A 115343-nucleotide genomic window follows, 5' to 3' on the forward strand; every position below is an offset into this window, starting at 1 on the left:
AGGAGCGAGAATGCCGATTACCAGTACAACAAGAAGCTGCTTCGGGAAATCGACCGCCGCGTACGCTACCTGCGCAAGCGCCTTGAAGATGTAAAGGTGGTGGATTACTCGCCAGAGCAGGAAGGGCGGGTATTCTTCGGGGCCTGGGTCGAAGTGGAGGACGTCGAGGGCGACACCAAGGCATTCCGTATCGTCGGCTACGATGAAATCTATGATCGCAAGGATTACATCTCCATCGACTCGCCGATGGCCAGGGCACTGCTGAAGAAGTCCGAGGGCGACGAGGTGGTCGTCGCGACGCCGGCTGGCGAAGCTGTCTGGTACATCACCAAGATTACCTATTCCACCCCCTGACGTGGGTCCGCTATGGCCAGCAGCGGACCTTGCCGTGGGCATCCGGGGTTTCAACTTTCTCTGAGGACGGCCAGCGGGCTGGCGTTCAATGCCCGTCGCGTGCCCAACACGCCCGCGCCACCCACCAGCAGCGCGCCGGCCAGCGGTAGCACCAGCAGCCAGGGGTGCGGGCTCCATTGCAAGTCGAAGGCATAGCGATACAGCACCAGCGTGATCAGCTCGCACCCCAACGCCGCGAGCGTGCCACTGACAGCGCCCAGCAAGCCGAACTCGATGCGCCGGGCCTTGACCAGCAGCGGTCGCGGCGCACCCAGTGCACGGAGCAATGCACCCTGGCGGATGCGCTCGTCCAGGGTCGCCTGCAGCCCGGCGAACAGCACTGCCAGGCCCGCCGCCAGCACGAACGACAGGACGTATTCGACTGCCAGGGTGACTTGGGCAAGGATACTGCGTAGCTGCTCAAGCAAGGCATCGACCTGGAGAATGGTCACCGCCGGAAATGCCCGTGACAGTGCCACTACTTCAAGGTCGTGGCCAGGCCCCAGGTAGAAGCTGGTCAGGTAGGTGGTCGGTAGCCCTTGCAACGTGCCAGGCTGAAAGATCATGTAGAAGTTCGGCTGGAAGCTGTCCCAGTGCACGCTGCGCAGGCTAGTGACCCGGGCCTGGCGCTGCTGGCCGCCGATGTCGAAGGTCAACAGGTCGCCCATGAGCAGCTTGAGGCTGCTGGCCAGTTCGGCTTCGACGGAAACACCAGGAATCTGGTCGACGGGCGGCGGAACCTGCCACCAGTTGCCGGCGGTCAGCGTATTGCCCTCGGGCAGTTCGGCGGCCCAGGTCAGGCTAAGGTCGCGTTGTACCGCGCGCTCGCCCGCCGAGTCCTTGCTGACGACCTGCTGCACGGGTTGGTCGTTGATCCGGATCAGCCGCCCTGGCGTGACCGGGTAGAGCGGCGCTGTGCTGGCGTTGACCTGACGCAGACGTTCGGCGAACGGTTCGCGATCGTCCGGCAGGATATTCAGGGCGAAATGGTTGGGCGCGTCCTTGGGCAATTGCGCTTGCCAGGTGTCGAGCAGTTCGGCGCGCAACAGTGCGACCAAAGCCATGGCCAGCAGAATCAGGCCGAACGCCAGGGCCTGGCCGGCGGCGGCCATGGGGTGGCGCAGCAGTTGGCCCAGCCCCAGGCGCCAGGTCAGGGGGGCACCGGCCAGCAGCCGCCTGAGGCTGCGCAAGCCCAGCAAGAGCAAACCGCCGAGCACCAGTGCGGCAAGCAGGCCACCGCCCAGCAGGGCGAACGTCAGCAGCAGGTCGAGGCTCAGGCGCCACATGATCAGACCCAGTGCGAGCAAGGCCGCCCCGTAGACCAGCCAGCTGCTCGGTGGCACGGGCAGCAGGTCACGACGCAACACCCGCAAAGGTGGCACTTGGCCGAGAGCGGCGATCGGGGGCAGGGCGAAGCCGGCCAGGGCCACCAAGCCGGTGCCGATTCCCGCTAGCGCTGGCGTCAATCCACCGGGTGGTACAACGCTCGGTAACAGACCTTCGAGCAGGCGGAACAGGCCTAGCTGCGCCAGCCAGCCGAGCAGGGCGCCAGCCAGGGCTGCGGCAAGGCCGAGCAGGGCCAGTTGCACGCAATACAGTCCCAGGGCCTGCCGGCGGGAAAGCCCCAGGCAGCGCAGCAGCGCGCTGGCGTCCAGGCGTCGTGCCGCGTAACGGCTGGCCGACAAGGCCACCGCCACGCCAGCCAGCAGCACCGCCACCAGGCTGGCCATGTTCAGGTAACGTTCGGCCTTGCCCAGGGCGCCGCCGATCTGCTGGTTGCCGTCGCGGGTATCGCGCAGTCGCTGGTTAGCCGCCAGCCCGCCTTCGAGGGTCTGGCGATACTGCGCCAGGGCCGGGCCTTCGCCGCGCCACAGGTCGCGGTAGGTCACCCGGCTGCCGGGTTGGATGACCCCGGTGGCGGGCAGGTCCGCGAGGTTCATCATCACCCGGGGTGTCAGGCTGTAGAAGTTGTTGGCGCGGTCCGGCTCGTAGGTGAGTACGCGGCTCATGCGCAAGGGTTTCATACCCACGTCGATACTGTCCCCAATCGACAGCCCAAGTGCCGCCAGCAGACGCGGCTCGACCCAGGCTTCACCGGGGGCAGGGCCGCCACCAGGCGCTTCTTGCGCATAAGGCGCAGCGGCACTGCGCACCTGCCCTCGAAGCGGATAGGCGCTATCGGTGGCCTTGATGCTGGACAACTGAATGCCGGCGTCACCGCCCACCACACTGGTGAACTCGACCACCTGCGCATGGCTCAGTCCCAGAGATCGCCCGGCGTCTATCTGGTCCTGGCGGGCGGGCGAGCTACCCTGCAACACCAGGTCTGCGCCCAGGAACTCGCTGGCGCGCAACAGCATGGCGCCGTTGAGGCGGGCACCGAAGTAGCCAATGGCCGTGCTGGCGGCCACGGCGACCAGCAGGGCGAAGAACAGCACGCGCACTTCACTGGCGCGGGCGTCGCGCAGCAGTTGGCGCACGGCCAAGCCGCACAGGCGGGAAAAGGGCATGTGGGTCATCAGACCTCCGCAGCGGCCACCAGGCGGCCAGCGTCCAGGCGGATCTGGCGGCGGCAGCGCTGGGCCAGGCGCTCGTCATGGGTGACCAGCACCAGGGTGGTGCCGCGTTCCTTGTTAAGCTCGAACAGAAGATCGCTGATGCGCTCGCCGGTATGGCTGTCCAGATTGCCGGTCGGCTCATCGGCGAACAGTACCGCCGGATGCGCGGCAAATGCCCGGGCGATGGCTACCCGTTGCTGCTCGCCACCGGACAGTTGGCGAGGCGTGTGGCTCAGGCGCTTGCCCAGGCCGACGCGTTCGAGCAAGGTGCGGGCTTGTTCGCGGGCATCGCGACGACCGTCGAGCTCCAGCGGCAGCATAACGTTTTCCAGGGCGTTGAGGCTGTCGAGCAACTGGAACGACTGGAACACGAAGCCGACATGCTCGGCACGCACCCGTGCGCGCTGGTCCTCGTCCAGTGGCCCCAGGTCCTGGCCTGCGAGGATGACCTTGCCGGCGCTGGGGCGGTCCAGCCCGGCGAGCAGGCCGAGCAGGGTCGACTTGCCCGAGCCCGATGCACCGACGATGGCCAGGCTGTCGCCCTGGGCGAGATCAAGGGAGAGGGCATGGAGGATGGTCAGGTCACCTTCCGCGCTTGGGACCACTTTGCTAAGGTTCTGCGCAACGAGAATGCTGGGGCCCATGGAGAATCCAATGCGAGTGTGGTGGTTGAGTGCCGGTCTGGCGCTGTTTTGCCTGGCCCAGAGCGCGGCAGCGGGAACACTGCTGGTTGTTGGCGATAGTATCAGCGCCGGTTTTGGGCTGGATAGCCGCCAAGGTTGGGTTTCCCTGTTGCAGCAACGCCTGAAACGCGAGGGTTTCAACGATCAGGTGGTCAACGCGTCGATCAGTGGCGATACCAGTGCCGGAGGCCAGGCGCGGCTGCCGGCGCTGCTTGCAGCGCATAAGCCGACCCTGGTGGTACTGGAGTTGGGCGGTAACGACGGGCTGCGTGGTCAGCCTCCGCAGCAATTGCAACAAAATCTTGCCTCGATGATCGACCAGTCCCATGACGCGGGCGCCAAGGTCGTCCTGCTGGGCATGCGGTTACCGCCCAACTACGGGGTGCGCTATACCACGGCCTTCACTCAGGTATACGAGCAATTGGCAGCGCAAAAGAAGGTGTCGCTGGTGCCGTTTTTCCTCGAAGGTGTGGGGGGTGTACCGGAGATGATGCAGGCGGATGGCATCCACCCGGCCCAGGGCGCCCAGACACGCTTGCTGGAAAATGCCTGGCCGGCGATAAAACCCTTGCTGTGACGCTTTTAACGGGGCCGGCTTTCGGCTAATGTTGCGCCCCCCGTTTCGAGAGCCCCCAATGCCGCGTCCTGCCTGGTCCTTGTATGCCTACCAACTGATCGAGCCCGACGAACAGCTCGACCTGTTCGCGTGCCAGGAAATCCGCGTTCATCTGGTGGCCCGTCAGCTCGAGCTGGGGGTGCCCGTGGATCGCACGCTGTGTGGCGGTTTGCTGCCGGCGCAACCACGCTGGTCGGGTGTGCAGCGCTCGATCTATCGCGACAACCGTCTGTGCACGTTGTGCCGGGCAATTCTCGAGGCCCAGCGGCGGGGGATGCGCCCCGTGTGGCCGGAACTCTGAGCACCTTTCATCATCTGAAACGCATGCAGCTCGCCAATGCCTCCCGTTCCCAACAGGGCGGGTGTACAATCGACTGTCTTGACCCATCTTTCGAAGGATTTACCGGATGTTGCCGCGCTTTCCCGCCGTCACCCGTAGCCTGTCCCTGGCCGCCCTGCTGGTAGCTGGGCCCGCCGTCGCGCTGGAGCTGCCCTTGCCGCCACCCGGTGAAGACGTCGTCGGTCAAGTGCAGGTCATCAAGGCCAAGTACGAGGACACCTTTGCCGACATCGGCACGGCCAACGACCTCGGCTACCTTGAAATGATCGCCGCCAACCCGGGTGTCGACCCGTGGCTGCCGGGCGCCGGTACCGAAATCATCCTGCCGACCCGTTATGTGCTGCCGCCAGGCCCGCGTGAAGGGATCGTCATCAACCTTGCCGAATACCGCATGTACTACTTCCCGAAAGGGCAAAACGTCGTGCACACCTTCCCACTGGGTATCGGCCGGGAAGGTTGGGGGTCGCCGATCGCCAACACCAAGATCACCGCCAAGACGCCCAACCCGACCTGGACACCACCTGCTTCGATCCGTGCCGAGCACGCTGCCGATGGCGACATCCTGCCTGCGGTGGTGCCAGCAGGACCCGACAATCCGCTGGGCCCGTTCAAGTTCACCCTGGGCGTGCCGGGTTACCTGATCCACGGTTCGAACAAAAAGTTCGGTATTGGCATGCGTACCAGCCATGGTTGCTTCCGCATGCTCAACAACAACGTGTTGGAGTTGTCGAAGATGGTGCCGGTGGGTACGCCGGTTCGTATCATCAACGAGCCTTACAAGTTCGGTATCAGTGGTGGCAAGGTCTATCTGGAGGCTCACACGCCGTTGGACGATCATGGCAACCCATCGGTGGTCGACAAGCACACCGCGGTCATCAACGCGTTGCTCAAGCGTGAAGACCTGGCCAACAACCTGCGCATGAACTGGGACATGGTGCGTGACGTAGTCGCCGCGGAAGATGGCATGCCGGTTGAAATTGCAGTGCCGGTCAACAACCAGGGTGCGGCACCGATGGTGTCGAGCATCCCGGCTGAACTGCAGTAAAGCCGTTTCGCGATGCCTTTAGGGCCTGCCTTAGTGCAGGCCTTTTCGTTTCTGCCGCAGACAGGCAGGTAAAGACGACAGGCAATAAAAAAGCCGACCCACAAGTGGGTCGGCTTCTCAACAATCCGTGAGGATTATTACTTGCGGCTGGCTTTGTCCAGCATACGCAGAGCGCGCTCGTTGGCTTCGTCAGCGGTCTGCTGAGCCTTCTGAGCGGCTGCCAGTGCGTCGTCAGCCTTACGGTAGGCTTCGTCAGCACGAGCTTGAGCGCGAGCTGCTGCGTCTTCAGTCGCAGTCAGACGAGCTTCGGTTTCTTTGGATACGCTGCTGCAACCGGTAGCCAGAACTGCGGCCAGAGCCAGAGCAGAGAATTTCAGAACGTTGTTCATCGTGTTCCCCTTCAAGGACTTTCTATTAAATAGCCATCTCTCGGAAAAGAGAAACTGGCCGGCGTACATAGTACCCATTACTTGTAGTAAGTAAACTGACTAAGCGCAAGAACTGCAAAAAAAATGTTGGCGAAGGGGTAGCCGACAAGATTTGTAGGGGATTTGTGAAAAAACCGTACAGGTGACGCAAGCGTTTGTAGCGTGGGAACTTTTTTGTTGAACTAACGGTGACTTTAACTGTCGGTTGACGTCTTAAGCCCAAGAGCATCCGGCTGCTGTTCCGGAGTCCAGGGTGGGTGGTTCGCCGTGGAGTTCCGAGCTTTTTAATCGCTCCCACCTTGAGCAATCCTGCCTGCGGCGCCTACTATTTGTGAGTGCCCAGCCGACCGAACGATTGCAATCGCCTCGAGGTCCAAGGGGCAAATGGTGGCGTAGAGGTTCCTCCGCCGGATAAACCATCATCGGTTAAGGTAAGGGCCTGCCATAAAGGCCTGTGAGGAGTAGTGATGAGTGAAGCGCTGACTATCCACCATGACCAGGCCGGTCATCAGTTCGAGACCAATGTGGACGGTCACCGTGCCTATCTGACGTACATGGACCTGGGCAAGCAGACGCTGGACATTTATCGCACCTTCGTGCCGAACGCCCTGCGCGGCCGCGGTATTGCCGCAGCGCTGACCGAGAAGGCCCTGGAGTACGCCGATCAGATGGGTTACACGGTGATCCCATCGTGCTCTTACGTCGAGCGCTACATGGAACGCCAGCAGCGCCATTCGAGCAAAGTCTGATACCGGCGCTGGACGCCAGATACGAAAACGCCGGGCGATGCCCGGCGTTTTCATTGGGCGTGGCTTAACCGCGTTTGCGCTGCGGCAGCACATCCTTGAGTTTGGCGCGCATGCTGCGCAGGGTCTTCTCGGTGGCACTCCAGTCGATGCAGGCATCGGTGATCGAGACGCCGTACTGCAATTCGCTCAGGTCTTTCGGGATCGACTGGCAGCCCCAGTTCAGGTGGCTCTCGACCATCAGGCCGATGATCGACTGGTTGCCTTCGAGGATCTGGTTGGCGACGTTTTCCATCACCAGAGGCTGCAGGGCCGGGTCCTTGTTGGAGTTGGCATGGCTGCAGTCGACCATGATGTTGGCCTTGATCTTGGCCTTGGCCAGGTCCTGTTCGCACAAGGCGACGCTGACCGAATCATAGTTCGGCTTGCCGTTGCCGCCGCGCAGTACCACGTGGCCGTAAGGGTTGCCCTTGGTGGTGACGATGGATACGCCACCTTCCTGGTTGATGCCGAGGAAGCGGTGAGGCTTGGAGACCGACTGCAAGGCGTTGATGGCCACGGTCAGGCCGCCATCGGTGCCATTCTTGAAGCCCACTGCCGAAGAGAGGCCCGAGGCCATTTCGCGGTGGGTCTGGGACTCAGTGGTGCGGGCGCCGATGGCCGACCAGCTGATCAGATCCTGCAGGTACTGCGGGGAAATCGGGTCGAGCGCCTCGGTGGCGGTCGGCAGGCCCATTTCGGCCAGGTCCAGCAGCAACTGACGACCAATGTGCAGGCCATCCTGGATCTTGAACGAGTCATCCAGGTACGGGTCGTTGATCAGGCCTTTCCAGCCGACGGTGGTGCGTGGCTTCTCGAAGTACACGCGCATGACCAGGTACAGCGTGTCGGAAACCTCTTCGGCCAGGACCTTCAGGCGCTCGGCATATTCATGAGCCGCCTTGATGTCATGGATCGAGCAGGGGCCTACCACGACGAACAGGCGGTGGTCCTTGCCGTCGAGGATATTGCGCACCACTTCGCGGCCGGCAGTAACGGTCTGCAGGGCCTTGGCGCTGAGGGGGATTTCCTTCTTGAGCTGATCAGGGGTGATCAAGGTCTCGTTGGAGGCAACGTTTAAGTCATCGATCGGTAAATCAGCCATCGTGTTACTCGTCAGGTCACGGGTGCCGGCCGCCAGCAATCCCCGTGCGGCCCAGCAGCAAGAAAATTCGCAGCGGGGAGCCGAACCTTAGCGCGTTAAGGGGGGCGCGACAATGGGCTGAGTCCCGTCGTTGCGGGGTTTTTCCCCAAAGCCCTGGGCGCCTGATGGTGAATCAGGTGCTTCGCATCGACAAACCGGTGTAAAAATGCTCACCGTCCTTTACCTGGAGTCCCCCTATGCATTCTCGCAAACCGCGTATCGGCATCATCGGCAGTGGCGCCATCGGTGGCTTTTATGGGCTGATGCTGCTGCGCGCCGGCTTCGATGTGCACTTCTTGCTGCGCAGTGAATACGACGTGGTGCGTCAGCAGGGGTTGAGGCTCGACAGTGCGGTACACGGTGAGGTGCGGATGGAGGTTCAGGCCTATGCTGACGTCGCGCACATGCCGCAGTGCGATTGGCTGCTGGTGGGAGCCAAGGCAACCAGCAATCTCGAGCTGGCACCGCTGATCATGCAGGCAGCTGCGCCGGGCGCCCGCGTGGTGTTGCTGCAGAATGGCCTTGGGGTTGAAACGCAGCTGCGCCCGGCTCTGCGCGACGACCTGCACCTGCTGGGTGGCTTGTGTTTCATCTGCGTCAACCGACAGGCACCGGGGCTGATCCGACATCAAGCCCTGGGGGCGGTCCACCTGGGCTATCACAGCGGGCCGGCCACGGACGGCGGCGAGGCGATCGTCGAAGAGGGCGCCGGATTGTTCCGTACAGCGGGAATCGACTCCAAGGCCATGAGCAACCTTGACCAGGCGCGTTGGCAGAAGCTGGTGTGGAACGTGCCCTACAACGGCCTGTCGGTGCTGTTGCGGGCCAGCACTACGCCACTGATGGCCGACGCCGACAGCCGGGCATTGATTCAGGCGCTGATGGCGGAAGTCGTCCTGGGCGCAAAAGCGTGCGGGCATGCCTTGCCTGAAGGTTACGCTGAACAGCTGTTTCGCATGACCGAGCAGATGCCTGATTACTGGCCCAGCATGTATCACGACTTTGCCCAGCACCGCCCGCTGGAGCTGCAAGCCATCTACGCCGAACCGCTGGCCCAGGCGCATGCCGCCGGCTGCCGCCTGCCGAACATGGAAATGCTCTATAAGGCCCTGGCATTCATCGACCGCGACAGTCGCCGCACCTGAGCCTGCCCAGGCGTGCAGCCCCGGTGCGCCGGGCGGCGAAGCGAGGCTGCCCGGCGCTGCTAAGCTGTAGCTTGCTCTGCCTTAGCGGCAGTCGAGGAGGTCGAATGATTCGTTCCATGTTGTATGCCACCGACCTCGGTGTTTACGCGCCATTCGTCATGCAGCATGCCCTGGCCCTGGCGCGAACTTTCAACGCGGAGCTGTACGTGATCCATGCAGTGGAGCCGATGGGGCAGTTCGCCGAGTCGCTTCTGCAAAGCTACCTCGACGAGCAGACCCTGGATGAGCTGCACAGCGAGGGCGTCAATACGGTCATGGCCAACATCGAGCAGCGGGTGCTGGAGAATTTTCGCGAGGAACTGGGGGAGGCGGCGGACCTGGCGGTGATCAAAAACGTCAGGGTGCGCCAAGGTGATCCGGCCCAAGTGATACTCGACCAGGCGCAGCGCCTGGCGGTCGACCTGCTGATTTTCGGTAGCCACAGCCAGGGGGCAGGTGTCGATGTGCCCCTCGGGCGCACGGCGGTTCGCTTGCTGCAGTTGTCGCCGGTGCCGGTGTACATGGTGCCGCTGGCTCAGCATTTGGGGCGTAGGAAATCGTGACCGTGACGGTAGGAATCTTTCCTGAGGCGTGTAACAAAATAGTTCTAGATTTATTTCGAGAACCACTAATATAGTTATATCTCGTCGCTGCCTGCTGCCGGTGACTTACCGCTGATCCGAGGGAAACCTATGAAGCTTCAACAACTGCGCTACATCTGGGAAGTGGCGCACCATGACCTCAACGTCTCTGCGACGGCACAGAGTCTGTATACCTCCCAGCCCGGGATCAGCAAGCAGATCCGCCTGCTCGAGGATGAGCTGGGTGTCGAAGTCTTCGCCCGCAGCGGCAAGCACCTGACCCGCGTTACGCCCGCAGGTGAGCGCATCATCAACACTGCAGGCGAAATCCTGCGCAAGGTTGAGAGCATCAAGCAGATCGCCCAGGAATTCTCCAACGAGAAGAAGGGTACGCTGTCCATCGCTACCACTCACACTCAGGCACGCTATGCGCTGCCGCCTGTGATCAGCAGCTTCATCAAGCAGTATCCGGAAGTTTCCCTGCACATGCACCAGGGCTCGCCCATGCAGATTGCCGAGATGGCCGCCGACGGCACCGTCGACTTCGCCATCGCCACCGAAGCCCTGGAGCTGTTCGGCGACCTGATCATGATGCCGTGCTACAAGTGGAACCGTTGCGTGGTGGTGCCGCAGGGCCACCCGCTGGCCAAGTTACCGAAGCTGACCCTGGAAGCCGTTGCCGAGTATCCGATCGTCACCTACGTATTTGGTTTCACCGGCCGCTCCAAGCTGGACGAAGCGTTCAATCACCGTGGCTTGACGCCGAAGGTGGTGTTCACCGCCGCTGATGCCGACGTGATCAAGACCTATGTACGATTGGGGCTGGGCGTGGGTATCGTGGCCAAGATGGCTGTGGACAGCAAGCTCGACAGTGACCTGGTGGCTCTGGATGCCAGCGAGTTGTTCGAGGCCAGCATCACCAAGATTGGCTTCCGTCGTGGCACCTTCCTGCGTGGCTTCATGTGCGACTTTATCGAAAAGTTCGCCCCACACCTGACCCGCGAGGTAATGGCCAAGGCCATTCAATGCCATAACAAGCAGGAACTCGAAGAGCTGTTCGACGGCGTCGAGCTGCCCGTGCACTGATAGCGACAGGCAATGAAAAACCGGCTCAAGGGCCGGTTTTTCTTTGCCTGTGGTTCAGGCCTTGCTGATCAGGTTGCCAGCGTGCAGCCCGCATTCCTTCTGGGTCGACTCTTCCCACCACCAGCGACCTTCGCGTTCGTGCTGGTTCGGCAGCACTGGACGGGTGCAGGGTTCGCAACCGATGCTGATGAAGCCGCGCTCATGCAGGCTGTTGTAGGGCAGCTCCAGCATGCGGATGTAGCCCCAGACTTCCTCGCTGGTCATCTGTGCCAGCGGGTTGAACTTGTACAAGGTGCGCTCGGGGGTGGAGAACGCCGTGTCGATTTCCACTACCGCCACCTGGCTGCGGGTGCCGGGGCTCTGGTCGCGACGCTGGCCGGTGGCCCAGGCGCTCACTGTGGTCAGCTTGCGTCGCAGCGGTTCGATCTTGCGGATGCCGCAGCACTCGCCATGGCCGTCCTTGTAGAAGCTGAACAGACCTTTTTCCTTGACGAACGGATCCAGTTTGGCGCGGTCTGGGCTGAGAATCTCGATCGGCAGGTTGTACTGTTCACGTACCTGGTCGATGAAGCGATAGGTTTCCGGGTGCAAGCGGCCGGTGTCGAGGCTGAACACCTTGACCTGCTTGTTCAGCTTCCAGGCCATGTCGACCAGGACCACGTCCTCGGCGCCGCTGAAGGAGATCCACAAGTCGTCGCCAAAGTGTTCGAAGGCAAGCTTAAGGATGTCCTGGGGGGACTTGTTGGCATAGGTCGCGGCCAGGGCGGCGACGTCGAAGGGTTGGCTCATCAGGCGGTTTCCATCTTGGCTGTGGCGCTGTGCGCTCGTAGTGATGTGATGGTAACAAAAAACGGCGGGGCAGACGTCCTGCGTGACAGCCGTCCTGGTCACGTCGCTGATGGGCGAAAGCGCACGCACAATTACATCCCTTGCAGGGTCTGCATCAGTACCCGCACCTTGGCGATCGACTCTTCGTACTCCGACTGCCAGTTCGAATCCGCCACGACGGCGCCGCCGCCCCAGCAACAGGCTTGGCCGTCCTTGATCAGCAAGCTGCGAATGGCGATGGAGCTGTCCATTTCGCCGCGCACGTCCACATACAGCAGTGAGCCGCAATACAGGGCGCGGCGGGTGGGTTCGAGTTCGTCGATGATCTGCATGGCGCGGATCTTCGGTGCGCCGGTGATTGAGCCGCCGGGGAAGCTGTCGCCAATCAGGTCCAGGGCATCTTTGTCGTCGGCCAGGCGACCGGTGATGCTGCTGACCAGATGGTGGACGTTGGGGTAGCTCTCCAGGCTGAACAGCTCGGGCACGTTTACCGAGCCGATCTGGCAGGTGCGGCCCAGGTCATTGCGCAGCAGGTCGACGATCATGAGGTTTTCCGAGCGGTCCTTGGGGCTGTGACGCAGCTCTTCGGCGTTGCGCAAATCTTCGGCCGGGTCGGCAGAGCGCGGGCGGGTGCCCTTGATTGGCCGCGTTTCGACCAGTCCTTGGCTGACCCGGATGAAGCGCTCCGGAGAGAAGCTGAGCAATGCGCTGCCGTCGGCCAGTTGCTGGAAACCGGAGAAAGGCGTTGGACAGGCTTTGCGCAAGGCTTGATAGGCGCGCCATGGATCACCCTGGCAGGGTGCACGGAACCGTTGGGTCAGGTTGATCTGATAGCAATCGCCAGCCTGAATGTACTGCTGGACCTGGTCGAAGGCAGCTTTGTATTGCACTGGGGTCAGATCGCCGGCCATTGGGGCGAGCAGCTTGAATTCGGGGTGCTCGATGCCGGCAGGGGCTTGGAACAGGTCCATCAGCCGGTCCCGCTCGCCAGGCGCTAGGCTCGGGTGCAGGACCAGTTGGCTGGTGCCAAGCTGGTGGTCGGTGACCAGTGCCCAGGCGTACAGGCCCAATTGGGCATCGGGTAGGCCCAGGTCGTCGCGGGCCTTGGCGGGCAGGTGCTCCAGGCGACGGCCAAAGTCGTAGCTCAGGTAACCGATCAGGCCGCCGGCGAACGGCAGTTCGACACCCTCGGGCAACTCGGCCCGGCCCAGTCGTGCCAGTCCGGCACGCAGGCGCTGCAGGAAGGCGCGTCCCGTCTCGTCAGGGTGTGCTTGCAGGTGCTGCATGGGCCAGGCACTGATCAGGTCGAAGCGACCGCGTTCGGCACCGGGGCGGGCGCTATCGAGCAGGATGGCACCGGGCGCCTGTCGCAGACGTGCGAAATAGGCTGCGGGGTCGGGCTGATAGGGTAGGGGATGTAGCGTACAGGTCGGCATCAGGATGGACGGCGATGACAAAGCGAGGAGGGCGATTGTAGACCTGAGTGGGGTATGCGCCTAGCGTTGGTGCGGCATTTGTGTGGCGTGTCGCGGCCGCATCGCCGGCAAGCCGGTTCCGACAGGCACCGCGACGATCGCGGAGCGCTGTGGGAGCCTGCTTGCCGGCGATTGGCTGGTGCCGTCAACGCTGATGAACGTGCCCGAACAGCCCTTGGGCAACGCGCACGCGCTGCTCGGCATCTTCGGTTTCGCCATTCTTGGCCAGCGCTTCCAGGTGCGCCTCGATGGCGTGGGTGCGCTGGGTCAGGCCGCAGTCGTTGGCGATCTGGATGTTCAGGCCAGGGCGGGCGTTGAGTTCGAGAATCAACGGCCCCTTGTCCTGGTCCAGCACCATGTCTACGCCGATGTAGCCCAGGCCGCACAGTTCATAGCAACTGGCAGCCAGCTTCATGAAACCGTCCCAGTTCGGCAACTGCACGCCGTCTACCGCGTTGGTGGTATCGGGGTGCTTGCTGATGATCCGGTTCAGCCAGGTGCCGCGCAGGGTCATGCCGGTGGCCAGGTCCACGCCTACACCGATGGCGCCCTGGTGCAGGTTGGCCTTGCCGCCGGACTGGCGGGTCGGCAAGCGCAGCATGGCCATCACCGGGTAGCCCATCAACACGATGATGCGAATGTCCGGCACGCCTTCGTAGCTGATGCTTTTGAAGATCTGGTCCGGGGTCACCCGGTACTCGATCAGCGCGCGGTCGCGGTGGCCACCTAGCGAGTACAGGCCGGTCAGGATGCTGGAAATCTGGTGTTCGATTTCCTCATGGCTGATGATCTTGCCCGAGACCGTGCGGTAGTTGTCCTCGAAACGGTCGGCAATCACCAGGATGCCGTCACCGCCGGCGCCTTGCGCCGGCTTGATGACGAAATCGTTGCGCTCGCCGATGATCTGGTCGAGCTTCTCGATTTCTTTTTCGGTTTCGATGATGCCGTACATTTCCGGCACATGGATGCCGGCGGCCAAGGCACGTTCCTTGGTGATGATCTTGTCGTCGACGATCGGGTACAGGTGGCGCTTGTTGTACTTCAACACGTAGTCCGCGTTGCGCCGGTTGATACCCATGATGCCCCGGGCCTCCAGGGCTTTCCAGGTCTTGATCAGGCCGAACATCAGGCGTCAGCCTTCTTCAGGAAAGCCTTGAAGCGCACGAGCTCGGTCAGGCGGTAGCCGCGGTAGCGACCCATCGCCAGCATGAAGCCCACCAGGATCAGCAGTACCGCCGGGAAGGTGAAGACGAAGTACACCAACTCAGGCACGGTCATCAGCAGGTGCGCGAGCGAGGCCGCGAACAGAGTGCCGATGGCGACTTTCATGGCATGGCCGCCGCCACGCTCTTCCCAGGTGATCGACAGGCGCTCGATGGTCATGGTCAGGATCACCATCGGGAACAGGGCGACCGACAGGCCGCGTTCCAGGCCCAGCTTGTGGCTGAACAGGCTGATGGCGGCAATCAGCACCACCACGAAGGTCAGTACCACCGACAGGCGCGGCAGCATCTGCAGCTTGAGGTGTTCGAGGTACGAGCGCAGCGACAGGCCCAGGGCGGTAATCACCGTGAACAGGATGATACCGAAGCCCAGCTGGGTCTCCCGGAAGGCCAGGGCGATCAGCACTGGGGTGAAGGTGCCCAGGGTCTGGATGCCGATCAGGTTGCGCAGCACCAGGATCACCAGCACGCCGATCGGAATCATCACCATGATCATGAAGGTCTGCTGGGTCTGCAGCGGCAGGCCGTAGAGCGAGTATTCGAGGAAGTCGGCGTCGGTGTTCTCGTCGGTCAGCTTGGCCAGGCGGATGGCGTTCATCTCGCTGTTGTTCATGCTGAAGGTGACGTTGGCTTTCTTGCCGCCATCGACGGTGATCAGGTTGTCATCGCCGGTCCACCACAGCAGACGGTCGCTGGGCAGGCCCTGCTCACCGGTGTCCGGATTGAAGTACAGCCAGTCGGTGCCGTTGAAGCTGCGCAGCCACAACTCAGGAGTTTGCGGGGTATCGGCGACCAGGCGGATGGTGTGGACCTTTTCGATCGGCACGTGGGCGATCGACAGCAGCAGGTCGATGACCTGGGCTTTCTTCATCGCCGAGGTGTCGCCGGCAAGCAGCAACTTGACGTTGTCGTCGTTGAGGTTGTTGACCCGTTTGATGGTCTCGCTGACGAAGGTCTCGACGTCGGCCGAGTGCTGGCGGATCGGCGCCATCAGGGCTTCGGCGGCGATCTTCTCGGGGCCCTCGACGGCCAGGCTGTCACGGAAGGTAGGGCCTTTTACCGTGGTCTTCTCTTTGCTATAGCGCTTGGTCAGCACCAGGCGGTAGTAGAGCGTCTGGTTGCCACTGGCGCGGCGGGCCGACCAGGTGACCTTGCGGTTGCCATCGGCCCGGTTGACGCTCACCCCATAGTTGTTGGAAATGAAGCTTTCATTGAGGCTGACGTAGTCGCGGTTCAGCGGCGGCACGAACATCTGGACCTTGACCGGGTCCTTGGCGCTGGCCACGAACTCGACCTTGGCGTCGATGTTCCAGAGGTCATCGGTTTCGTCCTCGGTCACCGGTATGCCGAGGAAGAAGATCTGATAAGCCGTGACCGCCACGCCCAGCAGCACCAGCACGGTGATCAGGACTTTCAAATGGAGGGTAAGAGAGCGCATCGGGATTACTCTGCTTTAGGAGCTTCGGTGGCACAGGCAGGTTTGCCGGCCGCGTATTTAAGGCTTGGGTCGACCAGTGCGTCGAAGTGCTTGAGCGCCTCGGAGCCGATCAGCAGCGGGAACTGGAAGGCGCTGCGGTCGGTGAGGTTGACTTCGATGGTGCGAAGGGTCTGGCCCATGCAGATTTCGAGTTCGATGACCGGGCGGGCCGTGTAGGCCTTGCCGGAGTCTGCATCATAGTCGCCGGCACGGCGCTTGATCTTGCTGACGCGGGCCAGGGGGCGCTCGATCGGGTGCGAGTGGGCGGCATCGATGGCCAGGTAGAAACGCACCCAGCTTTCGCCATTTCGCTTGAAGCGCTTGATGTCGCGCGCGCTCAAGGATGCGGTCTTGGCGCCGGTGTCGAGCTTGGCGGCCACTTCCAGGTCGAGGTCGCCCAGGCGGGCGTATTCGTTCAGACCATACACGGTCTTGCCTGCCGCCTGGCCAAGGGCCGGCAACAGGGTGAGGCATGACAGCAATAAAACGGGTGTAAGTCTCATAATCCTGGCGCGGTGCTGTGCAGGGTTCGGTGTAAGGCGACTGGCAACTACGGCGCAAGCTTCCTCGTTCATCTGTCAACAACATGAATGGATGACAGACACGCAATCCATACTCCGTTGGAGGCGCGGCATTCTATCACGACGATGTCTTGACGCCAGCGCGTCGCAATCAGACAGCGCTGGGCTTGGGTAAGTTCGTTCTTAGACGATTGTCGACAATATTCATTTTGTCTTTGACTGCTTGCGCCTGATTCGCTAGTTTCTGGCGAAGTGACTAGCAAGGTGTCAACAATATGCTGGACCTTTCCATCGACAGCCCGGCAGTGAGCGACGAAACGGAAACCTTGTCCGAGAACGTCTTCCGCCGTATCCAGGCCGCGATCGTCAAGGGCGAGATCGCCCCTGGCAGCAAGATCTCCGAGCCTGAACTGGCGCGTACCTATGGCATCAGCCGCGGTCCGCTGCGCGAGGCCATCCACCGTCTGGAAGGCCAGCGCCTGCTGGTGCGTGTGCCGCACGTGGGGGCGCGGGTGGTTTCGCTCAGTCATGCCGAACTGATCGAGCTTTACGAAATTCGCGAATCCCTGGAAGGCATGGCCTGTCGCCTGGCCGCCGAGCGCATGAGCCGGGCCGACATCGAAGAGCTGCGTCGGGTGCTCGACACCCACGAGCGTGACGCCGCGTTTCAGGCGGGGCAGGGCTATTACCAGCAGGAGGGCGACTACGACTTCCATTACCGGATCATCCAGGGCAGCGGCAACCAGACCCTGGTGAAGATGCTGTGCGGCGAGCTGTACCAACTGGTGCGCATGTACCGCATCCAGTTTTCCGCTACGCCCAACCGGCCGCGCCAGGCCTTCGCCGAGCACCACCGCATTCTCGACGCCATCGCCGACCGAGACGGCGAACTGGCCGAACTCCTGATGCGCCGTCACATCGGCGCGTCCAAACGCAACATCGAGCGTCACTACCTGGACGCCAACAACAACAGCCCACGAGGTGAGTCATGACTGTGAAGAGCACCCCCGGTCAGCGTTTTCGCGACGCCGTTGCCGCCGAACATCCGCTGCAGGTGGTCGGGACCATCAACGCCAACCATGCCCTGCTGGCCAAGCGTGCCGGTTTCAAGGCCATCTACCTGTCTGGTGGCGGTGTTGCTGCAGGTTCTCTGGGCCTGCCGGACCTGGGCATCACCGGGCTGGATGACGTGTTGACCGATGTGCGGCGTATCACCGACGTCTGCGACCTGCCGCTGCTGGTGGATGTCGACACCGGCTTTGGCGCTTCAGCCTTCAACGTGGCGCGTACCGTGCGCTCGATGATCAAGTTCGGCGCCGCGGCCATTCATATCGAAGACCAAGTGGGCGCCAAGCGTTGCGGGCACCGTCCGAACAAAGAGATTGTCAGCCAGCAGGAGATGGTCGACCGCATCAAGGCTGCGGTGGACGCCCGCACCGATGACAGCTTCGTGATCATGGCGCGTACCGACGCCCTGGCTGTTGAAGGCCTGAACGCTGCGCTGGAGCGCGCCGAAGCCTGCATCGAGGCGGGCGCCGACATGATTTTCCCGGAAGCCATCACCGAGCTGTCGATGTACAAGACCTTCGCCGATCGAGTGAAGGCGCCGATTCTGGCCAACATCACCGAATTCGGCGCCACGCCGCTTTACACCACCGAAGAGCTGGCCTCGGTCGACGTGTCGCTGGTGCTGTACCCGCTGTCGGCGTTCCGTGCCATGAACAAGGCCGCCGAGAACGTTTACACCGCGTTGCGCCGTGACGGGACCCAGAAGAACGTGATCGACACCATGCAAACCCGCATGGAGCTCTACGATGCCATTGGTTACCACGCCTTCGAGCAGAGCCTCGATGCATTGTTCGCCCAGAAGAAAGGTTAAGCCTGTGCCCGCGCCGAACCGGTAGGCGCGACGGGGCAGCAGAGTGACCTGAGAAATTAGCCAGACCGCTTCAATAACAATTTCAAGAAAGGAGAAAAACCATGGCCGAAGCAAAAGTACTCAGTGGCGCAGGCCTGCGTGGCCAGGTAGCCGGCCAGACTGCATTGTCGACAGTTGGCCAGGCCGGTGCCGGGCTGACCTACCGCGGTTACGACGTCCGTGACCTGGCCGCCGGCGCCGAGTTCGAGGAAGTCGCCTACCTGCTGCTGTACGGCGAGCTGCCGAGCAAGGCTGAACTGGCCGACTACAAGCGCAAGCTCAAGGGCCTGCGCGAACTGCCGCAAGCGCTGAAGGAAGTCCTGGAGCGCATCCCGCGTGATGCCCACCCCATGGACGTGATGCGCACCGGTTGCTCGGTGCTCGGCACCCTGGAGCCCGAACTGACCTTCGAGGCCCAGCGCGAGAAGACCGACCGCCTGTTGGCGGTGTTCCCCGCGATCATGTGCTACTGGTACCGCTTCACCCATCACGGTGTGCGTATCGACTGCACCAGCGACGAAGACACCTTGGGCGGTCACTTCCTGCACCTGCTACACGGCAAGAAGCCAAGCGAGCTGCACGTCAAGGTCATGAACGTCTCGCTGATTCTCTACGCCGAGCACGAGTTCAATGCCTCGACGTTCACCGCTCGAGTTTGTGCCTCGACCCTGTCGGACCTGTATTCGTGCATCACCGCGGCCATCGGTTCGTTGCGCGGCCCGCTGCATGGCGGCGCCAACGAGGCGGCGATGGAGCTGATCGAGCGCTTCCAGAGCCCGCAGGAAGCCGTGACCGAGCTGCTCGCCATGCTCGAGCGCAAAGACAAGATCATGGGCTTCGGCCATGCCATCTACAAAGAGTCCGATCCACGCAACGAGGTGATCAAGGGCTGGTCGAAGCAGTTGGCCGACGAGGTGGGCGACACAGTGCTGTACCCGGTTTCCGAGGCCATCGACAAGACCATGTGGGAGCAGAAGCGCCTGTTCCCCAACGCCGACTTCTACCATGCCTCGGCGTATCACTTCATGGGTATCCCGACCAAGCTGTTCACCCCGATTTTCGTCTGCTCGCGCCTGACTGGCTGGGCGGCGCATGTCTTCGAGCAGCGTGCCAACAACCGCATCATCCGTCCGAGCGCCGAGTATGTCGGCGTCGAGCAGCGCCAGTTCGTGCCGATCGACCAGCGCTGATCGTGGAAGACGCCGGGGGCGCACTGCGCCTCTGGAGGTCCACGCCGCACCTGCCCCGAACACCGTGACCGAGCCTGATAACGATATGAACACTGCATTTCGCAAGCACCTGCCAGGCACCGACCTGGACTACTTCGATGCCCGCGCGGCGGTCGAGGCGATCAAGCCCGGCGCCTACGATGGCCTGCCTTACACATCCCGCGTTCTCGCCGAAAACCTGGTGCGCCGCTGCGACCCGGCCACCCTCGACGCTTCGCTGGGGCAGTTGATCGAGCGCAAGCGCGACCTCGACTTTCCCTGGTTCCCGGCCCGTGTCGTGTGCCACGACATCCTCGGCCAGACCGCGTTGGTCGACCTGGCCGGGTTGCGCGATGCCATCGCCGACAAAGGCGGTGATCCGGCACAGGTCAACCCGGTAGTGCCGGTGCAGTTGATCGTCGACCACTCCCTGGCCGTCGAGCGCGGTGGTTTCGACCCGCAGGCGTTCGAGAAGAACCGCGCCATCGAAGACCGCCGCAACGAAGACCGCTTCCACTTCATCAACTGGACCAAGAAGGCGTTCAAGAACGTCGATGTGATCCAGCCGGGCAACGGCATCATGCACCAGATCAACCTGGAGAAGATGTCGCCGGTCATCCACAGCGACCGTGGCGTGGCCTACCCGGACACCTGTGTCGGTACCGACAGCCACACACCTCATGTCGATGCCCTGGGTGTGATCGCCATCGGTGTGGGTGGCCTTGAGGCCGAGAACGTCATGCTTGGCCGCGCCTCCTGGATGCGCCTGCCGGAGATCGTCGGTGTCGAGCTGAGCGGCAAGTTGGCGCCGAACATCACCGCCACCGACCTGGTCCTGGCCTTGACCGAATTCTTGCGCAAGCAGAAGGTGGTGGGTGCTTACCTCGAGTTCTACGGTGAAGGTGCCCGCGCCCTGACCCTGGGCGACCGTGCCACCATCTCCAACATGGCCCCGGAGTACGGCGCTACTGCCGCGATGTTCGCCATCGACCAGCAGACCATCGACTACCTCAAACTGACCGGTCGCGAAGAACAGCAGGTCAAGCTGGTGGAGACCTATGCCAAGGCGACCGGCCTGTGGGCCGACGCACTGGCCAAGGCCGAGTACGAGCGCGTGCTGCGCTTCGATCTGTCGAGTGTCGTGCGCAACATGGCAGGGCCGTCCAACCCGCATGCCCGCGTGGCCACCAGCGACCTGGCGGCCAAGGGTATCGCCGGAGCCTGGGAGGAAGTCCCGGGCCAGATGCCGGACGGCGCGGTGATCATTGCCGCCATCACCAGTTGCACCAACACCAGCAACCCGCGCAACGTGATCGCCGCAGGCCTCTTGGCGCGCAACGCCAACAAACTCGGCCTGATGCGTAAACCCTGGGTCAAGTCGTCGCTTGCCCCGGGCTCCAAAGCTGTTCAGCTGTACCTGGAAGAAGCGGGTCTGGAGAAGGAGCTGGAACAACTGGGCTTTGGTATCGTCGCCTTTGCCTGCACCACCTGCAACGGCATGTCCGGCGCGCTGGACCCTGTGATCCAGCAAGAGATCATCGACCGCGACCTGTACGCCACCGCCGTGCTGTCGGGCAACCGTAACTTTGACGGGCGGATCCACCCCTACGCCAAGCAGGCTTTCCTGGCCTCGCCGCCTTTGGTGGTGGCCTATGCCATCGCCGGCACCATCCGCTTCGACATCGAGAAAGATGTGCTGGGTGTGGTCGACGGCAAGGAGATTCGCCTCAAGGACATCTGGCCGAGCGATGAAGAGATCGACGCGGTGGTGCGTGCGGCGGTCAAGCCGGAGCAGTTCCGCAAGGTCTACATTCCGATGTTCGCCATCGAGGAAGACCGTGGGCCGAAGGTGGCACCGCTGTATGAATGGCGCCCGATGAGTACCTACATTCGTCGTCCACCCTACTGGGAAGGCGCCCTGGCGGGTGAGCGCACCTTGCGTGGCATGCGCCCACTGGCGGTGCTGCCGGACAACATTACCACCGACCATCTTTCGCCCTCCAACGCCATCCTGCTCGACAGCGCGGCGGGCGAGTACCTGGCGAAGATGGGCCTGCCGGAGGAGGACTTCAACTCCTACGCCACCCATCGTGGCGACCACCTCACCGCGCAACGTGCCACCTTTGCCAACCCCAAGCTGTTCAACGAGATGGTGCGCAAGGAAGACGGCAGTGTCAGGCAGGGATCGCTGGCGCGCATCGAGCCGGAAGGCAAGGTCACCCGGATGTGGGAGGCGATCGAGACCTACATGGAGCGTAAACAGCCGCTGATCATCGTTGCCGGGGCCGACTATGGCCAAGGTTCATCTCGCGACTGGGCGGCCAAGGGCGTACGCCTGGCGGGTGTCGAGGCCATTGTCGCCGAAGGTTTCGAGCGCATTCACCGGACCAACCTGGTGGGCATGGGCGTGTTGCCGCTTGAATTCAAGGCAGGCACCGATCGCAAGACCCTGGCGCTGGACGGCAGTGAGACCTATGACGTGCTGGGCGAGCGCAAGCCGCGTGCAACCCTGACGCTGGTGGTGACGCGCAAGAATGGCGAGCGCGTCGAGGTGCCGGTGACTTGCCGCTTGGATACCGCCGAGGAGGTATCGATCTACGAGGCCGGCGGGGTGCTGCAGCGCTTTGCCCAGGACTTCCTCGAAGCGACCGCCTAATCAGGAGCAGCGCGGTCCCTTGTGGGCGCGGGCAAGCCCCGCGCCCACAAGGGCTGTGCGAGACAGGAATTGAACATGGCCCATGTACCGCAAGTGAAGATCCCCGCCACCTACATCCGTGGTGGCACCAGCAAAGGCGTGTTCTTCCGCCTGCAAGATCTGCCCGAGCAAGCCCAGATTCCCGGCCCGGCCCGCGACGCATTGTTGCTGCGGGTCATTGGCAGCCCCGATCCTTACGGCAAGCAGATCGACGGCATGGGGGGCGCGACCTCCAGCACCAGCAAGACCGTCATTCTTTCGCCCAGCATCAAGCCGGAGCACGATGTCGATTACCTGTTCGGCCAGGTGTCGATCGACAAGGCCTTCGTTGACTGGAGCGGCAACTGCGGCAACCTGTCCGCGGCCGTTGGTGCGTTCGCCATCAGCAGCGGCCTGGTCGACCCAGCGCGCATCCCGCGCAACGGCATCGCCACCGTGCGTATCTGGCAGGCGAATATCGGCAAGACCATCATCGCCCATGTACCGATCACCGAAGGTGAAGTGCAGGAAGCCGGTGATTTCGAGTTGGATGGCGTAACCTTCCCGGCGGCCGAGGTGCAGCTGGAGTTCCTCGATCCGGCAGCTGACGAGGATGGCGACGGTGGTGCGATGTTCCCCACTGGCAACCTGGTGGACGACCTGGAGGTGCCGGGTGTCGGTACCTTCAAGGCGACGCTGATCAATGCCGGTATCCCGACCATTTTCGTCAACGCGGCCGATATCGGTTATACCGGCACCGAACTGCAGGATGCCATCAACGGTGACCCGCAGGCCTTGCTGCGCTTCGAGACCATTCGCGCCCATGGCGCAGTGCGCATGGGGTTGATCGACAACGTCGATCAGGCTGCCGGGCGTCAGCACACGCCGAAAGTCGCCTTCGTCGCGCCACCAACCACCTACACTGCGTCCAGTGGCAAGACGGTTGCGGCCGGCGATGTCGACCTGCTGGTGCGTGCGTTGTCGATGGGCAAGCTGCACCATGCGATGATGGGTACTGCAGCCGTGGCAATCGGCACCGCTGCCGCCATTCCGGGCACCTTGGTCAACCTCGCCGCAGGCGGGGGCGAACGCAGTGCCGTGCGCTTCGGTCATCCCTCGGGCACATTGCGCGTCGGGGCCGAGGCGCGACAGGTGGGCGGCGAGTGGACGGTGACCAAGGCAATCATGAGCCGTAGTGCTCGCGTGCTGATGGAAGGCTGGGTGAGGGTGCCTGGCGATAGTTTCTGACGCACCACTGGCGCTTGGCTTTGAATGAGTAGGGCCGCCCTGCGGCCCCGAATTCACAGGAGCTGCAAATGAGCGCCAACGTGGATCTGAACGAGCGCCCCGATTACGACGGCGTGCTGCAAACCCTCGCCGACTATGTGCTGACCTACCGGGTCGATTCACCCGAGGCCCTGGATACCGCGCGCAACTGCCTGATGGACACGCTGGGTTGCGGCTTGCTTGCCTTGCGCTTCCCTGAATGCACCAAGCACCTCGGCCCGCTGGTCGAGGGCACCGTGGTACCCAATGGCGCGCGCGTGCCCGGCACCAGCTATCGCCTTGACCCGGTGAAGGCCGCCTGGGACATCGGCTGTACCATCCGCTGGCTGGACTACAACGACACTTGGCTGGCCGCCGAATGGGCGCATCCCTCTGACAACCTCGGCGGTATTCTGGCAGTCGCCGATCATCTGTCGCAAAAGCGCGTGGCCACGGGCGAGCGACCGTTGTTGATGCGTGATGTGCTCGAAGCCATGGTTATGGCCCATGAGATCCAGGGTGTACTGGCGCTGGAAAACGCCTTCAACCGCGTTGGCCTCGATCACGTGATTCTGGTCAAGGTGGCTTCTACAGCTGTGTGCGCCAGGCTGATGGGGGCCAACCGCGAGCAGATGCTGAGTGCGTTGTCCCATGCTTTCGTCGATGGTCAGGCACTGCGCACCTACCGTCATGCACCCAACGCCGGTTCGCGCAAGTCTTGGGCTGCCGGGGATGCGTCCAGTCGGGGCGTGCGCCTGGCCGATATCGCCTTGCGCGGCGAGATGGGTGTACCAGGGGTGCTCACTGCGCCGCAGTGGGGGTTCTACGACGTGCTGTTCAGCCATACCAACAAGGACCTGGCGCTCAAGCCTGCCGGCCAGCAAGCGTTGCGCGTGCCTCAGGCATTGGGCAGCTACGTGATGGAAAATGTGCTGTTCAAGGTCAGTTTCCCCGCCGAGTTCCACGCCCAGACCGCCTGTGAGGCAGCCGTGATCCTGCATCCCCTCGTGCGTAACCGCCTGCACGAAGTCGACCGAATCGTCATCACTACCCAGGAGTCGGCGATCCGTATCATCTCCAAGAGCGGGCCGCTGGCCAATGCCGCCGACCGCGACCACTGTTTGCAGTACATGGTGGCGGTGCCGCTGATCTTCGGCCATCTGGTGGCCGAGCATTACGAGGATGCTTTCCACGCCAACCACCCGAGCATCGACCGCTTGCGCGAAAAAATGGAGGTAGTGGAAGACCCTCGCTTCAGCCGCGAATACCTGGAAGCGGACAAGCGCTCGATCGCCAACGCCGTGCAGGTGTTCTTCAAGGATGGCACCAGTACCGAACAGGTAGTGGTGGAATACCCGATCGGGCATCGGCGGCGGCGCGGGGAGGGCATTGCGTTGCTGGAGGCCAAGTTCAGGGAGAACCTGGCGACGCGTTTTGCGCGGCAGCGGTGTGGTGAGATTCTTCAGGTGTGCAAGGACCAGCAGCAGCTGGAACAGATGGCGGTGCATCGGTTTGTCGATTTGTTCGTGATCTGAGGTTGCTCGTCGTCCTGCACAACCCTCGAAAACTGTGCGGTCCCTGTAGGAGCGGCTTCAGCCGCGAAGAGGTCGGCACAGGTTGAAACAAGAAAGCCCCGGTATTTCTACCGGGGCTTTTCTTTTACATCTTACAACTCAGCTTATGCCTGGACCACTGGGATCTTGGCGTTGGCTGCCGCTTCGCGGAACTCGGCGATCTGGTCGAAGCTCAGGTAGCGGTAGACGTCGGCAGCCATGCTGTCGATGTCTTTGGCGTACTGCATGTACTCTTCGACGGTCGGCAGCTTGCCGATGATCGAAGCGACAGCAGCCAGCTCGGCCGATGCCAGGTACACGTTGGTGGCGTCGCCCAGACGGTTCGGGAAGTTACGGGTCGAGGTGGAGACCACGGTCGAACCGGTCTGCACACGTGCCTGGTTACCCATGCACAGCGAGCAGCCTGGCATTTCCATACGCGCGCCAGCCTTGCCGTAAATGCCGTAGTAGCCTTCTTCGGTCAGTTGGTGAGCATCCATCTTGGTTGGCGGAGCCAGCCACAGGCGGGTCGGGATGCCGCCCTTGACTTTGTCCAGCAGCTTGCCGGCAGCGCGGAAGTGACCGATGTTGGTCATGCACGAACCGATGAACACTTCGTCGATCTTCTCGCCTTGTACCGAGGACAGCAGGCGGGCATCGTCTGGGTCGTTCGGCGCGCAGAGCACAGGCTCCTTGACTTCGGCCAGGTCGATTTCGATGATTTCGGCGTATTCGGCATCGGCGTCGGCCGACAGCAGCTCAGGCTTGGCCAGCCAGGCTTCCATCGCCTGGGCACGGCGCTCCAGGGTACGGGCGTCGCCGTAGCCTTCGCCGATCATCCAGCGCAGCAGGGTGATGTTGGACTGCAGGTACTCGGCGATGGCCTTCTCTGGCAGCTTGATGGTGCAACCTGCGGCAGAACGCTCGGCCGAGGCGTCGGACAGCTCGAAAGCTTGCTCGACGGTGAGGTCGTTCAGGCCTTCGATCTCGAGGATGCGGCCAGAGAAGATGTTCTTCTTGCCCTTCTTCTCGACGGTCAGCAGACCCTTCTGGATGGCGTAGTAAGGGATGGCGTGAACCAGGTCACGCAGGGTGATGCCCGGTTGCAGTTTGCCCTTGAAGCGCACCAGTACCGACTCAGGCATGTCCAGCGGCATGACGCCGGTAGCAGCAGCGAAGGCTACTAGGCCGGAACCGGCCGGGAACGAGATGCCGATCGGGAAGCGGGTGTGCGAGTCACCACCGGTACCGACGGTGTCCGGCATCAGCATGCGGTTCAGCCAGCTGTGGATGATGCCGTCGCCTGGGCGCAGCGACACGCCGCCACGGGTGCGGATGAAGTCTGGCAGGGTGTGATGGGTGGTGACGTCGATCGGCTTCGGATAGGCCGCGGTGTGGCAGAAGGACTGCATGACCAGGTCGGCGGAGAAGCCCAGGCATGCCAGGTCTTTCAGCTCGTCACGGGTCATCGGGCCAGTGGTGTCCTGGGAGCCGACGGTGGTCATCTTCGGTTCGCAGTAGGCACCTGGGCGTACGCCTTGGCCTTCTGGCAGACCGCAAGCGCGGCCGACCATTTTCTGGGCCAGGGTGAAGCCCTTGCCGGAATCGGCAGGCTGTTCTGGCTTCTTGAACAGGTCCGAAGCACCCAGGCCCAGTTCGGCACGGGCTTTCTCGGTCAGGCCACGGCCGACGATCAGCGGAATACGGCCACCGGCACGAACTTCGTCGAGCAGCACTTCGGTTTTCAGTTCGAAGGTGGTGACCAGCTCGTCGCTACCGTGACGGCGTACTTCACCCTTGAATGGGTAAACGTCGATGACGTCGCCCATGGCCAGGTTGGTGCAGTCGAACTCGATCGGCAGGGCGCCGGCGTCTTCCATGGTGTTGTAGAAGATCGGGGCGATCTTGGTGCCGAAGCAGAAGCCACCTGCGCGCTTGTTCGGCACGTAAGGGATGTCGTCGCCGAAGAACCACAGCACCGAGTTGGTGGCGGACTTACGCGAAGAACCGGTACCGACCACGTCACCGACGTAGGCAACTGGGTAGCCCTTGGCCTTGACCGCTTCGATCTGGGCCAGCGGGCCGACCGAACCAGGCTGCTTCGGCTCGATGCCGTCACGGGCCATTTTCAGCATGGCCAGGGCGTGCAGCGGGATGTCAGGGCGAGACCAGGCGTCTGGAGCAGGGGACAGGTCGTCGGTGTTGGTTTCGCCAGGCACCTTGAACACGGTCAGGGTGTACTTCTCGGCGATGGCCGGGCGGGAGGTGAACCACTCGCCGGCAGCCCAGGATTCCAGGACGGCCTTGGCGTGAACATTGCCGGCCTTGGCCTTTTCGGCCACGTCGTGGAAGGCATCGAACATCAGCAGGGTGTGCTTGAGCTGTTCGGCCGCGACGGCGCCCAGCTCGGCGTCATCCAGCAGCGTGACCAGCGTTTCGATGTTGTAGCCGCCCTGCATGGTGCCCAGCAGCTCGGTGGCGTGCTTGCGGTCGATCAGTGGGGACTTGGCTTCACCCTTGGCGACAGCGGAGAGGAAAGCGGCCTTGACGTAGGCAGCTTCGTCGACTCCTGGCGGAACGCGGTGGGTGATCAGGTCTACGAGGAAGGCTTCTTCGCCGGCCGGCGGGTTTTTCAGCAGCTCGACCAGGCCTGCAGTTTGTTCGGCGTTCAGCGGCTGGGGGACGATACCCAGGGCGGCACGCTCTTCGATGTGTTTGCGGTAGGCTTCAAGCACAGTTATTACCCTCATCAGTGGTCCCTAAAGGGAGTCCGGGACGCTCATCCAGCATTCCCTGCACCCATGCGCGGAGCACGGCTTTTTGAGCCGTCCAGCCAGAGTCGCAGAGAATCCTTACAGAAGCTGCTTTCAAAGTTTTACGCCTGTAGAACGGAAGGCTGATGAGGGCTGGCTCGGGCATGTGGGTACATGGCCCGGGCCAACGCCGTTCTACCGGATGAACTGTGCTCGTGACGCTTTGAAAACAGCTTCCAACGGACATTGTTGCCTTGAAAAGGCGGGATGATTCTACGGCAAAAAAAGCCTGAAGGTAAGGCGGCGAATGTGACTTTAACGAGTGACCCTGGTTAGACAAAGGGCTAACATGGGCCAGTGTTCCATCGCCAAGCCGTTGTTTTTCCATGTCCAATCACGCCATCAAGACCCCTTGCGTCGGCCTGTGCTCCACGGTTTACGGAGACACGGTGTGCCGTGGCTGCAAGCGTTTCCACCATGAGGTGATCCACTGGAACGGCTACGACGACGAGCAGAAGCGCGCGGTCTGGATGCGTCTGGAGCAACTGCTGGCGCAGGTGATGATGGCCAAGCTGGAGGTGTTCGACAAACACCTGCTGCGCCAGCAACTGGTGCAGCGTTCGATTCGCTTCGTCGAACAGCAGTCGGAATATTGCTGGGCGTATCAGCTGATCGCGCGTGGGGCGCGGATGATTCGTGACGTCGAGGCCTACGGGATGGTGTTGCTGCCGGAGTTTCGCGACTGGGAACTGCCGCAGTTGCGCGATGCCATCGACCGGGAGTTCTTTCTGCTTTCCGAGGCGCATTACCAGCGGTACATCGCCCCAGGTTTCCTGCGTGATGCGCTAGAGGGCGGACAGGGCTGAAGCCGTGCAGTGAAGCTGCCTGATACATCGCCAGCAAGCCAGTTCCTACGAGGGGGCGCGTTTGTCCCGCAGGAGCTGGCTTGCCAGCGAAGGGGACGCCAGGTCAGTCCCCGGTATATTCGCAACCGCTGGTGCAGGTTTCGTGGATGCGTACCTTGGACAGCTCTGGCAGCAGCGGCTTGACCTGGTCCCAGATCCACTTTGCGATCACTTCGCTGGTCGGATTTTCCAGGCCTGGAATATCGTTCAGGTAGTTATGATCCAGTTGCTCGTAGATCGGCTTGAAGACCGCCTTGATCTCGGCGAAATCCCGGATCCAGCCGGTGTGCGGGTCGAGTGGGCCGGTCAGGTGCAGGCCGACCTTGAACGAGTGACCATGCAGGCGCCCGCACTTGTGCCCGGCAGGAACGTGGGGCAGGCGGTGGGCCGATTCGAACGTAAACTCTTTGAAGATTTCCACGACTGTCATAACTCTGTGTGAATCGATAATGCGCGCAGTCTACCAGCATGGCCGCTACAAGGCTTGCAGCTGTTCATGCAGCCGCCCGGTGGCAATCAGCTCCAGCAGTTCGTCGCCCAGGCGCTGGCTTTCGGCGATGGCCTTGTACCAGTAGCGCTTGCGGCTCGGCGCATCGCCCATGAAGCGCTTGAAGTCGTTACGGTCCGGCAGCTTGCCGTAGGGCAGCGCTGCCAGGTACTGCGGCGAGGGTGTCATCAGCAGTACGTTTTGCAGGCGCGTGCGGTCGCCCTTGCGCCAGGGCAGGACCTTGTCGAACCAGCCGGGCACCACCTTGTCGGTGAAATGGGGGTAAAGCACCAGGTCGTCGCCGCGGTAGGGCAGGTCCAGATGGTAGTCGAGCAGGCCGCCGTCGCGGTAGGTGCCGGTTCCGGCGCCGGGGATGTCGCGTACACCCTCCATGACCATCGGGATCGAGCCCGAGGCCAGCAGCGCATGGCGCAGGTTGCCCAGGTCGAGCGGCAGGCAGCGTGATGGGAAGTCGGTGAGCGCATCGAGCGGGGGTGTGGCGCGGCCATCATGGAGGATCACCCGCTCGAAGTGTCGACCCAGTCGCGAACGCCCGAGCAGATTGTCAGCGATGACCGACGACAGCCCCATCCCCAATCGACCACGGTGGTCATAAGCGAGCTGGCCGTGGCTTTTGACCACCAGGATATTCAGACGGTAGTGCGGGTTGGCGAGAATCTGGCCATCACGCCCCTGCAGCAGGTCATCGAGCATGCGCTGGCAACTGCGGCTGATCTGGGCCGGGGTGACGCCCTTGGCGAAGTCCTGTTCGGTGTACAGCTCGCCCAGCAGGCGCAGGCCCGCGACCGGGTCGTCCAGGCAGGCACTGGCGAAGCGCCACGAGCCGATCGACGCACCGATCAGCGACCGCTGGCGCGGCGCCGAGGGCAGCCACTGGCCGAACAATGCCAGGTCCAGCCCCTGGATACCCAGAGGTTTCGGGCCACCCGCGGCGCCGGGCAGCACGCCGACATCGGCCGCCTGCAAGCCACGTTCGCGGATCTGCCGCAGGGCACGGGTGCCGGCCTTGAAGGTCAGGGCGGGGTACTTGATGTGGATGGCGCTCATTGAGGTTCTCGCTGGCAACAAGCGGGTCATTATAGAACCATCGCTCGCAGGTCCGGCGCTTTCCCACACCGGCTCTGCATCCGCGGGGCGCAAGGGGAAACATGCGCTATCATGGCGCCAGCTGTTTTCAGGTTGAATTAAGGACCGCTGGGTAATCTTAAACCCGTAGACAACTTGAACATCTCCAAGGAGAGAAACGATGAAAACCTTGACTGCCCTGTTCGCCGCCGCTGCCCTTGCCCTGGGTGCCAATGCCGCCTTCGCCAAGGACGTTCAGCCTGACGAAGTGGTCAAGCTGGTTAGCGAAAAGACCATCAAGTCGCTGGATGAACTCAAGGCAGCTGCCGTTGCCAAGCATCCAGGCGCTACCGTGACCGACTCCGAACTGGAAAACGAGTACGGCCGTTACATCTACAAGGTCGATCTGCGTGATGCGCAGAACGTCGAATGGGATGTCGACCTGGATGCCAAGACCGGTGAAGTGCTGAAGGACGAGCGGGACAACTGATGATCGCGTTACCGCGGCCGGCGCGTTACCTGGCGCTTTCGCTGCTGGCCGTCTGCTCCCTGGCCGTTGCCCGGGATCTGGATCAGGACGAAGCCCTGGAGCTGCGCCAGAAGGGCATCATCCTGCCGCTCGAGCGACTGCTCGAAACCGCCCTGGGGCGTCACCCCGGGGCGCGTTTGCTGGAGGCCGAACTGGAAGAAGAGGACGACCGCTACGAGTACGAGGTCGAGCTTTTGACCACCGAAGGCGTGGTGCGTGAAATCAAGCTCGATGCCACCTCCGGCGCCCTGCTCAAAGACGAGGAAGACGACTGAATGCGCCTGTTGCTTGTCGAGGACAACGTACCGCTGGCCGATGAACTGATCACCAGCCTGCAACGCCAAGGCTATGCCGTGGACTGGCTGGCCGATGGCCGTGACGCGGTGTACCAAGGCCAAAGCGAGCCTTACGACCTGATCATTCTCGACCTTGGCTTGCCAGGGTTGCCGGGCCTTGAAGTACTGGGCCAATGGCGTGCCGCTGGCCTGGTCACGCCTGTGCTGATTCTAACCGCCCGGGGTTCCTGGGCCGAGCGTATCGAGGGCCTGAAGGCTGGGGCCGACGATTACCTGAGCAAGCCGTTCCACCCTGAAGAATTACAGCTGCGCATCCAGGCCCTGTTGCGTCGTGCCCGTGGCCTGGCCAACCAGCCCACGCTCGAAGCGGCCGGCCTGCACCTGGACGAGAGCCAGCAGTGTGTGAAGCGCGATGGGGTGGATATCCCGCTGACCGCAGCGGAATTCCGCTTGTTGCGTTACTTCATGTTGCACCCGCGGCAGATCCTGTCCAAGAGCCACTTGGCCGAGCATCTGTACGACGGTGAAACCGAGCGCGATTCCAATGTGCTGGAAGTACACGTCAATCATCTGCGGCGCAAACTGGGTCGCAGTGTGATCGAGACCCGCCGTGGCCAAGGGTACCTGTACGCCGGGAGCGCCGAGTGAAGTCGATCCAGGCGCGCCTGAGTCTGGGCCTCGTAGCGGTACTGGTGGTGGTGGGCGTGGCGCTCGCTCAGTTGACGCTGTGGCTGTTCGAGGTGGGGCTGCAGCGCTACCTGGAGGCGGGCCTGCGCAAGGAAAGCGAGAACCTGCTGGTGGCGATGGTGCGCGGGCCGTCCGGCTTGCAGCTCGATGAACGACGTATTTCCGCTGCTTACCAACGGCCATTTTCCGGCTACTACTTTCGTATCGACTTCGACCAAGGCACCTGGCGCTCGCGCTCGCTGTGGGACCTGGACATGCCCAAGCCCGCTGCGCCGGGTCTGTCGGACAGCCATGCGCTAGGGCCAGAAGGCCAGCAACTGCTGGCGTTGCGTGCGGATTATCGGCGCCTTGGACAGGACGTCTCCATCAGCGTGGCCCAGGACTATTCCCCGGTGCGCGAGGGCTTTCGGCGAATGCAGCAGATCGGCCTGGGTATTGGGCTGGTGGCGCTGGTGCTGATCCTGGTGTTGCAGCGGGTCACGGTCACCCGGTCGCTGCGACCGCTGGAGCGGGCACGCCAACAGATCGCCCAGCTGCAACAGGGCCAACGTACGCAGCTGGATGCTGAAGTGCCCACCGAGCTGGCGCCGCTGGTCGACCAGATCAACCACTTGCTGAGCCACACCGAGGACAGCCTGCGCCGTTCGCGCAACGCCCTGGGCAATCTGGGGCATGCCTTGAAAACGCCGCTAGCGGTGTTACTCACCTTGGCGTCCAGCGAGCGCTTGAAGGATTTGCCCGAGGTGCAGGCGCAGATGCGCGAACAACTCGAGCAGATCCAGCAGCGTCTGGCCCGGGAGCTAAACCGGGCGCGCCTGGCCGGGGACGCACTGCCGGGTGCGCAGTTCGATTGCGATGCCGAGCTGCCAGGGCTGCTCGGCACGCTGGCCATGATCCATGGCGAGGGTTTGTCGCTCGTGCATGAGGTGCCGCCTGGGCTGCTGTTGCCGTGGGACCGCGAGGACTTGCTGGAGCTGCTGGGCAATTTGCTGGACAACGCCTGCAAATGGGCCGACAGCGAGGTCCGACTGTCGATTGCGCCGACGCCTGAGGGGTATCGGATCTGCATCGACGACGATGGCCCTGGGATTCCCGAAGGGCAGCGCCAGCAGGTGTTGGAGCGGGGTTCGCGGTTGGATGAGCAGGTCGACGGGCATGGCCTGGGGCTGGGGATCGTGCGCGACATCGTCGAAGCCTGGGGCGGGCAACTGGCCTTGCTGGAGAGCCCCCTGGGCGGGTTGCGGGTCCGCCTTGAACTACCACGCAAGACAGCGCTGATAACCGGCTGACGCGCCTGCAGGTATCAGCTTGCCGAGCGTGGGGCCGTATCAGCACTGCAAAAAAATTGCAGTACAGCCGCATTTTTTTGAATTGGTCCAACCCCTGGGCATCCCTGCACAATGAGCTGCAGTTTCCATCTCTCCATGGATGGCTTCCAGGGCCCAGGCCGCTGCGGCTGGGCTTCCTTTTCAACCCAAAAAACATGACCCCCATTACCTGAATGTCTGCCTCGTCTTCTGAAAGCCGTCTGAGCAGGCTGTTGCCTGCCCCCTTGAACATTCCTCCCCAAGAGTGGCTGCGCGCCGCCTTCGGTGCACTGCTTGGCCTGTTCCTCGCCGGTTGGTTGACCAGCCTGGCCTATGGCCCTGGGATTGCCTTGCACTTGCTTGGGCCCTTGGCCGCCTCGGCGGTACTGGTATTCGCCGTGCACTCCGGGCCCTTGGCCCAACCCTGGTCGGTGGTGGGCAGCTATGCCCTGGCGGGTGCCGTGGGTCTGGCCATGCGCCAGGGCTTGGGTAGCGAACTGTGGGTAGCGGCCGTCGCCCTGGGGCTGTCGTTGGTGTTGATGTGCTTGCTGCGTTGCCTGCACCCACCGGGTGGTGGCGTGGCGGTGAGCGCAGTGCTGGCCGACGCGGGATTGACCGCCCTGGGGGATCATCTGCTTGAGCCGGTGCTGCTCGATGCCTTGATCCTGGTGACGGTGGCGGTGATCTACAACCGCATGACCGGTGTGCGCTACCCCAAGGGTGCAGCACCGCGCAATGAACCGCACCACACGCACGACCCGCTGCCCAGCCAGCGTGTCGGCGTCAGCAGCCAAGACCTGGACCAGGCACTGGACGAATTGGGCGAGTTCGTCGACGTCACCCGCGACGAACTGCAACGCATCATTCTCGCCACCGAGCAAAACGCCTTGCAGCGCAGTCTTGGTGGTATCACTGCCGCCTCGGTGATGTCCCGTGACGTGCAGTTCGCCACACCCGACACCACCCTGGAGCAGGCCTGGGCCATGTTGGCCAGTCACCACTTGAAAACCCTGCCCGTACTGGAGCGAGGCAAGCTGGTGGGCATCGTCAGCCTCAGTGACCTGGTCGGCCCGGCCATGCAGCGCGGGCGGTTCGGTTGGCAGGGTCTGTTCGGTCGCAAAACCGTGCGTATGGCTCAGGTCATGAGCCGTCGTGTGGTCAGCGTGAGCGGGCAACACCCTCTTGAGCGCCTGCTGCCACTGCTGTGTGAGCAAGGCCTGCATTGCTTGCCAGTGCTCGAGGGGGAGCGTCTGGTGGGGGTGGTCACCCAGACCGATCTGATCGCCGGCCTCAAGCGCCAGATTCTCAACGGCTCAGATCAGCGGGTCCCAGCGTTGTGACCAATCGCTGGCGCCGGCAGCCACCAGCCGGCGCAGCAGCGCGAAGGACTGCTGCAGGGCTTCGCTGTCACGCTTGCGCGGGTACACCAGGAATGTCGGATAGGTGAACTCCGGTGCCTGAGGCACCCGCTCGAACACCCCGCTGTCCAGGTAGGCCTGGACCACGCGCGTCCGGAAGTAGCCGCTGCCACCCTGGTCGAGAATGAACTGCAGGGCCAGCGGCCCCAGGTTGAAACTCAGGGCTGGGCGCGCGCAGTCAGGCAGGGCGGCATCATGCTGGCGGCGGAAGGCTTCGCCCCAGTCGATGTAGATGTAAGGCTCTGGCCGATCGACGCGACGCACGCGGATCAGCTTCTCTTCCATCAATTGCTCCACTTGCAGCCCTGGGCCGTAGGTCGGCTGGTACACCAGGGCCGCGTCGAGCAGGCCCATTTCAACCTTGCGCAGCAACGACTCGCCGTCGCTGACCTCGCTGTGGATGGCATGGCTGGGTAGCTCACGGTGCAGGGCGCTGACCCAATCGAGCAGCATCGGGTTGCCCAGACTTACCTCGGCACCGATATGCAGCACCTGCTGGCAGCCTTCGGGTAGCGGCAGGTCGCGCCGCGCCGCCTCCCAGGTCTGCACCAGTTGGTTGGCGTAGCTGACGAAGGCTTCACCGTCGCTGGTCAGGCTGGCACCGGTTCGGCTACGCACGAACAGTTGGCAGCCCAGTTGTCGTTCCAGGCGCTGCACCCTCGCGGTTATGGCCGTCTGCGACACGAACAGGCGTTCGGCAGCGGCCACCAGGCTGCCGCACCGCACGATTTCCAGAAATGTTCGGGCCTGATCGATATCCATGGGCTGCTCGGTGACTGAAGGGGCGGCCTATTCTAGAGGCTTTGCACTGTTATGGGGCGCAATTGCGTTGTCTGCAAATTTGCAGGTCGGTTGTGACTTTAGTCCCATGGCGGCCCCGGCGTGCGGGTCCATACTCAATATCCGCCCTTCAATAACAACAAGTACCGGGTTTCCTTCGCCATGACTTACCAGCACAGCTACACCCATTCCATTTCCGACCCTGCTGCTTTTTGGTCCGAACAGGCCGAACGGCTGGCCTGGCACCGCAAGCCTTCCCTAACCCTGCAACAGAACCCTGATGGCACCCACCGCTGGTTCGCCGACGGTCGCCTGAACAGTTGCTACCTGGCCCTGGACCATCAGATCGAGCAGGGCCGGGGCGAGCAACTGGCGCTGATATACGATTCGCCGGTCACCGGCGTGAAGCAAAGCTTCACCTACAACCAGTTGCGCGATGAGGTGGCACGCCTGGCCGGACTGCTGCGTGAGCTGGGCGTGGGCAAGGGTGACGGCGTGATCATCTACATGCCCATGGTGCCGCAGGCGGCCATGGCCATGCTCGCCTGTGCGCGTATCGGCGCGGTGCACTCGGTGGTGTTCGGTGGCTTTGCCGCCAATGAACTGGCCTTGCGTATCGACGATGCCCGGCCAACGTTACTGCTCACGGCCTCGTGCGGATTGGAGTTCGATCGGGTGATCGAGTACAAGCCGCTGGTCGATCGTGCCTTGCAACTGGCCAGGCACCAGCCCAGGCAGGTGTTGGTGCTGCAACGTCCGCAAGCGCGTGCCGAGCTTCAGGCAGGGCGCGATCTTGACTGGAACCAGGCCCTTGTCGACGCCAAGCCGGTGCCCCCGGTGGAGCTGGAAGCCGGCGACCCGCTTTACATCATGTACACCTCCGGAACCACTGGAAAACCCAAGGGCATCGTGCGCGAGAACGGTGGCAATGCGGTCGCCTTGTGCTACGCCATGCGCCATATCTATGGCATGCAGGCTGGCGATGTGTGGTGGGGCATCTCCGACGTGGGTTGGGTGGTGGGCCATTCGCTGATCGTCTACGGCCCGCTGATGAATGGCTGCACCACGGTGTTCTATGAAGGCAAGCCGATTCGCACGCCGGATGCTTCGGCCTACTGGCGCGTGGTCGAGGCGTACAAGGTCAACGCCTTGTTCTGTGCGCCGACGGCGATGCGTGCGATCCGCAAGGAGGACCCGGACGGAGAACTGATCCGTCGTCATGACCTGAGTTCGCTGCGCCACCTGTTCCTGGCGGGTGAGAAGCTCGACTCCAGTACCCACGAGTGGCTGGAACGGGTCAGCGGAAAACCAGTGCACGATCACTGGTGGCAGACCGAAACCGGCTGGCCGGTGACCGCCCCCTGCGTGGGCCTGGAAGGCAGCGCGGCGCGGCCTGGATCCAGCAACCGAGCGGTACCCGGCTACAACGTCCGCGTGCTGGATGACGAAGGGCGCCTGCTTGGGCCGAATCATCAGGGCTCGATCGTCATCGCATTGCCGCTGCCGCCGGGTTGCAGCCAGACGCTATGGGGTGATCACGAACGTTACCTGCAGGCTTACCTACGGACTTATCCGGGGTATTACCACACCGGTGATGGCGGCTATCTGGACGATGACGGCTTCGTCTACATCATGGGGCGCACCGATGATGTGATCAATGTCTCCGGGCATCGCCTGTCCACTGGCGAGATGGAGGACCTGGTGGCACGACATCCCGCAGTGGCCGAATGCGCGGTGATCGGCGTGCATGACGAGATCAAGGGCCAGGTGCCGTTGGCGCTGGTGGTGCTCAAGGACGGGGAGGGCATTGCCGAGTCGCAGCTGCTGGTCGAGCTGGTCGGCAGTGTGCGTGAAGAGATTGGCGCGCTGGCGTGCTTCAACCGGGTACGCCTGGTCAAGCGCTTGCCCAAGACGCGTTCAGGGAAAATCCTGCGGGCGGTGCTGCGCAAGATCGCCGATGGCCAGGACTATGTGCCGCCGTCGACCCTGGATGACCCAGCGGTGCTGGGGGAGATCGAAGCAGTGCTGGCCGACTTGCCACGGGCTGGTTAGATGCTATCGTGCCGCAGAGCCCTGGCTTCGGTGTCACGATGGCTGGGGCTCTGCGCAGCTCTTTCGCGACGCGGGGCCGCGTCCACATGGACCGGGTGCCGTGTCGGCCTTGGGTGACCGGTGCACTAGCAGCAGCTGGCTTGCACGCGGTAGGGTCAGCGAGCGCAACACAAGAAGCTAGTCGCGATCCGGTCCGACTTGATGCAACTGCCCCAGGCGGCTACGCGTGCGCATCAGGTCGGCGAGCGTGCCACCGAGGCTGTCGGCCAGTGGTCGCTGGCCGATGACCGTCAGTTGCTTGTCCTGGTCATACAGCACATCCACCAGGTTGGCGAAGCGTTGCTGCGCGGCCAATGAACACTCCGACAAATCATCCAGCCGGTCGATGATCCATTCATCGTACTGTTGCGTCAGCACCAGGTAGTCGATGACCGCTGTGGCGTGCTCGCACAAGTCCTCGAACGCGAACATCACTTGTCGGCCTGCTGTGGCTAACGCGCGCAGGGGGCGTTTGTTGACCTCCAGCATGATCGGTTGCAGCGCTGGCACGTTCAGCAACCGACGTTGTGCAGCATCGCCAGGCCATACAAAACTGCCGTAGGTGAAACGCTGATGCTCGCGGTTGGCCGGCAGGCTACGAAAATCGGTATCGCCACTGACTTCCAGCACCTGCATTCGGCTGTTGATCAGGCGGATCACCGGCAGGAAACGCTCATGGTACAGCGGGTTGGGCAGCAGGCCCTCCGGCGCATAGTTGGAGGTTACCAGCAGGAAAATTTCGCGCTCGAACAAGGCGCTGAACAAGCGGGTGAGCAGCATGGCGTCGCCGATGTCGTGCACATGGAACTCGTCGAAGCACAGTACCCGGCAATCGCCCAGGAGCTCGTCCAGCGTCGCGCCCAGGGCGTCATCCAGGGCCCTGTGGCGATGCATGCCTTGGTGCAAGCGGGCGAAGAAATCGTGGAAATGCAGGCGCCGCTTGGCCTGCACCGGCACGGCCTGGAAGAAACCGTCGAGCAGCCAGCTTTTGCCACGGCCCACCGAACCATGCAGGTACAGGCTGCGAGGCTGGCCTTGCGCCAGTCGGGCCAGTTGCTCGGACATGCACTGGATGACCCTGCGTTGCCCCTCGCTGAGCTGGTAGCCACGGGCACTGGCCTTGTCTTCGAACCAGGCAAGCAACTCGCTGTCATTGGACATACCGGCGCGCAGGCGCTGGCCGAGCTGACGCAAAGGGGACGGAATCCAGGCGGGCAAGACGAAGCCTCCTTGGGCTATGGCAGGGCAGGGTGCAGTCTGCGGGAAGCCGTCTATTTTGACTAATAAAGAAACTTGGAGGCAATCATCGTTGCAGGCGATGTATCGGATTGAGCTGAGGGGGATCGCTGAGCGCTCAGGGTTGCGGTGCAGCCCCCATCAATTGCAAGCGAGGTGCCCAGATGAGCGATGACTTTCAGTTGTCCCGCTTCGTGGACGCGCAGGAGCAGGTGTTCCCGCGTGTGCTGAGCGAACTTGTGGCTGGACACAAGACCAGCCACTGGATGTGGTTCATCTTTCCGCAGCTCGATGGCCTCGGGCACAGCGCCATGGCCGAGCGCTACGCGATTTCCGGTTTGGCCGAAGCGCGGGCGTACCTGAACCATCCGCTGCTGGGCGCCCGCTTGCTGCAATGCATCGATGCGTTGCTGTCCCACACCGATAAGACAGCTCGCCAGATCCTTGGTCGGCCTGACGATCTGAAGCTTCGTTCCTGCCTCACGCTGTTCGCCCAGGTCGACCCGCATGACAGCGTGATCGACCAGGCGCTTTTGCAGTTTTATGCCGGGGAAGCCGATCCAGCTACCCTCGACTTGCTTGTGCGGTAGCTGGCGTTCGAATACCGAAAAACACTAACTCGCTGTTTTACTGCAATTTTTTTTGCACTAGGGGCTTCCCAGGTACGAATAATGTTGTTAAAGTGCCGCGCATTCCAAGACAACAACCCAGTTGTCACTCACTTGGAATTGTCAAAGTAACATCAAGTTAATGATCGTTACTTCCGATACAGGGGCGTCGCCAAGCGGTAAGGCAGCAGGTTTTGATCCTGCCATGCGTTGGTTCGAATCCAGCCGCCCCTGCCATTTTTCCCGTAGAACATTCAAAGCTCAGTGCGGAGTCGATCGGCGCTGGGTAAAGTCGTTTCTGCGCATCATGCCTATCCTGGCATGCCGAGCAATTCCTTCAATATCCGCGCCAATTCCTCGGCCTGCACCGGTTTCTGGATCACCAGGCTGCCCGGCAACTCCAGGCCTTGCAGTTCGGCATAGCCGGTCAGGAACACCACCGGCAGGCGCGGGAAGCGCTCACGCACGGCCACGGCCAGCTGGGCACCATTGAATTCAGGCATGGCGAAGTCAGTCAGCAGCAGGTCGATGCCTTCGTCCAGTTGTGCCAGTGCCTGCTCGCCGTTGTGCGCTTGGCGCACCTGATAGCCGTACTGGCGCAACACATCGCCGATCATGTCGCGTACCAGATGGTCATCATCCACCAGCAGCACGGTTCGGTCCCGGCCGCTCTCGCTGACCGATGGTGCGATGCTGGCCACGATCGGCCTTGCCTCGACTTCTTGCTTGACCGCCGGCAGGTAGACCGCGACCTGGGTGCCGCGTCCTGGCTCGGTGTCGATGCGCACGCCACCGCCGGATTGCTTGGCGAAACCGAACACCTGAGCCAGACCCAGACCAGAACCCTTGCCGATGTCCTTGGTGGTGAAGAAGGGTTCGAAGACCTTGGCCAGCACCTCTTCACTCATGCCGCAACCGGTGTCGCGGATACTCAGCATCACGTATTCGCCAGGCTCTGGGTCTTCCGGACGTTGGGGACGTGCCTTGATCCGGGTGTTGCGGGTCGAGAGCGTCAACTGGCCGCCGTCGGTCATGGCATCGCGGGCATTGATCGCCAGGTTGAGGATGATCATCTCGGTCTGGGTCGGGTCGGTCAGCGCCTGCCAGAGGTTGGTGTCCAGGTCCAGGCGCACCGCGACATTGCCGCCCAGGGTGCGGCGCAGCAGTTCCTCCAGCCCGGCCAGTGTCTGGTTGAGGTTCAATGGGACAGGTTCCAGACGTTGACGGCGAGAAAATGCCAGCAACTGCGAAGTCAGCTTGGCGCCACGCTCCCCGGCTTCACGGATGTGGGTCAGGCGAGAGCGGGCTTTATCCATGTCGGCCTTGGCCAGGTCGCGCTCGAGGAAGGAGGCGCCGGTGAGAATCACCGTCAGCAGGTTGTTGAAGTCATGGGCGACCCCGGCGGTGAGCTGGCCGACCGCCTCCAGCCGCTGCATCTGCTGCAGTGCGGCCTCGATGCGCTCACGCTCGGTGATCTGTTCGCGCAAGCGGGTGTTGGCTTCTGCCAGACCCAGCGCGGACTCACGTTCGCTGGTGATGTCACGGGCTACCACATACAGCAGGGTGTCTTCAGGCACCACCACCCAGGACAACCAGCGCTGCTGTCCGCCAGCATGCTGGATGCGGCTGACGAAGCGGGCACTGGTGCGACCATGGGCCAGGGCCGCCAGCTCGGTGAGCAGGGTTTCCTGGTCGGCCTCGGGAAGCAGATGCAACAGCGAAACCTGGCTCAGACGCTCGCGGGAAAACCCCAGGCTGGCCTCCCATGCTGGGTTCAGCGCGACGGGGGTGAGGTCCTTGTTGAGCACTGCCAACAGGTCCTGGGACAGCTCCCAGGCGCGGTCGCGCTCGCGAGTGCGGCGTTCCACCCGCTCGCCGAGCATCTCATTGAGTTGCTTGAGCGCCTGGGTGGCCATGCGCTGGGTGTGGATGTCCTGCAGCACACCAGAAAAGCGTACACACCGGCCATCGACCCATTGGCTCTGGCCGCTACTAAGCAACCAGCGGGGCTCCATGCCGTTGCGCAGGGCGATTCGGAATTCGACCCTGTAATGCCCGTCGCTGTCCGTGCAAAGGGCCTGGTTGACGGCGTCCCGGACCATTTGCAGGTCGTCGGGGTAGATGCCGGCGTAGAACACCTCAAGGTTCATCTCGGTGTCGGTGGGCAGACCGAACAGGGTCTTGCAACGGTCATCCCACAGCAGCACGTCTTCCTGGGGTCGATAATCCCAAGTGCCCATGCCTGCCGCGTTGATGGCGATGCGGGCCCGTGCCTCGACATCGGCCAGCGCTTCTTCGGCGCGACGCCGACGCTGGCGCTCCTGCACTTCGGTCAGGGCCCGGCGAACCGCCTTGGGCAGCAGTGGCAGGTTCTTCTTCAGCACGTAGTCGGTGGCACCCAGGCGGATCATTTCCACCGCATGCTCTTCACCGTAGATGCCAGACAAGAAAATGAACGGCACATCCGGCGCCAGGCGCTGGGCGATGGCCAGCACTTCGGTGCCCGATGAGCCGGGTAGCACGCAATCGCAGAGAATCAGGTCGTAGTCGTTTTCGCGCAGGGCATGTTCAGCCTCGGTATGGTTGAAGACCAATTGCGATTGCACCTGTAGTCCACTGCGTTCAAGGCGCACCAAGGTCAGCTCGGCATCCATCGAGCTGTCTTCGACCATCAGCAGTTTCAGCGGAGTCGGCAGCATGGTTGCGCTCGCCTCAATTGTTGCCACGGCGGTTCAGCCTCAGTGATCCGGGAGGTGGCTCGTTGAGCACGGCCCAGAACACGCCAAGGTCGGAGATCGCGGCAACGAACTCCTTGAACTCCACCGGTTTTACCACGTAGGCGTTGACTCCGAGTTCGTAGGCACGCAACAGGTCGGGCTCTTCCCGCGAGGAGGTCAGCATCACCGTGGGAATGCTGCGCAGCTCCGCGGTGGCGCGAACTTCCTTGAGCACTTCCAGGCCGTCGACCTTCGGCAGCTTCAGGTCCAGCAACAAGACGGCCGGGTTGCCATCGTCGCGCCCGGCATAGGCATTACGGCGCAGCAGGTAGTCAAGGGCATCGGCGCCATCGCGCAGGACAATGACTTCGTTGGCCAACTGGCTGCGCTCGAGGGCCAGAAGTGTCAGCTCCAGGTCACGGGGGTTGTCTTCGACCAGCAGGATAGGCTTGAGCATGGTTTCAGGTGCCTCAATAAATCGAGGGGTCACGTGGAAGGGTGAAATGGAATGCAGCGCCGTGGTCGATCTGGCCTTCGGCCCACACCCGGCCATCGTGGCGCTCGATGATGCGTCGCACACTCGCCAGGCCGATGCCGGTACCTTCGAAGTCTTCCATGCGGTGCAGGCGCTGGAACACGCCGAACAGTTTGTTGGCATAGGCCATATCGAATCCTACGCCATTATCGCGAATGCAGATCTCGATTTCTGTCGGGTGTTGCACAGCACTGATCTGGATTCGGGCCGGCGCTCGCCCGCGGGTATACTTGATGGCGTTGGCGATCAGGTTCTGCAAGGCCATGTTGATGAAGGCGGGGTCGGCGTGCACCTTTGGCAAATCGGCGATGTCCCAGACGATTTCCCGGTCTTTGTAGTCCGGCGCGAGATCGCTACGAATGGCGGTGATCAGGGCGTTGAGGTCAACGTCCGACAGGCGCAAGGCAGAGCGGCCCATCTGCGAGAAGTTCAGCAAGTTGTCCACCAGGCTGCCAGCGAACTGCGCTGCCTCGCCGATGTGCTGCAAGAACCGCCTGCCACGTGGGCTGAGGACTTCACCTTCGATTTCCCCAAGCAGTTCGCTGTACCCGGCAATGTGGCGCAGCGGCGCCCTCAGATCGTGGGACACACTATAGGAAAAGGCCTCCAGTTCCTTGTTGGAGCGACGCAGTTCGTTCGCCAGTTGTGCCAGCTCTTCAGCCTTGCGCAGGACGATGCCCAGCACCGCGGTGCGCAGCTCGACGACGCCTTCGATGAGAAGTGGGTCCCACGTTTCGCTGTAGCCACGCACCTCTTCCTGCCAGCGTTCGAAGCTGTGCCGCGGGTCGAGATTGCCCTGCGGGCCGATATGTTTTTCAGGGCGCCCGGCCCATTGCACGGTGCGAACCTGCTCGGTCCGGAACCACAGCAGGTAATGCGAATGGATCTGCGAAATCGCCACGGCCAGCACACCTGCGACGTGACGGGTGAGCTCGGGAAGTTCGTCGATGTCGCGGCCCACGTTGTCGCTATGGAATACCACTTCATCATCCCGGGACAGCCAGTGCACCAGTGCAGTCACCTGCGCGACTGGTGGTGTCTGGCCGATGAGCTCGCAGCGTTCGGCGGAGATGACCGCAGCCCCGGTTGCACCGGCAAAGTCCAGCAGTACCTGCGGCAGTTGGTGCAGGCCCTCGCTGACACTGTCATGGTCGGCCATCGACGAAATCATCTGCACGATATGCTGGCGCAGGTCGAGCAGCATGCGGGTACGGGCATGGGATTCGCGTGACTCGATCTGCAGCGACAGCACGCTGGCCAGCAGTTCGCAGGCGGTGCGGGTGCGCAAATCCACGGGACGCGGCTGCGCATGGTGGCACGAAATCAGGCCCCACAGCTGATCATCGACCACGATCGACAGCGACATCGACGCCAGGGTGCCCATGTTGCGCATGTACTGCAGGTGCACCGGCGAAACGCTACGCAGGGTGGCGAAACTCATGTCCAACGCCTTGCCCGTGCGCGGGTTGGCGGCGGGAACCAGGTTTGCCGGCTGATAATGGGCGTCCTCGATCACCCGAATCCGGTTGACCCGGTACAACTCGCGGGCCTGGCGCGGAATGTCCGAGGCCGGGAAGCATAGGCCCAGGTAACTCGGATAACCGTCATCCGCCACTTCGGCCAGTACCTCGCCATTACCCTCGCCATCGAAGCGGTAGGCCTTGACCCGACCGAAGCCGGTGATGCGCTTGATCTGCTCCACCGACTGTTGCAGCAATGCCTGGAGGCTGCCGGCTTTGTGCAGGCTACCCACGAAACCCCGAACCAGCGGATAGTAGTCACCATGGGCTTCGAGGCCCTGCGGCGTGCGCAAAGGCTCGAACTCGGTAATCAGCACCTGGTCGTGACGATGGACCAACAAGCGCAGGACGTCGCCGTAGGGTGAACCAGGGCGCAGGCGCACATCGCCTATGTGAAACGGGAACACTTCCTGCGCAGGCAGCCGCGCAAGGTGCCCGCGCAGGTCGAAGGATCCGCTCATCAGGTCGGCGAACAGGCTGCCCAGCAGCTCCCTGGCCGGCACGCCCAACCAGCGTTCGGTATTGTCGCTGGCCTGAAGGACGCGCAGATCATGCTCGTCCAGCACCAGCAAAAACCCATGGGGCTGAATGCTGCCTGGGACCTGGATCGGCTCCTGGGCGCACCGCTCGAGGGCTTCGGCAAGCGCTTCGTCTAAAGTCATCGATGAAAACTCCTGTCCTTCTGCGCCCATGCATCGTGCATGCGTCTGATACAGGCTGTTGAATGGTGGTTAACGTAACAGAATGTAGGCCGCTTTACCGGCCCAATAGCTATTTGAGGCATGGGAAGCGTCGCGGGTTCGGTGTATGGGTAAATTTTCTTACTCATTTGGCACCACGTCGCGCGTCAGAGTTAATACAAAAGAGTGGCTCCAGGCCATCACGGGAACTGCATTCCGCTGCTACGCTGAAATCCAGCACATAAATACAAGGATAAAAGAGTGACGGAACGCCTTCTGGCCGCGCTGTTGGGCCTGCTGTTGAGCGGCAATGCCGTGGCGACTGACTTCCTTGTGGAAGTGCGGGTTCAGGTAGAGCGCGGTTGCATGCTGGTCAACCAGCAACGCGACGCCGGCGCGCAGGCCTTGGGACGAATCGATCTGGGGGCCGCCGCACGCCTGGACGGCCCAGGCACACCGTTGAGCGGCGTGCTGATCAGCCGGCGCCCCCCGCGCCTGGAATGCAATCCTGATACGCCGTATCAGGTGCGGGTCGATGGTGGCCAGCATGGCGGAGTCGGCGAGCTACGCTACCTGGCGAGCAACGACGGCAAGTCCCGTCCGATTCCTTATCGTCTATACCGGGATGCCGCTTGGCGCGAGCCGGTAGCGGCGGGTGTGCCGCACTCGGCACGGGTGCCTGACAGCGGCTCGGTGGCGCTTCCGCTCTACGCCCGTATCGACAGCCTGGCCTGGGTCCCGCGAGCGGGGCTTTACGCTGACATGCTCAAAGTCACAGTGACTTGGTAGGAAGCCCCATGACCAGGGACGCGACGCCATGAACCGAACCTCGATCTTGTTGCTTAGCCTTGGTCCACTGCTGTTGCCCAGTGGCATAGCCCATGGCACCACCACCGGGTTCATCCAGGCGCGCCTGGTCATCAGCACGGCCTGTCAGATCAGCAACGGTACCGATCAGCCCGCTACCCTGGCCAATCCGGGGGTGATGGATTTCGGCGCGCGCGGGCCGAGCTGGGACCAGCCGTTACGCGGGCGGGTGGACGAAGTGGGCGGTGAGGGCAGCCTGAGGATCAGCTGCACGCCTGAAGTCAGGGCATTCAACGTGCGAATCAATGGTGGCCTCAACGGTAGCGATGGTGTGCGTCGGCTCAGCAACGGCCGCGAAACCATCCCTTACCAACTGGCCTTGGACCCGGGTGGCAATAGCCACTACGGCATTGGCCAGGCACGCGCGTTCACCATCAGCAGCGCCCAGCAGATCCCGATTCCCATCTACGGCGTGGTGGTAGCGCAATCGCGCGCGCTGCCGGCCGGGCTGTATCGCGACACCCTGAGAGTGACTCTGGACTGGTAATCACGCAAGGAGACTCCGATGCGCACGACAATCACCCGTTGTATCCTCGCCGGCCTCGGATTGGCGCTGGCGTACCAGGCTCAGGCCGCCACGGTGACTGGCACCATCAGTGCGACGCTCACGCTGACTGCCGCGTGCCAGGTCAACGGCACTTCAGGCGACTCGGGGTTGAACTTCGGCTCCCTCAACTTCGGCAGCCAGGAAGCCCTGTTCACCAGCGCCAACGCGCAGGTGCTCGGTGGCGCCTCCGCGATGAGCATCCTCTGTTCGGCAGGCACCGTGCCGGTGATCAAGGTGCGCACGGGCACTCATGATGGCCAGTCCAGTGGTGGGACGCGAGCCTTGTCCGATGGCAATGGCAATTTCGTGCCTTACGACTTCTATACCGATGCCGGGCGCACCACGCTGCTGCCCATCGACGGCACCATAACCTTACCGACCAGCACAGGCGTGGCCCAGTCCGTCAACCTGTACGGTCAGGCACGGGGCAAGGCTGGCCTGCCGGCGGGGGTATATACCGACACCGTGGCGGTCGAGCTGTCGTTCTGAGTCATGCGTCCATGGACGAACATCTGCCTCGCGGGGGCGGGGGCGCTGCTGGCCGCGCCTTTGGATGCGGCGACCAGCAGCACATTCCAGGTTTCCGCACAAATCGTTGCTGGCTGCCTGGTGATCGGCGGCGCGACCAACTATGGCCTGCTGGATTTCGGTACCCAGTCGGCGTTGTCGACCAGCACCCTGAACACGTCCCTGGGCGGCACCACGGTGACGTTCCAGTGCACCCCGGGGGTGACCCTGAGCATGAGCCTGGACGGCGGCCAGAACTCCGCCAGTGGTACACGCAACCTCAAGCGCAGCGGTGGAAGCCAATTATTGGCGTATCAACTCTACAGCGATGCCGCCTACAGCCAGGTGCTGGGGATTGGGGCGAGCCTAAACGTCAGCTACGCCGACCCCACCGCGATCAAGTTACCGGTCTATGGCCGGACGCTGTTGAGCGGCACCTTGCCAGCCGGCATCTACACCGACGTGGTGCAGGTGACGGTGACCTGGTGATGCAGCCGGCAACCATGACAAGCAATCAAGGAGAGCAGTATGGCGTCAGGCGCGAAGTGTGCGCGAGGATTGATCGGGGGGTTGCTGCTGGTCTGTTTGCCGGCTGGGGCGGCCACCTCGGTGCTGATCTGGCCGATCGACCCGGTGCTGGAAGCGGGCCAGAAAGCCGGTGCGCTGTGGTTGGAAAACCGCGGGACGGCGCCGGCAAGCCTGCAGGTTCGAGTATTCGCCTGGCGCCAAGGCGATTACCAGGAGCAGTTCCAGGCCCAGCGCGACATCATCGGCAGCCCGCCCGTGGCCACCATCGCGCCGGGGCAGAAGCAACTCGTACGACTGACCCGCACCGGCAGTTCACCTGCCGGCCAGGAGCAGGCATACCGCATCATCATCGATGAAATCCCTTCGCCGCTGCCCACCGACAATGCCAGCCAAGGCACCACCGCGGCCATTCGCCTGCAGATGCGCTATTCGGTGCCGTTGTTCGTCTACGGCGAGGGTTTGTGGGGCAAGCCAGATCCCGAGGGCAAGCGCAGCGTCGACAGTGTCGGCAAGCCGCAACTGAGTTGGCGTGCGGTCACGATACAGGGCAAGCCCTATGTGGAGTTGCGCAACACTGGCCCTGTCCACGCACGCCTGACGGATGTGGTGGTACAGCAGGGCAGTCAGGCCAAGCCGCTGGCCGAAGGCTTGCTGGGCTATGTGTTGCCGGGTGCCAGCATGCGTTGGCCGGCACCACTGGCGCCGAACGCTGGCAGTGTGCTCAAAGGGCGGATCAATGGCCAGGAAGTGGCCGAGGCTATCCGTCAGGGCCAATGAATCTTCAGCTGATTGCTAGGCAGTGGCCAAGGGGGCCCCGGCAATGGTTGGAAACCGTGCGTGAAATGGCTGTCACTGATGGCGCGTCCATGGTGCCTGGGGGCTGCTGTGTTAAGCCCCAACCTCGGCGTGGCCGACGACCTGCCGCCGCCTCCCACGGAGATGGCTGCCGTCGCCGACGCCACGTTGTACCTCGATGTATGGGTGAACCAAGTGCCCAGGGTTGAACTGGTACCGGTCCAGCAGCGCAACGGACGTCTCTATCTGGAAAGCGACGTGCTTCGCAGTGCGGGTATCGACTTGCCGGGCAACCCCCAAGGGGAAGTGGAGCTGGATGCCGTGCAGAGCCTTCACGTCGATTACGACAGTCAGAACCAGCGCCTTATGCTGCAAGTGCCCCCCGCATGGCTGCCAGACCAGCAGGTCGGCGATCGCAACCTGTATCCACCCAGCGACGCCCGCAGCAGCTTCGGCGCATTGTTCAACTACGACCTCTACCTTAATGATATCGATGAGGGTGGTACCTACCTCGCTGCCTGGAATGAACTGCGCTTGTTCGATAGTTGGGGCTCGTTTGCCACCACCGGCCAGTGGCGTCAGTCGTTCCAGCGCATGCCAGGCGATGACAGCCGTCAGGGTTTCCTGCGCTATGACACCCTATGGCGCTACACCGACGAACAGCGCCTGCTGACCTACGATGCCGGTGACCTGGTCACCGGTGCTTTGCCCTGGACCGGATCGGTGCGCGTCGGCGGTGTGCAGGTGTCGCGCGACTTCGGCGCCCGGCCGGACCTGGTCACCTACCCACTGCCGGCATTTGCCGGTGAAGCAGCAGTGCCGACGTCGCTGGACCTCTTCATCAACGGCTACAAGAGCAGCACCACCGAGCTGCAACCGGGCCCCTACACCTTGACTAACGTGCCTTTCATCAACGGTGCGGGTGAGGCCGTGGTAGTCACCACCGACGCACTCGGCCGTCAGGTTTCCACCACCTTGCCGTTCTATGTCACCAGCACCTTGTTGCAGAAAGGCCTGTCGGATTTTTCGGTGGCGGCTGGCAGCTTGCGCCGTGACTATGGCGTGCGCGACTTCAGCTATGGCCCAGGCGTCGCCTCAGCCAGCCTGCGCCATGGCGTTTCCGACAGCTTCACCCTGGAAAGCCATGTCGAGACCGCCGAATCGCTGTTGCTCGGTGGCTTGGGCGGGAACATGCGGCTGGGTAACTTCGGCGTGCTCAATGCGGCCCTGGCCCAAAGCCAGTTCGAGGGGGAAAAAGGCCATCAGGTCGCGTTCGGCTATCAATTCAACAGCCAGCGGCTGGGCTTCAATTATCAGCGCTTGCAGCGTCACGGCGGCTATGCTGATCTGTCACGGGTCGATACCCCGGACATGCAGTTGAGTCAGCGCAGCGAGCAGGTCACCGCGAGTCTGAACCTGAATCGGTACGGTAGCCTCGGTGCCGGCTATTTCGATGTGCGCGCCGGCGATGGCACACGGACCCGCCTGCTCAACCTGAGTTGGAGCAAGCCGCTTTGGGGCAACAGCAGCCTGTATCTGTCGGCGAATCGCGAGATAGGCGACAGCCAGTGGGCAGTGCAGGCCCAGCTGGTGATCCCGTTCGACCTGCACGGAACCCTGGCCCTGAGTACCGAGCGCAGTCAGCAGGGCGAAGACCTGCAACGCGTGAACTATAGCCGCGCCGTGCCATTGGGCGGTGGAGTTGGCTACAACCTGGGGTACGCCACGGGCGGTGACCGCGACGCCTACCGCCAAGCCGATGTGACCTGGCGCCTGCAGTCGGTGCAGTTGCAGGTCGGGGCCTACGGCAGCAGTGGCGCGATGACCCGCTGGGCAGATGCCACCGGTTCCCTGGTGTGGATGGACGCCGGCCTGTTCGCCGCCAACCGCATCGACGATGCCTTCGTAGTGGTCAGCACCGGCGGTTATGCCGATATCCCCGTGCGCTACGAAAACCAGGAGGTGGGCCGTACCGACCGGAACGGCCACCTGCTGGTGCCCTATGGCAGCGGCTACTACCGCGGCAAGTACGAGATCGACCCCATGAACCTGCCGCCGGACATCCTGGCGGCAGAGGTGGAGCAGCGAGTAGCGGTGCGGCGAGGCAGCGGCTATTTGCTGGAATTTCAGCTCAAGCGGGTGATGGCGGCGAGCATCGAACTGGTCGATGTTGGCCAGCAGGCACTCAAGCTGGGCAGCCGTGTGACCCACCAGCAAAGCGGTGGACAGGCGGTGGTCGGCTGGGATGGCCTGGTGTACCTGGAGAATCTGTCGCCGCACAACCGCCTGCGCGTCGACCTGGAAGGGGGCGGGCAATGTCAGGTCGAATTCGATCTGCCTGAAGGGGAGGGCTCGATTCCACTGATCGGCCCACTGGTGTGCCGATGAAGGTGAGACTTGGCGGCTTGCTGTCGTGCGCACTGGTGTCGACCGGGCCTGCCTGGGCGGGATGCACATTGGTATCGACCGCGCCCGCTGCTTTCGGCACGGTCAACTCGACCCTGGTACGCACCGTCGTGCAGAGTGCCTCCACAACCAATGCCGGGCTTCAATGCACGGGCTCTTTGTTGGCGCTGCTGTCGACCACTGACCATTTCTATCTCACGATCACATCGTCGACGACCGGTCTGGTTGGGCCGACGGGGGATGTCATCCCCTATACGATCTATGGCGATAACACTACGTCCTATCCCATCAGCCGCGGCACACCAGCGTTCGACTTCGCACCCAAGGGCATCCTCGAAGCACTCGGGCTGCTTGGCAGCACTGCGCCCAAAACCGTGCCGCTGTACTTCAGGACCCAGATCGGCAGCAATGTGGCGGCAGGCTTGTACCAGGAAACCCTGACCCTTTCCTGGAACTGGGATTATTGCGTGGGGGTCGCCGTCGGCGGCCTGTGCCTGGCGGGGCGAGATTCCGGTAGTGGCAGCAGGTCGCTCAATGTGAGCCTGACCGTGAGCAACGACTGCCAGATCACCACACCCAACATCAGTTTCGCCAGCGCGCCGGTGGTGAGTGGGTTTGGCACGGTTAGCCAGAGCGTGAGCTTGTCCTGTACCAAGGGCAGCAGCTACACGGTAGGGTTGGACGACGGGCAGAACGTATCGGGCGGACGGCGCCGGATGAAATCCAGCGCCAACAATTACCTGGCGTACGACATCTTCAAAAGTGCCGGTGCGGTGCGCTGGGGGGCGTTGAGCAGCGCCCGGCGTTCGAGCAGCGATGCCGACATAAACCCGGGCAATGGGACTGGTACCGGGAGCCAGGTCTTCAACTACAACGCTAAGGTATACACCGACCAGGCCACACCGCCGGCGGCGACTTACATCGATAATGTGGTGCTGGACGTGCAGTTCTGACACCGCTGTTGCGGCCCCCACAGCCTCGTGGGAGCCGGCTGGCCGGCGAGGACGCCGACAACCTCAACGCAAATCATCGACCATCTTCGACAATGTCTCCAACACTGCCCCGGCCAACGCTTTCGACCGCGCCCCCGACCATCCGGTCTCAGGGTTGGGCGCATCGTCATGATCCTTGAACGGCATCTCCAGGGTCAGCGACAGGCAGTCATGGGCCATGCCCACCGCATTGCACGCCAGGGTCGTATTGGCCTGCCCCGGTTCGTCACGGGTATAGCCATATTCGGTCTGAAAGTCTGGCGTCACCCTGCACAGCGTGCTGCGGAACTGCGCCTCCAGCTTCGCCAGCCGCGGCGTGTACCCTGGGTTGCCTTCACAGGCGGCGGTGAACACATGCGGAATTTCCTCATCGCCATGCACGTCGATGAACGCATCCACGCCGTACTGTTTCATCTGCGCCTGGGCGAAGAACACTTCTGGGCTGAGCTCGACGCTGGCGTCTTGCCAGGCCCGGTTGAGGTCCTTGCCCTTGAAGTTGGTACGCAGGTGGCCGAGGACGGCGCCGTCGGGGTTCATGTTCGGGATCAGGTACAGGTCTGCCTTGGCCAGCAGTTGCTGCACCACCGCGTCGTTGGCTTGCAGGCGGTCGATCACACCCTCCATGAACCACTCGGCCATGTGCTCGCCCGGATGTTGCTGGGCGATCAGCCACAACTTGCGTTTGTTTGCAGCGCCATCGCCTGCGCGCAGCAACGGAATATCGCGGCCCTGCACGCTGCGGCCGCTAGCCAGCAGCTCGACTCCCGGAATCTGCCGGGCGCGTTCGATCAGCTGGTTGTGACGGGCGCGGGGGTAGGGCTCGAAATAAGCGAACCAGATCTGCTCCTGTTCGGCCTTCACTTCGAATGACAGGGCCTTGCCATCGAACTGGCTGGGGACCCGGAACCAGGATTGCTGGTCGTAGGACGCCACCGCGTTGTAGCCACTCCAGGCGTTCTTGTAGGAAGACTGCGAAGCGTTGTCCAGGCTGAAGCGATGGACCTGGCCGGGCGTGAGACCGCTGACCTTGAAGTGGAACCACTGGAAATGGCCGCTGTGCGTGTCCGGGCGGATGGCCAGGTGCACCCGGCTCGGGTTGCTGGCATCCAGTACCTGGATGTTGCCGGAATCGAAATCGCAGTCGATTTTCAGGGGGGACAGCGTTGCGGTCATTGTCAGGCTCCTGGGATTTTCGTGGGGGTACTGTACACCGCCTTGGGGCTCGGCGTGCACCAGCGTTTAGGTTGAGTTCCTAGGTCTTCTGGCCCAGCAGGTTGCCGGCCGGGTCGAAGGCGAAGGTCGGGACTCCCTGGCGACTGGTGGCTTGCAGCAGGCGGCCCACCGGGTCGTACTGATAGGCCAGGTGACCACGGCGGGTGTCGTGGATGTCGGTCAGCTGGCCGACGGCATCGTATTGATACTGGCGCTTGAGCAACGTGGACTTGCCGTCGTGGCTACCCAGCCATTGCTCCTGCTGGCGACCTGCCGGGTCCCACGCCTGGGTCTGCATCAGCTGGTTGCCCTGATGCCGGACCACCTCACGGTGCAGAGCATCGCGCTCGTAGGCCAGCAGCTCATGCTGGTCAAGGGTCATGCCCAGCACGTGACCGCTGCCGTAGGTGAGCGTGCTGACCTTATGGCCATCGGGGCGAATCGTCGCCGTGCGCAGGTTCAGCGCGTCGTACTCGTGCCTCCACACCGCGACCATCGGCACAGCGGTCTTGAGGTAGTACTGATGCTCGCGAGTGAGGTTGCCCGCTTCGTCATGGAACCATTGCAGCTTGCTGTCGGCATTGACGGCCTGGATCAGCTTGCCGTTGCCGTCGTAGGCAAAGGTTTCTTCCTGGCGCTGGTCGCCCTGGCGGGCGACTCGGGAAACGATCCTTCCCACGGCGTCGAAGGACACCTGGGTAAGACGCTGACCGACCTGGGTGCTGGCCAGTCGACCGCTGTCCGGGTCGTACTGGTAGCGGGTGACCAAACCATCGAAGCCCTTTTCTTCCAGCAGGCGACCGACCGGGTCGTACAGGAACGTGGCCTTGCTGTCGTTCTCGTTCTCCAGCCCGATCAGGCGGCCCAGCTTGTCCCAGCGATAGCGCAAGCTGTGCTCGTTGGCGTCGACCCGTTCGACCAGTTTGCCGGCCGCGTCGTAGGACCAGGTGGTGCAGCGGTCCAGCGCGTCGACGTGGGCCAACAGGCGGCCTTCGGCATCGCGTTCGAATCGCTCTTCGGTGTTGTCGGGGTGGGTGACTTTCGCCAGCTGACCGGCCTTGTACGCGTAGGTGGTCTTGTTGCCCGCCGCATCGGTGAACAGCACCAGACGACCGACGTCGTCGTACTCCCATTGACTGGTCTTGCCCGAGCAGTCGGTGTACTCGATCAGCTGGTCCGCCGCGTTGTACGCCAGCTTCTTCTCGTTGCCGTTGGCATCCTTGATCGCCTTCACCAGGCCCGAAGGCGTGTAGGCGAATTCGGTCTTGTTGCCCAGCGGGTCGGTGGTTTCGACCAGGTTGCCTTTCCGGTCGTAATCACGCAGCCACAGGCCGCCTTCTGCGTCGCGGATCTTGATCGGGTGACGACGGTCGTCGTAGGCAAAGTGCGTCTTGCTGTGGTCGGCACGGATATGGCGAATGACGCTGCCTTGATCGTCGTAGTCGTAGCGGTCTTCGCTGCCATCGGCGTGCACGTGGCGCAGGAGCTTCTTGCGCTCATCGCGGAACAGCCACTCGGAGCGTTCGTCCGGGTAGCGGATGCGATACAGATGGCCCTGGATATCGTAGTAGTACCAGGTACTCTTGGCCTAAAGTCCTGCGGAAACGAGAAAGATCAATGTACTCCCGAACACTCTTAAAATCACCACCCAAAAAAGCACATTGCTTTTTCGTGCAAATGCATAGTGATAGACTTCAAGAAGTCCGCTAAATATATTGTAGCCTATCTTTTTTTGCGTAATTCCTCACATATAGATCTGTCGAAAACAGAATTGCGCTATACATTCTGACGTGATGTTATGACCAAAACCCTTGCCAAGGATCCCTCGGTAGCGCAGCCCCTTCACGCATTAAATTCATATAAAGGGGCGCATTGACTCCAGCGACACCAGAATGGGAGACCTTATAATCCGACATCACCAAAGCCCGATTAAATAAACATCAAGTCGTTTGAACTATAAATCTACCTTGCACTTCGCCATCTAGCCTCCCGAGTAGCAGTGTCCCTATACCACCTACAAGAATTCCCTTATGTGAAGGAACCGCTTTATTCAAGCGGGAGCTATTAATCTGTAGGACATAGCTCATTCCTGGCGTAAATTCTTCATCCTGGAGCCAGCATGGAGTCCCACCAATCTTTGCGATCCCATTTTCATTACTGTCTTCGCCTTGATTTTTGACAACAGAAATCAATCTTGGCGGTAAAAAATCCGTACCATAGCCATAAATTGGCTGCGCGCCCGGAGAATAAATCAACACATCTCCTCCTTCCTCCATGACCTCATCAATATAGTCATCACTCATTTTAGAGTAGGGTACAAATACAGAGGCCAACTTAGCACCATCCAGCTTGACATCACTGTATTCAGCCAAAAAGGAAAGCGGAAAACACGCTAAGTGGAGCTTAGGGTTGCCTTGACGGTCTAAAGGCCAGCTTATGGAGCCTGGTAGGTGCGCCCCACCGCCTAGATAAGGTTTACGCAGATCAAATTCGCCCTCTTCAAAAGTCAATTCATTAAACATCCCACACCTCCAAATCAAATCGTACAAGGACAGTTCGACAAGAACTGCTCCGCTTCCTGCCTTAACTGCCGGGCTCGAGAGGCCGGCAGGCCTGATGTTCGCAACGCTCCCTGCCAAATATCCATCTGAGGCCTACTAGGACGTCCGTTTGTATCATATTGAAACTCATCCCGGCCAAGCCCTAAGTGCTCAGCAGCAAGCTTGTTCTCATTTCTGTGAACTTGCTGATGCATGGTTTTTGGTATGGCAATTGAAGGATTCGCTTTATTTCTAACCCCCTCAGGCGTCAGACGCATTTGCTCCAGCAACTCATTCCTCACAAACTCATGGGCATCCAACTTGTCTCCTCTATTGGGTTTGCTGGTTAAACTCCCGTAAGTTCCAAGCTGGCAATCTCTTGCAAGCCCGAGCATGTCGCGCCAACCGATGGGGTTCGGTGCGTACTCAAAAAGATTCAACCCTCCACCGTAGCTGATCGGGTCCTGGCTCACAAACCGCCCAACCCTCGGATCATAGTACCGATACCGGTTGTAATGCAGCCCGGTCTCATGATCGTGGTACTGCCCCTGGAAGCGAATCGGGTTGCTCATCCCAACCTGCTTGGCCCACTCCGAGCGCACCTCGCGCACGTCACCCCACGCCTTGTACTGCCCCGCCCACGCCACCTCTCCGTGGTGGTCGGTCAGCTCCATCGGCGTACCGAGGTGATCGCACTGATACCAGGCAATCGCATCGATCGGCTGCGGCTTCACTTCGTGCTGCCACAGCGGGTCCTGGTCGATGTCGTATTCGCGTCCACGCCAGTCCGGCTGCCGTAACAGGCGAATCGGTGCCTTGCGCAGCGCCTGCGCAACGGGCACGAAGCTGTCCGGTTCGTACAGGTAGTGCACGGTCCGCCCGGTTTCGCCTTCGTCCTGCGGTGGCGAGCTTTCCCAGGCGAGGTTGTCGCCATCCCAGCCGTACAGGGTGTAACCGCAACCCAGTTCGCGCTGGCGCTTGGCGCGTTGCATCTGGTTCCAGCCACTGCCCGCACGGGGATCGTCGTAGTGATGCGCGGTCGAGTGTTTGTGCAGGCGACGGCCCAGCGCGTCGTAGCTGTACGCGACGCTGAGCTTGCCATCGTCGAAGCGGACCAGACGGTCGAACAGGTCCCAGGTCAGGCCAGGCGTCGAAGGCGGCGGCGCCGCGGCCCACGTCCTTGGCGTCGATGGTGTTGAGTGGGGCGACCGCGACTTGCGCTTCGCGTTGCTTGGTTTCGCCACTCATGCCAGCACCTCACTGCCCAGCGGGCGCTTGGCCGGGTTGGCGGGAGGGCTCAGGCCGTGCAGGCCACGGCCGCTGTCGTCGAGCTGGAGGAAGGCGGGTTTGTGCAGCAGGCGTTCCAGGTCCAGCGAGGGGCGCTCGCTGACCAGCTCGAGGTCGATGGCGTAGGGTTGGCTGATGGCTTCCGTGCCGTCGAAGGCGAGGACCTGGAAATCGTGCTCCAGGCCGTCGATGTGCAAGCTGAAATGGGTCTGGTTCGCGGCGGCAAACATCCCTGTCCTCCTTTGGGAAAACGTAGCGAAAACGACTGCTGTCCGTCGCGCGAACACGGCAGGGAACGGAACCGAAGTCCGGGAAATGGGCTGGTTAGGCGCGAAGCCTGCGCCGTGGCAATTACTGGAAACACTACGGGAAAGGGATTCCCAGGTATGTCAGACGCGGGTCGACACGACTCGTAGGATTGGGACTACAGCGGGTGGAAGGGCTAAACGTCGCACTTGCTCGGCATTCTCTCTGCGATGCCTGTTGAGCTTTGCGGCAAAGGTTGCACTGCGCATCAGTGTCGGGCTTCTTGCCGGCAAGCCGGCTCCTACAGGATTGGAGTGGGCTTGCCCTTGGCCAGAAAATGACACGTCGCTTGACTCGTGAATTTTTTCATGTATTTTTTCATGAAAAATAAGTCTAAAAAATTCACGGTGGTTCTAAGCGATGAAGATGCACGAAGAGGTTGAGGCCCTGGCGATCCTTATTCACGACCTGCGCAAATTCAAGAACCTGTCGTTGAGCGAACTGGCTGAGCGCGCTGATCGTTCGGTGGGCTACCTTTCCCAGGTCGAGCAGGGTGCTACCCGTCCCACCGTGGCGGACCTTACCGCAATCAGCGAAGCGCTCGGCGTTTCCACCGCATACTTCTATAACCTGAGCAAGCCTCGCGCCGTCAGTTGGGTGACTCGCCCTCATGAGCGACGCACGTTGTACTTCGGCTCGGGCATTACCGATGTGCTCGCTTCGCCCACTATCGCTGGCGCCTTCTCCATGCTCGACAGCCTTCTCGAGCCGGGTGCGACCAGTGGCGAGCAGTACCTGAGCGACCGTTCGGAACAGGGCTGCTTCGTGCTCGAGGGGGACCTGACGGTGTGGTTGGACGACAGCGACGCCGTGACACTCCAGGCAAACGACAGCTTCCAGCTGCAACCCCACGCGCACTTGCGTTACGCCAATCTGACGGACAAGCCCACCCGCGTGCTTTGGGTATTCAATTGAATTCGTTCACATCACAAGGATAAGAAGATGAGTCTCATCTTTCCGGATCTGTTGACTGAAGTGCGCTCGTTCCGAGCGGAACACCCAGAAGTACGGTATGTCGACCTGATTGCACTGGATATTCCCGGGCACTTTTATGGCAAGCGATACCCAATGGACATGCTCGAGAAAGTCGCAGCCGGCGCCCCGCTGAAGGTGCCGCAGAATTGTGTACTGCTGGGCACCCAGGGTGGCCTCTACCCGATTGGAGACTACTGCTTTGCCGATGGAGACCCGGATGCAGCACGGCGCCTGGTGCCTGGGACGTTGAGACCGGTGCGCTGGGAAAAGGAAGTGATCGCACAGATGCTGATGACTTCGGACGGCACTGCAAATCCTATCGAGTTCGAGCCCCGTGAAGTGCTGGCCCGTGTGGTCGAACGTCTTGCCAAGCGCGGCATCCGCCCGGTCGTGGCCTTCGAGCTTGAGTTCTACCTGTTCGATCGCAAGCTCAAGGACGGCCTGCCGCGGTTCCCGCGCGATACCGCGACTGACGATGAAGATGATCAGCCGAACATGCATATCGAACGGTTGTCGCGATTTTCGTCCGTACTGCATGAGATGGTCGATGTCGCTAACGAGCAGGGCGTGCCGGCAAACGTCATCACGGCGGAGCTTGGCCCTGGCCAGTTCGAAATCAACTTCTCCCACAGCGACGATGCGCTGAGCGCGGCGGACTGGTCGGCGCTGTTCTGCCGCAGCACTCGCGGTGTCGCGATGAAGCATGGCTATCGTGCAAGCTTCATGAGCAAGCCATACCTGGACGCCCCGGGCAGCGGGATGCATGTGCATGTGAGTCTGTACGACGACGCTGGCAACAACATCCTCGCCGGTCGCGAACAGCGCAACTTGCGCCATGCGGTGGCCGGGTGCCTGGAGCTGCTTCCCCATTGCATGCCGATCTTCGCACCCAACCATAATGCCTACCGCCGCTACGGGGCCATGGTCAACGCTGCCAGCGTTGCGAGCTGGGGCTTCGAAGACCGCGACGCCTGCATTCGCATTCCCGAGTCCGACTCGCGCAACGTGCGTATCGAACACCGGCTCGCCGGCGCCGATGCCAATCCGTACCTGGTGCTGGCGGCCATCCTGACTGGGATGGAGCATGGCCTGGATCGCGGCATCGAACCCATTGCGCCACTGAACGACAACCGCAAGAGCGGTATCGACTTTCCCAAGGATGCCCTGAGCGCAATAGCCGCCATGCGCCACCATCCGGTGGTCAACGAGGGGCTAGGCAGTGAGTTCGTGATGGTCTACTGCGAAAACAAATACCAGGAGCAACTGGATTTTCTCAATGACATCAGTGCTCGCGAATATCGCTGGTTCTTGTAAGTGCCAATAGCCAAGTCATGACGCTGCACCCTCTATTCAACAAGTTTGAATATAACTCCCAACACTGATTTGCCGGAGGATGATATGCCACGTGTGCCCGTTATCGGCATCACAGCATGCACCCGCATGATTGAACAGCATGCGACCCAGATTATCAGCGAGAAGTATGCGCGCGCTGCGGCCAAGGCGGCGTGTGGTTTACCAATCGTGATTCCCAGTCTCGCTGACTTGATGGATACCGCCGACATAATCGACACGGTGGATGGGCTGATCTTTACCGGCTCGCCGTCCAATATCGAACCTTTCCATTACAACGGCCCAGCCAGTGCACCGGGAACTCATCACGACCCTGTGCGCGACGCCACGACTTTACCGCTCATGCGTGCAGCCATCGCGGCAGGCGTTCCGGTACTTGGCATTTGCCGTGGCTTCCAAGAGATGAATGTTGCGCTGGGTGGCACCTTACATCAGAAAGTTCATGAGACGGGTTCATTCATGGACCACCGCGAGGGCAAGGATGAACCCATGGAAAAGCAATATGGCCCGCGCCACACGATGCATATACAGCCAGGCGGCATGATGGACCGCATGGGGTTGCCGGCGATCATCGATGTCAATTCCATACATGGCCAGGGCATAGATGTGTTGGCGCCTGGGTTAAGGGTGGAAGCGCGTGCACCGGATGGCCTGGTGGAAGCGATCTCGGTGGAAGGCAGCAAGGGATTTGCCCTGGCCGTGCAATGGCACCCGGAGTTTCAGGTGCTGGAAAACCCACATTACCTGACGATCTTCCAGTCGTTTGGAAAAGCCTGCCGGCAACGTTCGGTGCTGCGCCAACTGATGTTGAAGTCCGCCTGAAAACTGCCCGATCCCGCATATAGAAAAGTATTCGCGCAGCCCGCCTGCGTATATTGATGAAGAGAAGTCGATGAGTGAAAAGAATTCGCAGACCCTTGCCTGGCAAGCGATGAGTCGTGACCATCACCTGGCACCTTTCAGCGATGTCAAACAACTTGCCGAGAAAGGTCCGCGTATCATTACCTCGGCCAAGGGCGTGTACCTGTGGGACAGCGAAGGCAACAAGATCCTCGATGGCATGGCCGGCCTGTGGTGCGTGGCGGTCGGCTACGGTCGTGACGAGCTGGCCGACGTGGCCTGCCGGCAGATGAAGGAACTGCCGTACTACAACTTGTTCTTCCAGACCGCGCACCCACCCGCGTTGGAACTGGCCAAGGCGATTGCCGACGTGGCCCCGCAAGGCATGAACCATGTGTTCTTCACCGGCTCCGGTTCCGAGGGCAACGACACCGTGGTGCGCATGGTTCGTCACTACTGGGCGATCAAGGGCAAGAAGAGCAAGAAGGTCATCATTGGCCGCATCAACGGTTACCACGGCTCCACCGTGGCCGGTGCGGGGCTGGGCGGCATGAGCGGCATGCACCAGCAGGGCGGCCTGATTCCGGATATCGTGCACATCCCGCAGCCGTACTGGTTTGGCGAAGGCGGCGACATGACCGAGGCCGAATTCGGTGTGTGGGCGGCCGAGCAGCTGGAACAGAAGATTCTTGAGGTTGGCGTGGACAATGTCGCCGCCTTCATCGCTGAGCCGATCCAGGGAGCCGGAGGTGTCATCATTCCGCCGCAGACCTACTGGCCGAAGGTCAAGGAAATTCTGGCCAAGTACGACATCCTGTTCGTCGCCGACGAGGTGATCTGCGGCTTCGGTCGAACCGGCCAGTGGTTCGGTACCGATTACTATGGCCTTGAGCCCGACCTGATGACAATCGCCAAGGGCCTCACCTCTGGCTACATCCCCATGGGCGGTGTGATCGTGCGTGACGAAGTGGCCAAGGTGCTCGGCGAAGGCGGTGACTTCAACCATGGCTTCACTTACTCCGGTCACCCGGTGGCGGCTGCGGTAGGCCTGGAAAACCTGCGTATCCTGCGCGACGAGAAGATCATCGAGCGGGTCCGCGAAGAAACCGCGCCCTACCTGCAAAAGCGCCTGCGCGAGTTGGCCGACCACCCGCTGGTGGGCCAAGTGCGCGGGTTGGGCATGCTCGGTGCGATCGAGCTGGTGAAGGACAAAGCCACTCGGGCGCGCTACGAAGGCCAAGGGGTCGGCATGATCTGCCGCCAGCACTGTTTCGACAATGGCCTGATCATGCGCGCCGTGGGCGATACCATGATCATCGCGCCGCCACTGGTCATCAGCATCGAAGAGATCGACGAACTGGTGGAAAAGGCGCGCAAGTGCCTGGACCTGACCTACCAGGCCATTCAGTGAGGGTAGGGCGTCTCGGTAGGGGCCAAGCGGTTCCCGCCGAGGGGCTCGCTTCACTGCCTTGAAGCAAGCGCGGTGGCGGGCTTGATTTGTGAAGGCATTCCTGTATTTTCCATGCCAATCATTTCTATGTTGCTTAGCCGCGCTTGATCTTGGGTCGTACGTTTACTTCGCACAAACTCGTGAACCCGCCTTCATGTTGTCGAGCCCATTGAAGATCACGGCATGCGATGTTCTTGCGTTCAAGGTTCAAGCATGAAAGTTCACGAAGAAATTGAAGAGCTGGCTGTACTCATTCGCGACTTGCGCAAGTTCAAAGGCCTGACACTGGGCGAGCTGGCTCAACGTATTGGCCGTTCGGTGGGTTTTCTCTCCCAGGTAGAACGGGGCGTGTCGCGTCCAACCGTGGCGGACTTGACGGCGATCAGTGAAACGCTCGGTGTGTCGACGGCGTACTTTTACAACCTGGACAAACCCCGTGGGCTCGATTGGGTAACCCGTCCTGAGGCCCGTCGTACGCTGCATCTGGGCGGTGGTATTACCGATGTGCTGGTCTCGCCCACGATCAACGGGGCTTTTTCCATGCTGGACAGCCACCTCGAACCAGGGGCTAGCAGCGGGGAGGAATACCTGGATGACAGTTCGGAGCAGGGCTGCTTCGTGCTCGAAGGCGAGTTGACGGTTTGGCTGGACGAAGGTGAGCCTGTGACGCTTCGCACCAATGACAGCTTTCAGTTGCAATCCCACGCACGTTTTCGTTACGCCAACCTAACGGACAAACCCACCCGCGTGCTTTGGGTCTTCAATTGAGGCACGCGCAGTGAGACTGTTTTTTCGCCAGCTCGCCGAGGCTCGTGACCTTCTGCAGGGTGCGCTGAAACCACACGCTCGGCGAGCAGAAGACGCGGTACGCCTCCTGATCCCCGAGTAGTTGGTTTTTCGCGGGCAACCTATCCGACCGCTTCCACTTCCAGGAACGCCGCCTCCAGCAGCTGCCGCGTATAGGCATGCTGCGGCGCATGGAAGATTGTCTGCGCATCCCCTTGTTCCACCACATGTCCATGCTTGATCACCATCAACTGGTGACTCAGCGCCTTGACCACCGCCAGGTCATGACTGATGAACAGGTAGGTAAGGTTGTACTTGCTCTGCAGATTGCGCAGCAATTCCACGACCTGCCGTTGTACGGTCCGGTCCAGCGCTGAAGTTGGCTCGTCCAGCAAGATCAGTGCAGGCTTCAACACCAAGGCCCGGGCAATCGCGATCCGCTGACGTTGGCCTCCGGAAAACTCATGGGGATAACGGTGACGGGTCCGCGGATCGAGCCCCACTTCCTCCAGTGCCGCGATAATCGCCGCTTCCTGTTCCTGCGCAGTGCCGATGCGGTGGATACGCAAACCCTCGCCGACGATGTCCGCCACGCACATGCGCGGGCTCAGGCTGCCGAAGGGGTCCTGGAACACCACCTGCATTTCCCGCCGCAGTGGCCTGACTTCCTTCTGGTTCAAGCGCTCCAGGTTCTGCCCGTGGAACCGGATTGCCCCCTGGCTTGAAATCAAGCGCAGGATGGCCAAGCCCAATGTCGATTTACCGGAGCCGGACTCACCCACGATCCCTAGCGTCTGCCCCTGGGGCAGGCTGAAGTTGACGCCATCCACCGCCTTCACATGGTCAACCGTGCGCCGCAGAAGCCCCTTTTTGATCGGGAACCAGACCTTGAGGTCCTTCACCTCCAGTAGCGGCGCGCCCTCCGGGTTATGTGCAGGCAAACCGCTCGGCTCGGCGTTGATCAGCATCTGCGTGTAAGGGTGTTGCGGTGCGCTGAACAGTTGGCTGCAGTCGGCTTGTTCGACGATCTGTCCGCGTTGCATCACGCACACGCGGTGGGCGATGCGCCGCACCAGGTTGAGGTCGTGGCTGATCAACAACAGGGCCATGCCCAGGCGCTTCTGCAGTTTCTTGAGCAGCTCAAGAATCTTCAGCTGAACTGTCACGTCCAGTGCCGTGGTTGGTTCGTCGGCGATCAGCAGTTCAGGCTCGTTGGCCAGGGCCATGGCGATCATCACCCGTTGGCGCTGGCCGCCGGACAGTTCATGGGGCAAGGCCTTCAGACGCTTCTTCGGCTCGGGAATACCGACCATTTCCAGCAGTTCGAGGGTGCGGGCGGTGGCTTGCTTGCCCGTCAGGCCCTTGTGTATCAGCAGGATCTCGTTGATCTGTTTCTCGATGCAGTGAAGCGGGTTCAAGGAGGTCATTGGCTCCTGGAAGATCATCGCGATGCGGTTGCCGCGAATGTGGCGCATGGCCTTTTCGCTTTGATGCAACAGGTCCTTCCCCTCGTAGCGGATGCTGCCGCCGGGGTGGCGTGCGAGGGGGTAGGGCAGCAAGCGCAGGATCGAGTGGGCGGTCACCGATTTGCCCGAACCGCTCTCGCCGACCAGGGCCAGGGTCTCGCCCTTGCGGATGTCGAAACTGATGCCATCGACCACGCGGTTGACCTGCTCGCCGGTGACGAACTCCACCGCAAGGTCACGGACTTCGATCAGGTTGTCTTCGCTCATGTCATTTCCTCGGGTCGAAGGCGTCACGGGCGGACTCGCCGATGAACACCAGCAGGCTCAACATCACCGCCAGTACGGCGAAGGCGCTGATGCCCAGCCAGGGCGCCTGCAGGTTGGATTTGCCCTGGGCCACCAGCTCACCCAGCGAAGGCGCGCCGGGCGGCAGGCCGAAGCCGAGGAAGTCCAGGGCGGTCAGGGTGCCGATGGCGCCAGTGAGGATGAAGGGCATGAAGGTCATGGTCGAAATCATCGCGTTGGGCAGGATGTGCCGGTACATGATCGCGCCATTGCGCATGCCCAGGGCACGGGCGGCGCGCACGTATTCGAGGTTACGCCCGCGCAGGAACTCGGCGCGGACCACGTCCACCAGGCTCATCCAGGAGAACAGCAGCATGATCCCCAGCAGCCACCAGAAATTGGGCTGAACGAAACTTGCCAGGATGATCAGCAAGTACAGCACCGGCAAGCCCGACCAGACCTCCAGGAAGCGCTGTCCGGCCAGGTCGACCCAGCCGCCGTAGTAGCCCTGCAAGGCGCCGGCAATGACGCCGACGATGGAGCTGAGCACGGTCAGCGTCAGGGCGAACAGCACCGAAACGCGGAAACCGTAGATCACTCGGGCCAGCACGTCGCGTCCCTGGTCATCGGTGCCCAGCCAGTTGTCGGCCGAAGGCGGCGCAGGGGCTGGGACCTTTAGGTCGTAGTTGATGCTCTGGTAGCTGAACGGAATCGGCGCCCACAGCACCAGGCTGTCTTTCTTGGCCAACAGCTCGCGGATATACGGGCTCTTGTAGTTGGCCTCCAGCGGGAATTCGCCGCCAAAGGTGGTCTCTGGGTAGCGCTTGAACGCCGGGAAATACCATTGGCCGTCGTAACGCACGGCGATGGGTTTGTCGTTGGCGATCAGTTCGGCACCCAGGCTCAGGCCGAACAGAATGATGAACAGCCACAATGACCACCAGCCCCGGCGGTTGGCCTTGAAGCGCTCGAAGCGCCGACGGTTGAGAGGGGACAGGGCCATGTCAGTGCTCCCGGCTGGCGAAGTCGATGCGTGGATCGACCAGGGTGTAGGTCAGGTCGCCGATCAGTTTCACCACCAGCCCCAGCAGGGTGAAGATGAACAGGGTGCCGAAGACCACCGGGTAATCGCGGTTGATCGCCGCTTCGAAACTCATCAGCCCCAGCCCATCGAGGGAGAAGATCACCTCGATCAGCAGCGAGCCGGTGAAGAAGATTCCGATGAAGGCCGACGGGAAGCCGGCGATCACCAGCAGCATGGCGTTGCGGAACACATGGCCGTACAGCACCCGCGACCGGCTAAGGCCCTTGGCCTTGGCGGTGATCACATACTGTTTGTTGATCTCGTCGAGGAAACTGTTCTTGGTCAGCAGGGTCATGGTGGCGAAGTTGCCGATCACCAGCGCGGTAATCGGCAGTACCAGGTGCCAGAAGTAGTCCAGTATCTTGCCGCTGGTGGACAGCGCGTCGAAGTTGTTCGAGGTCAGGCCCCTGAGCGGGAACCAGTCGAAGTAGCTGCCGCCGGCGAACAGCACGATCAGCAAAATGGCGAACAGGAACGCGGGAATGGCATAGCCGACGATGATCGCCGAGCTGGTCCAGACGTCGAAGTGGCTGCCGTGACGCACTGCCTTGGCGATCCCCAGGGGGATCGACACCAGGTACATGATCAGGGTGCTCCACAGCCCCAGCGAGATCGACACCGGCATCTTCTCTGCAATCAGGTCGATGACCTTGGCGTCGCGGAAGAAGCTTTCCCCAAAATCCAGTTGGGCGTAGTTCTTGATCATGATCCACAACCGTTCCGGCGCCGACTTGTCGAAGCCGTACATCCGCTCGATCTCGGCGACCAGCGCCGGGTCAAGGCCTTGCGCCCCTCGGTAGCTGGAACCGGCCACCGAGACCTCCGCGCCACCGCCGGCGATGCGGCTGGTGGCGCCTTCGAAGCCTTCGAGCTTGGCGATCATTTGTTCCACCGGGCCACCGGGGGCGGCCTGGACGATGATGAAGTTGATGATCAGGATGCCGAACAGCGTTGGAATGATCAGCAGCAGGCGTCGCAGGATGTAGGCCAGCATGTCAGTTGGCCTCATCGGCAGGGGCCGCTGTATCCGGCGTGGCCGGGGCGACTTCGGGCTTGATCCACCAGGTGTCGATGCCCACGTCGTATTTGGGCGACACGTTCGGGTGGCCGACGTTGTTCCAGTAGGCCACGCGCCAGGTCTTGATGTGCCAGTTGGGGATCACGTAGTAGCCCCAGAGCAATACACGGTCCAGTGCCTTGGTATGGTTGATCAGGCTCTGGCGCGAATCGGCGTTGATCAACTGCTCGACCAGTTGGTCGATGGCCGGGTCGCGCAGGCCGATGAAGTTGCGGCTGCCGGGGTTGTCGGCGGCGGCGCTGGTCCAGTACTCGCGTTGCTCGTTGCCGGGCGAGTTGGACTGCGGGAAACCACCGACGATCATGTCGAAGTCGCGCGAGCGCAGGCGGTTGATGTACTGGGAAACGTCGACCCGGCGGATGTTCAGGTCGATGCCCAGGTCGGCCAGGTTGCGCTTGAACGGCAGCAGGATACGCTCGAACTCGGTCTGTGCCAGCAGAAACTCGATGGACACCGGCTTGCCCTGGGCATCGACCATCTTGTCGTCGACGATCTTCCAGCCGGCGTCCTGCAGCAGCTGGTATGCCTTGCGCTGTTGCTCGCGGATCACGCCGCTGGCATCGCTGACCGGGTTGTGGAATGCCTCGGTGAAGACCTGCTCGGGGATCTTGCCGCGCAAAGGGTCGAGAATCTTCAGTTCATCGGCGCTGGGTAGGCCACGGGCGGCCATTTCGGAGTTTTCGAAGTAGCTGCCGGTGCGGGTGTAGGCACCGTTGAACAGCTGTTTGTTGGTCCATTCGTAGTCCAGCAGCAGGCTCAGCGCTTCGCGTACGCGTACGTCCTGGAACAGCGGGCGGCGCAGGTTGAAGATAAAGCCTTGCATACCGGTTGGGTTGCCGTTGGGCAGCTCTTCGCGAATCAAGCGACCTTCACGTACCGCCGGTACGTTGTAGGCGGTGGCCCAGTTCTTCGCGCTCATTTCCAGCCAGTAGTCGAATTGCCCGGCCTTGAGCGCTTCCAGGGCCACGGTGTTGTCGCGGAAAGCGTCGAAGGTCATGGCGTCGAAGTTGTAGAAACCTCGGTTGATCGGCAGGTCCTTGGCCCAGTAGTCCTTGACCCGCTCGTAGCGAATCGAACGGCCAGCCTTGACCTCGGCCACCTTGTACGGGCCGCTGCCCAGCGGAATTTCCAGGTTGCCGCGGGTGAAGTCGCGGCCCTCGTACCAGTGCTTGGGCAGCACTGGCAGTTGGCCGAGAATCAGCGGCAGCTCACGGTTGTTCCCGTGCTTGAACTTGAACAGCACCCGCAGCGGATCTTCGGCGACCACTTCGGCCACGTCGGCATAGTACTGCCGGTACAGCGGCGCCCCTTGCTTGGTCAGGGCATTGAAGGTGAACACCACATCGTCGGCCCGCATCGGGTGGCCGTCATGGAAGCGGGCTTCGGGGCGCAGGTAGAAGCGCACCCAGCTGTTGTCCGGGGCTTTTTCGATCTTGCCGGCCACCAGGCCATACTCGGTGAACGGCTCGTCCAGGCTCTGGCGCATCAACGTGTCGTAGATGATGCTGATGTTGTCGGCGGCGACCCCTTTGTTGATGAAGGGGTTGAGGCTGTCGAAGCCGCCGAAGCTGGACTGACGGAAGGTACCGCCCTTGGGGGCGTCCGGGTTGACGTAGTCGAAGTGCTTGAAGTCGGCCGGATACTTGGGCGCTTCGTCGTAAAGGGTAAGCGCATGTTGTGGCGCGGCCAATGCCGGTAGGCTCAGGCAGGCGAGCCACAGGCTGCCTGCCAGCCGGCGCAGTCGATGCGTTGGCATCATTGGGCTTTCTCCGAAGTCTTGAGCCACCAGCTGTTCAAGCCCAGTGTATAGGGCGGTGTGGCGACGAAAGCGAACCGGTTGCGGTACGCCAGGCGGTGATTGTCGAGATACCAGTTGGGAATCATGTAGTAATGCCACGAAAGCACACGGTCCAGGGCGCGGGCGGCGGCGACCTGGTCGTCGCGGGTACGGGCGGCGAGCAACGTGTCGAGCAGGTGGTCGACCACCGGGTCCTTGACCCCAGCATAGTTCTTGCTGCCCTTGGTGGTCGCCTGGCTGGAGTGGAAGTACAGCCATTGCTCGAGCCCAGGGCTGAGGGTCTGGTTCAGGGTCATCAGGATCATGTCGAAATCGAACTGGTCCAGGCGCTGTTTGTACTGGGCCCGGTCCACGGTGCGCAGGCGCGCGTCGATACCGATGCTCGCCAGGTTTTCGACATAAGGTTGCAGGATGCGTTCAAGGTTGGGGTTAACCAGCAACAGTTCCATGCGCAACTGCTGGCCTTTGTTGTTCACCAGGCGTTGGCCGTCAAGCTTCCAGCCGGCTTGGGCGAACAGGGCCAGGGCCTGGCGCAGGGTCTGGCGGTTGATACCGCGGCCATCGGTGTGGCTGACCTTGTAGGGCTCGGTGAACAGCTTATCTGGCAACTGGTCGCGGAACGGTGCGAGCAGCAGCCATTCCTTGCCGGTGGGCAGGCCGGTCGCCGCGAACTCGCTGTTGGGGTAGTAACTGGTCGAACGCCGGTAGGCGCTGCTGAACAGGGCGCGGTTGGTCCACTCGAAATCGAGCATCAGGCCCAGGGCCTGACGAACCTGCGCATCGCTGAAGGTGGCGCGGCGGCTGTTCATGAACAGCCCTTGGGTCTGGGTCGGAATGCGGTGGGGTATTTGCGCCTTGATCACATCACCCCGGCGCACCGCCGGAAAGTTGTAGCCGTTCGCCCAGTTCTTGGCCTGGTGCTCGATATAGATGTCGAATTCGCCGGCCTTGAAGGCTTCGAAGGCCACCGTGGCGTCGCGGTAGAACTCGTACTCGACACGGTCGAAGTTGTACTTGCCCCGGTTGACCGCCAGGTCCTTGCCCCAGTAATTCTTCACACGCTCGAACACCAGGCTGCGGCCTGGCTGCACCTGGGTGATGCGGTATGGACCGCTGCCCAGCGGCGGCTCGAAGGTTGTGGCCTTGAAGTCGCGGTTTTGCCAGTAATGCTTAGGCAGCACTGGCATTTCTCCCAAACGCAGGATCAGCAAGGGGTTGCCAGTGCGCTTGAACACGAAGCGGATACGCAGCGGCCCAAGAATATCCACCCGCCGCACTTCCTGTAGATTGGTGCGGTAGATCGGGTGGCCCTCCTTGAGCAGGGTTCGGTAGGAGAACGCAACGTCTGCCGAAGTGATCGGGTGACCGTCGTGGAATCGGGCTTCAGGACGCAGGTTGAATACCACCCAGCTGCGGTCCTCGCTGTATTCCACCGAGCGGGCGATCAGGCCATAGCTGGAGGTCGGTTCATCACCGGATGGGTCGTACTGGCCGGTACCGATCATCAGCGGTTCGTTTAGCTCGCTAATGCCGTATTGCAGGAAGTTCGGTGTGGTGACCGGGCTGGAGCCCTTGAAGGTGTAGGGGTTGAGCGTGTCGAACGTGCCAAATGCCATGGCCCGCAACGTGCCGCCTTTGGGCGCTTGCGGGTTGACCCAGTCGAAATGGGTGAATGTGGCCGGGTACTTGAGCGTGCCGAACTGCGCGTATCCGTGGCTTTCGCTCACCATCGCGACTGCGGGAAAGCTCAAGGCCAGGCTGAGTGACAGCAGGAGGGGACGTATCAATTCGGCATCCGATCCAGAGGCGTTGGGCTTTGGTCGGGCTACAGTAACAGCTTGGCGGGGTTGGAAAAAGGGTGTCTCGGAAGGCCTGTTCGGCTCCCGCCGATTGCCCGCCAATTCATCGAGTCAGCGTTTATCGGTAGGCGCCGACTTGCCGGCGATCACCGGCGAAGCCGGTGCCATGCACCGCGTCGCGTGCCGCACGGGTTAACCCGCGCCCACAAGCTGCCAAGCAACCCGATGCACATCAGTGCGACAGGTAAACCGTCAGGGTCTGCCCTGGCTTGAGGGCATGCCCGCTGCGCGGGTTCCACCGCTTGAGGTGTTTCATCTCGACGTTGAAACGTTTGGCCACCAGGTACAGCGAATCACCTTTGCGCACCTTGTATTGGGTGGAACGCTTCTGCGACGACGCTACACGGTTGCCCGCCGCGCTGGGCGCGTTGCCACCACGCAGGGCCAGTACCTGGCCTGCACGCAGGCGATTGCCCGGGAGTTTGTTCCAGCGCTGGATATCCTTCACTGAAACACGGTTGGCCTTGGCGATGCTGGCCAGGTTGTCGCCACGCTTGACCCGGTAGCTGCGCGCCGCAGGAGCCTTGGCCTCGGCGACCGCAGCCTCGAACACGGCCTTGCGCGGCTGCAGGCTGACCAGTTGTTCTGGCTTGAGGTTGTTCAGGCTGTCGGACAGCAGTTGCGCTTTGGCCGTTGGCACTAGCAGTTGCTTGGGGCCATCGACGGTCATGCGCTTCTTGAACGCCGGGTTTAGCTGGATCAGTTCGTCTTCGTCGATGTTGGCAAAGGCGGCCACCCGTGACAGGTCGAGGCGATCGTTGATCGCCACGGCTTCGAAATAGGGTTCGTTGGCGATGGGGTTCAGGTTCACGCCATAGGCCTCCGGCGTCATCACCACCTGCGACAGGGCCAGTAGCTTGGGCACGTAGTCGCGGGTTTCCTGTGGCAGCGGCAGGTTCCAGTAGTCGGTGGGTAGGCCAAGCCTCTCGTTCCGCTCGATAGCCCGGCTGACCGTGCCTTCACCCGCATTGTAGGCGGCAAGGGCCAGCAGCCAGTCACCGTTGAACATGTCGTGCAGGCGGGTCAGGTAGTCCAGTGCAGCGTTGGTGGACGCGGTGATGTCGCGGCGGCCATCGTAGAAGTTGGTCTGGCGCAGGTTGAAGTGGCGACCGGTGGACGGGATGAACTGCCACAGGCCGACGGCATGGGCGCGGGAGTAGGCCATCGGGTTGTAGGCACTTTCGATGGCAGGCAGCAGCGCCAGCTCCAGCGGCATGTCGCGTTCTTCGAGCCGCTCGACGATGTAGTGCAGGTACAGGCTGCCTCGCTCGCCAGCGCTTTCGAGGAAGGTCGGGTTGCTGGCGAACCACAGGCGCTGCTGCTCGATGCGCGGGTTGACGTCGATGTTGTCCTGCAGGGCGAAGCCCTGGCGCATGCGCTCCCACACATCCTGGGGTGCCTGGTCGGCAGGCTTGACCGCCAGTGGCGAAGGCTTGTGCTTGATCCGAGCCTGGTAGTTGTGCGCGCGAACGCTGTCGGATTCGTCGAGCTGACGGGTGCTCTGGCAACCCACCAAGGTGGCGGCCAGGGCCAGCGCACTGATTTTGGCCAGGCGCGTCAGGGCGACGGAATGAGAGGTTCTGCGGCTACGGGAAGACATCGGCTGGGACAGGTTTCCGGGCGAAAAATTTCGGCGATTCTAGAAACCGGTCCCTCCCGGGTCAACCGTTGACCACGGTTTGCGATATATCTTGAGGTTATCAGAAGGTGTCCTTCCAAGACCTCAAGGCAGCAAAAACAGTGACCTGCGTGGGGTTTGAATGTCCCTTCCATTCGTCTGCTTTTTGTTTAACTAATGTTTCAGCGGTACGCAGGAAGGGGTTGGTGAGCCGCTCCAGGCCGATAGTTGATGGCAAGGTGATGCGATTGTCGGCGCGCAGCCGGGTAACGTCCTCGAAACGCTGCAGAACGTGCGGGTTGGAGGGCTCCACGGCCCTGGCGAAACGCAGGTTGCTCAGGGTGTACTCGTGGGCGCAGTAGACCTCGGTACGCTCGGGCAAGGCCGCCAGGCGGGCGAGGGCCGGTTGCATCTGTTCTGGGGTCCCTTCGAACATGCGGCCGCAGCCGGCGGCGAACAGTGTGTCGCCACTGAACAGCAGCGGGGTTGACGGTTGGTCGCTGAAGTAGGCGATATGCCCGAGGGTATGGCCGGGCACGGCCAGCACCTGGAAGGTCACGCCCAGTACGGTCAGCTGGTCGCCCTCGTCCAGCGCCAGGTCGCGGCACGGAATACGCTCGTGGGCCGGGCCGCAGACACGGGCGTCGGTCAGGCGCTTGAGCCGCTCGACACCGCCAACGTGGTCGTTATGGTGATGGGTGACCAGGATGTCTTCCAGCACCCAGCCTGGGTGACTGGTCAGCCAGGCCTCCACTGGGCCGGCGTCACCAGGATCGACCACCGCGCAACGGCGTTTGGCAGTATCCTGTAACAACCAGATGTAGTTGTCGGAGAAAGCGGGGAGAGCATCGATCTGTATCATGGTGCGGATCCGAATCGCCAAGCGGCACATGAGGGCATCTTAGCCGCGATGGCGCGGTGCGAGAACCTTCGAGGGAGAGCGCAATGACCGACCAAGCCTTTGCCCAGGCCGACCCGGACTGGGTCGAGCTGATCAGCCTGGCCCGTGACTGGTTCAACGGGCCACTCGGGCGACTGATGCTCGAGGAAGAGGACAAACTGCTCGAAGAAGAACTGGGGCGCTTTTTTGGCGGCTTCCTGGTGCACTACGGCCCCTGCGCCGATGCGCCCCCCAGTGCGCCGCAGGTTCAGCGCAACGTTCGCCTCGGCGCGCCGCTGCCGGGTGTGGAGATCGTCTGCGAAGAACAGGCCTGGCCGCTCGGCGAGCACGCCGCCGACGTGGTGGTGCTGCAACATGGCCTGGATTTCTGCCTGTCGCCCCACGGGCTGCTGCGCGAGGCAGCCAGCGCCGTGCGCCCCGGCGGGCACCTGCTGATCGTCGGTATCAACCCCTGGAGCAGTTGGGGCGTGCGTCATCTCTTCAGTCATGGCGCCCTGCGCAAGGCCCGCTGCATCTCGCCGTCGCGAGTGGGCGACTGGCTCAACCTGCTGGGTTTCGCGCTGGAGAAACGCCGCTTCGGGTGCTATCGTCCGCCGCTTGCCTCGCCCGCCTGGCAGCAACGCCTGGCAGGCTGGGAACGGGTGGCCGGGGGCTGGCAGAGCGCCGGTGGCGGGGTGTACCTGCTGGTGGCGCGCAAGATGGTGGTTGGCCTGCGGCCGCTGCGTCAGCAACGCCGCGAACCCATGGGCAAGTTGCTGCCACTGCCGATGGCCAAGGTCAACCGCGAGCGCAACGAGCCCTGACAGGCCCCGCGTGGCCGACACACTGCATTTTAAACGAGTGGTACATGAGCGATAGCGTCGAAATCTACACCGATGGTGCCTGCAAGGGTAATCCTGGCCCTGGTGGCTGGGGCGTCCTGATGATCTACAAGGGCGTCGAGAAAGAGCTGTGGGGCGGCGAGCGCGAAACCACCAACAACCGTATGGAACTGATGGCCGCGATCCAGGGGCTGATGGCGCTCAAGCGCGAATGCGAGGTGGTGCTGACCACCGACTCGCAGTACGTCATGAAGGGCATCAACGAGTGGATGGTCAACTGGAAGAAACGGGGCTGGAAGACAGCTTCCAAGGAACCGGTGAAAAACGCCGACCTTTGGCAGCAGCTCGATGAGCAAGTCAATCGTCACAAGGTGACCTGGAAGTGGGTGCGCGGTCATATCGGCCACCCCGGCAACGAGCGTGCCGACCAATTGGCCAACCGCGGCGTCGACGAAGTGCGCACCCAGGGTTGAGCTGGGGTACAATCCGCCCCTTTGTCATAGATGCAAGTTGGAGCCCTCCGCGTGGAGCAGCAGCAAGATACCAGGCTGGTCATTCTCGATACCGAAACCACCGGCATGCCGGTGAGCGAAGGCCATCGAATCATCGAGATCGGCTGTGTCGAGGTCATCGGCCGGCGCCTGACCGGGCGCCACTTCCACGTCTATCTGCAACCTGATCGCGAGAGTGACGAGGGCGCCATTGGCGTTCACGGTATCACCGATGCCTTCCTCGTCGGCAAGCCGCGTTTTGCCGATGTGGCCGAGGAGTTCTTCGAGTTCATCCAGGGCGCCACGCTGGTCATCCACAACGCGGCGTTCGACGTAGGCTTCATCAACAACGAATTCGCCTTGCTCGGGCAGCACGACCGCGCTGATATCTCCCAGCACTGCACCATCCTTGACACCCTGTTGCTGGCCCGTGCCCGTCATCCAGGGCAGCGCAACAGCCTCGATGCGTTGTGCAAACGCTACGACATCGACAACTCAGGCCGTGAATTGCACGGCGCCTTGCTCGACTCGGAACTGCTGGCTGACGTCTACCTGGCGATGACGGGTGGCCAAACCAGCCTGTCACTGGCAGGCCATGGTGGCGATAACGATCAGCAGGGGCAGGGCGGTGCTGGCAGCGAGATTCGCCGCATTACCGGGCGCGCGCCGGGGCGGGTGATCATGGCCACTGCCGAGGAACTGGAAGCCCATGCCGAGCGGTTGGCGGCAATCGCCAAGTCGGCGGGCGGGCCGGCGATGTGGCAGGCATTGACGGAAACGCCTGCCGGGTAATTCGCTGACCGTACCGGGCTGATTGCCGGCAAGCCGGCGCCTGCAGGGGCTGCCCAGATCCTCAACTACCCTGAACAGCATGACCTGTTCGAAAGGGGGTAGTAGCTGATGTACAAGGACCTCAAGTTCCCCATTCTCATTGTCCACCGGGCAATCAAGGCCGACAGTGTTGCCGGGGAGCGTATACGCGGTATAGCCGAGGAGCTGAGCCAGGACGGTTTCGCCATCCTCGCCGCGGCCGACCATGCCGAGGCCCGTCTGGTTGCCGCCACTCACCACGGACTGGCGTGCATGCTGGTCGCCGCCGAAGGTGTCGGCGAGAATACCCACCTGCTGCAGAACATGGCCGAGTTGATTCGCCTGGCACGCCTGCGTGCCCCGGACCTGCCTATTTTCGCCCTGGGCGAGCAGGTCACGTTGGAGAATGCGCCCGCCGAGGCCATGGGCGAGCTCAACCAACTGCGCGGCATCCTCTACCTGTTCGAAGACACCGTGCCATTCCTGGCACGGCAAGTGGCCCGAGCCGCTCATAATTATCTCGATGGCTTGCTGCCGCCATTCTTCAAAGCCTTGGTCCAGCATACCGCGCAATCGAACTATTCCTGGCACACCCCCGGTCATGGTGGTGGCGTGGCCTACCGCAAAACCCCCGTAGGCTTGGCGTTTCATCAGTTCTTCGGGGAAAACACCCTGCGTTCCGACCTCTCGGTTTCAGTGCCCGAGCTCGGCTCGCTGCTCGATCACACCGGCCCACTGGCAGCTGCGGAGGCCCGCGCCGCCCGCAACTTCGGTGCCGACCACACGTTCTTCGTGATCAATGGTACCTCGACGGCCAACAAGATCGTCTGGCATGCCATGGTTGGCCGTGACGACCTGGTACTGGTAGACCGCAACTGCCACAAGTCGGTAGTGCATGCGATCATCATGACCGGGGCCATCCCCATCTACCTGTGCCCGGAGCGCAACGAGCTGGGCATCATCGGCCCGATCCCGCTCAGTGAGTTCAGTGCCGAGGCCATCCGGGCGAAAATCCAGGCCAACCCTCTTGCGCGCGACCGTGGAGCCCGGATCAAGCTGGCGGTGGTGACCAACTCTACCTACGACGGGCTGTGCTACCACGCCGGGTTGATCAAACAGGCGCTGGGTGCCAGCGTCGAGGTGTTGCATTTCGATGAAGCCTGGTTCGCTTATGCGGCATTTCATGAGTTCTTCGACAATCGCTACGCCATGGGCACTGTCTGTGAGGCGGACAGCCCGCTGGTGTTCAGCACTCACTCGACCCACAAACTACTCGCCGCCTTCAGCCAGGCATCGATGATCCACGTGCAGGATGGCGCGCAGCGCCAGCTGGACCGCGACCGCTTCAACGAAGCGTTCATGATGCATATTTCCACGTCCCCGCAATACAGCATCCTGGCTTCGCTGGACGTGGCATCGACCATGATGGAGGGCCCCGCCGGACGTTCACTGTTGCAGGAAATGTTCGACGAGGCCCTGAGTTTTCGCCGGGCCCTGGCCAATTTGCGTGAACACATCGCAGCGGATGATTGGTGGTTCAGTATCTGGCAGCCGACGACCGCCGAGGGCATCCACCGCCTGGCGGTACAGGATTGGTTGCTGCAGCCGGGCGCCCAGTGGCATGGTTTTGGTGAAGTGGCGGACGACTATGTGCTGCTGGACCCGCTCAAGGTCACGCTGGTCATGCCAGGGCTCGATGCCGGCGGCGTGCTGGGCGAGCATGGTATTCCCGCAGCGGTGGTCAGCAAGTTCCTCTGGGAGCGGGGGCTGGTGGTGGAGAAGACGGGGTTGTACAGCTTCCTGGTGCTGTTCTCCATGGGGATCACCAAAGGCAAATGGAGCACCTTGCTCACCGAATTGCTCGAGTTCAAACGCCATTACGACGGCAACACGGCATTGAGCGCTTGCCTGCCCAGTGTCGTGGCGGTGGCACCTGTGCGGTACCAGGGCATGGGCCTGAGGGACCTGTGCAACCAACTGCACGATTGCTACCGCGCCAATGCTACCGCCAAGCAGTTCAAGCGTTTGTTCACACGCTTGCCCGAGGTGGTGATGAGCCCGGCCCAGGCCTATGACCGCATGGTGCGCGGCGAGGTGGAAGCGGTGCCGATCGAGGCGCTGCTGGGGCGGGTCGCGGCGGTGATGCTGGTGCCGTATCCGCCGGGTATCGCCCTGATCATGCCGGGCGAACGCTTTACCGAAACCACCCGCTCGATTCTCGATTACCTGGTGTTCGCCCGCGCTTTCGACAGCGGCTTTCCTGGCTTCGTCGCCGATGTGCATGGGCTGCAGCACGAGAACGGCATCTACACGGTGGACTGCATCAAGGAATGCGAATGATCTCGACGCCAGTGCGCGCCAGTTCGAAGCGGTCTTCGCCCAGGTGGTTGACCCGGTCGCCGATGGCCAGGCGATAAGTGGTGATCGGTGCGCCCAGGGTGGTGCCGTCGACCTGGAGCGTGGACTCCTGGAATTCATGCACGGGATAGATACGGCCTTCGGCGTCACGGGCGTGGAACTGACCGACCATTACTGCTGCCATTTGGGTGAAAACCTCTGAATTGCCTGGGAAATGTCTGCAGGCATAGACCGCTCGGGCCCGCAGTAAGTTTTAGCGGCCAAGAAAAAAAACCATGGAACCGAGGAACGGTCATCTATAACTACAACGTCCCATTCCCCAGCAAAGGTTGGAAATCGCCATGAGCCAGGTGTATTCGGTAGCGGTCGTCGTCGGCAGCTTGCGCAAGGATTCGTACAATCGCAAGGTGGCCAGGGCACTTTCGGAGCTGGCGCCGTCCAGCCTTGCCCTGAGGATCGTCGAGATCGCTGACTTGCCGCTGTACAACGAGGATGTCGAGGTCACGGCGCCTGACTCCTGGAAACACTTTCGTGACGAAATTCGTCGCAGCGATGCCGTGCTGTTCGTTACCCCGGAGTACAACCGGTCGGTGCCGGGCTGCCTGAAAAATGCCATCGACGTGGGATCCAGGCCTTACGGGCAAAGCGCATGGGCGGGCAAGCCAACGGCGGTGGTGAGTGTCTCCCCGGGGGCCATCGGTGGCTTCGGTGCCAACCACGCCGTGCGTCAGTCGCTGGTGTTTCTCGACATGCCGTGCATGCAGATGCCAGAAGCCTATATCGGTGGGGCGGCGAGCCTGTTCGATGAAGCCGGCAAGCTCAGTGACAAGACCCGGCCGTTCCTGCAGGGGTTCATCGACAAGTTCGCCTCGTGGGTGAAGTTGAATCGCGCTGTGTAAAGCGGGTCGGACCCCTGTCGTCACGCCGATAGGGGTCGCAACAGCCAGTCAGGAGGCCTGCGGCATTTCACCCTTGGCCAAGCGGCGGTTGATATCGGCAACTACCTCCGGCAGATCGTTGATGGTGTCGATCAGGTAGTGCGGGCGCGACCCTGCGAACATCGAGCGAATACGCTGGCGCTCGCGCTCCAGCTTTTCCACGCTCAATGACTGGTAGCCTTCCCAGGTCAGGCCCAGGGCATTGCCCGAGCACACCAGTGCCACGGTCCACATGCCGGCACGACGGCCTTCGAGAATGCCGGGTACGGTGTCGTCGACCTTGACGCAGGCCGCTACATCGTCGATGCCCAGGGCGATCACGTTGGCCAGTGCCTGGGCCGGCCAAGGACGCCCGTTGGGCGTTTCATCGGTGGCGACGACATGGTCGGCGACATAACCGTTCTGCGCAGCCAGCTCCACCACCTTGTCCATCACCACTTTCGGATAGCCCGAGCAGGAGCCGATCTTCAGGCCATCCTTGCGTAACCCGGTGAGGGTGTCCAGAGCGCCGGGGATCAATGCCGAGTGCACGGCAATCTTCTCGATCTGCAGTGGCATGAAGCGTTCATAGATGGCCGTGACGTCATCGTCGGTGGGCGTGCGGCCAAACACTTTGCGATAGCGCTCGGCGATTTCCGGGACATCGCACAGAGTGCGAATGTGGTCCCACTTGCCCATGCCCATCGGGCCTCGGGCTTCCTCGATGGACACTTGGACGTCGAATTCGGCGAAGGCTTCGACGAAGATCTGGGTCGGGGCGAAGGAGCCGAAGTCGACCACGGTGCCGGCCCAGTCGAGGATGGCGGCTTGCAGCTGGGTGGGGTTGCTGTAGTTCATGTGCGCGAGTTCCTGGGAGTTCGAGGTGATTGGGCGGGTCAGATGTCCAGCACTTCCATTTCCCGCAGCACGTGGGCCACGGCATTGACAGCGGCCTGCATACCGTCTGCTCCGACCACGCCGATGCAGCCGACGCGGAAGGTTTCGACCTGGGTCAGCTTGCCTGGGTAGAGGATGAAACCCTTGGCCTTGACCCGTTCATAGAAGTCCTTGAACTGGTAGCGGGCGTCGTTCGGTGCATGGAAGGTGACGATGATTGGCGCCTGGATCTCGGCCGGAAGGAAACTGCGCAGGCCGATGGCTGCCATGCCATCGAGCAGGGTCTTGCAGTTGTCAGCGTAACGTTGGTGGCGTGCTGGCAGGCCGCCTTCTTCGTTGTACTGCAACAGGGCCTCGTGCAAGGCAGCGACCACATGGGTCGGCGGGGTGAAGCGCCATTGGCCGGTCTTGGCCATGTACTGGTGTTGATCGTGCAAGTCCATGGCCAGGGAATGGGCATTGCCTTCGGCGGCGGCCAGGGCGTTTTTCTCGGCGAACACGAAGCCCATGCCCGGTACCCCTTCAAGGCACTTGCCCGAGGCGGCGATCAGGGCTTCGAACGGGATCTTGCGGGCATCGATCGGCAGTGCGCCGAACGAGCTCATGGCATCGATGATCAGGCGTTTGCCGTGGCGCTTGATGACCTGGGCAATCTCCGGCAGCGGGTTGAGGATACCGGTGCTGGTTTCACAGTGGATCAACGCGACGTGTGTCACGGTGGGGTCGGCGGCCAGCAGGCGGTCGACGTCGGCGGCGGTGGTCGGCTGGTCCTCGGCGGTCTCGAAAGTGCTGTAGGTGCGGCCCAGTACCTTGCAGATCTTGGCCAGGCGCTGGCCGTAGGCGCCATTGATCAGCACCAGCACCTTGCCGTCGCGGGGCACCAGGGTGCCGATGGCGGCTTCGACAGCGAAGGTGCCGCTGCCTTGCAGGGGAACGCAGTGGTGGCTGGCGCTGCCATCGATGATCGCCAGCAATTGCTCGCAGACGCTGGCGGTGAGTTGGTTGAAGTCGCGGTCCCAGGAGCCCCAATCCACCAGCATGGCTTGGCGGGTGCGGAGCGATGTGGTCAGTGGGCCGGGGGTCAGCAGAATCGGGGCATTGCTCATTCCGTGGTTCCTCACAAGCTGCGGGTGGTCCGCCAATAGAGGTGGCGCTGAAACTACGGGTGCTAGGTTGCAATTCGCCCTTTTATCAATCAAATTGTTTGTTGTTATGCCAGTCATAAGTCAGGCCGATAGATATGAACCTGTTCCAGTTACGTGCATTCGACGCGGTTGCCCGTGAAGGCAGTTTCACCCGTGCCGCGGCGCGTCTGTTCATCAGCCAGCCAGCGGTGACCGGGCACATCAAGGCGTTGGAGGAGCACTACCAGATCACGCTGTTGCGGCGCACGGCGCGGCGGGTCGAACTGACCGAGGAGGGTACGCGCCTGGCAGCCATCACCCGGGCCATGTTCAGCCTGGCAGAAGAAGCACAGGTGATGCTGGAGGCCAATCGGCAACTGCTGACCGGGCGCCTGGAAGTCGCTGCCGACGGTCCGCACCGGGTGATGCCCATGCTGGCGCAGTTGCGCGCGCGTTACCCTGGTATCACGGTCAACCTGCGCCTGGGCAATGCCCAGGAAACCCTGGCGGCGCTGTTGTCCGAGCATGCCGATGTGGCCGTGCTGACCGAAGTCGAGGCGCGCAATGGCCTGTACTTGCAGGGCCTGGGTGATTCACGGATTTGTGCGCTGTTGCCAGTGGGCCACCCTTGGGCGCATGCCTCGGGTGAGCTGGCGCTGGCCGATCTGGACAAGCAGATCATGGTGCTGCGTGAACCCAGCTCGATCACCCGGCGCACGTTTGACCAGGCGTGTGCGGCAGCCAAGGTGCAACCCCGGGTGCTGCTGGAACTGGACAGTCGTGAGGCGGTGACAGAGGCCGTCGCGGCCGAGCTGGGTATCGGTATTGTCTCATCGGTGGAGGTGGCCCACGATCCTCGGGTGGTGGCTCGGCCCATAGCTGGCGACGGTCTGGTCAACCGGCACATGGTCGGCTGCCTGGAGCGCCGCCGCGAGTTACGTTTGATCAAGGCATTCCTGGGGTTGGATGGGCAATGAGCGAAAAAGACACGATCTCCATGCAACTGGTACGTGAGGCTTTGTTGCAGACATGCCCCGCTGGGTCACCTGACGTGGGCCTGCTGCTTCGCGCCGGCATCGAGCCGGAACAACTGGAGCTGGCGCAGGCGAGGGTGTCTGCCGACGCCTATGCCAAGCTGTGGCGGCTGCTTGCCCGACGTTGCAACGATGAGTTCTTCGCCATGGACCCCCGTGGTTTGCCGATGGGCAGCCTTGCCTTTCTGACCCGCGCAGCCATGGCTCAGCAGAGCCTCGGTGCCGGGCTTGAAATTGCCTTGGGCTTTCTGTCGTTGATGCTGCAGGATCTGCAACCGAGCCTGGTACGCCAGCAGAGCCTGGCCGAAATCGTCGTCAACGAGCCCCGTGACCTGCCACGGCGCGCGTTCACCTATTTCACCTTCTGGATGATCGTGCACGGTGTGGCCTGCTGGCTGGCGGGGCGGCGGATTCCGATCCTGGCTATCGACCTGCGCTGTGCCGAGCCACCGTTCTGCGACGACTACCGGGTGATGTTTTCCGAGAACCTGCAATTCGACCGTCCGCGTACCCGCATGATCATCGCCGCCGACTGCCTGGACCTGCCGCTTAGGCGCACGCCCCAGGAGCTGCAGCGCTTTCTTGCCGAAGCGCCGGGCAACATTCTGGTCAAGTACCGCGATCCGGCCAGCCTGGCCAGGCGCATCCGCAGCGATTTGCTGAAGATCGACCCGGCACATTGGCCGGATGCCGACAGCCTGGCGCGTGGCTTGTGCTTGTCCAGCGCAACCCTGCGCCGGCGCCTGGCGGAGGAGGGGCAGACCTACCAACGCCTCAAGGACAGCGCACGACGCGAGCTGGCGATTGCCTGGTTGGCCCAGGTCGAGCCGGGCCTGGGCGATATCGCCGAACGGCTGGGGTTTGCCGACAGCAGCTCGTTCTACAAGGCCTTCCGTAAATGGTTCGGCTGCAACCCAGGTCACTATCGGGCGCTGATCCAAGCCCGAGACGGGAGCGAATGAATCAACCTCTGCCGTGCGTGTCGAAGCGTTTCCAGCTGCAGCCGAGGGTGGGTTAGGTACAAGCATATGGCCCCTTTCTGCCCAGATCGGAGCCACCATGACGCTTATCCCTCCTTCCCAGCAAGCGTCTTCCGTACAAGCAAGGCTTTCGACCGCTACCGATGACTTCATCCAGGCCCAGTTACCGGACTGGCTGAGGCGAGCCTCGCGCGGGCAGATCAGGAAACTGCGCGATAGCTTCAAAAGGCACCAGGCCAGCCATGATCGGTTGCGAGCAGCGACCCATGAACTGCTTCCGTTGCAGCAGTTTGCCGAGCGACAGTTCCAGGCCCTGCTAGGCGATGCACTGCCTCCAGGCACACAGGTGTCCGATCTGCACTGGGTCACGGTTTCTCCCGATTTTGCGGGGCAGCTGGCGTGGCCCGACTTTGTCTACAAACCCAAGTACACCCATTCGCCCGCACTATCGAAGCTGATGCAGGGATTTGCCGCGGACAGTCGCTTCTACGTGGGCAGTGGCTTGGTCCTGGAAGGTGCCAATGATGTGCTGGTGGCCGCCGACGACGCGTTCATCGAGCGATGCCGGACGTTGGACGCGGGCAAGCTATACCAGGACCAGGTCGAACAGGTGTATGGCGGGCAGAATCTGAATCTGCTGGCCGAAGACAAGCGCAGTGGATTCATCCTCGCCATCGAAATCGCCGCGCTGCGGGGGGAAATATCCGCGTTGGAGCAAATCGCCCTACGTGACATCGCAACGCACATTCCGCACACGGTCGGGCAACCGGTTCCACACAGTGTCAATCATGTCGAGCTGCTGGGGCAGACGCTTTCCAATGCATTGTTAGTCGTGCTGCGCGAGTTCGATGGTGTGATAAAAAGCGTGCTGCTTTATCTGCCTAGCGCCCCCGACCAGGCCTTGCGACGCTTCACTTCGCTGGCGCAGTTGCACGAGCAGCTGGTCAGCGAACTGCAGCGCCCGGGCTTGCGCCAGTGCCTGTCGGAGCAAGTCCACCTGGAGCATCGCGCAACCTTCCTGCAGACCCTTGATCTGCGCCTGAAGGATGCCCGACCGGACCTGCAATTGGTCAGAGGCTCGATCGTGGAGGATGCGTTCCTCACGTTGGCCAGGGCTCAGGTGCAGCAGGTCAAGGATGATGCGCGGCTATTGTTGGTGCCAACGGCTGAGGTCGATGCCGCCGCCGCTGGGCGACGGATTCAGCGTTGGGAGTCGGTGGGCATGGGGCTTGTCAACCTGGTAGGCCTGTTCAACCCGGTCGTGGGGGCGCTGCTGCTTGGACAGTTGGTGGTGCAGACCTTGTCCGACGTGTTCGAAGGCGCCGTTGATTGGTCCAAAGGCCATCAGCACGAGGCCCTGGAGCATGTGCTGAGTGTCGCAGAGGCCCTGGCCTACACGGTTGCCACGGTCGCGGGCGTGGCCGTGGTGCGCAGTGCCTTCGTGGATGCGCTTGAGCCGATTGCCCTTGATACCCATCGCAAGCGTCTCTGGTCTGGTGATTTGACGCCCTACGAAACCATGCCCGAAGACAGGCGTCTGCAGCCGGACGGCCTGTACGGCCAGGGCAAGCGCCGCTGGATGCGGGTGCAGACCCGTTACTACGAAGTGCATCGCCCCGATCCCCTGGGCCCATGGCGACTTCGCCACCCTTTGCGTGACAGCGCCTATGGTCCGGTCGTGCAACACAATGGTCAGCGCGGTTGGCGGTTGCAACAGGCTCAACCGCTCGAGTGGGACGATGGCGCGCGCATGCTGGACTGCCTGTGGCCGCAAGCGTCCCCTGTGGATGCTGAAAGGGCCAGGCAGATACTGCAGGTGGCCGGCATGGACGTGGATGAACTGCGGGGTTTGCTGGTGGAGAGCCGACCTGCACCCATCAACCTCGCCGACACGCTGCGCCGGTTCGAAGTTGACGCTCGGATCGAGGCCTTCATCGGCCACCTGAACAGTGGTGCGCTGGGGCAGGATGAAGAAGATCTGCTGGCATGGTGCACTGCTCAACATGAAGTCGCCGGTCCCGAGCAGGGGATGCGCGAGAGGTTGATCGAGCAGATGCCGCTGATGCGGTGGCGGCTGTTCGAGAGCTTTGCCTACGCGCCACGGTCGAGCTCCTCGCTGGCGCTCGTGGTGTCGCGTGATTTTCCCGGGCTTCCCAAAGGCTACATTCCGCAGGTGCTCAGCGGCATTGACAGAAGCGAGTTGGAGATAGCGCTTGTGCAGCAGCGCTTGTCGCTGGCGATGGCAAGCAAGGCGCGGTCTTTGCTGCGGGTGGCTCGGCTGACCCGTGCGCTGGAAGGTTTTTACCTTGGCAGCGCCAGCTGCGCGGAAACCGACGAGCTGGCGATTGCTTTGCTCCGCCAGCTGCCGGGAAGGCCGGCCGATCTGAACCTGGAAGTGCGCGAGGCAACGCCCACGGGGCGTCTGTTGGCCGAACTCGATCCGGCGGGTCCCAAAACGGGGCGCATCAGCCTGGTGCGCGTTGGCAGGCACTTTCAATTGTTCGATGGCCAGGGGCAGTCATGGAGACCTTCGAGAACGGCGCCGACTACCATTTTCGAAGCGATCGCGGCAGTGCTGTCGTCGGCCCAATTGCAGGCGCTGGGCCTAGGCGACGATCCAGCCGATGAGTTACGTCAGTTGCTGATCACGCGGCTTCCGAACGCCCACGACCGGTGCATCGAACTGCTCGGTTGGCCTGCCCAGCCTCGCTGGTTCAACCCAGGTCAACGGCTGCCCGATGGTCGCGTCGGCTACGTGCTGAGCGGGCGTGGCCAAGGCGCGGCGCAGGGTTCATCGAAGCAAACGTTGCTCAATGGTTTGCGCCAGCTGTTTCCCGGTCTGGACGATGACCAGCTTGAACAGGAACTGCAGCGCCTGTTGCACGGTGAAGACATGCCGTTTGCAGGCCTGGCAGCGCTGCAGGATGATCATGTGCAGTTGCAGCAGGCACTGAACAGGTGGGTCTCGGCTGAGCTGAACACGACAAGGCAGGCCAGTCGGCAACTGCTCTCGGACCGCGTGCTACGCGCCTGGCGCGGGCAAGGCGAGCAAGTGCCGGCCGCTGACGGGCAGCCGGGTGGCTTGCGTCTGGCGTTGAGTCTTGGCGAGTTGGCGAGTCTGCCTGCGTTGCCTGGGCAGGTGCAGTTCAATCATGTGACGTCCTTGGCCATCAATGACAGCTCGATCACCGCGGTGCCCGCTGACTTCCTGCACAGTTTCGTCAACGTGAACAACCTGAATCTCAGCGGCAATCGGTTATTGGCCATTCCGACCGGACTGGCCCACATGACCCAGCTGCGTACCCTGCGCCTGGCGCGTAACTTCATTCGCATGACCCTGTCGGCTTTCCAGGCGCTCGCCAGCCTGCCCCAGTTGATGCGGTTGGACCTCAGCTACAATCCCCTGGGCGTGCTCTACGTGCCTTTCGGTCAGCTTCAGCACCTGGTTCAGCTGAACCTACGGCATTGCCGGCTGAGCCTCTGGCCGGGGTACATCGAGTTGTGCCAACACTTGCAATTAGCGGACTTGCGAGACAACCAGTTGGCCGAAGTCGCTCCCGAGACGTTACAGATGCCGCAATCTTTCCGTCAGGCATTCGTGGTGGAGCGCAACCTGTTGAGCAACCGGCAGGTGATACGCCTGTACGCACTCGATACGATACCGGAAGCCCCACAGGCTGGATTGTCCCAGGACGACATCCGCGCTTTGTGGATCGGAATTTTGCCTGAATCCGCGAGGTCGGAACGAGGTTCGACATGGGACGCCGTGATGGGGGCCAGCGGCAGCGGACCATTCGCTCAGCTGATGGGTCAGTTGCAGTATGTCTCTGACTACGCTCAGGCACGCCGGTACCTGGCGACCCAGGTGTGGTCATTGCTCGAAGAACTGCAACAGCATGCTTCGCTGCGCGAGCGGATGTTCGAGTGGGTGGATGAGGTGCCTACCGTGCGCAATCGTGTCGCTGATGTGTTCACCCGCTTGCAGGTGCGCATGTTCGAAGCGCGCGCGGAACGGGCCGCGGTGCAGGGCGTGCAGGGCCGTGCGCTGATCGCACTGGGCCGTGGCCTCTATCGTTTGGACGTTATCGCCTTGCTTTCGCGCGAGGCGACGGTGCGAGTGAACGAGCAACGGGCCATCGCTCGGCGGGCAGATCCGAGTGCCACGCACCTGGCGGATGTCGATGGTCGGGATATCGACTTGCTCTATCGTGTGCGGCTCAGAGAGGCGCTGAGTTTGCCTGGGCAGCCCCAGACGATGCATGGCGATAGCCTTCCGGGAATCACCGAGGAATCGATATTCAGCGACCGGCAACGAATCGAACGGGTTGGAGGAATCGAGGAGCTGGCAGAAGACCTGAGTCAACGCCGCTTCTGGCAGTCCTACCTGGAAAATCGTCACGCCAATGACTTCCAGGTGCTGGAGTCGGCGCACCGGGCTCGCATCGGCAGGTACCACGCAGAAAATCCACAGGCAACAGCGGCCGAACGCGCGCGCGCCCTGGACGACCTTCAGATCGCGCACGATGCTGCAGTGCATCGCCATCGGGTGGCACTGACCCGTCATGAACTGAGGTCCGAAACGGCGCGACTGGGATGACACCGCAATGGCCCGGCGTTGCCTGGGCCAGGCAGTGGATGCCACCCATCGGGTGCAGCGGCGAGCGCCGCCTCGGTGGGTAGCCTTCCCGGTTCAGCCGCGCCTCGGGTGGCGGCAGTGTGAGCGGTCCATCAATCGCTGCAGTACCCACCATGATCGAAACCACCCAAGATATGCCGCGAGAACGCGCGACCGACGCTTTCATTGCACAACTCCTGCCGCAATGGCTCCGAAGCTCCACGTATGCCCAGGTGCAAATCCTGCGGACCTGCTTCGAGCACCATGTGCAGAGCCAGCACAAGGTGCAGGTCGCACTGGCAGGACTCGAACCGCTGGATACATTCGTCACCCAACGCCTGCAAGAGAAACTGCAATCGTCGTTTTCTCTGACCGTAGAGCTGGGCAAGGCGCAATGGCGTGAAGAGCGTCGAAAGCTGGTCGCCGATGCCTCAGGCCCGATACTGCACGAAGCGTATTTCGTGCGTTCGCCGGCAGTGCTGAAACTGATGCAGAACTTCAAGCAAGGCGAGTCGTTCTTCGAGCACACCGCTCTGGTGTACCCCGCCGATCCAGCGACGGGGCAGGCTGAGCGGGTGTTGACCACCGACAGCGAGCAACTGGTGGACATCTGCCGGACGCTGGATGTCGGTCGACAGTACCAGCAGCATCTCGACAGCGTGTTGGACACCGACTACCGGGCTGCACTGGCCGAGGACAAGCGCACGCAATTGAGGCTGGCCGTAGAGTTGGCGTCGCTGAAACGGCAGCTGCCCACCGATGAAGTGAACATGCTGCGGCGCTTCGCGGCTGGTCAGCCGTTGACCCACCCTCATAGCCATAGGGTGCGTGCAGGGGCGTTGGAGGTTCTTGGCTGTCGTGTGGACGGTGCATTGGCTTTCGAGTTGCAACGCCTCAACCCCGCGTTCAGGGATGTTCCGCCGTTCATCATCGAAGGTGTGATTCTGTACTTGCCTGGCGATCCTGAGTGCCCCCTGCGCGCATTCGGCAGTTGGCAGCAAGCCAGTTGGGCGCTGGGAGCCCTGTTGCGCGATGCAGCCTATCGGCAAGCTTTCGTTCAGCGGATTGCAATGGCGGACCGCGCTGCCTACCTCTCGACGCTGAACAAGCGCCTGGCAGACGATCAGACCGATGCAAGCTGTGCGTGTGGGGCAATCGATGAGCAGATATTCAAGGTGCTGGCCGAGCAGCAGTTGCAGCGAATTCGCGACAATGCGCGTTTTCTGGCAGTACCCACCGCACAGGTCGACGCCCGCGTCAGTGCCGAGCACCTGCGAACACTGGAGTCCGTCGGCATAGGCCTGGTCAGCCTGGCCGGGTTGTTCGTGCCGGTGATCGGCGCCGTGTTGGTGACCCACTGGGTGGGGCAGATTCTGTCCGAGGTTTTCGAAGGGGTCGAGGACTGGAAACAGGGCCATCAGCACGAAGCCCTGGAACACCTGCTGGGTGTGGTCGAGTCAGTGGCGATCGGCACCGCGCTGGCGGCCGGGACCACGTTGGTCGCCCGCGGCTTCCTACGCAGCGCCAACGTCGACCAGATGGTGCCCGTGCTGGATGGCGAGGGGCGGGCGCGATTATGGTCCGCAGAGATCGGCCATTACGAAGATCCGTCACCGCCGGATGACTTGCTGGAGCAGGATAATGGCCTGTTGTCCAACGCGCTGGGACAGTGGTGGTACAACGATAACAAGTATTTTCAGGTGGTTCCCGTGCCGGGGCGCAGTTCGTGGCGGTTGCGCCATCCACGGCGCGAATCGGGTTTCGGACCGGAGCTGGCGTTCAATGGAGAGCGCGGTTGGCGGCTGTCATCCGAGCGGCCGCTCGAATGGGAGGGAGCGCCCCTCTTGCTGGGGCGCCTGTGGCCACCGGCAACCCGTTTGGACCCCGAGCGTATCGGGCAGATACTGAAGGTCGCGGATGTCGACCAAGACCACCTGCGCGGCCTGTTGGTCGAGGGGCGGGCGCTCCCGGTTGCACTGCGAGACACCCTGGAACGCTTTGCCGTGGACGCCCGTGTCGACGGATTCCTCGAGCAACTGGATCGAGGGCTGAATGTTGACCCCGAGCTGTTCCAGTGGTGCGTCGAGCACTTCGGGCTCGAGGAGGGGCTGACATCGCAGGAGCAACGCGTGGCATTGATCGAAGAGGGCGCAGCGGTACGCGAACAGCTGTTCGATCACTTCTCGCGCAAATACCTTGCCATGGACCCTCTGCTGGACCTGGTTTCGAGGGATTTCAAAGGGTTGCCCGATGCTTATGCGCTCGACGTACTCAGGCAGGCAACCGATACGCAGCGCCGCTGGATGCGCAGCGAACAGCGGATTCCTTTGCCCGTTGCCGAGCGGGCCCGAGCGCATTTGCAGCTGGCGCGGCTGACGCGTGCCCGCGAAGGGCTGTACCTCAAGGGCAGCTATCATCCGGACACGGTTGCGCTGGCCTTTGCGTTGTTGCGCAAGCATGCGCGCCTGTCGACGACAGTGGACATCGAACTGCGCGAAGGTTCGGATGTCGGACGCCCGCTGGCGCGGCTTCATCCGCAGAATGATCCACTGCGCATCTCCACCGTTCTGGTAAGGCAGGCCGGTGGCTTCAAATGCTACGACCTGCAAGGACGCGAACTGAGTGTCGACCAGGTCGACCCTGTCGAGATTGGCGAGGTGTTGGCCAGGTACCTCTCCCGAGACGATCTGGCGCGCCTGGGCTGGGATGGTTCCCAAGCCCGCGAACAGATCAACAATGCGCTACGAGCCTGGTTGCCGGCCGACAACAAGGCGCTTGTCGAGTTGTTGGGCGCACGGGAGATAAAACCTACGAGGAATTCACTACGGCGTCTGCCAGACGGGCGTATGGGTTATCCGCTCAACGGGCATGACGAGGCGCGGCACCCTTCGCGACGCTTGTTGCTAGAGTCCTTGGGCGCACTGTATCCGACACACAGTGCCCAAGCACTGGAGGACTATGTGGCGACCCTGCTGGAGTCGCCGCAGACTGCATATGCCGTGATGATCAGGCAGTACCAGCAGTACCTTGCCCTCGATCGGGCAATGCAGACATGGGTGATGCAGGTGCCAGCGGGGCGTCAGCGGGGGGCACGTCGTTTCGCCTCCGAGGAGCTGCGCCGCAGCTGGCGTCTCGGAGGGCCACAGGACAGCGTTTCGAGCACCACTGCACCGGCCAGTCGCCTGACCCTGGTTGGCCTGGATATCGGAGGTCTGCCCGCGCTGCCAGCCAACACCGACTTTGCGCACATCACCGACCTGGTACTGGTCGGTTTGCAACTGGAACACGTGCCGCCAAGTTTCCTGGGGTCTTTCAGCCGATTGCGTGGGTTGAACCTAAGCAACAACGCCCTGACCAGCCTGCCCGCGGGTATCGGGGGGGTGAGCCAGCTGCGCATACTGCACTTGGCGCGTAACCGGATTCGCATGACCGAAGAGGGCGCCCAGGCTTTAAGTGGCCTTACCCAATTGGACACCCTGGATTTGGGCTTCAACCGACTAGGCTCGATCAGCTTGCGCCTGGGGCAGTTGACGCGTCTGCGTGAATTGAACCTGCGCCGGAACAATCTGCACAGCGTGCCCACAGCGCTGGAGCAATGCCTGCACCTTGAGGCGGCGGACCTGCGTGACAACCAGATCGCGCAGCTCCCTGATACTTTGCTGCTTGCACCGTTGCATGTACGCCTTGCCATCAGGTTGGAAAACAACGCGCTGCCAGTCGCCGAGCGCGAGCGCTTGTACGCTGCCAATCCGGTGCAGGTAGAGCCCCCGGGACCAACGGAAGCGCCAGGCTTGGCCCGCTCGGCCTGGCTGCAGCTCGCGGACTCTGCGACGAGAACCGCAAGAAGCCTGCAATGGGATGATTTGTTGGACGAGCCCGATAGCGATGCGTTCTTCCGAGTGCTGGCAGAACTGACGCAGACCAGTGACTTCCAGCACGTACCGCAGGATCTGTCGCGCCGGGTTTGGGCGATGATCGCCGCAGCCAGCGAGAACGCCGCCCTGCGGGCTGAATTGTTCGAGCTGGCTGCCGTGCGAACTTGCGTCGACCAGGTCATCTCGTGCTTCAGCACGCTCGAAGTCCGCGTATTGCTGGCTGAGGCCATGCAATCTGCGGCGGCAGGCGGGCAGGAGCAGGCCTTGCTCGAGCTGGCTTGTGGACTGTTCAGGCTGGATCGGGTTGCGATGATCGCCGGCAAAGAGGTGGAACGGCGGGTGACCTTGGAGGTAGACCGGCTGCGTACCTCTGGGTGGCCCGAGGAGCAGTCCAGGGAGTTCGCGTTAGCGCAGGTGGACGCGATCGAGATCAGTCTAGCCTATCGCGTAGGCCTGGCTCGCACATTGAATCTTCCAGGACAACCGAAAACCATGCAGTTCGAGCAGCTGGCCGGGGTCAGCCCGATGCAGCTCAGCAATGCCGCAGCCGAAGTGCGCTGGGCATCGGCGACCGATGCGCTGTTGAACGATATTAGCCAGCGGGATTTCTGGATCGCGCACCTGGAACGTCAATACGCCACCGAGTTCCAGCAAGTCAAACAACCGTTCTGGGAGCAACTGGAGGAGGAGGGCACCGAGGACGCCGAGCGTGTCGCGCACATCCAGCGAGCGTTCGACGACGCCGTTCATCGATTGGTCCTGCGCTTGAGCGCCGAGGCGTTGAGCGTGCAGGATCCAGCCAACTGAAATCCTGCTGGAAACGGCCAAACCGCTCATCCCGATTGAGCGGTTTGGCCATTGCCGAGTGACGTCGGCAGCGACAACATCGTTAGACCCATGGTGCGCTCCAACAATAAGAATCCAGGAGTCTGACGATGCGCGATTACGCCGAGGCCGTCCGTTCGTTCAACTACGAACAGGTTGCTCATACCGCCCTGCACGGCAACCTCAAAGCCCTCAATGCCTGTGTCGAGTGCTGCGACCGACATGCAGGCGGGGGCAGGCTCGCCCTGATCTGGGAAGGCCGTGACGGCCAAAGCGAACGCTACAGCTTCGACCAGCTTCAGCAGCAGGCCGCACGCTTTGCCAATGTCCTCAAGGCACAAGGTGTCCAGGCTGGCGACCGGGTCGCCGGTCTGATGCCGCGCACCCCGGAACTGCTGATCACCATTCTCGCCACGTGGCGATTGGGGGCTGTGTACCAGCCGCTGTTCACGGCTTTCGGCCCCAAGGCCATCGAGCATCGCCTGGAGCAGTCCCATGCTCGTGTAGTGGTCACCGACAGCCTGAACCGCAGCAAGCTGGATGAGGTGAACGACTGCCCGACCCTCATTACCGTGAAAGCGCCGGTAGGCGAACTGGATTTCCATCAGGTTCTGGCTGCTGCCGATCAGCACTGCGAACCTGTCATGCGCAGCGGTGATGATCCGTTCCTGCTGATGTTCACCTCGGGCACCACCGGTCCGGCCAAGCCTCTTGAAGTACCGCTGCGCGCGATCGTCGCCTTCCAGGGCTACATGCGTGATGCCATCGACCTGCGGCCGGACGACAACTTCTGGAACCTGGCCGACCCAGGCTGGGCCTACGGTCTTTACTACGCCGTCACCGGCCCGTTGTCGCTGGGCCACGCCACGACGTTCTACGATGGCCCGTTCAGCGTCGAAAGCTGCGCGCGGGTCATTAACAAGCTAGGTATCACCAACCTGGCAGGCTCGCCCACGGCCTACCGTCTGCTGATCGCCGCGGGCAGCGAGTTTTCCACGCCGATCAAAGGCCGGCTGCGCGTGGTCAGCAGCGCCGGTGAACCCCTTAACCCTGAGGTGATCCGCTGGTTCGCCGATGAGCTGGGCGTGACCATCCACGATCACTACGGCCAGACCGAACTGGGCATGGTGTTGTGCAATCACCATGGATTGCAGCACCCGGTGCACTTGGGTTCGGCTGGTTTCTCCATTCCTGGCCACCGGATCGTCGTGGTGGACGAGCAAGGTCTGGAACTGCCGGCCGGTCAACCGGGCATTCTGGCGGTGGACCGCGAACAGTCGCCGCTGTGCTGGTTCGGCGGCTATCACGGCCTGCCCACCAAGGCCTTCGTCGGCAAGTACTACCTGAGCGGCGATACCGTCGAGTTGAACGCGGACGGCAGCATCAGTTTCGTCGGCCGCAGTGACGACGTGATCACCACCTCCGGTTACCGCGTCGGCCCGTTCGATGTCGAGAGCGCGCTGATCGAACACCCGGCGGTGATCGAAGCGGCCGTGGTCGGTAAGCCGGACCCCGAGCGTACCGAGCTGATCAAGGCCTTCGTGGTGCTGGCCGCGGGCTTCAGCGGCAGCCCGGAGCTGGAGGAAACCTTGCGCCAGCATGTGCGCCAACGTCTGTACGCCCATGCCTACCCTCGCGAAATTGAATTCGTCAGCGAGCTGCCCAAGACCCCGAGCGGCAAGCTGCAACGCTTCATCCTGCGCAACCAGGAAATCGCCAAACAACACGCGCACCTGGCAACCCGCGCCAGCGCCTGAAAGGAAAGACAACATGCAAATCAGCCATAAGCACTTCATTGTCAGCGGCGGCGCCTCCGGGCTTGGCGCTGCAACCGCGCAGATGCTGGTCGAAGCTGGCGCCAAGGTGATGCTGGTCGACCTCAATGCCGCCACCGTCGAAGCCAAGGCCCGCGAGCTGGGTGACAATGCCTGTTTCGCGGTTGCCGATATCAGTGACGAACAGGCCGCCAAGGCAGCGGTGGAGGCGGCGGTCGCCGCCTTCGGCAGCCTTCACGGGCTGGTCAACTGCGCCGGTATCGTCGGTGCCGAGAAAGTGCTGGGCAAGCAGGGGCCGCACGGACTGGCCAGCTTCGCCAAGGTGATCAACGTCAACCTGATCGGTAGCTTCAACCTGCTGCGCCTGGCAGCCGCGGCCATGGCCGAAGGTCAGCCGGACGAGGGCGGCGAGCGCGGAGTGATCATCAACACCGCCTCCATCGCCGCCTATGACGGGCAGATTGGCCAAGCCGCCTACGCCGCGTCCAAGGGCGCCATCGCCAGCCTGACCTTGCCGGCCGCCCGCGAACTGGCGCGTTTCGGGATTCGGGTGATGACCATCGCCCCAGGTATCTTCGAAACGCCGATGATGGCCGGCATGACCCAGGAAGTGCGCGACTCGCTGTCCGCTGGCGTGCCGTTCCCGCCGCGCCTGGGACGGCCGCAGGAATATGCCGCGCTGGCCCGACACATCATTGAAAACAGCATGCTCAACGGCGAGGTGATTCGCCTCGACGGCGCGCTGCGCATGGCTGCCAAGTAAGGAGAACCGAACATGACCATTGCCAACGATCCGATCGTCATCGTCAGCGCTGTGCGCACGCCCATGGGTGGGTTGCAGGGCGAACTCAAGAGCCTGACCGCGCCGCAACTGGGCAGCGCCGCCATCCGCGCCGCCGTCGAGCGCGCTGGGGTCGATGCCGCCAGTGTCGAGCAGGTGCTGTTCGGCTGTGTGCTGCCGGCAGGTCAGGGCCAGGCACCGGCCCGCCAGGCTGCGTTGGGCGCCGGGCTCGACAAGCACACCACGTGCACCACCCTGAACAAGATGTGTGGCTCGGGCATGCAGGCGGCCATCATGGCCCATGACCTGCTGCTGGCCGGCAGCGCCGATGTGGTGGTGGCGGGGGGCATGGAGAGCATGACCAACGCACCGTATTTGCTAGACAAAGCCCGTGGCGGCTACCGCATGGGCCACGGCAGGATCATCGACCACATGTTCATGGATGGCCTGGAGGATGCGTATGACAAAGGGCGCCTGATGGGAACCTTCGCCGAGGACTGCGCCCAGGCCAACGGATTCAGCCGCGAAGCGCAGGATAACTTTGCAATCGCGTCGTTGACCCGTGCCCAGGAAGCCATCAGGAACGGGCGCTTCGCCGCCGAGATTGTCCCGGTCGAGGTCACCGAGGGTAAGGAAAAGCGCCTGGTCAAGGATGACGAGCAGCCGCCCAAGGCGAAGCTGGACAAGATCCCGCAGCTCAAGCCGGCCTTCCGCGAAGGCGGTACCGTGACAGCCGCCAACTCCAGTTCGATTTCCGACGGTGCTGCCGCACTGGTGCTGATGCGTCGCTCCGAAGCCGACAAACGCGGCCTCAAGCCACTGGCGGTCATCCATGGACACTCCGCATTCGCCGATACGCCGGCACTGTTCCCAACCGCACCGATCGGTGCGATCGACAAATTGATGAAGCGCACCGGCTGGAACCTGGCCGAGGTCGACCTGTTCGAAATCAACGAGGCATTCGCCGTGGTCACCTTGGCGGCCATGAAACACCTCGACCTACCCTCTGAAAAGGTCAACATCCATGGCGGCGCCTGCGCCCTGGGCCACCCCATCGGTGCCTCGGGCGCGCGCATCCTGGTGACCCTGCTGTCGGCCCTGCGCCAGAACAACTTGCGCCGTGGCGTGGCAGCGATCTGCATCGGCGGCGGCGAAGCCACTGCCATGGCCGTCGAATGCCTGTATTGAGGTGAGCCATGTTGGTAACTGATGAGCAACAACAGATCGCCGACGCAGTGCGAGACTTCGCCCAGGAGCGGTTGAAACCGTTTGCCGAGGCGTGGGACAAGGCCCACCGCTATCCACGTGAGGCCATTGCGGAAATGGCCGGTCTGGGCCTGTTCGGCATGCTGGTGCCGGAACAGTACGGTGGCAGTGACACCGGCTATGTGGCCTATGCCATGGCCTTGGAGGAGATCGCGGCCGGCGACGGTGCCTGCTCGACCATCATGAGTGTGCACAATTCGGTCGGTTGCGTGCCGATCCTGAAATTCGGCACCGAGCACCAGAAGCAGCAATTCCTCGCCCCCCTGGCCAGTGGTTCGATGATTGGGGCCTTTGCCCTGACCGAACCCCAGGCCGGTTCCGATGCCAGTAGCCTGAAAACCCGTGCACGGCTCGAAGGCGACCACTATGTGCTTAATGGCAGCAAGCAGTTCATCACCTCCGGGCAGAACGCAGGGGTGGTCATCGTGTTCGCCGTCACCGACCCGGAGGCGGGCAAGCGTGGCATCACCGCGTTCATCGTGCCCACCGACTCACCTGGCTACCAGGTCGCGCGAGTCGAGGACAAGCTCGGCCAGCATGCGTCCGACACCTGCCAGATCGTATTCGACAACGTGCGGGTGCCAGTCGCCAATCGTCTCGGTGAGGAAGGGCAGGGCTACAAGATCGCCCTGGCCAACCTCGAAGGTGGCCGCATCGGTATTGCCTCCCAAGCGGTCGGTATGGCGCGGGCTGCGTTCGAAGTGGCGCGCGACTACGCCAACGAGCGGCAGAGCTTCGGCAAGCCGTTGATCGAGCACCAGGCAGTGGCCTTCCGCCTGGCCGACATGGCCACTCGCATTGCGGTCGCCCGGCAGATGGTGCTGCACGCGGCAGCCTTGCGTGATGCCGGGCGCCCGGCATTGGTGGAAGCCTCGATGGCGAAGCTTTTCGCCTCGGAAATGGCCGAAAAGGTATGCTCGGATGCCTTGCAGACCCTGGGTGGATATGGCTATCTGAGCGACTTCCCGCTGGAACGAATCTACCGCGACGTTCGGGTGTGCCAGATCTACGAGGGCACCAGCGACATTCAGCGCATGGTCATTGCGCGTAATCTTTGAAGGAGCATCCTGCATGGCATTCGAAACCATCCTGTTGGACATCCACGGCAAGGTCGGCCTGATCACCCTCAACCGCCCCCAGGCGCTCAATGCGCTGAACGCGCAGATCGTGGCTGAGATCAACCAGGCGCTGGACCAGCTCGAACGTGACCCCAACATTGGCTGTGTGGTCCTGACCGGCTCCGCCAAGGCCTTCGCCGCCGGCGCTGATATCAAGGAAATGGCCGAGCTCCAGTACCCGCAGATCTATGTCGACGACCTGTTCAGCGATGCCGACCGCATTGCCAATCGACGCAAGCCGATCATCGCGGCTGTTTCTGGCTTTGCCTTGGGCGGGGGCTGCGAGTTGGCGATGATGTGCGACTTCATCCTGGCCGCCGACAACGCCAAGTTCGGTCAACCGGAAATCAACCTGGGCGTACTGCCGGGCATGGGAGGCACCCAGCGTCTGACCCGTGCAGTGGGCAAGGCCAAGGCCATGGAGCTGTGCTTGACCGGCCGCCTGATGGGCGCCGAGGAGGCCGAGCGCGCAGGTTTGGTGGCCCGCGTGGTGCCACAGGCCGAGCTGCTGGAAGAGGCACTGAAGGTGGCTGCGACCATCGCCAGCAAATCGATCCCGGTGAGCATGATGGTCAAGGAAAGCGTCAACCGGGCCTTCGAAGTCACCCTCAGCGAAGGTGTTCGCTTCGAACGTCGCGTGTTCCACGCTGCGTTCGCCACCGAAGACCAGAAGGAAGGCATGGCGGCCTTCATCGGCAAGCGCGAAGCACAGTTCAAGGACCGTTGAGTACAACCCTGTCGTGGCCTGGGCGCCACGGCAGGTTTTCGCGCCTCTTCCCCTGGCCTCCCACGACCAGCAAAGGTCGTGGGTCGGCCCTGCCTGGATCTGCCGATGGGCGGAATCCAGGCCATTTCGGTCAAATTCCCTTGTGATTGCAGTTGCTCCGGGCGACGTGGCGCCTTAGACTGCCGCCCCCTGTAAAAGAGTGCCGGTTGGCGCTTGAAGAATTCCGCTGCCCGCGCCAAGGCGCTGGCGGCACCCGAATCGCCCAATGCACATTTTTCATAGAGAAATCGATGACCAAGGAACAGTTGCTGGCCATGTCGGCCGATGACTACATGAACGCTGAACAGCTGGCATTCTTCACTGCCTTGCTGCAGGCGATGAAAGTCGAAACCCATGAACGCATCGAGCTGAGCCGCGCCACCATCGAAAGCCTGGATACCCCTTCGGATCCAGCCGATGTGGCCTCGGTCGAAGAAGAGCGCCACTGGCTGGTCAATGCCATCGAGCGTGACCAGCGCCTGCTGCCGCAGCTGGAAATGGCCCTGGGCCGTATCGCTGACGAAAGCTTCGGCTGGTGCGACGACAGCGGTGAGCCTATCGGCTTGCAGCGCCTGCTGATCAGTCCGACCACCAAATACTGCATCGAAGCTCAAGAGCGTCACGAGCAGCTCGACCGTCACCAGCGCCAGATCTGAGTCGACGCGTCTGACCAAGCCCCACGGAGCGATCCCTGGGGCTTTTTGCGTGACTGTCGTTTGCGAAAGATTTGTTGCCATCGGCGCAATACAGCTGTGCTGAAGCGCGCTTTTTCCGGCACCTTGGCAGGCGTATCATGGGCTCATCGTTAGGTTGCTAATTAAATTCCGGAGGGAATGATGAATAGCCGAGTCGATGTAGCCGTGATGATTGGCTCTGGCGTACCTGCAATGTTGCAGGCGCAGGGGCGGCGGGTGTGCTGGGTGGTACTGGTCAACGGCGAACGCCGGGGCACTGCCTTCGCCAGCCGTGCCGAAGCGGTCGAGTGCCAGGTGGCATGGTTACAGCAATTGGATAAGGGGCGAGCCGCCTAAGTAGGATATTGCGCCCAGCGGCGTAAGAAAAAACCTCTTTTTCTCTCGACGGATTTTGGTGTTTTCGTGCATATTTCCGCCTACGTAATGCACCGATAGATTCCAGCGCCCATTCTGCCGAGGGGCCTGTCGCAATCTGTCGCATCTTTTCTGGCATTTTTGCTGTCAGACTTTACGCTTCCCCGAGGGGAATATGCCGAAAGCCTGCACTTAGGCCAGATCTGGCAAGTCAGAGTAACGATTCCTGCATGCAGCAGCGTCTGCAGGCACAGACATCTCGTGTATTGCGTTATTAATCTTTGTCTATCGACATGAATTGGCCGCGCCTCTTGCACGAAGAGTGAGTGCGGATGTAAACGGTTTGAGGATCACTTCATTGGCAGTCAGTACTCTTGATACCCACGCTCTGTTTGCCTTGGGCGACTTGCGCGCAAGGCTCGTCAAACTGTTTCAGGGGCGTTTTGTCTATGTCACCGAGCAAAGCCCCGAAGGTTTGTACATGGCTGAAATCGACACCGACAGTGCGTTGGTCGTCGACGACAAGCAACGTTTGGAGTTGAAGGTGGGTGACCACTTCCGGGCTGCGGTATTGCCCAGTCGCGAAGGCGGCAAGCTGGAGATGCGCTTTCGTGACATCAAGCTCAATGTCTATGGCGTAGGTGACTATGCGTTCGTTTCCGTCCCTGAAGGTGAAGGCATCGTGTTTCGCGAAGGCCACGGCGTGATGCTGGTGTTCGCCGCCCAGCAACAAGTTCAGGAAGGGCTGGGCAAATTGCTCAAGGCCGTGACCGGCAAGGTTGCGAAATGGCGTAAGGGTGAGTTGACCACCTTCAAGGCCAGTGAATGAGTGAAAGCGCCGTTACGCCCCAGAGCCGGGCCGAGTTTCATCTGCGGTATCAGGCGCAAGCCACCGCGCAGGCCGAGCATCTGTTGGCACAGCGGGAGCGGATGCAGGGTGCCTGGTTGGCCTGGGTAGCGGGCCAGCTCTATCAGCTGAGCCCAGCACCCTATGCCGCGATGGTGCGGCGTGAATTGCAGCGTCTGAGCGAGGGGTAGAAAGGCGGCTGCTCAGTGGTCGTGATTTTTGTGGCTGCTGATTTCCTCAGGCACCGCTTCCTTCGACATCCGTTTGCGAAACAGCGCGGCCCTGGCCAGCAGCAGTGTGGTTACCGGTACCGTGATCGACAGCAGGATCGGAATCAGCCAGGCGTGCAGTACCGGGCCCTCCTTGAGCCACGAGAAATAAAGGATCGAGGCCAGAGAGACGCACCAGGCGCCGATAGTGGAAGCCAGTGCCGGTGGGTGCATACGCTGAAAATAGTCCTTCAGGCGCAACAAGCCCAAGGCTCCCACCAGGGCGAACAGGCTGCTGGTCAGCAGCAGTGCGGCGGTGACAAGCTCAAGCCACAGAGGCAAGTCCAGGGTGTCCGTCATTCGATCACCTCGCCGCGCAGCAGGAACTTGGCCAGGGCAAACGAGCCGACGAAGCCGAACAACGCGATCAGCAAGGCGCCCTCGAAGTAAGTATCGCTGGCATAGCGAATGCCGAGCACCAGCATCATCAGCATCGCCAGGATGTACAGGTAGTCCAGCGCCAGGACCCGGTCCTGGGCGGACGGGCCACGAAACAGCCGGATCAGCGCCAGGGCCATGGCCAACGCAAAGATGAACAGGCTGGCGAGGACTGCATTGGCAAGCAGGCCTGTCATTCGAATATCTCCATCAACGGGCGTTCGTAGGTGTGCTTGAAGTGTTCGATGAAGGCGTGTTCGTCTTCAAGGTCGAACACATGCAGCAGTAACACACTGCGGTCCAGGGCCAGTTCTGACCAGACGGTGCCAGGCACGACCGTGGTGATCATCGACAACGCCGCCAGGCCATGGGCATCGCGCAGATCCAGTGGAATGTGCACGAATGCCGAGCGGGGTGGTCGCTTGCCTGCGCGCAACACGCCGCGTGCGACCAACAGGTTGGACACGATCACATCGATACCTACCCGGAAGATCAGCCTGGCGATGACCAGCGGCCGTCGCACATGGGCATGCTGAGGCCGCAGAGGGGCCATGAGCAAAGGCGCCAGCATGCCGAGGGCTGCGCCAAGCAGCAGGTTGCCGGCGCTCACCGATAAGTTGAGCAGCAGCCACAGCACGAACAGCGACAGGGACAGCAGCGGGGCAGGGAATAGTCGGCTCATGGTTGCACCTGCCCGTCGAGCGTGGTGGGGCCCGGTATCGGGCGTGCGGCCATCACGGCTTCTATGTACGCATCGGGTGCTTGCAAGCTGGCAGCGGTGTCCTGGGTATAGCGCAGCACAGGCTCGGCCCTGAAGCTCAGGATGATGCACAGGCCAAGCAGGATGACGATCGGCAGGTATTCGAAGCGGCGCAGTACCGGTGAAGGACGTTCCTCGGGCTTCCAGAAGCGCTGGATACCGACGCGGCAGAAGGCGATCAGAGAAGCCATGCCAGACAGCACCAGCAGTGCCACCAGCCCCCAGCCCGCCGCGCTCAGCGGTTGTTCGCTCGGAGTGCCAAGCCCTTGTGGATTGAACAGGGCGCTGATCAGGTTGAGTTTGCCAATGAAGCCCGATAGCGGCGGCATGCCGATGATCAGCAGTGCGCAAGCGATGAAGCTAAGGCCCAGGAAGGCCATGGTCCATGGGATGATCTGGCCGATCACGGCCTTTTGTTCATCGTCGAGGTTGATGCCTTTTGGAGGGTGCAGCGACTCCAGCGGCGGCGGAATGGCATCTTCCTCTTCATCCAGGGGCAGTTCGTTGGCCGAGCGCGAACGCTCGACCAGTTCTGCAAGCAGGAACAGTGCGCATAGGGCCAAGGTCGAGCTGACCAAGTAAAACAGCGCAGCGCCGATCAGGGCCGGCTGGGCGAAACCGATCGCGCCCAGCAGCGTACCAGCGGAGACCAGGATGCTCAGGGCAGCCAGCCGTTCCAGGCGTTGCGCAGCAAGAATCGACACTGCCGCCACCGCTAGCGTCACCAGGCCACCATAGACCAGCCACTGGCCACCGAAGTGCGCCGAGGCCCCGGCCTGGCCGGAGAACAGCAAGGTCCAAAGGCGCAACACCGCGTACAGCCCGACCTTGGTCATGATGGCGAACAGCGCCGCCACCGGAGCACTGGCTGAGGCATAGGCGGGTACCAGCCAGAAATTCAGTGGCCAGATGCCGGCCTTGACCAGAAACGCCATGGCCAGAATCGCGGCGCCAGCATGCAGCAGGCCACGGTCGGCTTCGGGCACCAGCGGTATCTTCAGGGCCAGATCGGCCATGTTCAGTGTGCCGGTTACGCCATAGAGCATCGCCGCGCCCACCAGGAACAACGACGAAGCGAACAGGTTGATGGCGATGTAGTGCAGGCCAGCCCTGACCCGTGCCCGGCCCGAGCCGTGCAACAACAGACCGTAGGAAGCTGCCAGCAGCACCTCGAAGAATACGAACAGGTTGAACAGGTCGGCGGTCAGGAACGCCCCGTACAGGCCCATCAGTTGGATCTGGAACAGCGCATGGAAGCTGGCGCCGGCACTGTCCCAACGGGCACGGGCGAACATCAGGGCGCTCACAGCAATGACCCCGGTCAGGGTCAGCAACAGGGCAGACAGGTGGTCGACAACCAGCACGATGCCGAACGGTGCCGACCAGTTTCCAGGCAGGTAGACACCAATGGACTCCGCCTGACCTTGGGTGCGCACCCACAGCAACAGGTAGATGGCGATGGCCAGGCCGCTGATGCTGGACAGCAGGTTCAGGCGGGCCTTGAGCTGGCGATGTTTCTCGCCCAGCAACAGCATCACTGCTGCCGTGAGCAATGGCAGCAGGATGGGCGCGACGATCAGTTGGCTCGCTCCAGTCATTCTTCACGCTCCCGGCCATCGACATGGTCGGTGCCGGTCAGGCCACGGGAGGCCAGCAGCACCACCAGGAACAGCGCGGTCATGGCGAAACTGATGACGATGGCAGTGAGTACCAAGGCCTGGGGGAGTGGGTCGGTGTAGTGCAGCAGGTCCTGGGTGACGCCGTCCTTGATGATTGGCTCCTTGCCGATGAACAGGCTACCCATGCTGAAAATGAACAGGTTTACGCCGTAGGACAGCAGGCACAGGCCCATGATCACCTGATAGGTGCGAGGACGCAGGATCAGCCACACTCCAGAGGCGGCCAACACACCGATGGCGATTGCAATGACTTCTTCCATCAGGCGGCTCCTGCTTGGCTGGATTTCGACGGGTTGGCCGGGCGGTAGGCGCGGACCGATTGGTGCGCCAGGGCGGTGAGGATCAACAAGGTCGAACCAACCACGACGGTGTACACGCCGACATCGAAGAACAAGGCGCTGGCCACGTGCACGTCACCCAGCACGGGCAGGTGCAGGTGAGCGGTATGGGTGGTCAGGAAAGGGTAACCCAGCAACATTGCGCCGACCCCGGTCAGGGTGGCGCAGAGCAGGCCGGTACCCATCCAGCGCAGCGGCCGCAGGCTCATCTGGGCTTCGACCCACTGGGTCCCGGCAACCATGTACTGGAGGATGAACGCCACAGACATCACCAGACCGGCGACAAAACCGCCGCCTGGCTGGTTATGGCCGCGCATGAACAGGTACATCGACACCAGCAGGGCGATCGGCAGCAACAAGCGCACCAATACGGCTGGCACCATCATGAAGCCCAGTGCGGTATCGGCGGCATGACGCGGGTTGATCAGGTCGGTGACCACGTCTGGTGCCAGCAACCGTTGTTGTGCAGGCAGCTGCATGCTTTCCTTGGGCGGGCGGAAGCGGCGCAGCAGGGCGAACACGGTCAGGGCCACGGCGACCAGTACGGTGATTTCCCCCAGGGTATCGAAGCCGCGGAAGTCGACCAGCATCACGTTGACCACATTGGTCCCGCCGCCCTGGGGCAGGGCGCGGCTGAGGTAGAACGATGAAATGTCGTTGGGGGTCGGCCGGGTCAGCATGGCATATGACAACGCCGCCATGCCCGCGCCGACCAGCACCGCCAGCAGCAGGTCGCGCAGACGCCGCAGACGCGCACGCTCCTGGCTGCCGGGCAGCGGCGAGACGCCCTCGATACGGCGCGGCAGCCAGCGCAGGCCGAGCAGTATCAGCACGGTGGTGACCACTTCGACCACCAGCTGGGTCAGTGCCAGGTCCGGTGCCGAGAACCAGACGAATGTTATGCAGGTCATCAGACCGCAGACGCTGACCATGATCAACGCCGCCAACCGGTGGTATTTGGCCTGGTAGGCGGCCCCGATGGCGCAGGCGATGGCGATCAGCCACAGGGCGACGAACACGCCAGAACCCGGGATCTTCGGACGGTCACCCCAGCTCAGGCCGCTGTAAAGCATCGGCGTGAGCCCGGCCAGGAAGGCTGCCAGCACCAGCATGAACAGTTGCGCCTGCAGGCGGCGGGACGTCAACAGCCGTTCGATGCGCCGCGCCAGCAGCATCAGTCGGACCTGGCCGTGTTCGAACAAGCGCTTGCCGTTGAACCGTTCGATCAGTGGTGGGTAAGGGAAACGACCGCGACGCAATTGGTTGCGCAGCAGCAGGTACAACACGATGCCCCCGCTCATGGCGATCAGGCTCATGATCAACGGGGCATTCCAGCCGTGCCAGATGGCCAGGCTGTACTCGGGCAAGGTTCCACCTACCACCGGCAGTGCAGCCGCCGCCAGCAATGGGCCGACCGACTGGGCTGGGAAAATGCCCACCACCAGGCAGGTGAGCACCAGCAGTTCCACGGGGGCACGCATCCAGCGCGGCGGTTCATGCGGGGTGTGCGGCAAGTCCTGCGCAGTTGGGCCGAAGAACACATCGACGGTGAAACGCAGGGCGTAGGCCACGCTGAAGGTGCCCGCCAGCGTGGCAATCACCGGTAATGCGGCTTCGACCCAGGCGGTAGAGGAGATGAACACCGTCTCGGCGAAGAACATCTCTTTGGACAGGAAACCGTTCATCAGCGGTACGCCGGCCATCGAGGCGCTGGCGACCATGGCCAGCGTGGCGGTGTAGGGGACCAGGCGGATCAGGCCGCTGAGGCGGCGAATGTCGCGGGTGCCGCTTTCATGGTCGATGATGCCGGCGGCCATGAACAATGACGCCTTGAAGGTGGCGTGGTTGAGAATGTGGAACACCGCCGCTACGGCAGCCAACGGGCTGTTAAGGCCCAGCAGCAGGGTAATGAGCCCGAGGTGGCTGATGGTCGAGTACGCCAGCAGGCCCTTGAGGTCGTTTTGGAACATCGCGGCGAAGGCGCCAAGCAGCAGGGTCAGCGCGCCGGCACCGCCGACGATCCAGAACCACTCTTCGCTGCCTGAGAGTACCGGCCACAGACGGGCCAGCAGGAACACCCCGGCCTTGACCATGGTTGCCGAGTGCAGGTATGCCGACACGGGCGTGGGCGCAGCCATGGCGTGGGGTAGCCAGAACTGGAAGGGGAACTGCGCACTCTTGCTCAGGGCGCCGATCAGGATCAGTGGCAGCAACACCGGGTAGAGCGCGTGCTGGCGAATGGTCTCGCCAGCGGCCAGCACCTTGTCCAGGTCATAGCTGCCGACCACATGGCCGAGCAGCAGCGCGCCGACCAACAGGCACAGCCCGCCGGCGCCGGTGACCATCAGCGCCATGTAGGCCCCCCGGCGAGCATCGGCGCGGTGGTGCCAGTAGCCGATCAGCAGGAACGAAAACAGGCTGGTCAGCTCCCAGAAGAACACCAGCTGGATGAGGTTGCCGGAAATCACCAAACCGAGCATGGCGCCCATGAATGCCAGGAAGAAGGCGAAGAAGCGCGGTACCGGGTCTTGTGGCGACATGTAGTACCGGGCGTACAGCGACACCAGGGTGCCGATGCCCAGCACCAGCAGCGAGAACAGCCAGGCAAAGCCATCCATGCGCAGCACCAGGTTCATGCCCAGGCTTGGCAGCCATAGCAGTTCTTCGCGAATTACCCCGCCATGGGCGACTTGCGGGTACAACAGTGCTACCTGGACGGTACCGACCAAGGCTACGAGCCCGGCAAGGATGGACTCGGCGTTACGTGCATTGTGCGGCAGCACGGCTGCCAGGCAACTGCCCACGAACGGCAGAAGCAATAGCACTATCAATGACATAGCGTTCTATTCTGGAGAGGTTTGCCAAGGATCATACGTGCCGAGCAGTTGATCACCAACACGCAAGCTGTCGCAGAATCGTACAAAACCGGTGTGACAAGCTGTTTTTTTATAACAGTTTTTTACAAAGCATAGCTGCTGTTACGCGCTTTACCGGCTGCCTTCACGTTCGTGCTGAAGGGTTTCATCCGAGGCGTGGTCGGCCGCGTCACCGCGGCGGACCTTCAACTCGCTGACGATCACGGCCAATACGATCAGAGCGCCGCCGATCAGCGCCACGCCCGGCAGACGTTCGCCAGCGATGCGCCCGACGATCCCGGCCCAGACCGGCTCGCCCGCGTAGATCAAGGTGGCGCGGGTCGGCGATACCGATTGCTGGGCCCAGTTCATGGCCACTTGAATGACCGCGCTCATCGCGCCCAGTCCCAAGGCGCTGGCCAGCAGCAACCCGGAAAAGTCGGGAATGCGCTCCTGGGTCGGAACGATCATCAGAAACGACAGCAACGAAGCGGTGGCCAACTGCACCACGGTCACCCGGCGCACATCGACCTGGCCGGCATAGCGGCTGATCAGGATGATCTCGCCAGCGATGGCCACGGCGCTGACCAAGGTGACCAGTTCCCCTTCACTGAAATGCAGGGCGCCGCCTTCCGGGCCGGCCAGCAGCATCAGGCCGACGAAGGCCAGGCAGATGCCGATGCTCGGCATCAGGCCAGGTCGACGCCCGAGCACCAGCCATTGCAGCAACGGGACGAAGGGTACGTAAAGTGCGGTGATGAATGCCGACTGGCTGCTGCTGATGGTTTGCAGACCCATGGTCTGCAGGCCGTAGCCGAGCATGATGGATACACCGATCAGCATGCCGGCCTTCAGCTCGGTGAAAGTCAGGCCCGACAGTGCGCGCGCCGATACCAGGCCGACGAACAGGGCGGCGGCGGCAAAACGCAGGCCGACGAAGAACATCGGGCCACTGACGGTCATCACGTTATGGACCAGCAGGAAGGTGCCACCCCAGAGCATGGTGATGAACACCAGGACCAGTTCGGCCTTGCTCAGGCGTAAAGATAACGACGTCTTTGGGGCGGTGTCTGGCTGGTTCATGGTCTTGCGCACTCGGAGGGGGCGGCGCACAATCGCCGCAAAGTGGGCAGTATACTGCGCAACCTCTTCCAGTGAGCAATATAGTGCACAAAGATTCCGCGCACCGTTCATCGGTGCTTCAACACGTGAGCCAAAACGTCCGTCGCTTGCGTAACGGCCTGGGGCTCAGCCAAAGTGCCCTGGCGGAGCGCTCCGGGGTTAGCAGGCGCATGCTCGTGGCGATAGAGGCCGGGGAAAAGAACGTCAGCCTGACCACCCTCGACTTGATCGCCGAGGCGCTGGGCGTGGCGTTCAGCACGTTGATCCAGGCGCCTGACCACCGCGACCCAAGCCGCATCGAAGAGCTGGCCTGGGCCGGTGAGCACCCGCAGAGCAAGGCCGTGCTGCTGGCCAGCAGTGCGGCCCGACGAGAGGTCGAGATCTGGGAGTGGACCCTCGCGCCGGGGGAGTGCTACGTCAGCGAAGCCGACGCAGAAGGGTGGAGCGAGCAGATCTACGTGGCTGAAGGGCAACTGACCCTGATCATCGAAGGGGCCGAGCACTGCTTGCAGGTCGGCCAGTTCCATGTGTTTCCCAGCAACTGTCGGTACGCCTACCGCAATGATGGAAACGTGCCCACGCGGTTCGTGCGTAATGTAGTGATCTGACCGTAGGTATGGTCCGGTTTCACTGCCCCAGCAAGTCGTCGGTCTTCAACACCTTGGCATAGGCGAATGCCAGTGCGGCCATGGCCGAGGCATGCACATCGACCGCTGGAACCTGCTTGCCATCGAACTCCAGTGGCAGCGTCGCGCAGGCATCGTGCGCCACCGTGACTGCGTAGCCATAGTCGGCGGCGGCACGAGTAGCGGCGTCGATGCACATGTGACTCATGCTGCCGACGATGGTCAGACTTTTTACACCGTGTTGATCCAGGGTGCGCTTGAGCGAGGTGTCGAGGAACGCGTTGACCTTGTGCTTGAGCACCTCTGGCTCACCGTCCAGGGGGGCGACTTTCTTGTGAAAGTGGGCACCGGTCGAGCCAGGGGCGAAGAACGGTGCATCAGCGCTTTCGAACTCGTGGCGAACATGCACCACCAGATCGCGTCGCGCACGGGCGGCGGCGAGCAGTCGTGCAGCGTTGTCGGCAGCGGCTTCGACACCGTCGAGAGGCCACTTGCCGCCGGGGAAGTAGTCGTTCTGGATATCGATGATGATCAGGGCGTGCTTGCTCATGTTGCCTCCTGTGGCAGTAGTCGTTGTCAGGCCATAGTTATAGGCTGTACGCACTGACCTGAGGATTGGCGCGAACGACACTATGGCGGCAAAAACTGACAACCCTGGCAGCCTGGAGATCGGCCTGCTGATCTATCCTGGCGCACAGCGTGCGGCGGTGCATGGCCTCGATGACCTGTTCACCGTTGCCAACCGTGTGGCGGCCGAGTTGGGGGCTGACGACCTGCCACGCGTGCGTGTCAGCCATTGGCAGTTGGACGAGACCGGGCAATTGCGCTGTATTGCCGATGAGCCGGGGCGCGAAGGGCATGGGCTGCGGGTGCTGATCATTCCGCCGAGTCTGGAGTCGATGCCAGTGCCTGAGGTACTGGAGCGTCACCGCTTGCCACTGTGTCACTGGCATGACCGGGGTACGGTATTGGCGTCGGTGTGCATCGGGGTGTTCTTCATTGCCGCCAGCGGGCTGCTCGACGGGCGCGCGGCCAGTACCCACTGGAACTACGCGCATACCTTGGCCCAGCGTTTCCCCAAGGTGCGTGTGGAGGCCAATCAGCCGCTGCTGGACGACGGCGACATCATGACGTCAGCCGGCTTGATGGCCTGGACTGAGCTGGGGCTGCGTCTGCTTGAGCGTTATCTTGGCGCCTCGGTGGCGTGCGAGACGGCACGCTACCTGTCGGTCGAGCCGGTTTCCACGCCAATGCCGGGGGCGCTGTTCAGCCCGAGCCTGGATCATGGTGACGAAGCTGTGCTCAGGGTTCAGCACTGGCTCCAGGCCGGAGCAGCCCACGACGCCGACCTGGCAAGCATGGCCGCCTGCGCCGGGCTTGAGGCGCGCACGTTTCTGCGGCGGTTTCGTGCCGCCACGGGGCTCAGGCCGACCGAATATTGCCAGCAAGTGAGAGTTGGGCAGGCCTGCCGGATGTTGGAATTCACCCGGCGTACGGTTGAGCAGATTGCCTGGGGCGTGGGCTACCAGGATCCGGGCGCCTTTCGTAAGGTGTTTCAGCGAGTCACTGGCCTGACGCCCAGCGAGTACCGGCGAAGATTCGTGTTGCCTTGATCAGGGCAGATGCGGCCCTGGGCCTTCTTCTGCCAGATGATCCTGACGGTTGCGCAAGGGGCAATCCTTCAACGACATGCAGCCGCAGCCGATGCAGCCATCGAGCTGGTCGCGCAACCTGATCATTTCGTCGATCCGCCGATTCAAGTCCTGGCGCCAGCGTGCGGAGAGGTGCCGCCAGTCCTCGGCGGTGGGGGTGTGGTCGTTGGGCAGCTCGGCAAGGGCCTCGGCAATTTCGGCTAAAGGTATGCCCAGGCGCTGGGCCATCTTGATCACCGCGACTCGACGCAACATCGCCCTCAAGTAGCGGCGCTGGTTCCCGGCGTTGCGGGTGCTCTGGATCAGCCCTTTGGTCTCGTAGAAGTGCAGGGCCGTCACCGCGACACCGCTGCGTGCCGCCAGTTGGCCAACACTGAGCAGCTTGTCAGCGGCGATAGGGGGCTTGCTTGGCATGCTAAAAAAGCTCTTGACCTTGAGTTAACTGGAGGTTTTACCCTGCCGAACATCTTGTAGCAAGTGCCCTCGACAAGGAGACTGCTGATGACAGCCACACCGCAAACCCTGTGGTTCACTCAGATGATCGAATACCAAGTGCCCGCCTCGCATCAGGCAGCGTTGGCCCAGGCGCTGGTCGTGCGCAGCGAAGAGTTGGCTGTGCGTTGCAAAGACTTGCAAGGGGTCAGCATCCAGACCAGCGACGATGGCAGTCGGGTGCTGCAGTGCCTGCAATGGCAGTCCCGCCAAGCCTGGGCAGCGGCTGCAGAGTGCTTTGCCGAGGAGCCGTTCTTCGACCTGTTGAGCCTACACCGGGCCCGGGGGGTCAACTTTGCCGCCTACCAGGCATTGTGCAGCCTGGTGCGCGACGCCGATGGAGACCTGCACTGCCAGATCGGTGAGGGTCAGGCATACCACGGGGCATAATGCGGGTAGCGGTCGAGGCGTGCACCGATCACCATTTCGCTGATCCACGCCGTCAGGATCGAGCTGTAGGCTTTTTGGTTCTCCTCGCTGGAAAGCGCGTGATCGGCTCCATCGACAATGCGGTGGGTGAGCGAGTGAGCGCTGACGAACGCTGAGCGATAACTCATCATCGTCGTATGAGGGACATAGTCATCCTGCTCTGATTCGACCAGTAACACGTCGCCGCGAAACGCTGCACAGGCCGCCAGGGCGCGGTTGTCGTCCGGGCCAAGCGGGCGCTGGCGGTAGGCGTTGAGGCGCTGGCGGTCGAGGGTTTGCTTGGGGCTATGCCAATCCTCGTCCCAGTACATTGCCGGTACGCGCAAGGCCAACCATTTTACGGGCCGCTGCAAGGTCAGCAGGGTTGCCAGGTAGCCTCCGTAGCTGCTTCCGATGATGGCGATAGCGTTACTATCGACGGCCGGGTGGCCGGCCAGGCGGTCGTAGGCCACCAGTAGGTCTTGGAGGTTCTGCTCGCGCGTGACGGTCAGGCGTTGGCTAGCGGTATTTTCGTGGCCACGCAGGTCGAAGGTCATGCACACGCAGCCAAGTCCCGTAATCTGTCTGGCGCGGGCCAGGTCCCGTTGCTGGCTACCGCCCCAGCCGTGGACGAACAGAATGCCTGGCATCTTGTTGCCGGGGCTGACAAGAGTGCCGGCTATGCTGTCGCCTTCGACCTGCAGATCAACGGATTCACTCTGAATACTCATAGTGGCGAATCCGTGCGAATTTGCTGAGTTGTCCGAGTTCACTGTCGTTTCCTTGGTAGAAGAGGGTGGCGTCAGTGGGTAGTTCAAGTTGCCCGAAAACTTCGTGGGTCGAGGCGCAGACCTGCTGCAGTGCCGGGTCGTCGGCGAAAGCCTGCAGTGCCAGGAGTTCTGCACTGCTGGCGCCGCCGACGCGCCACGATTGCTCGAGCACGCCGCTGCGCAGGCGGCCTTGGCCATTGCTCCCGCGTGCGATGTCATAGTTGCGCCGCGATGCGATGAAACCGGGAAAGTGCTGCTCTGCGGCTTCCTCGTAAATCATGGCCTGGCGGATCGCCAGGCGCACATGGTCTTCCAGGGGCAGTTGCAGCAAGGCGTGGTAATCACCACGTACCACGACCAGTTCTGAGCCGCCGTAGACCTCTTCCCCTTGGTGATCACGGGTCAACTGCTGGGTGCCGTGATAGCTGCAGGTGTGGCCTGCGACCTGTACCTGGCCGACGCTGAAGGTCTGTATGTCGCTCAGGTCTTCCTCAAGCACCAGACCCCAAAGTGCCAGATCCTTGTCGTCCATGCTGGCCAATAGCGGTTCCAGTCCATCCAGTTCGCTGATGGCTTTCTGGCCACGCCCGGCGCGCGACAGGACGGGTTTGATCCGCACTGGCCCGTCGCGCAGCAACAACTGGGCTGCGCGGCGGGCATCGGACTTGCTGAATACGGTGTAGCCGCACAGCAGCGCATCGCTGGCTTGTCGGGCAAAGTCGTCGGTCCAGCCGGGCGGGAAGCTGGCATTTGCCGGCAGTGGATGGGAGATTGCCTTCGTCGCCATGTAGGGATGGCTGACCAAACCGCCAAACAGGTCACGCGCGCTGTGAATGCCCAGCGCCGTGTACCGTTGCGGGTCGATCAGCGTTTCGGTAGGCAGGTAGTAGCACTGCTCGTGTTGCGACGGTGGCAGGTCGGACAGGACCGTCTCGCACCCCAGCAGTTGGGCCAGGCCCTGGGCCAGTTTCAGATGCACGCTGTGTTCGTGTTCCGGGGTGTGCTCGCGGGTGTCGAGCAGTACCACGGTGGTTTTCTCGGTGACACGTGCCATGTGCTTCCGCCTGAGCGCGATGAATATAGAGTTTGTGAAGCTGTGGCTTGCGGTAAGTTCAGCCGGAACTGATCGGTGGTCCCGCTCGATCGTAGGAAGTGTCTCGTTCCTACAGGGCGTCATGGGCATTGCATGCCGTGAGTCGACGCCACGATTGCGACACCGTGGCTGCTGTTCCATTATCCTCATCCTGGAATAACCAAGATGTGTCCGCAGGAGTGCGCATGAACGTTCAGACCACGATTGAGCAAAGTGTGCCGGAGCGCCTGGCGCGCGTGCGCGAAGTCATGGCGCGGGAGGGTGTCGATGCCCTGCTGGTGCCTTCGGCCGACCCCCATTTGTCCGAGTACTTGCCCGGTTATTGGCAGGGGCGCCGTTGGCTGTCGGGTTTTGACGGCTCGGTGGGCACCTTGGTGGTGACTGCAGGCTTTGCGGGGGTATGGGTCGACAGCCGTTATTGGGAGCAGGCCGAGAAAGAGCTGGCCGGAAGCGGCATCGAACTGATGAAGCTGATGCCGGGCAAGCCTGGGGCGCTGGAATGGTTGGGAGAACATGTTCCGTTCGATGGCACGGTGGCCGTGGATGGGGCGGTCATGGCTCTGGCTTCGTCGCGACAGCTTCAAGATCGGCTAAAAGCCCGCGAAGCGCGGCTTGTCACTGACAAGGATCTGCTGGAAGAGGTCTGGGAGGGGCGTCCGCAACTGCCCTTCAACCCGGTCTATCAGCACCTACCTCCTTATGCCACGGTCAGCCGGGCCGAGAAACTTGCCCAGTTGCGTGGTGCCTTGCAGGAGAAGGGAGCAGACTGGCATTTCATCGCGACCTTGGATGACATTGCCTGGCTGTTCAACTTGCGCGGAAGCGATGTTTCATACAACCCGGTCTTCGTTGCCTTTGCACTTATTGGCAAGGACCAGGCAATTCTGTTCGTGGAGGTCAGCAAGCTCGATGAGCATTTGCGTCATGTGCTTGAAGTGGATGGCATCGAAGTACGTGATTACAGCGCGGTCCACGAGGCATTGAAGCGACTGCCACACGGCAGCCGGCTGCTGGTCGATCCGGCGCGCGTGACCTGCGGCCTGTTGAATAACCTGGACGCAGGGGTGCAACTGATCGAAGGTTTGAACCCGACGACGCTTAGCAAATCGCGCAAGAGCGATGAGGAACTGCGGCATATTCGGCAGGTCATGGAGCAGGATGGAGCGGCCTTGTGCGAATTCTTCGCCTGGTTCGAGGCGCAGCAGGGCCAAGAGGTGATAACCGAGCTGACTGTCGATGAGAAATTGAGCGCTGCGCGTCGACGTCGTCCAGGCTTCGTTTCGCTGAGTTTCTCGACCATTGCCGCCTTCAATGGTAACGGTGCCATGCCGCATTACCGCGCGACCGAAGCGTCCCATGCGGTCATCGAGGGCGATGGCCTGCTGTTGATAGACTCCGGAGGGCAGTACCTTGGCGGCACCACCGACATCACCCGGATGGTTCCTGTGGGTACCCCGAGTCTTGAACAGAAAAAGGACTGCACGCGTGTGCTCAAGGGGATGATCGCGCTGTCCCGCGCCACCTTTCCACGGGGCATCCTGTCGCCGCTGCTTGATGCCATTGCGCGTGCACCGATCTGGGCTGACCAGGTCGACTATGGCCATGGTACCGGGCATGGCGTGGGCTACTTCATGAACGTGCATGAAGGTCCGCAGGTGATTGCCTACCAAGCGGCGGCGGCTCCGCAGACTGCGATGCAGGCAGGGATGATCAGTTCGATCGAGCCAGGCACCTACCGGCCGGGTGCTTGGGGGGTGCGAATCGAGAATTTGGTGGCAACCCGTGAGGCGGGCAAGAGTGTGTTCGGCGACTTCCTGTCTTTCGAGACCTTGACGTTGTGCCCAATCGACACACGTTGCCTTGTCCCGGAGTCGCTAACCGAGGAGGAACGCAAATGGTTGAATGGCTATCACCTAATCGTTCGTGAGCGCCTCGCGCCGCTGTTGCAGGGTGACGCACTGACTTGGCTGGAGGCGCGAACAACTCCGTTGTGACGTGAGCCTCTGCACGACCGAAAAAGGGCAGCACTTGGGCTGCCCTTCCTTATTTACAGATGACGATCATGCTGCGGCTGGTATAGCCGGCGGGATTGATGCCGAACAGGTAATCCCCGGGTTCTTCATCGGTATCCCCGGACCGCGCGATGACTTTGTAGCCTCGCTTGCTGCACGAGTTTGCGGCCTTGCTGTAGCAGTTGTCCCATGAAGAGGAGAGCCCCGAGCAGTTGATATGCAGGCCCTTCTTCCCTCTCTTGACCTCAGTCTTGGCTGTGGCGGCACATCCAGCAATAGCGAAGATGGCCAGGATGACCAAAATACGTTTCATTCCTGTCCTTACTGTGCAGGGCTTGTCAGGTGTCGCCCTGTCGTAATTGCGTCAATTCTTCCTGAAATGTCCCCAGCGTCCGTGTTCGGCTCAGTAGATAGCGTAAACATGATGATTCTGTGACAGCTTAATCAGCACGGCGGGCGCCCACAATGGTTAATCCTGTCTCAAATGAAAATATTTCTCATATCAGTCGGCGGCGACAGGAGGATTCGCTTCCCTGCGCATCGACAGTGTGGCACCCACCGAAGCAGTAATGATCGCCGCGATGGCCAGCCACTGAGTGAATGTCAGGACCTCGCCCAGGAACACCAGCCCTGACATCGCGGCGACCGCAGGCTCGATGCTCATCAAGGTGCCAAAGGTGCGCGCGGGCATTTTCGTGAGTGCGATCATTTCCAGGCTATAGGGCAGGGCGGTCGACAGGATGGCGACACCCAGGGCTAGCGGGATCACGGCAGGTGTCAGCAGGGCGCTGCCGGCGTGGACGATACCGATAGGCGCCACGAAGATGGCGGCGACCACTACACCCAGCGCAGCCCCTTGGATACCGTGCTCGGCGCCGGCACGTTGGCCGAACAGAATATAGAGCGCCCAGCACACGCCAGCTCCCAGAGCGTAGGCGGCACCCACAAGGTCCAGCGACTGGCCGCCATGGCCGGCAGGGATCAGTAGCACTAACCCTAGAGTGGCCAGGCCAACCCACAGGAAGTCGATGGCTCGACGTGAGCCGAACAGCGCCACGGCCAGGGGGCCGGTGAATTCCAGTGCTACGGCGATGCCCAGAGGGACGGTTTGCAGGGACATATAGAAGAGGAAGTTCATGCCGCCCAGCGCCATGCCATAGATGATCACATTGCGCAGCGTGGTGGCGGTAATGCGTGCTCGCCAGGGGCGCAGGATGAGCAGCATGATCACGGACGCAAAAACCAGCCGCAGTGTGGTAGTGCCTTGTGCGCCGATGATCGGAAACATGCTCTTGGCAAGCGAGGCGCCAGATTGAATCGATGCCATGGCAATAAGCAGCAGGCCTATCGGGAAAAGGGTGGCGGCCAGACTGCGGGATTGGGTGTTCATTGCTGTGTTGCGATCCTGGGAGAGGGGTGATGTGCACTATAGTGCGCAATTGATCGGTCGGGCCGCAAGCATTGCTTCTCTATGAGGGGGGGGTGTGGGTTTCTGCGACAGGGGGGGGTTGACGGGCCTTCGAATCCCCTTATAATGCGCACCTCTTCCGACGTGGTCGAAAAAGAAACGCTTTGTTAATCAAAGAGTTAAATTTTCAGGTAGTATCGGAAGGGCTTCGATCTCGAAGTCGGTGGCGGTTGGCAAGAAGGTTGACAGCGTTTTAAAATGCTGTATTATTCGCCTCCCGCTACGAGAGATCGCAGCGAGTCAAGTGTTTGAAGCTAAACGAGTTTCTCGCAAAAAACTTCAAAATAAACGCTTGACAGCAAATGAGGAAAGCGTAGAATGCGCGCCTCGGTTGAGACGAAAGGCTCTTAGCCAAACGCTCTTTAACAAATCGAATCAAGCAATTCGTGTGGGTGCTTGTGAGTACGGACTGATAGTCACAAAGATTATCAGCATCACAAGTGGCCATGCGAGAAATCACATAGTCATTTGAGATTGCTGAGCCAAGTTTAGGGTTTCTTAAAAACCCAAGCAGTATTGAACTGAAGAGTTTGATCATGGCTCAGATTGAACGCTGGCGGCAGGCCTAACACATGCAAGTCGAGCGGATGACGGGAGCTTGCTCCTTGATTCAGCGGCGGACGGGTGAGTAATGCCTAGGAATCTGCCTGGTAGTGGGGGACAACGTTTCGAAAGGAACGCTAATACCGCATACGTCCTACGGGAGAAAGCAGGGGACCTTCGGGCCTTGCGCTATCAGATGAGCCTAGGTCGGATTAGCTAGTTGGTGAGGTAATGGCTCACCAAGGCGACGATCCGTAACTGGTCTGAGAGGATGATCAGTCACACTGGAACTGAGACACGGTCCAGACTCCTACGGGAGGCAGCAGTGGGGAATATTGGACAATGGGCGAAAGCCTGATCCAGCCATGCCGCGTGTGTGAAGAAGGTCTTCGGATTGTAAAGCACTTTAAGTTGGGAGGAAGGGCAGTAAG

General features: G+C 62.0%; 98 protein-coding genes, 1 tRNA gene, 1 rRNA gene and 3 pseudogenes (2 of these 103 cut by a window edge). 58 read left to right on the plus strand and 45 right to left on the minus strand.

The genetic code is table 11. The features are described from left to right. Positions 1-354, plus strand: the 3' portion of a protein-coding gene (gene greB / locus VXM67_RS10500; RefSeq protein WP_023379651.1) for a transcription elongation factor GreB. 123 nt of this gene lie to the left of the window's left edge; only the last 354 of its 477 coding nucleotides appear in the window; its start codon lies off the left edge, out of view; it ends in the stop codon at positions 352-354. Between the two features lie 50 nt (positions 355-404). On the opposite strand, the gene VXM67_RS10505 is transcribed toward greB, so the two are convergent. Beyond that, positions 405-2912, minus strand: a complete 2508-nt coding sequence (locus VXM67_RS10505) for an FtsX-like permease family protein (protein WP_104881975.1) — start codon at positions 2910-2912, stop codon at positions 405-407. Further along, positions 2912-3595 (minus strand): ABC transporter ATP-binding protein, encoded by a 684-nt coding sequence (locus VXM67_RS10510; protein ID WP_023379655.1) that lies wholly within the window; start codon positions 3593-3595, stop codon positions 2912-2914. Before VXM67_RS10510 ends, VXM67_RS10505 begins: the two co-directional genes overlap by 1 nt. Positions 3596-3605: 10 nt before the next feature. Here VXM67_RS10510 and VXM67_RS10515 point away from each other — a divergent pair, with 10 nt between their 5' ends. From VXM67_RS10515 to VXM67_RS10525, 3 genes are all read left to right on the plus strand, one after another. Next, a complete protein-coding gene (locus VXM67_RS10515; protein WP_023379656.1) occupies positions 3606-4211 on the plus strand; it encodes an arylesterase in 606 nt (201 codons plus the stop codon). A 58-nt stretch (positions 4212-4269) separates the two neighbouring features. Next, complete coding sequence (locus VXM67_RS10520) at positions 4270-4551, plus strand: hypothetical protein (protein ID WP_023379658.1); 282 nt, start codon at positions 4270-4272, stop codon at positions 4549-4551. Between the two features lie 106 nt (positions 4552-4657). Then, positions 4658-5635 carry a L,D-transpeptidase family protein gene (locus VXM67_RS10525; protein WP_277686991.1) on the plus strand — a complete coding sequence of 326 codons (978 nt, stop codon included), beginning with the start codon at positions 4658-4660 and terminating at the stop codon, positions 5633-5635. A gap of 137 nt (positions 5636-5772) precedes the next feature. On the opposite strand, the gene oprI is transcribed toward VXM67_RS10525, so the two are convergent. Beyond that, positions 5773-6024, minus strand: coding sequence for an outer membrane lipoprotei OprI (oprI, locus tag VXM67_RS10530; RefSeq protein ID WP_003259780.1), 252 nt, complete (start codon positions 6022-6024; stop codon positions 5773-5775). A 506-nt stretch (positions 6025-6530) separates the two neighbouring features. On the opposite strand from oprI, the gene VXM67_RS10535 reads away from it, so the two are divergent. Then, entirely contained in the window at positions 6531-6812 is a 282-nt protein-coding gene (locus VXM67_RS10535) for a GNAT family N-acetyltransferase (protein ID WP_023379662.1), read from the plus strand. Between the two features lie 64 nt (positions 6813-6876). On the opposite strand, the gene VXM67_RS10540 is transcribed toward VXM67_RS10535, so the two are convergent. Then, a complete protein-coding gene (locus tag VXM67_RS10540) occupies positions 6877-7953 on the minus strand; it encodes a 3-deoxy-7-phosphoheptulonate synthase (protein ID WP_023379664.1) in 1077 nt (358 codons plus the stop codon). 236 nt (positions 7954-8189) lie between these two features. Between VXM67_RS10540 and VXM67_RS10545 the strand changes: the two genes are divergently transcribed. The 3 genes from VXM67_RS10545 (at position 8190) to cysB (ending at position 10843) form a co-directional block, all read left to right on the plus strand. Further along, a complete protein-coding gene (locus VXM67_RS10545) occupies positions 8190-9137 on the plus strand; it encodes a putative 2-dehydropantoate 2-reductase (protein WP_023379666.1) in 948 nt (315 codons plus the stop codon). Positions 9138-9241: 104 nt separating this feature from the next. Beyond that, positions 9242-9739: a universal stress protein gene (locus VXM67_RS10550; RefSeq protein ID WP_023379668.1), complete on the plus strand. Its 498-nt coding sequence runs from the start codon at positions 9242-9244 to the stop codon at positions 9737-9739. Between the two features lie 129 nt (positions 9740-9868). Beyond that, the gene (gene cysB / locus VXM67_RS10555) at positions 9869-10843 is read left to right on the plus strand and encodes an HTH-type transcriptional regulator CysB (RefSeq protein ID WP_023379669.1); all 975 of its coding nucleotides are present in this window, start codon (positions 9869-9871) and stop codon (positions 10841-10843) included. Positions 10844-10897: 54 nt separating this feature from the next. Here cysB and VXM67_RS10560 read toward each other — a convergent pair whose 3' ends face one another. The 5 genes from VXM67_RS10560 to VXM67_RS10580 form a co-directional block, all read right to left on the minus strand. Further along, the gene (locus tag VXM67_RS10560) at positions 10898-11632 is read right to left on the minus strand and encodes a phosphoadenylyl-sulfate reductase (protein WP_023379671.1); all 735 of its coding nucleotides are present in this window, start codon (positions 11630-11632) and stop codon (positions 10898-10900) included. 131 nt (positions 11633-11763) lie between these two features. Beyond that, complete coding sequence (gene pabB / locus VXM67_RS10565; protein ID WP_023379673.1) at positions 11764-13107, minus strand: aminodeoxychorismate synthase component I; 1344 nt, start codon at positions 13105-13107, stop codon at positions 11764-11766. Positions 13108-13291: 184 nt separating this feature from the next. After that, positions 13292-14272 (minus strand): alpha-L-glutamate ligase-like protein, encoded by a 981-nt coding sequence (locus VXM67_RS10570; protein ID WP_023379675.1) that lies wholly within the window; start codon positions 14270-14272, stop codon positions 13292-13294. Further along, positions 14272-15807 (minus strand): inactive transglutaminase family protein, encoded by a 1536-nt coding sequence (locus VXM67_RS10575; RefSeq protein ID WP_023379676.1) that lies wholly within the window; start codon positions 15805-15807, stop codon positions 14272-14274. The genes VXM67_RS10570 and VXM67_RS10575 overlap by 1 nt, the downstream gene beginning before the upstream one ends. 5 nt (positions 15808-15812) lie before the next feature. Continuing rightward, a complete protein-coding gene (locus VXM67_RS10580; RefSeq protein ID WP_027907724.1) occupies positions 15813-16349 on the minus strand; it encodes an ATP-dependent zinc protease in 537 nt (178 codons plus the stop codon). Between the two features lie 293 nt (positions 16350-16642). On the opposite strand from VXM67_RS10580, the gene VXM67_RS10585 reads away from it, so the two are divergent. The 6 genes from VXM67_RS10585 to prpD all read left to right on the plus strand — a co-directional run bounded on the left by VXM67_RS10585 (position 16643) and on the right by prpD (position 24968). Next, positions 16643-17359 (plus strand): GntR family transcriptional regulator, encoded by a 717-nt coding sequence (locus tag VXM67_RS10585; RefSeq protein WP_023379680.1) that lies wholly within the window; start codon positions 16643-16645, stop codon positions 17357-17359. Continuing rightward, positions 17356-18246: a methylisocitrate lyase gene (prpB, locus tag VXM67_RS10590; protein WP_023379682.1), complete on the plus strand. Its 891-nt coding sequence runs from the start codon at positions 17356-17358 to the stop codon at positions 18244-18246. The genes VXM67_RS10585 and prpB overlap by 4 nt, the downstream gene beginning before the upstream one ends. Positions 18247-18347: 101 nt before the next feature. Then, positions 18348-19475, plus strand: a complete 1128-nt coding sequence (gene prpC / locus VXM67_RS10595; RefSeq protein ID WP_023379683.1) for a 2-methylcitrate synthase — start codon at positions 18348-18350, stop codon at positions 19473-19475. An 85-nt stretch (positions 19476-19560) separates the two neighbouring features. Then, positions 19561-22149 carry a Fe/S-dependent 2-methylisocitrate dehydratase AcnD gene (gene acnD, locus VXM67_RS10600; protein WP_027907725.1) on the plus strand — a complete coding sequence of 863 codons (2589 nt, stop codon included), beginning with the start codon at positions 19561-19563 and terminating at the stop codon, positions 22147-22149. 75 nt (positions 22150-22224) lie between these two features. Continuing rightward, positions 22225-23415: a 2-methylaconitate cis-trans isomerase PrpF gene (gene prpF, locus VXM67_RS10605; protein ID WP_027907726.1), complete on the plus strand. Its 1191-nt coding sequence runs from the start codon at positions 22225-22227 to the stop codon at positions 23413-23415. A 68-nt stretch (positions 23416-23483) separates the two neighbouring features. Further along, positions 23484-24968 carry a 2-methylcitrate dehydratase gene (gene prpD / locus VXM67_RS10610; protein ID WP_023379689.1) on the plus strand — a complete coding sequence of 495 codons (1485 nt, stop codon included), beginning with the start codon at positions 23484-23486 and terminating at the stop codon, positions 24966-24968. Positions 24969-25111: 143 nt separating this feature from the next. Here prpD and acnB read toward each other — a convergent pair whose 3' ends face one another. After that, on the minus strand, positions 25112-27721 hold the full coding sequence (gene acnB / locus VXM67_RS10615) for a bifunctional aconitate hydratase 2/2-methylisocitrate dehydratase (RefSeq protein ID WP_023379691.1): 2610 nt from the start codon (positions 27719-27721) through the stop codon (positions 25112-25114). Positions 27722-28125: 404 nt separating this feature from the next. Here acnB and VXM67_RS10620 point away from each other — a divergent pair, with 404 nt between their 5' ends. Beyond that, positions 28126-28605 (plus strand): DUF1289 domain-containing protein, encoded by a 480-nt coding sequence (locus tag VXM67_RS10620; protein WP_023379692.1) that lies wholly within the window; start codon positions 28126-28128, stop codon positions 28603-28605. 103 nt (positions 28606-28708) lie between these two features. Here VXM67_RS10620 and queD read toward each other — a convergent pair whose 3' ends face one another. Then, positions 28709-29065 (minus strand): 6-carboxytetrahydropterin synthase QueD, encoded by a 357-nt coding sequence (gene queD / locus VXM67_RS10625; protein ID WP_015269720.1) that lies wholly within the window; start codon positions 29063-29065, stop codon positions 28709-28711. A gap of 54 nt (positions 29066-29119) precedes the next feature. Then, positions 29120-30199: a patatin-like phospholipase family protein gene (locus tag VXM67_RS10630; RefSeq protein WP_023379694.1), complete on the minus strand. Its 1080-nt coding sequence runs from the start codon at positions 30197-30199 to the stop codon at positions 29120-29122. A 199-nt stretch (positions 30200-30398) separates the two neighbouring features. On the opposite strand from VXM67_RS10630, the gene VXM67_RS10635 reads away from it, so the two are divergent. The 5 genes from VXM67_RS10635 to VXM67_RS10655 all read left to right on the plus strand — a co-directional run bounded on the left by VXM67_RS10635 (position 30399) and on the right by VXM67_RS10655 (position 34376). Beyond that, complete coding sequence (locus tag VXM67_RS10635) at positions 30399-30707, plus strand: PepSY domain-containing protein (protein ID WP_023379696.1); 309 nt, start codon at positions 30399-30401, stop codon at positions 30705-30707. Then, entirely contained in the window at positions 30707-31021 is a 315-nt protein-coding gene (locus VXM67_RS10640; protein ID WP_023379697.1) for a PepSY domain-containing protein, read from the plus strand. Before VXM67_RS10635 ends, VXM67_RS10640 begins: the two co-directional genes overlap by 1 nt. Beyond that, complete coding sequence (locus VXM67_RS10645) at positions 31022-31690, plus strand: response regulator transcription factor (RefSeq protein WP_027907729.1); 669 nt, start codon at positions 31022-31024, stop codon at positions 31688-31690. Then, a complete protein-coding gene (locus VXM67_RS10650) occupies positions 31687-33018 on the plus strand; it encodes a sensor histidine kinase (protein ID WP_023379700.1) in 1332 nt (443 codons plus the stop codon). Before VXM67_RS10645 ends, VXM67_RS10650 begins: the two co-directional genes overlap by 4 nt. Before the next feature lie 212 nt (positions 33019-33230). Continuing rightward, on the plus strand, positions 33231-34376 hold the full coding sequence (locus VXM67_RS10655; protein WP_023379701.1) for an HPP family protein: 1146 nt from the start codon (positions 33231-33233) through the stop codon (positions 34374-34376). Here the strand turns inward: VXM67_RS10655 and VXM67_RS10660 are convergent. Continuing rightward, on the minus strand, positions 34350-35216 hold the full coding sequence (locus tag VXM67_RS10660; protein ID WP_027907730.1) for a LysR family transcriptional regulator: 867 nt from the start codon (positions 35214-35216) through the stop codon (positions 34350-34352). The genes VXM67_RS10655 and VXM67_RS10660 overlap by 27 nt on opposite strands. A gap of 180 nt (positions 35217-35396) precedes the next feature. Here VXM67_RS10660 and VXM67_RS10665 point away from each other — a divergent pair, with 180 nt between their 5' ends. Beyond that, a complete protein-coding gene (locus VXM67_RS10665; RefSeq protein ID WP_023379703.1) occupies positions 35397-37286 on the plus strand; it encodes a propionyl-CoA synthetase in 1890 nt (629 codons plus the stop codon). 177 nt (positions 37287-37463) lie between these two features. Here the strand turns inward: VXM67_RS10665 and zapE are convergent, their stop codons facing one another. Continuing rightward, a complete protein-coding gene (gene zapE, locus VXM67_RS10670) occupies positions 37464-38543 on the minus strand; it encodes a cell division protein ZapE (protein WP_023379704.1) in 1080 nt (359 codons plus the stop codon). Positions 38544-38725: 182 nt separating this feature from the next. Between zapE and VXM67_RS10675 the strand changes: the two genes are divergently transcribed. Then, positions 38726-39151: a DUF1810 domain-containing protein gene (locus tag VXM67_RS10675; protein WP_104881968.1), complete on the plus strand. Its 426-nt coding sequence runs from the start codon at positions 38726-38728 to the stop codon at positions 39149-39151. 180 nt (positions 39152-39331) lie between these two features. Further along, positions 39332-39406 (plus strand) — tRNA-Gln (locus VXM67_RS10680). Between the two features lie 74 nt (positions 39407-39480). Here VXM67_RS10680 and VXM67_RS10685 read toward each other — a convergent pair. The 3 genes from VXM67_RS10685 to VXM67_RS10695 are packed head-to-tail and all read right to left on the minus strand — an operon-like array spanning position 39481 to position 44603. Beyond that, on the minus strand, positions 39481-41868 hold the full coding sequence (locus VXM67_RS10685) for a hybrid sensor histidine kinase/response regulator (protein WP_023379706.1): 2388 nt from the start codon (positions 41866-41868) through the stop codon (positions 39481-39483). 13 nt (positions 41869-41881) lie between these two features. Further along, positions 41882-42343 carry a response regulator gene (locus VXM67_RS10690; RefSeq protein WP_023379707.1) on the minus strand — a complete coding sequence of 154 codons (462 nt, stop codon included), beginning with the start codon at positions 42341-42343 and terminating at the stop codon, positions 41882-41884. 13 nt (positions 42344-42356) lie between these two features. Further along, positions 42357-44603: an ATP-binding protein gene (locus VXM67_RS10695; protein ID WP_367237669.1), complete on the minus strand. Its 2247-nt coding sequence runs from the start codon at positions 44601-44603 to the stop codon at positions 42357-42359. Positions 44604-44882: 279 nt separating this feature from the next. Here VXM67_RS10695 and VXM67_RS10700 point away from each other — a divergent pair, with 279 nt between their 5' ends. From VXM67_RS10700 to VXM67_RS10730, 7 genes are all read left to right on the plus strand, one after another. Further along, positions 44883-45410: a spore coat U domain-containing protein gene (locus tag VXM67_RS10700; RefSeq protein ID WP_027907733.1), complete on the plus strand. Its 528-nt coding sequence runs from the start codon at positions 44883-44885 to the stop codon at positions 45408-45410. A 28-nt stretch (positions 45411-45438) separates the two neighbouring features. Continuing rightward, complete coding sequence (locus tag VXM67_RS10705; protein ID WP_023379710.1) at positions 45439-45975, plus strand: spore coat U domain-containing protein; 537 nt, start codon at positions 45439-45441, stop codon at positions 45973-45975. 18 nt (positions 45976-45993) lie between these two features. Next, entirely contained in the window at positions 45994-46524 is a 531-nt protein-coding gene (locus tag VXM67_RS10710; RefSeq protein ID WP_023379711.1) for a spore coat protein U domain-containing protein, read from the plus strand. A gap of 3 nt (positions 46525-46527) precedes the next feature. Further along, positions 46528-47031: a spore coat U domain-containing protein gene (locus tag VXM67_RS10715; protein WP_023379712.1), complete on the plus strand. Its 504-nt coding sequence runs from the start codon at positions 46528-46530 to the stop codon at positions 47029-47031. Positions 47032-47070: 39 nt separating this feature from the next. After that, complete coding sequence (locus VXM67_RS10720; RefSeq protein WP_023379713.1) at positions 47071-47847, plus strand: molecular chaperone; 777 nt, start codon at positions 47071-47073, stop codon at positions 47845-47847. Positions 47848-47955: 108 nt separating this feature from the next. After that, positions 47956-50253, plus strand: a complete 2298-nt coding sequence (locus tag VXM67_RS10725; RefSeq protein WP_027907734.1) for a fimbria/pilus outer membrane usher protein — start codon at positions 47956-47958, stop codon at positions 50251-50253. Then, positions 50250-51224 (plus strand): spore coat U domain-containing protein, encoded by a 975-nt coding sequence (locus VXM67_RS10730; RefSeq protein ID WP_023379715.1) that lies wholly within the window; start codon positions 50250-50252, stop codon positions 51222-51224. The genes VXM67_RS10725 and VXM67_RS10730 overlap by 4 nt, the downstream gene beginning before the upstream one ends. Positions 51225-51287: 63 nt before the next feature. Here VXM67_RS10730 and VXM67_RS10735 read toward each other — a convergent pair whose 3' ends face one another. The 5 genes and pseudogenes from VXM67_RS10735 to VXM67_RS10755 all read right to left on the minus strand — a co-directional run. Next, positions 51288-52436: a M14-type cytosolic carboxypeptidase gene (locus VXM67_RS10735; RefSeq protein WP_023379716.1), complete on the minus strand. Its 1149-nt coding sequence runs from the start codon at positions 52434-52436 to the stop codon at positions 51288-51290. 82 nt (positions 52437-52518) lie between these two features. Then, positions 52519-54060, minus strand: a pseudogene (locus VXM67_RS10740) (RHS repeat protein); the annotation flags it as partial. 355 nt (positions 54061-54415) lie between these two features. Then, positions 54416-54997 carry a DUF1963 domain-containing protein gene (locus VXM67_RS10745; protein ID WP_177429818.1) on the minus strand — a complete coding sequence of 194 codons (582 nt, stop codon included), beginning with the start codon at positions 54995-54997 and terminating at the stop codon, positions 54416-54418. A gap of 395 nt (positions 54998-55392) precedes the next feature. After that, positions 55393-56154, minus strand: a pseudogene (locus tag VXM67_RS10750) (RHS repeat-associated core domain-containing protein); the annotation flags it as partial. A 159-nt stretch (positions 56155-56313) separates the two neighbouring features. After that, positions 56314-56532: pseudogene (locus VXM67_RS10755) on the minus strand (type VI secretion system tip protein VgrG); the annotation flags it as partial. 436 nt (positions 56533-56968) lie between these two features. Between VXM67_RS10755 and VXM67_RS10760 the strand changes: the two are divergent. The 5 genes from VXM67_RS10760 to VXM67_RS10780 all read left to right on the plus strand — a co-directional run bounded on the left by VXM67_RS10760 (position 56969) and on the right by VXM67_RS10780 (position 61991). Continuing rightward, positions 56969-57523, plus strand: a complete 555-nt coding sequence (locus VXM67_RS10760; protein WP_023379722.1) for a helix-turn-helix domain-containing protein — start codon at positions 56969-56971, stop codon at positions 57521-57523. Positions 57524-57550: 27 nt separating this feature from the next. Next, positions 57551-58897, plus strand: coding sequence for a glutamine synthetase family protein (locus VXM67_RS10765; protein WP_027907633.1), 1347 nt, complete (start codon positions 57551-57553; stop codon positions 58895-58897). An 84-nt stretch (positions 58898-58981) separates the two neighbouring features. After that, positions 58982-59755: a gamma-glutamyl-gamma-aminobutyrate hydrolase family protein gene (locus VXM67_RS10770; RefSeq protein WP_023379724.1), complete on the plus strand. Its 774-nt coding sequence runs from the start codon at positions 58982-58984 to the stop codon at positions 59753-59755. Positions 59756-59825: 70 nt separating this feature from the next. Next, on the plus strand, positions 59826-61184 hold the full coding sequence (locus tag VXM67_RS10775) for an aspartate aminotransferase family protein (protein WP_023379725.1): 1359 nt from the start codon (positions 59826-59828) through the stop codon (positions 61182-61184). Between the two features lie 252 nt (positions 61185-61436). Beyond that, the gene (locus VXM67_RS10780) at positions 61437-61991 is read left to right on the plus strand and encodes a helix-turn-helix domain-containing protein (RefSeq protein WP_023379726.1); all 555 of its coding nucleotides are present in this window, start codon (positions 61437-61439) and stop codon (positions 61989-61991) included. 140 nt (positions 61992-62131) lie between these two features. Here VXM67_RS10780 and VXM67_RS10785 read toward each other — a convergent pair whose 3' ends face one another. The 7 genes from VXM67_RS10785 to gloB all read right to left on the minus strand — a co-directional run bounded on the left by VXM67_RS10785 (position 62132) and on the right by gloB (position 72059). Next, positions 62132-63742, minus strand: coding sequence for an ABC transporter ATP-binding protein (locus VXM67_RS10785; RefSeq protein WP_023379728.1), 1611 nt, complete (start codon positions 63740-63742; stop codon positions 62132-62134). Position 63743: 1 nt separating this feature from the next. After that, positions 63744-64763: an ABC transporter permease gene (locus VXM67_RS10790; protein ID WP_023379729.1), complete on the minus strand. Its 1020-nt coding sequence runs from the start codon at positions 64761-64763 to the stop codon at positions 63744-63746. Position 64764: 1 nt separating this feature from the next. Beyond that, positions 64765-65838, minus strand: a complete 1074-nt coding sequence (locus VXM67_RS10795; protein ID WP_023379731.1) for a microcin C ABC transporter permease YejB — start codon at positions 65836-65838, stop codon at positions 64765-64767. A 1-nt stretch (position 65839) separates the two neighbouring features. Continuing rightward, entirely contained in the window at positions 65840-67681 is a 1842-nt protein-coding gene (locus tag VXM67_RS10800; RefSeq protein WP_027907632.1) for an extracellular solute-binding protein, read from the minus strand. Continuing rightward, positions 67678-69507, minus strand: a complete 1830-nt coding sequence (locus VXM67_RS10805) for an extracellular solute-binding protein (protein ID WP_027907631.1) — start codon at positions 69505-69507, stop codon at positions 67678-67680. The genes VXM67_RS10800 and VXM67_RS10805 overlap by 4 nt, the downstream gene beginning before the upstream one ends. Positions 69508-69751: 244 nt before the next feature. Then, complete coding sequence (locus tag VXM67_RS10810; protein ID WP_023379736.1) at positions 69752-71179, minus strand: transglycosylase SLT domain-containing protein; 1428 nt, start codon at positions 71177-71179, stop codon at positions 69752-69754. A 100-nt stretch (positions 71180-71279) separates the two neighbouring features. Beyond that, complete coding sequence (gloB, locus tag VXM67_RS10815; RefSeq protein WP_023379738.1) at positions 71280-72059, minus strand: hydroxyacylglutathione hydrolase; 780 nt, start codon at positions 72057-72059, stop codon at positions 71280-71282. A gap of 83 nt (positions 72060-72142) precedes the next feature. Between gloB and VXM67_RS10820 the strand changes: the two genes are divergently transcribed. The 4 genes from VXM67_RS10820 to VXM67_RS10835 all read left to right on the plus strand — a co-directional run bounded on the left by VXM67_RS10820 (position 72143) and on the right by VXM67_RS10835 (position 76560). Beyond that, on the plus strand, positions 72143-72901 hold the full coding sequence (locus VXM67_RS10820; RefSeq protein ID WP_023379740.1) for a class I SAM-dependent methyltransferase: 759 nt from the start codon (positions 72143-72145) through the stop codon (positions 72899-72901). A 44-nt stretch (positions 72902-72945) separates the two neighbouring features. Continuing rightward, positions 72946-73392: a ribonuclease HI gene (gene rnhA, locus VXM67_RS10825; protein WP_023379742.1), complete on the plus strand. Its 447-nt coding sequence runs from the start codon at positions 72946-72948 to the stop codon at positions 73390-73392. A gap of 51 nt (positions 73393-73443) precedes the next feature. Continuing rightward, positions 73444-74202 carry a DNA polymerase III subunit epsilon gene (dnaQ, locus tag VXM67_RS10830; protein ID WP_104882681.1) on the plus strand — a complete coding sequence of 253 codons (759 nt, stop codon included), beginning with the start codon at positions 73444-73446 and terminating at the stop codon, positions 74200-74202. A 108-nt stretch (positions 74203-74310) separates the two neighbouring features. Then, positions 74311-76560, plus strand: a complete 2250-nt coding sequence (locus VXM67_RS10835) for an Orn/Lys/Arg decarboxylase N-terminal domain-containing protein (protein WP_023379745.1) — start codon at positions 74311-74313, stop codon at positions 76558-76560. Here VXM67_RS10835 and VXM67_RS10840 read toward each other — a convergent pair. Further along, a complete protein-coding gene (locus tag VXM67_RS10840; RefSeq protein ID WP_023379747.1) occupies positions 76544-76762 on the minus strand; it encodes a hypothetical protein in 219 nt (72 codons plus the stop codon). The two genes, VXM67_RS10835 and VXM67_RS10840, sit on opposite strands and share 17 nt — an antisense overlap. 157 nt (positions 76763-76919) lie before the next feature. Between VXM67_RS10840 and VXM67_RS10845 the strand changes: the two genes are divergently transcribed. Further along, complete coding sequence (locus VXM67_RS10845) at positions 76920-77477, plus strand: NADPH-dependent FMN reductase (RefSeq protein ID WP_367237670.1); 558 nt, start codon at positions 76920-76922, stop codon at positions 77475-77477. A 48-nt stretch (positions 77478-77525) separates the two neighbouring features. On the opposite strand, the gene phnX is transcribed toward VXM67_RS10845, so the two are convergent. Both phnX and VXM67_RS10855 read right to left on the minus strand, forming a co-directional pair. Continuing rightward, entirely contained in the window at positions 77526-78353 is an 828-nt protein-coding gene (phnX, locus tag VXM67_RS10850) for a phosphonoacetaldehyde hydrolase (protein ID WP_023379750.1), read from the minus strand. A 38-nt stretch (positions 78354-78391) separates the two neighbouring features. Then, positions 78392-79498 (minus strand): 2-aminoethylphosphonate--pyruvate transaminase, encoded by a 1107-nt coding sequence (locus tag VXM67_RS10855; RefSeq protein WP_023379751.1) that lies wholly within the window; start codon positions 79496-79498, stop codon positions 78392-78394. Between the two features lie 134 nt (positions 79499-79632). Here VXM67_RS10855 and VXM67_RS10860 point away from each other — a divergent pair, with 134 nt between their 5' ends. The 13 genes from VXM67_RS10860 (at position 79633) to VXM67_RS10920 (ending at position 98638) form a co-directional block, all read left to right on the plus strand. Continuing rightward, positions 79633-80493: a LysR substrate-binding domain-containing protein gene (locus VXM67_RS10860; protein ID WP_027907629.1), complete on the plus strand. Its 861-nt coding sequence runs from the start codon at positions 79633-79635 to the stop codon at positions 80491-80493. Further along, positions 80490-81512, plus strand: a complete 1023-nt coding sequence (locus VXM67_RS10865; RefSeq protein ID WP_023379753.1) for an AraC family transcriptional regulator — start codon at positions 80490-80492, stop codon at positions 81510-81512. The genes VXM67_RS10860 and VXM67_RS10865 overlap by 4 nt, the downstream gene beginning before the upstream one ends. 97 nt (positions 81513-81609) lie before the next feature. Then, the gene (locus tag VXM67_RS10870; protein WP_367237671.1) at positions 81610-86127 is read left to right on the plus strand and encodes an NEL-type E3 ubiquitin ligase domain-containing protein; all 4518 of its coding nucleotides are present in this window, start codon (positions 81610-81612) and stop codon (positions 86125-86127) included. A 152-nt stretch (positions 86128-86279) separates the two neighbouring features. Beyond that, positions 86280-90827, plus strand: a complete 4548-nt coding sequence (locus VXM67_RS10875) for an NEL-type E3 ubiquitin ligase domain-containing protein (RefSeq protein WP_367237672.1) — start codon at positions 86280-86282, stop codon at positions 90825-90827. Positions 90828-90955: 128 nt separating this feature from the next. Then, positions 90956-92602 (plus strand): acyl-CoA synthetase, encoded by a 1647-nt coding sequence (locus tag VXM67_RS10880; RefSeq protein ID WP_104881960.1) that lies wholly within the window; start codon positions 90956-90958, stop codon positions 92600-92602. A 13-nt stretch (positions 92603-92615) separates the two neighbouring features. Further along, the gene (locus VXM67_RS10885; RefSeq protein WP_367237673.1) at positions 92616-93383 is read left to right on the plus strand and encodes an SDR family NAD(P)-dependent oxidoreductase; all 768 of its coding nucleotides are present in this window, start codon (positions 92616-92618) and stop codon (positions 93381-93383) included. A gap of 12 nt (positions 93384-93395) precedes the next feature. After that, positions 93396-94589: an acetyl-CoA C-acyltransferase gene (locus VXM67_RS10890; protein WP_023379757.1), complete on the plus strand. Its 1194-nt coding sequence runs from the start codon at positions 93396-93398 to the stop codon at positions 94587-94589. An 8-nt stretch (positions 94590-94597) separates the two neighbouring features. Then, positions 94598-95725, plus strand: a complete 1128-nt coding sequence (locus tag VXM67_RS10895; RefSeq protein ID WP_023379758.1) for an acyl-CoA dehydrogenase — start codon at positions 94598-94600, stop codon at positions 95723-95725. 13 nt (positions 95726-95738) lie between these two features. Next, positions 95739-96512, plus strand: coding sequence for an enoyl-CoA hydratase (locus VXM67_RS10900; protein ID WP_023379759.1), 774 nt, complete (start codon positions 95739-95741; stop codon positions 96510-96512). Positions 96513-96802: 290 nt separating this feature from the next. Further along, on the plus strand, positions 96803-97207 hold the full coding sequence (locus tag VXM67_RS10905) for a TraR/DksA C4-type zinc finger protein (RefSeq protein ID WP_023379760.1): 405 nt from the start codon (positions 96803-96805) through the stop codon (positions 97205-97207). 180 nt (positions 97208-97387) lie between these two features. Further along, the gene (locus VXM67_RS10910; protein ID WP_023379761.1) at positions 97388-97582 is read left to right on the plus strand and encodes a hypothetical protein; all 195 of its coding nucleotides are present in this window, start codon (positions 97388-97390) and stop codon (positions 97580-97582) included. A 376-nt stretch (positions 97583-97958) separates the two neighbouring features. Then, entirely contained in the window at positions 97959-98429 is a 471-nt protein-coding gene (locus VXM67_RS10915) for a hypothetical protein (RefSeq protein ID WP_023379762.1), read from the plus strand. Beyond that, entirely contained in the window at positions 98426-98638 is a 213-nt protein-coding gene (locus VXM67_RS10920; RefSeq protein WP_023379763.1) for a hypothetical protein, read from the plus strand. The genes VXM67_RS10915 and VXM67_RS10920 overlap by 4 nt, the downstream gene beginning before the upstream one ends. Before the next feature lie 12 nt (positions 98639-98650). On the opposite strand, the gene VXM67_RS10925 is transcribed toward VXM67_RS10920, so the two are convergent. The 7 genes from VXM67_RS10925 to VXM67_RS10955 all read right to left on the minus strand — a co-directional run bounded on the left by VXM67_RS10925 (position 98651) and on the right by VXM67_RS10955 (position 105809). After that, the gene (locus VXM67_RS10925) at positions 98651-99016 is read right to left on the minus strand and encodes a Na+/H+ antiporter subunit G (protein ID WP_023379764.1); all 366 of its coding nucleotides are present in this window, start codon (positions 99014-99016) and stop codon (positions 98651-98653) included. Then, the gene (locus tag VXM67_RS10930; RefSeq protein ID WP_023379765.1) at positions 99013-99291 is read right to left on the minus strand and encodes a K+/H+ antiporter subunit F; all 279 of its coding nucleotides are present in this window, start codon (positions 99289-99291) and stop codon (positions 99013-99015) included. The genes VXM67_RS10925 and VXM67_RS10930 overlap by 4 nt, the downstream gene beginning before the upstream one ends. After that, positions 99288-99776, minus strand: coding sequence for a Na+/H+ antiporter subunit E (locus VXM67_RS10935; RefSeq protein WP_023379766.1), 489 nt, complete (start codon positions 99774-99776; stop codon positions 99288-99290). The genes VXM67_RS10930 and VXM67_RS10935 overlap by 4 nt, the downstream gene beginning before the upstream one ends. Then, positions 99773-101452, minus strand: coding sequence for a monovalent cation/H+ antiporter subunit D (locus tag VXM67_RS10940; RefSeq protein WP_023379767.1), 1680 nt, complete (start codon positions 101450-101452; stop codon positions 99773-99775). The genes VXM67_RS10935 and VXM67_RS10940 overlap by 4 nt, the downstream gene beginning before the upstream one ends. After that, positions 101449-101793, minus strand: a complete 345-nt coding sequence (locus VXM67_RS10945; protein WP_023379768.1) for a Na+/H+ antiporter subunit C — start codon at positions 101791-101793, stop codon at positions 101449-101451. Before VXM67_RS10945 ends, VXM67_RS10940 begins: the two co-directional genes overlap by 4 nt. Next, the gene (locus VXM67_RS10950; protein ID WP_027907624.1) at positions 101793-104708 is read right to left on the minus strand and encodes a monovalent cation/H+ antiporter subunit A; all 2916 of its coding nucleotides are present in this window, start codon (positions 104706-104708) and stop codon (positions 101793-101795) included. Before VXM67_RS10950 ends, VXM67_RS10945 begins: the two co-directional genes overlap by 1 nt. Positions 104709-104858: 150 nt before the next feature. After that, positions 104859-105809 (minus strand): DMT family transporter, encoded by a 951-nt coding sequence (locus tag VXM67_RS10955; RefSeq protein WP_023379770.1) that lies wholly within the window; start codon positions 105807-105809, stop codon positions 104859-104861. An 83-nt stretch (positions 105810-105892) separates the two neighbouring features. Here VXM67_RS10955 and VXM67_RS10960 point away from each other — a divergent pair, with 83 nt between their 5' ends. Beyond that, positions 105893-106456, plus strand: a complete 564-nt coding sequence (locus tag VXM67_RS10960; protein ID WP_023379771.1) for a helix-turn-helix domain-containing protein — start codon at positions 105893-105895, stop codon at positions 106454-106456. A gap of 19 nt (positions 106457-106475) precedes the next feature. Here VXM67_RS10960 and VXM67_RS10965 read toward each other — a convergent pair whose 3' ends face one another. Further along, positions 106476-107024 (minus strand): cysteine hydrolase family protein, encoded by a 549-nt coding sequence (locus tag VXM67_RS10965; protein ID WP_023379772.1) that lies wholly within the window; start codon positions 107022-107024, stop codon positions 106476-106478. Between the two features lie 82 nt (positions 107025-107106). Here VXM67_RS10965 and VXM67_RS10970 point away from each other — a divergent pair, with 82 nt between their 5' ends. Then, complete coding sequence (locus VXM67_RS10970; RefSeq protein WP_023379773.1) at positions 107107-108087, plus strand: GlxA family transcriptional regulator; 981 nt, start codon at positions 107107-107109, stop codon at positions 108085-108087. Here VXM67_RS10970 and soxR read toward each other — a convergent pair whose 3' ends face one another. After that, positions 108088-108540, minus strand: coding sequence for a redox-sensitive transcriptional activator SoxR (gene soxR, locus VXM67_RS10975; protein WP_023379774.1), 453 nt, complete (start codon positions 108538-108540; stop codon positions 108088-108090). An 87-nt stretch (positions 108541-108627) separates the two neighbouring features. On the opposite strand from soxR, the gene VXM67_RS10980 reads away from it, so the two are divergent. Beyond that, positions 108628-109008, plus strand: coding sequence for a hypothetical protein (locus VXM67_RS10980; RefSeq protein ID WP_027907621.1), 381 nt, complete (start codon positions 108628-108630; stop codon positions 109006-109008). Here the strand turns inward: VXM67_RS10980 and VXM67_RS10985 are convergent. Together VXM67_RS10985 and VXM67_RS10990 are read right to left on the minus strand one after the other, a co-directional pair. Continuing rightward, positions 108987-109757: an alpha/beta fold hydrolase gene (locus VXM67_RS10985; RefSeq protein WP_023379776.1), complete on the minus strand. Its 771-nt coding sequence runs from the start codon at positions 109755-109757 to the stop codon at positions 108987-108989. The genes VXM67_RS10980 and VXM67_RS10985 overlap by 22 nt on opposite strands. Then, positions 109741-110850 (minus strand): DUF3182 family protein, encoded by a 1110-nt coding sequence (locus VXM67_RS10990; RefSeq protein WP_023379777.1) that lies wholly within the window; start codon positions 110848-110850, stop codon positions 109741-109743. Before VXM67_RS10990 ends, VXM67_RS10985 begins: the two co-directional genes overlap by 17 nt. A gap of 224 nt (positions 110851-111074) precedes the next feature. On the opposite strand from VXM67_RS10990, the gene VXM67_RS10995 reads away from it, so the two are divergent. Then, complete coding sequence (locus tag VXM67_RS10995) at positions 111075-112883, plus strand: aminopeptidase P family protein (RefSeq protein WP_186599155.1); 1809 nt, start codon at positions 111075-111077, stop codon at positions 112881-112883. 49 nt (positions 112884-112932) lie between these two features. Here the strand turns inward: VXM67_RS10995 and VXM67_RS11000 are convergent, their stop codons facing one another. Beyond that, entirely contained in the window at positions 112933-113214 is a 282-nt protein-coding gene (locus VXM67_RS11000; protein WP_023379779.1) for a hypothetical protein, read from the minus strand. 189 nt (positions 113215-113403) lie between these two features. Continuing rightward, on the minus strand, positions 113404-114291 hold the full coding sequence (gene rhtA, locus VXM67_RS11005; protein WP_023379780.1) for a threonine/homoserine exporter RhtA: 888 nt from the start codon (positions 114289-114291) through the stop codon (positions 113404-113406). A 596-nt stretch (positions 114292-114887) separates the two neighbouring features. Here rhtA and VXM67_RS11010 point away from each other — a divergent pair. After that, a 16S ribosomal RNA gene (locus VXM67_RS11010) occupies positions 114888-115343 on the plus strand (it continues 1081 nt past the right edge of the window).

Origin of the sequence: Pseudomonas sp. Rh2, assembly GCF_040762985.1 — a bacterium.
Taxonomy (GTDB): Bacteria; Pseudomonadota; Gammaproteobacteria; order Pseudomonadales; family Pseudomonadaceae; genus Aquipseudomonas; species Aquipseudomonas taiwanensis.

Coding starts and splice junctions, on each gene's coding strand:
- VXM67_RS10505 (WP_104881975.1), bottom strand. CDS start 2,912: ATGACCCACATGCCCTTTTCCCGCCTGTGCGGCTTGGCCGTGCGCCAA.
- VXM67_RS10510 (WP_023379655.1), bottom strand. CDS start 3,595: ATGGGCCCCAGCATTCTCGTTGCGCAGAACCTTAGCAAAGTGGTCCCA.
- VXM67_RS10515 (WP_023379656.1), top strand. CDS start 3,606: ATGCGAGTGTGGTGGTTGAGTGCCGGTCTGGCGCTGTTTTGCCTGGCC.
- VXM67_RS10520 (WP_023379658.1), top strand. CDS start 4,270: ATGCCGCGTCCTGCCTGGTCCTTGTATGCCTACCAACTGATCGAGCCC.
- VXM67_RS10525 (WP_277686991.1), top strand. CDS start 4,658: ATGTTGCCGCGCTTTCCCGCCGTCACCCGTAGCCTGTCCCTGGCCGCC.
- oprI (WP_003259780.1), bottom strand. CDS start 6,024: ATGAACAACGTTCTGAAATTCTCTGCTCTGGCTCTGGCCGCAGTTCTG.
- VXM67_RS10535 (WP_023379662.1), top strand. CDS start 6,531: ATGAGTGAAGCGCTGACTATCCACCATGACCAGGCCGGTCATCAGTTC.
- VXM67_RS10540 (WP_023379664.1), bottom strand. CDS start 7,953: ATGGCTGATTTACCGATCGATGACTTAAACGTTGCCTCCAACGAGACC.
- VXM67_RS10545 (WP_023379666.1), top strand. CDS start 8,190: ATGCATTCTCGCAAACCGCGTATCGGCATCATCGGCAGTGGCGCCATC.
- VXM67_RS10550 (WP_023379668.1), top strand. CDS start 9,242: ATGATTCGTTCCATGTTGTATGCCACCGACCTCGGTGTTTACGCGCCA.
- cysB (WP_023379669.1), top strand. CDS start 9,869: ATGAAGCTTCAACAACTGCGCTACATCTGGGAAGTGGCGCACCATGAC.
- VXM67_RS10560 (WP_023379671.1), bottom strand. CDS start 11,632: ATGAGCCAACCCTTCGACGTCGCCGCCCTGGCCGCGACCTATGCCAAC.
- pabB (WP_023379673.1), bottom strand. CDS start 13,107: ATGCCGACCTGTACGCTACATCCCCTACCCTATCAGCCCGACCCCGCA.
- VXM67_RS10570 (WP_023379675.1), bottom strand. CDS start 14,272: ATGTTCGGCCTGATCAAGACCTGGAAAGCCCTGGAGGCCCGGGGCATC.
- VXM67_RS10575 (WP_023379676.1), bottom strand. CDS start 15,807: ATGCGCTCTCTTACCCTCCATTTGAAAGTCCTGATCACCGTGCTGGTG.
- VXM67_RS10580 (WP_027907724.1), bottom strand. CDS start 16,349: ATGAGACTTACACCCGTTTTATTGCTGTCATGCCTCACCCTGTTGCCG.
- VXM67_RS10585 (WP_023379680.1), top strand. CDS start 16,643: ATGCTGGACCTTTCCATCGACAGCCCGGCAGTGAGCGACGAAACGGAA.
- prpB (WP_023379682.1), top strand. CDS start 17,356: ATGACTGTGAAGAGCACCCCCGGTCAGCGTTTTCGCGACGCCGTTGCC.
- prpC (WP_023379683.1), top strand. CDS start 18,348: ATGGCCGAAGCAAAAGTACTCAGTGGCGCAGGCCTGCGTGGCCAGGTA.
- acnD (WP_027907725.1), top strand. CDS start 19,561: ATGAACACTGCATTTCGCAAGCACCTGCCAGGCACCGACCTGGACTAC.
- prpF (WP_027907726.1), top strand. CDS start 22,225: ATGGCCCATGTACCGCAAGTGAAGATCCCCGCCACCTACATCCGTGGT.
- prpD (WP_023379689.1), top strand. CDS start 23,484: ATGAGCGCCAACGTGGATCTGAACGAGCGCCCCGATTACGACGGCGTG.
- VXM67_RS10620 (WP_023379692.1), top strand. CDS start 28,126: ATGTCCAATCACGCCATCAAGACCCCTTGCGTCGGCCTGTGCTCCACG.
- VXM67_RS10630 (WP_023379694.1), bottom strand. CDS start 30,199: ATGAGCGCCATCCACATCAAGTACCCCGCCCTGACCTTCAAGGCCGGC.
- VXM67_RS10635 (WP_023379696.1), top strand. CDS start 30,399: ATGAAAACCTTGACTGCCCTGTTCGCCGCCGCTGCCCTTGCCCTGGGT.
- VXM67_RS10640 (WP_023379697.1), top strand. CDS start 30,707: ATGATCGCGTTACCGCGGCCGGCGCGTTACCTGGCGCTTTCGCTGCTG.
- VXM67_RS10645 (WP_027907729.1), top strand. CDS start 31,022: ATGCGCCTGTTGCTTGTCGAGGACAACGTACCGCTGGCCGATGAACTG.
- VXM67_RS10655 (WP_023379701.1), top strand. CDS start 33,231: ATGTCTGCCTCGTCTTCTGAAAGCCGTCTGAGCAGGCTGTTGCCTGCC.
- VXM67_RS10660 (WP_027907730.1), bottom strand. CDS start 35,216: ATGGATATCGATCAGGCCCGAACATTTCTGGAAATCGTGCGGTGCGGC.
- VXM67_RS10665 (WP_023379703.1), top strand. CDS start 35,397: ATGACTTACCAGCACAGCTACACCCATTCCATTTCCGACCCTGCTGCT.
- VXM67_RS10675 (WP_104881968.1), top strand. CDS start 38,726: ATGAGCGATGACTTTCAGTTGTCCCGCTTCGTGGACGCGCAGGAGCAG.
- VXM67_RS10685 (WP_023379706.1), bottom strand. CDS start 41,868: ATGCTGCCGACTCCGCTGAAACTGCTGATGGTCGAAGACAGCTCGATG.
- VXM67_RS10690 (WP_023379707.1), bottom strand. CDS start 42,343: ATGCTCAAGCCTATCCTGCTGGTCGAAGACAACCCCCGTGACCTGGAG.
- VXM67_RS10695 (WP_367237669.1), bottom strand. CDS start 44,603: ATGACTTTAGACGAAGCGCTTGCCGAAGCCCTCGAGCGGTGCGCCCAG.
- VXM67_RS10705 (WP_023379710.1), top strand. CDS start 45,439: ATGAACCGAACCTCGATCTTGTTGCTTAGCCTTGGTCCACTGCTGTTG.
- VXM67_RS10710 (WP_023379711.1), top strand. CDS start 45,994: ATGCGCACGACAATCACCCGTTGTATCCTCGCCGGCCTCGGATTGGCG.
- VXM67_RS10715 (WP_023379712.1), top strand. CDS start 46,528: ATGCGTCCATGGACGAACATCTGCCTCGCGGGGGCGGGGGCGCTGCTG.
- VXM67_RS10720 (WP_023379713.1), top strand. CDS start 47,071: ATGGCGTCAGGCGCGAAGTGTGCGCGAGGATTGATCGGGGGGTTGCTG.
- VXM67_RS10730 (WP_023379715.1), top strand. CDS start 50,250: ATGAAGGTGAGACTTGGCGGCTTGCTGTCGTGCGCACTGGTGTCGACC.
- VXM67_RS10735 (WP_023379716.1), bottom strand. CDS start 52,436: ATGACCGCAACGCTGTCCCCCCTGAAAATCGACTGCGATTTCGATTCC.
- VXM67_RS10745 (WP_177429818.1), bottom strand. CDS start 54,997: ATGTTTAATGAATTGACTTTTGAAGAGGGCGAATTTGATCTGCGTAAA.
- VXM67_RS10760 (WP_023379722.1), top strand. CDS start 56,969: ATGAAGATGCACGAAGAGGTTGAGGCCCTGGCGATCCTTATTCACGAC.
- VXM67_RS10765 (WP_027907633.1), top strand. CDS start 57,551: ATGAGTCTCATCTTTCCGGATCTGTTGACTGAAGTGCGCTCGTTCCGA.
- VXM67_RS10770 (WP_023379724.1), top strand. CDS start 58,982: ATGCCACGTGTGCCCGTTATCGGCATCACAGCATGCACCCGCATGATT.
- VXM67_RS10775 (WP_023379725.1), top strand. CDS start 59,826: ATGAGTGAAAAGAATTCGCAGACCCTTGCCTGGCAAGCGATGAGTCGT.
- VXM67_RS10780 (WP_023379726.1), top strand. CDS start 61,437: ATGAAAGTTCACGAAGAAATTGAAGAGCTGGCTGTACTCATTCGCGAC.
- VXM67_RS10785 (WP_023379728.1), bottom strand. CDS start 63,742: ATGAGCGAAGACAACCTGATCGAAGTCCGTGACCTTGCGGTGGAGTTC.
- VXM67_RS10790 (WP_023379729.1), bottom strand. CDS start 64,763: ATGGCCCTGTCCCCTCTCAACCGTCGGCGCTTCGAGCGCTTCAAGGCC.
- VXM67_RS10795 (WP_023379731.1), bottom strand. CDS start 65,838: ATGCTGGCCTACATCCTGCGACGCCTGCTGCTGATCATTCCAACGCTG.
- VXM67_RS10800 (WP_027907632.1), bottom strand. CDS start 67,681: ATGATGCCAACGCATCGACTGCGCCGGCTGGCAGGCAGCCTGTGGCTC.
- VXM67_RS10810 (WP_023379736.1), bottom strand. CDS start 71,179: ATGTCTTCCCGTAGCCGCAGAACCTCTCATTCCGTCGCCCTGACGCGC.
- gloB (WP_023379738.1), bottom strand. CDS start 72,059: ATGATACAGATCGATGCTCTCCCCGCTTTCTCCGACAACTACATCTGG.
- VXM67_RS10820 (WP_023379740.1), top strand. CDS start 72,143: ATGACCGACCAAGCCTTTGCCCAGGCCGACCCGGACTGGGTCGAGCTG.
- rnhA (WP_023379742.1), top strand. CDS start 72,946: ATGAGCGATAGCGTCGAAATCTACACCGATGGTGCCTGCAAGGGTAAT.
- VXM67_RS10835 (WP_023379745.1), top strand. CDS start 74,311: ATGTACAAGGACCTCAAGTTCCCCATTCTCATTGTCCACCGGGCAATC.
- VXM67_RS10840 (WP_023379747.1), bottom strand. CDS start 76,762: ATGGCAGCAGTAATGGTCGGTCAGTTCCACGCCCGTGACGCCGAAGGC.
- VXM67_RS10845 (WP_367237670.1), top strand. CDS start 76,920: ATGAGCCAGGTGTATTCGGTAGCGGTCGTCGTCGGCAGCTTGCGCAAG.
- phnX (WP_023379750.1), bottom strand. CDS start 78,353: ATGAACTACAGCAACCCCACCCAGCTGCAAGCCGCCATCCTCGACTGG.
- VXM67_RS10855 (WP_023379751.1), bottom strand. CDS start 79,498: ATGAGCAATGCCCCGATTCTGCTGACCCCCGGCCCACTGACCACATCG.
- VXM67_RS10860 (WP_027907629.1), top strand. CDS start 79,633: ATGAACCTGTTCCAGTTACGTGCATTCGACGCGGTTGCCCGTGAAGGC.
- VXM67_RS10865 (WP_023379753.1), top strand. CDS start 80,490: ATGAGCGAAAAAGACACGATCTCCATGCAACTGGTACGTGAGGCTTTG.
- VXM67_RS10870 (WP_367237671.1), top strand. CDS start 81,610: ATGACGCTTATCCCTCCTTCCCAGCAAGCGTCTTCCGTACAAGCAAGG.
- VXM67_RS10875 (WP_367237672.1), top strand. CDS start 86,280: ATGATCGAAACCACCCAAGATATGCCGCGAGAACGCGCGACCGACGCT.
- VXM67_RS10880 (WP_104881960.1), top strand. CDS start 90,956: ATGCGCGATTACGCCGAGGCCGTCCGTTCGTTCAACTACGAACAGGTT.
- VXM67_RS10885 (WP_367237673.1), top strand. CDS start 92,616: ATGCAAATCAGCCATAAGCACTTCATTGTCAGCGGCGGCGCCTCCGGG.
- VXM67_RS10890 (WP_023379757.1), top strand. CDS start 93,396: ATGACCATTGCCAACGATCCGATCGTCATCGTCAGCGCTGTGCGCACG.
- VXM67_RS10895 (WP_023379758.1), top strand. CDS start 94,598: ATGTTGGTAACTGATGAGCAACAACAGATCGCCGACGCAGTGCGAGAC.
- VXM67_RS10900 (WP_023379759.1), top strand. CDS start 95,739: ATGGCATTCGAAACCATCCTGTTGGACATCCACGGCAAGGTCGGCCTG.
- VXM67_RS10905 (WP_023379760.1), top strand. CDS start 96,803: ATGACCAAGGAACAGTTGCTGGCCATGTCGGCCGATGACTACATGAAC.
- VXM67_RS10910 (WP_023379761.1), top strand. CDS start 97,388: ATGAATAGCCGAGTCGATGTAGCCGTGATGATTGGCTCTGGCGTACCT.
- VXM67_RS10920 (WP_023379763.1), top strand. CDS start 98,426: ATGAGTGAAAGCGCCGTTACGCCCCAGAGCCGGGCCGAGTTTCATCTG.
- VXM67_RS10925 (WP_023379764.1), bottom strand. CDS start 99,016: ATGACGGACACCCTGGACTTGCCTCTGTGGCTTGAGCTTGTCACCGCC.
- VXM67_RS10930 (WP_023379765.1), bottom strand. CDS start 99,291: ATGACAGGCCTGCTTGCCAATGCAGTCCTCGCCAGCCTGTTCATCTTT.
- VXM67_RS10935 (WP_023379766.1), bottom strand. CDS start 99,776: ATGAGCCGACTATTCCCTGCCCCGCTGCTGTCCCTGTCGCTGTTCGTG.
- VXM67_RS10940 (WP_023379767.1), bottom strand. CDS start 101,452: ATGACTGGAGCGAGCCAACTGATCGTCGCGCCCATCCTGCTGCCATTG.
- VXM67_RS10945 (WP_023379768.1), bottom strand. CDS start 101,793: ATGGAAGAAGTCATTGCAATCGCCATCGGTGTGTTGGCCGCCTCTGGA.
- VXM67_RS10950 (WP_027907624.1), bottom strand. CDS start 104,708: ATGTCATTGATAGTGCTATTGCTTCTGCCGTTCGTGGGCAGTTGCCTG.
- VXM67_RS10955 (WP_023379770.1), bottom strand. CDS start 105,809: ATGAACCAGCCAGACACCGCCCCAAAGACGTCGTTATCTTTACGCCTG.
- VXM67_RS10965 (WP_023379772.1), bottom strand. CDS start 107,024: ATGAGCAAGCACGCCCTGATCATCATCGATATCCAGAACGACTACTTC.
- VXM67_RS10970 (WP_023379773.1), top strand. CDS start 107,107: ATGGCGGCAAAAACTGACAACCCTGGCAGCCTGGAGATCGGCCTGCTG.
- soxR (WP_023379774.1), bottom strand. CDS start 108,540: ATGCCAAGCAAGCCCCCTATCGCCGCTGACAAGCTGCTCAGTGTTGGC.
- VXM67_RS10980 (WP_027907621.1), top strand. CDS start 108,628: ATGACAGCCACACCGCAAACCCTGTGGTTCACTCAGATGATCGAATAC.
- VXM67_RS10985 (WP_023379776.1), bottom strand. CDS start 109,757: ATGAGTATTCAGAGTGAATCCGTTGATCTGCAGGTCGAAGGCGACAGC.
- VXM67_RS10990 (WP_023379777.1), bottom strand. CDS start 110,850: ATGGCACGTGTCACCGAGAAAACCACCGTGGTACTGCTCGACACCCGC.
- VXM67_RS10995 (WP_186599155.1), top strand. CDS start 111,075: ATGAACGTTCAGACCACGATTGAGCAAAGTGTGCCGGAGCGCCTGGCG.
- VXM67_RS11000 (WP_023379779.1), bottom strand. CDS start 113,214: ATGAAACGTATTTTGGTCATCCTGGCCATCTTCGCTATTGCTGGATGT.
- rhtA (WP_023379780.1), bottom strand. CDS start 114,291: ATGAACACCCAATCCCGCAGTCTGGCCGCCACCCTTTTCCCGATAGGC.